At 43.3% G+C, this 115,343-nt stretch carries 96 protein-coding genes and 1 pseudogene (1 of these 97 running past the window's edge); 46 read left to right on the top strand and 51 right to left on the bottom strand.

Annotated elements, in window-relative coordinates:
* Nucleotides 1–383, top strand: partial view of an FKBP-type peptidyl-prolyl cis-trans isomerase gene (locus FHS68_RS13940; RefSeq protein ID WP_167271133.1) — the 3' portion only. The gene continues 49 nt to the left of window position 1, outside the view; 383 of the gene's 432 nt are visible here — the last part of the coding sequence; the start codon falls outside the window, past its left edge; it ends in the stop codon at nt 381–383.
* Nucleotides 384–421: 38 nt separating this feature from the next.
* Here FHS68_RS13940 and FHS68_RS13935 read toward each other — a convergent pair whose 3' ends face one another.
* Both FHS68_RS13935 and dprA read right to left on the bottom strand, forming a co-directional pair.
* Nucleotides 422–1,003: an AlbA family DNA-binding domain-containing protein gene (locus tag FHS68_RS13935; protein ID WP_310588598.1), complete on the bottom strand. Its 582-nt coding sequence runs from the start codon at nt 1,001–1,003 to the stop codon at nt 422–424.
* Nucleotides 1,004–1,056: 53 nt separating this feature from the next.
* Complete coding sequence (dprA, locus tag FHS68_RS13930; protein WP_167271131.1) at nt 1,057–2,181, bottom strand: DNA-processing protein DprA; 1,125 nt, start codon at nt 2,179–2,181, stop codon at nt 1,057–1,059.
* A 117-nt stretch (nt 2,182–2,298) separates the two neighbouring features.
* On the opposite strand from dprA, the gene FHS68_RS13925 reads away from it, so the two are divergent.
* Complete coding sequence (locus tag FHS68_RS13925; protein ID WP_167271129.1) at nt 2,299–4,122, top strand: alpha-amylase family glycosyl hydrolase; 1,824 nt, start codon at nt 2,299–2,301, stop codon at nt 4,120–4,122.
* Between the two features lie 57 nt (nt 4,123–4,179).
* Here the strand turns inward: FHS68_RS13925 and lepB (FHS68_RS13920) are convergent, their stop codons facing one another.
* The 8 genes from lepB (FHS68_RS13920) to FHS68_RS13885 all read right to left on the bottom strand — a co-directional run bounded on the left by lepB (FHS68_RS13920) (nt 4,180) and on the right by FHS68_RS13885 (nt 11,581).
* Nucleotides 4,180–5,358: a signal peptidase I gene (lepB, locus tag FHS68_RS13920; protein ID WP_167271127.1), complete on the bottom strand. Its 1,179-nt coding sequence runs from the start codon at nt 5,356–5,358 to the stop codon at nt 4,180–4,182.
* A 131-nt stretch (nt 5,359–5,489) separates the two neighbouring features.
* Nucleotides 5,490–6,626, bottom strand: a complete 1,137-nt coding sequence (gene lepB / locus FHS68_RS13915) for a signal peptidase I (RefSeq protein ID WP_167271125.1) — start codon at nt 6,624–6,626, stop codon at nt 5,490–5,492.
* Nucleotides 6,627–6,655: 29 nt separating this feature from the next.
* Nucleotides 6,656–7,375 carry a 4-hydroxy-tetrahydrodipicolinate reductase gene (gene dapB, locus FHS68_RS13910; protein WP_167271123.1) on the bottom strand — a complete coding sequence of 240 codons (720 nt, stop codon included), beginning with the start codon at nt 7,373–7,375 and terminating at the stop codon, nt 6,656–6,658.
* Nucleotides 7,376–7,406: 31 nt separating this feature from the next.
* Nucleotides 7,407–8,108 carry a DUF5683 domain-containing protein gene (locus tag FHS68_RS13905; RefSeq protein WP_167271121.1) on the bottom strand — a complete coding sequence of 234 codons (702 nt, stop codon included), beginning with the start codon at nt 8,106–8,108 and terminating at the stop codon, nt 7,407–7,409.
* A 3-nt stretch (nt 8,109–8,111) separates the two neighbouring features.
* Nucleotides 8,112–9,029, bottom strand: coding sequence for a ParB/RepB/Spo0J family partition protein (locus tag FHS68_RS13900; RefSeq protein WP_167271119.1), 918 nt, complete (start codon nt 9,027–9,029; stop codon nt 8,112–8,114).
* Between the two features lie 29 nt (nt 9,030–9,058).
* The gene (locus FHS68_RS13895; RefSeq protein WP_167271117.1) at nt 9,059–9,856 is read right to left on the bottom strand and encodes a ParA family protein; all 798 of its coding nucleotides are present in this window, start codon (nt 9,854–9,856) and stop codon (nt 9,059–9,061) included.
* Between the two features lie 164 nt (nt 9,857–10,020).
* The gene (locus FHS68_RS13890; RefSeq protein ID WP_167271115.1) at nt 10,021–11,043 is read right to left on the bottom strand and encodes an SPASM domain-containing protein; all 1,023 of its coding nucleotides are present in this window, start codon (nt 11,041–11,043) and stop codon (nt 10,021–10,023) included.
* Between the two features lie 76 nt (nt 11,044–11,119).
* Nucleotides 11,120–11,581: an Lrp/AsnC family transcriptional regulator gene (locus FHS68_RS13885; protein WP_167271113.1), complete on the bottom strand. Its 462-nt coding sequence runs from the start codon at nt 11,579–11,581 to the stop codon at nt 11,120–11,122.
* A gap of 175 nt (nt 11,582–11,756) precedes the next feature.
* Between FHS68_RS13885 and ald the strand changes: the two genes are divergently transcribed.
* From ald to FHS68_RS13870, 3 genes are all read left to right on the top strand, one after another.
* Nucleotides 11,757–12,869, top strand: a complete 1,113-nt coding sequence (ald, locus tag FHS68_RS13880; protein WP_167271111.1) for an alanine dehydrogenase — start codon at nt 11,757–11,759, stop codon at nt 12,867–12,869.
* 440 nt (nt 12,870–13,309) lie between these two features.
* Nucleotides 13,310–15,097 (top strand): DEAD/DEAH box helicase, encoded by a 1,788-nt coding sequence (locus tag FHS68_RS13875; RefSeq protein ID WP_167271109.1) that lies wholly within the window; start codon nt 13,310–13,312, stop codon nt 15,095–15,097.
* 64 nt (nt 15,098–15,161) lie between these two features.
* Nucleotides 15,162–15,683, top strand: a complete 522-nt coding sequence (locus FHS68_RS13870) for a DinB family protein (RefSeq protein ID WP_167271107.1) — start codon at nt 15,162–15,164, stop codon at nt 15,681–15,683.
* A gap of 8 nt (nt 15,684–15,691) precedes the next feature.
* On the opposite strand, the gene FHS68_RS13865 is transcribed toward FHS68_RS13870, so the two are convergent.
* The gene (locus FHS68_RS13865) at nt 15,692–16,726 is read right to left on the bottom strand and encodes a zinc dependent phospholipase C family protein (protein WP_167271105.1); all 1,035 of its coding nucleotides are present in this window, start codon (nt 16,724–16,726) and stop codon (nt 15,692–15,694) included.
* A gap of 343 nt (nt 16,727–17,069) precedes the next feature.
* On the opposite strand from FHS68_RS13865, the gene FHS68_RS13860 reads away from it, so the two are divergent.
* Complete coding sequence (locus FHS68_RS13860) at nt 17,070–17,474, top strand: Dabb family protein (protein WP_229211905.1); 405 nt, start codon at nt 17,070–17,072, stop codon at nt 17,472–17,474.
* 63 nt (nt 17,475–17,537) lie between these two features.
* Here FHS68_RS13860 and ung read toward each other — a convergent pair whose 3' ends face one another.
* Entirely contained in the window at nt 17,538–18,203 is a 666-nt protein-coding gene (gene ung / locus FHS68_RS13855) for a uracil-DNA glycosylase (RefSeq protein WP_167271103.1), read from the bottom strand.
* Nucleotides 18,204–18,354: 151 nt separating this feature from the next.
* Between ung and apaG the strand changes: the two genes are divergently transcribed.
* From apaG to FHS68_RS13805, 11 genes and pseudogenes are all read left to right on the top strand, one after another.
* Nucleotides 18,355–18,741 (top strand): Co2+/Mg2+ efflux facilitator ApaG/CorD, encoded by a 387-nt coding sequence (gene apaG, locus FHS68_RS13850; RefSeq protein WP_167271101.1) that lies wholly within the window; start codon nt 18,355–18,357, stop codon nt 18,739–18,741.
* 51 nt (nt 18,742–18,792) lie between these two features.
* Nucleotides 18,793–19,569 carry an O-methyltransferase gene (locus tag FHS68_RS13845; protein ID WP_167271099.1) on the top strand — a complete coding sequence of 259 codons (777 nt, stop codon included), beginning with the start codon at nt 18,793–18,795 and terminating at the stop codon, nt 19,567–19,569.
* 107 nt (nt 19,570–19,676) lie between these two features.
* Nucleotides 19,677–20,645, top strand: coding sequence for a DUF2157 domain-containing protein (locus FHS68_RS13840; protein WP_167271097.1), 969 nt, complete (start codon nt 19,677–19,679; stop codon nt 20,643–20,645).
* Nucleotides 20,642–21,784 carry a hypothetical protein gene (locus tag FHS68_RS13835; RefSeq protein ID WP_167271095.1) on the top strand — a complete coding sequence of 381 codons (1,143 nt, stop codon included), beginning with the start codon at nt 20,642–20,644 and terminating at the stop codon, nt 21,782–21,784. The genes FHS68_RS13840 and FHS68_RS13835 overlap by 4 nt, the downstream gene beginning before the upstream one ends.
* A 118-nt stretch (nt 21,785–21,902) precedes the next feature.
* Nucleotides 21,903–22,099 (top strand): annotated as a pseudogene (locus tag FHS68_RS26430) (hypothetical protein); the annotation flags it as partial.
* A gap of 81 nt (nt 22,100–22,180) precedes the next feature.
* Nucleotides 22,181–24,181 (top strand): sialate O-acetylesterase, encoded by a 2,001-nt coding sequence (locus FHS68_RS13830; protein ID WP_167271093.1) that lies wholly within the window; start codon nt 22,181–22,183, stop codon nt 24,179–24,181.
* Nucleotides 24,182–24,253: 72 nt separating this feature from the next.
* Nucleotides 24,254–25,027 carry an EcsC family protein gene (locus tag FHS68_RS13825; protein WP_167271091.1) on the top strand — a complete coding sequence of 258 codons (774 nt, stop codon included), beginning with the start codon at nt 24,254–24,256 and terminating at the stop codon, nt 25,025–25,027.
* Nucleotides 25,028–25,073: 46 nt separating this feature from the next.
* Nucleotides 25,074–25,862 carry an MlaE family ABC transporter permease gene (locus FHS68_RS13820; protein ID WP_167271089.1) on the top strand — a complete coding sequence of 263 codons (789 nt, stop codon included), beginning with the start codon at nt 25,074–25,076 and terminating at the stop codon, nt 25,860–25,862.
* Between the two features lies 1 nt (nt 25,863).
* Nucleotides 25,864–26,658 (top strand): ABC transporter ATP-binding protein, encoded by a 795-nt coding sequence (locus FHS68_RS13815; protein ID WP_167271087.1) that lies wholly within the window; start codon nt 25,864–25,866, stop codon nt 26,656–26,658.
* Between the two features lie 2 nt (nt 26,659–26,660).
* A complete protein-coding gene (locus FHS68_RS13810; RefSeq protein ID WP_167271085.1) occupies nt 26,661–27,674 on the top strand; it encodes an MlaD family protein in 1,014 nt (337 codons plus the stop codon).
* 104 nt (nt 27,675–27,778) lie between these two features.
* On the top strand, nt 27,779–28,147 hold the full coding sequence (locus tag FHS68_RS13805; protein ID WP_167271083.1) for an Hpt domain-containing protein: 369 nt from the start codon (nt 27,779–27,781) through the stop codon (nt 28,145–28,147).
* Nucleotides 28,148–28,185: 38 nt separating this feature from the next.
* Here the strand turns inward: FHS68_RS13805 and FHS68_RS13800 are convergent, their stop codons facing one another.
* Together FHS68_RS13800 and FHS68_RS13795 are read right to left on the bottom strand one after the other, a co-directional pair.
* A complete protein-coding gene (locus FHS68_RS13800; protein ID WP_167271081.1) occupies nt 28,186–29,358 on the bottom strand; it encodes a glycosyltransferase family 2 protein in 1,173 nt (390 codons plus the stop codon).
* Nucleotides 29,359–29,360: 2 nt separating this feature from the next.
* Entirely contained in the window at nt 29,361–30,278 is a 918-nt protein-coding gene (locus FHS68_RS13795) for a glycosyltransferase family 2 protein (RefSeq protein ID WP_167271079.1), read from the bottom strand.
* Nucleotides 30,279–30,463: 185 nt separating this feature from the next.
* Here FHS68_RS13795 and FHS68_RS13790 point away from each other — a divergent pair, with 185 nt between their 5' ends.
* The 9 genes from FHS68_RS13790 to FHS68_RS13750 are packed head-to-tail and all read left to right on the top strand — an operon-like array spanning nt 30,464 to nt 38,207.
* Nucleotides 30,464–31,012, top strand: coding sequence for a hypothetical protein (locus tag FHS68_RS13790; protein ID WP_167271077.1), 549 nt, complete (start codon nt 30,464–30,466; stop codon nt 31,010–31,012).
* Nucleotides 31,009–32,166 carry a response regulator gene (locus FHS68_RS13785; protein ID WP_167271075.1) on the top strand — a complete coding sequence of 386 codons (1,158 nt, stop codon included), beginning with the start codon at nt 31,009–31,011 and terminating at the stop codon, nt 32,164–32,166. The genes FHS68_RS13790 and FHS68_RS13785 overlap by 4 nt, the downstream gene beginning before the upstream one ends.
* 5 nt (nt 32,167–32,171) lie before the next feature.
* On the top strand, nt 32,172–32,516 hold the full coding sequence (locus tag FHS68_RS13780; RefSeq protein ID WP_167271073.1) for an STAS domain-containing protein: 345 nt from the start codon (nt 32,172–32,174) through the stop codon (nt 32,514–32,516).
* On the top strand, nt 32,513–33,085 hold the full coding sequence (locus FHS68_RS13775) for a sensor histidine kinase (protein ID WP_167271071.1): 573 nt from the start codon (nt 32,513–32,515) through the stop codon (nt 33,083–33,085). Before FHS68_RS13780 ends, FHS68_RS13775 begins: the two co-directional genes overlap by 4 nt.
* Nucleotide 33,086: 1 nt before the next feature.
* Nucleotides 33,087–34,220: an acyltransferase family protein gene (locus FHS68_RS13770; protein ID WP_167271069.1), complete on the top strand. Its 1,134-nt coding sequence runs from the start codon at nt 33,087–33,089 to the stop codon at nt 34,218–34,220.
* 29 nt (nt 34,221–34,249) lie between these two features.
* Entirely contained in the window at nt 34,250–35,140 is an 891-nt protein-coding gene (locus FHS68_RS13765) for a glycosyltransferase family 8 protein (RefSeq protein ID WP_167271067.1), read from the top strand.
* 12 nt (nt 35,141–35,152) lie between these two features.
* Nucleotides 35,153–35,917, top strand: coding sequence for a glycosyltransferase (locus FHS68_RS13760; protein ID WP_167271065.1), 765 nt, complete (start codon nt 35,153–35,155; stop codon nt 35,915–35,917).
* A gap of 54 nt (nt 35,918–35,971) precedes the next feature.
* On the top strand, nt 35,972–37,315 hold the full coding sequence (locus tag FHS68_RS13755; protein WP_167271063.1) for a flippase: 1,344 nt from the start codon (nt 35,972–35,974) through the stop codon (nt 37,313–37,315).
* 40 nt (nt 37,316–37,355) lie between these two features.
* Entirely contained in the window at nt 37,356–38,207 is an 852-nt protein-coding gene (locus FHS68_RS13750; protein ID WP_167271061.1) for a glycosyltransferase family 2 protein, read from the top strand.
* Between the two features lie 14 nt (nt 38,208–38,221).
* Here FHS68_RS13750 and FHS68_RS13745 read toward each other — a convergent pair whose 3' ends face one another.
* Both FHS68_RS13745 and FHS68_RS13740 read right to left on the bottom strand, forming a co-directional pair.
* Nucleotides 38,222–39,430: a glycosyltransferase family protein gene (locus FHS68_RS13745; protein ID WP_167271059.1), complete on the bottom strand. Its 1,209-nt coding sequence runs from the start codon at nt 39,428–39,430 to the stop codon at nt 38,222–38,224.
* Nucleotides 39,427–40,380, bottom strand: coding sequence for a hypothetical protein (locus FHS68_RS13740; RefSeq protein WP_167271057.1), 954 nt, complete (start codon nt 40,378–40,380; stop codon nt 39,427–39,429). Before FHS68_RS13740 ends, FHS68_RS13745 begins: the two co-directional genes overlap by 4 nt.
* Nucleotides 40,381–40,719: 339 nt before the next feature.
* Between FHS68_RS13740 and FHS68_RS13735 the strand changes: the two genes are divergently transcribed.
* Nucleotides 40,720–42,291 carry an ArnT family glycosyltransferase gene (locus FHS68_RS13735; protein WP_167271055.1) on the top strand — a complete coding sequence of 524 codons (1,572 nt, stop codon included), beginning with the start codon at nt 40,720–40,722 and terminating at the stop codon, nt 42,289–42,291.
* Nucleotides 42,292–42,404: 113 nt separating this feature from the next.
* Nucleotides 42,405–42,776 (top strand): Hpt domain-containing protein, encoded by a 372-nt coding sequence (locus FHS68_RS13730; protein ID WP_167271053.1) that lies wholly within the window; start codon nt 42,405–42,407, stop codon nt 42,774–42,776.
* On the opposite strand, the gene FHS68_RS26665 is transcribed toward FHS68_RS13730, so the two are convergent.
* From FHS68_RS26665 to FHS68_RS13685, 9 genes are all read right to left on the bottom strand, one after another.
* Entirely contained in the window at nt 42,773–44,263 is a 1,491-nt protein-coding gene (locus FHS68_RS26665; RefSeq protein WP_167271051.1) for an O-antigen ligase family protein, read from the bottom strand. The two genes, FHS68_RS13730 and FHS68_RS26665, sit on opposite strands and share 4 nt — an antisense overlap.
* Before the next feature lie 12 nt (nt 44,264–44,275).
* Complete coding sequence (locus FHS68_RS13720; protein ID WP_167271049.1) at nt 44,276–44,419, bottom strand: hypothetical protein; 144 nt, start codon at nt 44,417–44,419, stop codon at nt 44,276–44,278.
* Nucleotides 44,420–44,429: 10 nt separating this feature from the next.
* Nucleotides 44,430–45,605, bottom strand: coding sequence for a glycosyltransferase (locus FHS68_RS13715; protein WP_167271047.1), 1,176 nt, complete (start codon nt 45,603–45,605; stop codon nt 44,430–44,432).
* Nucleotides 45,602–47,788 (bottom strand): GumC family protein, encoded by a 2,187-nt coding sequence (locus FHS68_RS13710; protein WP_167271045.1) that lies wholly within the window; start codon nt 47,786–47,788, stop codon nt 45,602–45,604. Before FHS68_RS13710 ends, FHS68_RS13715 begins: the two co-directional genes overlap by 4 nt.
* On the bottom strand, nt 47,785–48,453 hold the full coding sequence (locus FHS68_RS13705) for a TolC family protein (RefSeq protein WP_167271043.1): 669 nt from the start codon (nt 48,451–48,453) through the stop codon (nt 47,785–47,787). Before FHS68_RS13705 ends, FHS68_RS13710 begins: the two co-directional genes overlap by 4 nt.
* A gap of 49 nt (nt 48,454–48,502) precedes the next feature.
* Nucleotides 48,503–49,717: a sugar transferase gene (locus FHS68_RS13700; RefSeq protein WP_167271042.1), complete on the bottom strand. Its 1,215-nt coding sequence runs from the start codon at nt 49,715–49,717 to the stop codon at nt 48,503–48,505.
* Nucleotides 49,718–49,728: 11 nt separating this feature from the next.
* On the bottom strand, nt 49,729–50,118 hold the full coding sequence (locus tag FHS68_RS13695; RefSeq protein WP_167271040.1) for a response regulator transcription factor: 390 nt from the start codon (nt 50,116–50,118) through the stop codon (nt 49,729–49,731).
* A gap of 337 nt (nt 50,119–50,455) precedes the next feature.
* Nucleotides 50,456–51,508: an energy transducer TonB gene (locus tag FHS68_RS13690; RefSeq protein ID WP_167271038.1), complete on the bottom strand. Its 1,053-nt coding sequence runs from the start codon at nt 51,506–51,508 to the stop codon at nt 50,456–50,458.
* The gene (locus FHS68_RS13685; RefSeq protein ID WP_167271036.1) at nt 51,495–52,085 is read right to left on the bottom strand and encodes an RNA polymerase sigma factor; all 591 of its coding nucleotides are present in this window, start codon (nt 52,083–52,085) and stop codon (nt 51,495–51,497) included. Before FHS68_RS13685 ends, FHS68_RS13690 begins: the two co-directional genes overlap by 14 nt.
* 143 nt (nt 52,086–52,228) lie before the next feature.
* Here FHS68_RS13685 and FHS68_RS13680 point away from each other — a divergent pair, with 143 nt between their 5' ends.
* Nucleotides 52,229–54,085, top strand: coding sequence for a YfbK domain-containing protein (locus tag FHS68_RS13680; RefSeq protein ID WP_167271034.1), 1,857 nt, complete (start codon nt 52,229–52,231; stop codon nt 54,083–54,085).
* 60 nt (nt 54,086–54,145) lie between these two features.
* Here FHS68_RS13680 and FHS68_RS13675 read toward each other — a convergent pair whose 3' ends face one another.
* The 3 genes from FHS68_RS13675 to FHS68_RS13665 all read right to left on the bottom strand — a co-directional run bounded on the left by FHS68_RS13675 (nt 54,146) and on the right by FHS68_RS13665 (nt 59,333).
* A complete protein-coding gene (locus FHS68_RS13675; protein ID WP_167271032.1) occupies nt 54,146–54,619 on the bottom strand; it encodes a hypothetical protein in 474 nt (157 codons plus the stop codon).
* A gap of 52 nt (nt 54,620–54,671) precedes the next feature.
* Nucleotides 54,672–58,874, bottom strand: coding sequence for a malto-oligosyltrehalose synthase (treY, locus tag FHS68_RS13670; protein ID WP_167271030.1), 4,203 nt, complete (start codon nt 58,872–58,874; stop codon nt 54,672–54,674).
* Nucleotides 58,875–58,955: 81 nt separating this feature from the next.
* Nucleotides 58,956–59,333 (bottom strand): response regulator, encoded by a 378-nt coding sequence (locus tag FHS68_RS13665; RefSeq protein ID WP_167271028.1) that lies wholly within the window; start codon nt 59,331–59,333, stop codon nt 58,956–58,958.
* Nucleotides 59,334–59,528: 195 nt separating this feature from the next.
* Here FHS68_RS13665 and FHS68_RS13660 point away from each other — a divergent pair, with 195 nt between their 5' ends.
* A complete protein-coding gene (locus tag FHS68_RS13660) occupies nt 59,529–63,740 on the top strand; it encodes a hybrid sensor histidine kinase/response regulator (RefSeq protein ID WP_167271026.1) in 4,212 nt (1,403 codons plus the stop codon).
* Nucleotides 63,741–63,982: 242 nt separating this feature from the next.
* Here the strand turns inward: FHS68_RS13660 and FHS68_RS13655 are convergent, their stop codons facing one another.
* From FHS68_RS13655 to FHS68_RS13645, 3 genes are all read right to left on the bottom strand, one after another.
* Nucleotides 63,983–65,521: a hypothetical protein gene (locus FHS68_RS13655; RefSeq protein WP_167271024.1), complete on the bottom strand. Its 1,539-nt coding sequence runs from the start codon at nt 65,519–65,521 to the stop codon at nt 63,983–63,985.
* An 80-nt stretch (nt 65,522–65,601) separates the two neighbouring features.
* Entirely contained in the window at nt 65,602–66,627 is a 1,026-nt protein-coding gene (locus FHS68_RS13650) for a T9SS type A sorting domain-containing protein (RefSeq protein WP_167271022.1), read from the bottom strand.
* 105 nt (nt 66,628–66,732) lie between these two features.
* Entirely contained in the window at nt 66,733–68,064 is a 1,332-nt protein-coding gene (locus FHS68_RS13645) for a hypothetical protein (protein WP_167271020.1), read from the bottom strand.
* Nucleotides 68,065–68,780: 716 nt separating this feature from the next.
* Here FHS68_RS13645 and FHS68_RS13640 point away from each other — a divergent pair.
* The gene (locus FHS68_RS13640; RefSeq protein WP_229211904.1) at nt 68,781–72,281 is read left to right on the top strand and encodes a sensor histidine kinase; all 3,501 of its coding nucleotides are present in this window, start codon (nt 68,781–68,783) and stop codon (nt 72,279–72,281) included.
* Between the two features lie 8 nt (nt 72,282–72,289).
* Nucleotides 72,290–73,048 carry a LytR/AlgR family response regulator transcription factor gene (locus tag FHS68_RS13635; protein WP_167271016.1) on the top strand — a complete coding sequence of 253 codons (759 nt, stop codon included), beginning with the start codon at nt 72,290–72,292 and terminating at the stop codon, nt 73,046–73,048.
* Nucleotides 73,049–73,054: 6 nt separating this feature from the next.
* On the opposite strand, the gene FHS68_RS13630 is transcribed toward FHS68_RS13635, so the two are convergent.
* From FHS68_RS13630 to FHS68_RS13620, 3 genes are all read right to left on the bottom strand, one after another.
* Nucleotides 73,055–73,438 carry a DUF3037 domain-containing protein gene (locus FHS68_RS13630; protein ID WP_167271014.1) on the bottom strand — a complete coding sequence of 128 codons (384 nt, stop codon included), beginning with the start codon at nt 73,436–73,438 and terminating at the stop codon, nt 73,055–73,057.
* Entirely contained in the window at nt 73,416–74,201 is a 786-nt protein-coding gene (locus FHS68_RS13625; RefSeq protein WP_310588561.1) for a HipA family kinase, read from the bottom strand. The genes FHS68_RS13630 and FHS68_RS13625 overlap by 23 nt, the downstream gene beginning before the upstream one ends.
* Before the next feature lie 138 nt (nt 74,202–74,339).
* Nucleotides 74,340–75,341 (bottom strand): zinc-binding dehydrogenase, encoded by a 1,002-nt coding sequence (locus FHS68_RS13620; RefSeq protein WP_167271012.1) that lies wholly within the window; start codon nt 75,339–75,341, stop codon nt 74,340–74,342.
* A 96-nt stretch (nt 75,342–75,437) separates the two neighbouring features.
* Here FHS68_RS13620 and FHS68_RS13615 point away from each other — a divergent pair, with 96 nt between their 5' ends.
* Together FHS68_RS13615 and FHS68_RS13610 are read left to right on the top strand one after the other, a co-directional pair.
* Nucleotides 75,438–76,304 (top strand): AraC family transcriptional regulator, encoded by an 867-nt coding sequence (locus FHS68_RS13615; protein ID WP_167271010.1) that lies wholly within the window; start codon nt 75,438–75,440, stop codon nt 76,302–76,304.
* Between the two features lie 66 nt (nt 76,305–76,370).
* Entirely contained in the window at nt 76,371–76,730 is a 360-nt protein-coding gene (locus FHS68_RS13610) for a hypothetical protein (RefSeq protein WP_167271008.1), read from the top strand.
* Between the two features lie 50 nt (nt 76,731–76,780).
* On the opposite strand, the gene FHS68_RS13605 is transcribed toward FHS68_RS13610, so the two are convergent.
* The 3 genes from FHS68_RS13605 to FHS68_RS13595 form a co-directional block, all read right to left on the bottom strand.
* Nucleotides 76,781–77,233, bottom strand: coding sequence for an SRPBCC domain-containing protein (locus FHS68_RS13605; protein WP_167271006.1), 453 nt, complete (start codon nt 77,231–77,233; stop codon nt 76,781–76,783).
* Between the two features lie 27 nt (nt 77,234–77,260).
* Nucleotides 77,261–77,554, bottom strand: coding sequence for an RNA polymerase alpha subunit C-terminal domain-containing protein (locus FHS68_RS13600; protein ID WP_167271004.1), 294 nt, complete (start codon nt 77,552–77,554; stop codon nt 77,261–77,263).
* A gap of 211 nt (nt 77,555–77,765) precedes the next feature.
* Entirely contained in the window at nt 77,766–80,417 is a 2,652-nt protein-coding gene (locus FHS68_RS13595) for a DUF7133 domain-containing protein (RefSeq protein WP_167271002.1), read from the bottom strand.
* A gap of 311 nt (nt 80,418–80,728) precedes the next feature.
* On the opposite strand from FHS68_RS13595, the gene FHS68_RS26420 reads away from it, so the two are divergent.
* From FHS68_RS26420 to FHS68_RS13585, 3 genes are read left to right on the top strand one after another with little or no spacing between them, the layout of a single operon-like run.
* On the top strand, nt 80,729–81,181 hold the full coding sequence (locus FHS68_RS26420; protein WP_229211903.1) for an ABC transporter permease: 453 nt from the start codon (nt 80,729–80,731) through the stop codon (nt 81,179–81,181).
* Between the two features lie 11 nt (nt 81,182–81,192).
* Nucleotides 81,193–82,014: an ABC transporter permease gene (locus FHS68_RS26415; RefSeq protein WP_229211902.1), complete on the top strand. Its 822-nt coding sequence runs from the start codon at nt 81,193–81,195 to the stop codon at nt 82,012–82,014.
* 35 nt (nt 82,015–82,049) lie between these two features.
* Entirely contained in the window at nt 82,050–82,970 is a 921-nt protein-coding gene (locus FHS68_RS13585; protein WP_229211901.1) for a Nif3-like dinuclear metal center hexameric protein, read from the top strand.
* Between the two features lie 50 nt (nt 82,971–83,020).
* Here FHS68_RS13585 and fdhA read toward each other — a convergent pair whose 3' ends face one another.
* Together fdhA and FHS68_RS13575 are read right to left on the bottom strand one after the other, a co-directional pair.
* Nucleotides 83,021–84,208, bottom strand: coding sequence for a formaldehyde dehydrogenase, glutathione-independent (gene fdhA / locus FHS68_RS13580; RefSeq protein ID WP_167271000.1), 1,188 nt, complete (start codon nt 84,206–84,208; stop codon nt 83,021–83,023).
* A gap of 136 nt (nt 84,209–84,344) precedes the next feature.
* The gene (locus FHS68_RS13575) at nt 84,345–84,923 is read right to left on the bottom strand and encodes an O-methyltransferase (RefSeq protein WP_167270998.1); all 579 of its coding nucleotides are present in this window, start codon (nt 84,921–84,923) and stop codon (nt 84,345–84,347) included.
* 234 nt (nt 84,924–85,157) lie between these two features.
* Between FHS68_RS13575 and FHS68_RS13570 the strand changes: the two genes are divergently transcribed.
* A complete protein-coding gene (locus tag FHS68_RS13570; RefSeq protein ID WP_167270996.1) occupies nt 85,158–86,159 on the top strand; it encodes a ScyD/ScyE family protein in 1,002 nt (333 codons plus the stop codon).
* A 72-nt stretch (nt 86,160–86,231) separates the two neighbouring features.
* On the opposite strand, the gene FHS68_RS13565 is transcribed toward FHS68_RS13570, so the two are convergent.
* Nucleotides 86,232–87,386: an AI-2E family transporter gene (locus tag FHS68_RS13565; protein WP_167270994.1), complete on the bottom strand. Its 1,155-nt coding sequence runs from the start codon at nt 87,384–87,386 to the stop codon at nt 86,232–86,234.
* A gap of 93 nt (nt 87,387–87,479) precedes the next feature.
* Here FHS68_RS13565 and FHS68_RS13560 point away from each other — a divergent pair, with 93 nt between their 5' ends.
* The 3 genes from FHS68_RS13560 to FHS68_RS13550 all read left to right on the top strand — a co-directional run bounded on the left by FHS68_RS13560 (nt 87,480) and on the right by FHS68_RS13550 (nt 92,019).
* Nucleotides 87,480–87,773 carry a DNA-formamidopyrimidine glycosylase family protein gene (locus tag FHS68_RS13560; RefSeq protein ID WP_229211900.1) on the top strand — a complete coding sequence of 98 codons (294 nt, stop codon included), beginning with the start codon at nt 87,480–87,482 and terminating at the stop codon, nt 87,771–87,773.
* 235 nt (nt 87,774–88,008) lie between these two features.
* Nucleotides 88,009–91,554, top strand: coding sequence for a sensor histidine kinase (locus tag FHS68_RS13555; RefSeq protein ID WP_167270992.1), 3,546 nt, complete (start codon nt 88,009–88,011; stop codon nt 91,552–91,554).
* Between the two features lie 252 nt (nt 91,555–91,806).
* Complete coding sequence (locus FHS68_RS13550; protein ID WP_167270990.1) at nt 91,807–92,019, top strand: hypothetical protein; 213 nt, start codon at nt 91,807–91,809, stop codon at nt 92,017–92,019.
* 1 nt (nt 92,020) lies between these two features.
* Here FHS68_RS13550 and FHS68_RS13545 read toward each other — a convergent pair whose 3' ends face one another.
* From FHS68_RS13545 to FHS68_RS13530, 4 genes are all read right to left on the bottom strand, one after another.
* Nucleotides 92,021–93,808: a glycoside hydrolase family 9 protein gene (locus tag FHS68_RS13545; RefSeq protein ID WP_167273226.1), complete on the bottom strand. Its 1,788-nt coding sequence runs from the start codon at nt 93,806–93,808 to the stop codon at nt 92,021–92,023.
* Between the two features lie 33 nt (nt 93,809–93,841).
* Nucleotides 93,842–95,149, bottom strand: coding sequence for an NADH:flavin oxidoreductase (locus FHS68_RS13540; protein WP_167270988.1), 1,308 nt, complete (start codon nt 95,147–95,149; stop codon nt 93,842–93,844).
* Nucleotides 95,130–96,209, bottom strand: a complete 1,080-nt coding sequence (locus tag FHS68_RS13535) for a saccharopine dehydrogenase NADP-binding domain-containing protein (protein ID WP_167270986.1) — start codon at nt 96,207–96,209, stop codon at nt 95,130–95,132. Before FHS68_RS13535 ends, FHS68_RS13540 begins: the two co-directional genes overlap by 20 nt.
* Nucleotides 96,210–96,549: 340 nt before the next feature.
* Nucleotides 96,550–96,963, bottom strand: coding sequence for a Dabb family protein (locus FHS68_RS13530; protein ID WP_167270984.1), 414 nt, complete (start codon nt 96,961–96,963; stop codon nt 96,550–96,552).
* A gap of 236 nt (nt 96,964–97,199) precedes the next feature.
* Here FHS68_RS13530 and FHS68_RS13525 point away from each other — a divergent pair, with 236 nt between their 5' ends.
* Entirely contained in the window at nt 97,200–97,643 is a 444-nt protein-coding gene (locus FHS68_RS13525; RefSeq protein WP_167270983.1) for a cupin domain-containing protein, read from the top strand.
* Nucleotides 97,644–97,819: 176 nt separating this feature from the next.
* Here the strand turns inward: FHS68_RS13525 and FHS68_RS13520 are convergent, their stop codons facing one another.
* The 7 genes from FHS68_RS13520 to FHS68_RS13490 all read right to left on the bottom strand — a co-directional run bounded on the left by FHS68_RS13520 (nt 97,820) and on the right by FHS68_RS13490 (nt 107,892).
* Entirely contained in the window at nt 97,820–98,023 is a 204-nt protein-coding gene (locus FHS68_RS13520; RefSeq protein ID WP_374757522.1) for a DUF6934 family protein, read from the bottom strand.
* A gap of 57 nt (nt 98,024–98,080) precedes the next feature.
* On the bottom strand, nt 98,081–99,127 hold the full coding sequence (locus tag FHS68_RS13515; RefSeq protein ID WP_374757513.1) for a DUF6807 domain-containing protein: 1,047 nt from the start codon (nt 99,125–99,127) through the stop codon (nt 98,081–98,083).
* A 36-nt stretch (nt 99,128–99,163) separates the two neighbouring features.
* Nucleotides 99,164–100,504, bottom strand: coding sequence for a Gfo/Idh/MocA family protein (locus FHS68_RS13510; RefSeq protein WP_167270981.1), 1,341 nt, complete (start codon nt 100,502–100,504; stop codon nt 99,164–99,166).
* Between the two features lie 87 nt (nt 100,505–100,591).
* Complete coding sequence (locus FHS68_RS13505) at nt 100,592–101,959, bottom strand: 3-keto-disaccharide hydrolase (RefSeq protein WP_167270980.1); 1,368 nt, start codon at nt 101,957–101,959, stop codon at nt 100,592–100,594.
* A gap of 218 nt (nt 101,960–102,177) precedes the next feature.
* A complete protein-coding gene (locus FHS68_RS13500) occupies nt 102,178–103,851 on the bottom strand; it encodes a RagB/SusD family nutrient uptake outer membrane protein (protein ID WP_167270979.1) in 1,674 nt (557 codons plus the stop codon).
* Between the two features lie 37 nt (nt 103,852–103,888).
* Nucleotides 103,889–106,900, bottom strand: coding sequence for a SusC/RagA family TonB-linked outer membrane protein (locus FHS68_RS13495; RefSeq protein ID WP_167273220.1), 3,012 nt, complete (start codon nt 106,898–106,900; stop codon nt 103,889–103,891).
* Between the two features lie 605 nt (nt 106,901–107,505).
* Nucleotides 107,506–107,892, bottom strand: coding sequence for a hypothetical protein (locus FHS68_RS13490; protein ID WP_167270978.1), 387 nt, complete (start codon nt 107,890–107,892; stop codon nt 107,506–107,508).
* A gap of 259 nt (nt 107,893–108,151) precedes the next feature.
* Here FHS68_RS13490 and FHS68_RS13485 point away from each other — a divergent pair, with 259 nt between their 5' ends.
* From FHS68_RS13485 to FHS68_RS13470, 4 genes are all read left to right on the top strand, one after another.
* The gene (locus FHS68_RS13485) at nt 108,152–111,325 is read left to right on the top strand and encodes a glycoside hydrolase family 9 protein (RefSeq protein WP_167270976.1); all 3,174 of its coding nucleotides are present in this window, start codon (nt 108,152–108,154) and stop codon (nt 111,323–111,325) included.
* A 110-nt stretch (nt 111,326–111,435) separates the two neighbouring features.
* Complete coding sequence (locus FHS68_RS13480; protein ID WP_167270974.1) at nt 111,436–111,996, top strand: RNA polymerase sigma-70 factor; 561 nt, start codon at nt 111,436–111,438, stop codon at nt 111,994–111,996.
* Between the two features lie 213 nt (nt 111,997–112,209).
* Complete coding sequence (locus tag FHS68_RS13475) at nt 112,210–113,508, top strand: M4 family metallopeptidase (RefSeq protein ID WP_167270972.1); 1,299 nt, start codon at nt 112,210–112,212, stop codon at nt 113,506–113,508.
* An 18-nt stretch (nt 113,509–113,526) separates the two neighbouring features.
* Nucleotides 113,527–115,343: gluzincin family metallopeptidase (locus tag FHS68_RS13470; protein ID WP_208408315.1), on the top strand; the 1,817-nt coding region annotated here is incomplete at its 3' end.

Below are 115,343 nucleotides of genomic sequence, written 5' to 3'. Positions count from 1 at the left end.
CTTTGCCGGACGGACAACTTTTTGATTCTTCTGAGGGACGCGAACCTCTGAATTTTACATTAGGAAGCGGTCAGGTGATCAAGGGTTTCGATGATGGTGTGACCGGCATGGAAATCGGAGACAAGAAAACAATTCATATCCCAAATGCGGAGGCGTATGGCCCGATTAACGAGGAAATGATCATTAATTTTGAGCGCGCACAAATTCCCGCGGATGTTCCCTTGGAAATTGGCGGAACGCTCAATATGCATCAGGATGGAAACGGACAGGTGATACCTGTGGTGGTTTGTGAGGTTACCGAAGAATATGTTATTCTGGATGCAAATCATCCTCTTGCAGGCCAGGACTTAATTTTTGAACTGGAACTCGTGGCCATTAAGTAGATGCAAAAAGGCACTTGAATCGAATGATCAGGTGCCTTTTACTTTGCCCATTTCAAGCTGAATATTTCATGCTTATTTTGATTTATTTTTAGAAGAATCTGCCTCGTAGCCAAATCCTGCAACATTCGCTCAGCCCTCTTTTCTGAAATATTGATTATTTTGGAAAATATCTTTGCAGTAACAAAATCCGTCTCTTTCAAGTAGTTTATCAGCGTCTTCACGTGCTTACTTCCCAGTAACTTCTCAGTTTCCGCGTCCCCTTCACCGTAAAGCAATAACCTTGGTATCGGCAGGCTTTTGTCTTTTACCCTGATGTAAATGATGCGTTCTCCTCTTTCGTTGATCGCGTAATGCGGTTTATCTGCGCTTTCCAGCACTTCAATGTGCAAAATTCTTTTTCCATCCAGGATCTCCGATTTTAAGCTGATCAGAATAAGGGGTTCAATAAGTTCCCTTGTGGCTTTTTCGAGTTTCTGGAGTTCGTTCAATTCCGACTCTATCCCAATTATTGCTCCGTTATCGGCTATGCCGATGATCAAATTTCCGCCGGATGTATTGGCAAAAGAAACCAGGGTTTTGGCAATCTTAAAAGTACTGTCGACCGTCCTCTTAAACTCAATCGTTAACCCCTCCCCTTCCCGGATATATTATTTGGTGCTTTTACCCATTTAATTTAGATCAATGCATATTTTTTTCCCGGTAGCGACCGGACCATTCCCTGGAATTCCAGATTTAAAAGAAGCGTCGCCAATTTGTTTAAATGCATTCCCGACTGCCAGGCTAATTCGTCTATCTGCATACACCCTTTCTGTTTTATCAGGGACAATACCTGACCCTCGTCTTGGGTGAACCCATCAAAGCTAATTGGTTCAGGAAATACCTTCGTAATATTTTCAGGTTTCTTTTCCTGATTCCATCCCAATGCATTTGCCATATCCTCCACAGAAGTGAAAATCGATGCCTTGTGATCTCTGATTAGGTAATTGCATCCTTCCGATTGCCCGCTCCCAATCATACCAGGAACGGCATACACATCACGATGGTAATTCTGGGCAAATTCAACTGTGATCAGACTTCCTCCTTTTTTACCGGATTCTATTACAATTGTAACGTCACTTAGCCCAGCAATAATTCTGTTGCGGGCCGGAAATCTCATGAAGTCGGGCTTTGTCCCCAAAGTATTTTCGGTAACTATTCCGCCCATTTCCTGCATTTCCTGAGCGGTACGTTTATGTGAAGAAGGGTAAATGATGTCCAGCCCGCTCGCCATAACCCCAACCGTTGGCAGGTTGGTTTTCAGGCAAGCACGATGAGCCGTAATGTCTACGCCATAAGCAAGGCCGCTTACAACAAGTGTTTTGTACGGTTCCAGATCCTTAATCGTATTTTCTGTCACTGCTTTTCCATAGTCGCTGATCTGACGCGTCCCAACAATGCCTACGGTTCGTGCTGCATTGAAGTCAATGTTACCTTTTGAGTAAAGGACGACAGGTGCATCATATAAGGCCTTTAATCTTGAGGGGAAAGTGGCATCATTGTAAAAATGGAGTTGTACGCTGGTATCAGTGCATTTTTGATATTCAATTTCAGCGAGCTGCAAGAAGCTTTTGCTCAATACGGCTTTCACAACCTTATCTCCTATCCCAGGGATTTTTATCAATTTTTTATAATCAGAAAGGAAAACATTGGAGGCGCCGCCGCAATAACTGATTAGCTGACGAATGGTAACAGAGCCTACACCAGGCGTTTGAATTAAAGCAAGAATACAGATCTTCTCTGTTTCGTCGGAGGGTAACATATATAGTGTGTTTTGAGTTGGAATGAAATCCCCTGCGCGTATACTTATCTGGCACACATTTTGCCAGTATACGTTTAGAAGCTTACCTCAAAAATAATAATAATACTCAAAGAGTATATGGAAAATTTACAGACAGAAGAAAGGCCTGCTATACAGCATTTTGAAGGAATGGGGGCAACATGTTATCCGGAAGGAGTGTTTTATAGGGTTTGGGCGCCACACGCTGATGGTGTAATGGTTGTAGGAAGTTTTAACGATTGGAATCAAACCGCTAATCCACTTAAGCAGGAAGAAAATGGGTTTTGGGGCGCTCTCGTTGAAAATTCGAAGGAGGGAGATGAATATAAATTTTTACTGAAAACAACTTCCGGCGATCTATATAGAAATGACCCATATTCATTAAAAATGACCAATTCAGCTGGAAATTGCGTCGTTTACAATCATGCATCATTCAATTGGCACAATGTATCCTTTCAAATCCCAAGCTGGCACGAACTGGTCATTTATGAACTGCACGTTGGGACATTTCACGTAAAGGAAAACGACCATGTTGGAACCCTTTATACGGCTATTGAAAAATTAGACTATTTAAAGGATATGGGTTTCAACGCTGTTGAATTAATGCCCTGTTCTGAGTTTCCGGGAGATCGCTCCTGGGGATATAATCCCGCAAACCCATTTGCAATAGAATCTGATTATGGTGGCCCCGACGGCCTTAAAGCTTTCGTAAAGGCTGCTCATGAAGCTGGGATAGCCGTTATTCTGGACGTAGTGTACAATCATTTCGGACCTTCTGATCTCGACTTATGGCAATTTGACGGATGGCATGAGAACGATGGAGGTGGAATCTATTTTTATAACGATTGGAAATCGGAAACTCCGTGGGGAAGTACCAGACCAGACTTTGGTCGCAGGGAAGTACGTCAATACATTCATGACAATGCCATGATGTGGATTAAAGATTATAGGGTGGACGGTTTGCGGATGGATATGGTGCCCTACATCAGAAATGTCAAGGCCGATGGAAATCCTGGGAATGACCTACCAGAAGGAATCTCGATGATCCAAGGAATCAATAAAGCCATAAGTGAATGCTGCCCTAACTGTATTACTATTGCAGAAGATATGCATTCTCTGGATTTTATTACAAATGATGTTGAAAATGGTGGTATGGGCTATGGTTCCCAATGGGATGCCGATTTTGTACACACGATCAGAGATGCCATCATTAAGGCTGATGATCAGCAGAGGGATATGAATGCAGTGGTAGGGGCGATTATGAACCGCTACAATACCGATTCCTTTCAGCGTATCATTTATACGGAATCCCATGATGAAGTAGCCAACGGCCAGGCAAGAGTAGCCCAGGAGATCGCTGATGGTGATGTCGACAACTGGTTTTCTAAGAAACGTGCTGCATTGGGAGTTGCGTTGGTACTCACTTCGCCAGGAATTCCTATGATATTTCAGGGCCAGCCGATGCTGGAAGATAAATGGTTTTCAGATAGCGATCCGATAGACTGGACGCGACTTGAAAAATTCAGCGGATTTGCGTCGCTGCACAGAGATTTGATCCACATTCGGAGAAACTGGTTTGGCGTTACCAAGGGTTTGCAAGGACAAAACACGCAGATCATCCGCGCCGATAATGATAAAAAAGTGATTGTTATGCATCGCTGGGATGTTGGTGGCCCAAAGGATAGCGTAGTCGTCGTATTCAATTTTTCAATAGAAGCCTATTCCGATTATAAAGTTGGGTTTCCGAGAGCTGGTAAGTGGCATCTTCGGTTCAACAGCGACAACGGAAATTACGACCGGGAATTCTCAAATCTCGGCATTATCGATTCTGAAACGATGCAAGGTGAACTTGACAATTTAACTGATCACGTAACACTTACCATACCACCGTATAGTGCTCTGGTTTTCTCCCAGGAAGACTGATACGTCAATTCAAATAACAAAAAACAGGAAGTGTAAGGCTACACTTCCTGTTTTTTGTTATTTGATAGTCCGAAAAATCCTGTCCCAGCGTATCTTATTGAAGAAATTGGTCGGGTTTGGATCTATGGACATCCAAACAAAAACTGCCTTTCCAACGATATGATCCTTGGGTACAAAGCCCCAATATCTAGAATCAGCCGAGTCGTGGCGATTATCGCCCATCATGAAATAGTAATCCTGTTTGAATGTGTACTGACTAAGCGGCTTACCGTTCTGCGTAATCCTGCCGCTTTCCAGCACAATCCCTTCACTACCTTCATAATTCTTGATGATCTCACCATAAAGATCGATGTTTGAGCCGGTCAATGTTACTTTTGTCCCTTTTTTGGGAATCGTTAACGGACCATAATTATCTTTATTCCAATCCAATAAGTCCGTCGTAGGGAACAGAAATGGCTCTTTTAAACCCTTACTTAGCATTATTGGCTCGATTCTTTTTACGAAATCATATGTTTTAAGCTTGCTGGCCAGGTCAGATGTTGTTTTGACTACATAACCAAACTCGTCATTTGCAGCAATACTATCATTAAATGTCTCTGTAAATTGTGAATAGTCGGATATACCATTCTTGTGAAAAACATTTTCCTCATTTACGGGCGTTGATACTGACACAATATATTCGCTCTGCATCCGGGCAGGGTTAACCTGTATTTCTCCATTAACATAAACCTGACCTCCTTTTACTTCCAGCTGATCGCCCGCAATGGCAACACAGCGTTTAATGTAATTGGATCGCAGGTCGGTGGGGTGGGGATGAAGATCAGGCAGCACATTGCTGTATTTTGTGAATGCGTTTGGATGCTCAACGGGCAGGTTGAACACAATTACATCTCCATTTTTTACATCCACAAATCCAGAAAGCCGAAACTGTGGCAGTTGGATCCAATCTACGTATGAGGGAATTTTTGTCCCCCAAATGGTTTGGTGAGTTAAAGGCACTTGCAATGGTGTGATGGGTGTGGTAGTACCATAATGGAGCCGGCTGACAAACAGATAGTCACCGACCAGAAGGCTATTTTCCATTGAAGGAGTTGGTATCACGAAAGCACTGAAAAATAGCCATCTGATAATCGTCGCAGCAACAACTGCAAACAAAACTGAATCAAGCCATTCTCGGACTGAGGACTTCTTTTTTTTCTGTTTTGTTGACTTTTGAAATAGTTCTGTGACTGGCATGGCGATTATTTTTGATTGCAAGATAACGCAATCGGAGTAGCAAATAAACAGTCATATTAAATTTATTTATATATAAATGAAAAAGAGGAAGTCGTTTTGACCTCCTCTCTAACATAAGCTATTAATATAAATTAATTGATCACCCGGAACAGACGGTTCCAGCGAATTTTATTAAACAAGCTGGTTGGGTTAGGATCAATGGACATCCATACAAATACTGCTTTGCCTACAATATGATCCTTGGGTACAAATCCCCAATAACGCGAGTCCGCAGAATTATGGCGGTTATCTCCCATCATAAAGAAGTAATCCTGCTTGAATGTATATGCGTCGATTACCTTGCCCGCAATTTTAATAGACTTTTCATCCACAACAACATCCTCATTTTCTTCATAATGTTTTATAACCGTCCCATACATGGCCACATTCTCAGGTGTTAGCGGTACTGTAACCCCTTTCTTAGGAACAGTCACCGGACCGTAATTGTCTCTGTTCCACTTAAATAATGTTGAAGTTGGAAAAAGCATTGGCTCACTGATATCCCTGGACGATTTTACCAGTGTAATACTTTTCACAAAATCATAGGCTTTCAGCTTAGCGGCAATTTCCACGGTCGTAAACAACAGGTAACCCTGTTGGTCATTGCTCGGAATGGTGTCATTATAGCTCTCAGTATAAGCATTGTATTCAGAAACGCCGTTTTCTTTAAAAACCTTTGTCTCATTCACCGTCGTACTGGTAGCAACAAAATATTCATTCTCCATTCTCACCGGATTCTCCTCGGCAACACCATTGGCATACACTTGCAAATCCCTTACTTCCAGCCTATCACCAGGCAATCCGACGCAACGCTTAATGTAATTGGTCTTAAGATCAAGCGGATGTTGCAATTCGGGAGGATAATTGAAGACAACCACATCGCCCCGTTTTACATCACTGAAACCAGGCAGACGGTATTGAGGTAACTGGATGGCGTCGGTATAAGACGGAATGTTTGTCCCCCAGATAGTCTGGTGTGTCAATGGTACCTGAAGAGGCGTTTTGGGTGTACGGGTGCCATAATGTAATTTACTTACGAATAGAAAATCACCTACCAAAAGGCTATTCTCCATCGAGGGCGTGGGTATTGTAAAGGCCTCAAAAAATAGCCAGCGTATCAATGTCGCCGCTATGACTGCAAATAATATTGAATCAAACCATTCCCGTATTGGTGATTTCTTCTTTCTAGTTTGAATTGGACTGGAAGTCAATTCTTTATTAATAGCCATCCTATGCGATTATTGGTAGTTTAAAAGTATTAATCTAAATTTTTGAGAAGGTCATCCATTCCGAAAACGCCGTTTCTTCCTGACAACCATTCCGCTGAAATCACTGCGCCAAGTGCGAAACCTGCACGGTTATGTGCGGTGTGTGATATTTCAATGGCGTCCACTGCGGATTCGTAACGAACAATGTGCGTGCCAGGGACTTCGCCAATTCGTTTAGAAACGATCTGCAGATACCCTTCCTGATCTTCTGGTGCGAGTTTCCATCCGCTCAAACTCTCCGTTTCTTCCACGATGCCTTCGGCGAGGGTTATGGCAGTACCGCTTGGCGCATCAAGCTTATGTATATGATGGATCTCTGTCATGGAACGCTGATAATCCTGACTATTCATCATACGCGCCAGTTGGCGATTCAGACGAAAAAAGAGGTTTACGCCAATGCTATAATTAGATGCATAAAAAAATGCGCCTGATTGTTCGTTGCAAAGATTTTCAATTTCACTGCGATGTTCGAGCCAGCCGGTTGTACCACTTACCACCGGCCACCCTTTTTTCAGGCAATAAGTAATGTTGTCAAAGGCGGCTTCCGGAGAACTGAATTCAATGGCAACATCCACGTCATCGGAACCAAGTCTATCCATTTCCGGGCGGTTCTGGATGTCAATTTTACCAGCAATGGTATGTCCTCTTTCAAGAGCAATCTGCTCAATTGTTTTCCCCATTTTACCATACCCAAGTAACAGTATTCTCATTAACTAACGATTTGAATCATAATAATATCTCCTACTTTATATTGAAAACCAGTCTGACCCCAGGAGTTGGTGTTCTCATGGCTGGTTGCTGCAACTTGGGTTCTATTCTTAATGTCAGGTCGTCTGATAAATCAAACGTTTTTAAATGCGCGGCGACATTTGCTTCTATGATGGAAAGCGTATATATAAGTCCTGTCACAATCAACGCAAATCCCCGGTTGCGACGCCAGTAATTCTTTCCCCGGGCGGCCTGGTCTTTTGTTGCAGGCAAATACTCGCTATTGGTATTCAATAAATTCCTCACCCGAACAGATACCGTTGAATCAACCAATTCCGGCTTTAGATTTCCGTAATCAACACTATCCTTATCCAATATAAAAAACTGCTTGTAGGCATTGAGGTAGTCGCGGTATTTAATTGAATTAAGATAATAAGCATAAAGCCCACCTCCGAATGCTACATATACAATGGGAGCTTTCCAATAATCCCGATTATAAATCTGCCCCATTCCAGGTATAAGAGCGAGTTTTGTAGCTGTCCGGGGAACAGGAAAAAACTTTGTCGAATCGCTGCTTTTAACTTTTTTTAACGAATCTGCAGCGGCGATAATCATGCTATCACTCAATACAACCGGGACATTTTGAGTTTTCAAGCTGTCCTTCTGAATCGTTGTTTGCGCTGTAATACCTCTTGAAAATAACAAAATAACCCCAAGCCAAAACCAGTTTTTCAAGTCTTATTTGAATTTCAGTGTTTCCAATATCTTTTTTAACTCATCCTGAGACGTAAACGGGATTTTGATTTCACCTTTGTGCTCCTCATTACTTTTTACAGAAACTTTGGCCCCGAAAAAAGAAGATAATTGGAATTGTAACGACTTAATTTCCTGATTAATTGTCGGCTGTTTTTTCGAAGCGAAGGACACATTACTCATCATTCCCAATTTCCTCACCTCTTCTTCAACCTTTCTTACCGACCATCCATCCTCAATAATCTTATTAAATATTTTGAGCTGACTTTGGTCGCTATTGATCGTTATAATAGCACGGGCATGTCCCATACTAATCTGATTGTCGCGAAGTGCCGCCTGAATGTCCGGAGGTAATTTTAATAAACGAATGTAATTATTTACCGTCGTCCGGTTTTTTCCTACACGAACCCCAAGTTCCTCCTGTTTGAGGTTACACTCCAGGATCAGCCGCTGATAACTCAGCGCAATTTCAATAGAATTAAGGTTTTCACGCTGAATGTTCTCGATCAATGCCATTTCCAGCATTTGCTGATCATTGGCAGTACGTACGTAAGCAGGAATGCTGGTTAGGCCGATCGATCTGGATGCTTGTAAACGGCGCTCTCCGGATATGAGTTGAAATGAATCTTCCGAAAGTTGCCGAACAGTTATGGGCTGAATAATCCCCTGTACACGGATAGAATCTGCGAGTTCTTGTAATGCTTCCTGATCAAACCTGGTTCGGGGTTGATAGGGATTAGCCTCGATCAGATTTACGTCGATGTCGCTCATGGATCCGACCACATCGGCAGCGGACATCCTTGAATTGTTCCTGCTTGAATTTACTTTCTCGGAATCTTGCAGAAGCGCGCCCAAACCCTTGCCAAGACCCGTCATTTTTTTCGTCTTACTGCTATTCTCCATTTGTGTCAGTCGTGCTTTTCAACTATGAATCAGTTCACTCCCATCTGCTTATCTGAAGAAAACAAACCATTTTTATTGAGAATCTCTCTCGCCAGATTTAAATAGCTGATCGCACCCTTGCTATCCGAATCCTGTGCCATAACAGGTATACCAAAACTCGGCGCTTCACTAATGCGTACGTTCCGTGGAATGATCGTGTTGAAAACCAATGACTCAAAATGGTTGGTAACTTCATTAACAACCTGATTGGACAGGCGCAGACGCAGGTCGTACATGGTAAGCAGAATTCCCTCAATCACCAGCGCTGTATTGAGCCTCGATTGGATAATGGTAATCGTATTCAACAATTTACCTAAGCCTTCCAATGCAAAATATTCACATTGAACTGGAATAATAACTGAATCTGCTGCGGTTAAACTGTTGATTGTTATCAAACCAAGTGAAGGGGAACAATCAATGATAATGAAAGCGTAATCATCACGAACTTCGGCAATGGCATCTTTCATTCTGTTTTCCCGATTTTTGAGATTGATCATCTCAATCTCCGCCCCAACCAGATCAATATGAGAAGGCAACAAATTGAGAAAGGGAAAATCGGTTTCTAGTATAATATCAGATGCTTTCGCCTGCTCAACCATGCATTCGTAAATGCTATTCTCCATCTCCTGCGGGTTAAATCCCAGCCCGGAAGTGGAGTTAGCTTGCGGGTCAGCATCAATGATCAGTGTTTTGAATTCAAGCGCTGCCAAACTGGCGGCCAAATTAATAGCAGTGGTGGTTTTCCCTACTCCTCCCTTTTGGTTTGCTATTGCAATTACTTTCCCCATGTATTCATTTGTGTTACCATTGTCAAATTTCTATTATTCGGGGCAATTCACCAAAAAATGTTCCACGCAGATTTAAATTCAACCAATAAGTATATGATTGTCAACAATTTAATCGACATTATTATTTAATTAAAATAAATTTCGCCTTAAAATTAGATGATGTTTCACGCCCACACTTGCGTTCCTTCTGTGCAGTTTTTGCACATTTCAATCTCAGAACGGGATCTGATGAGGGAAGCACGGAAATCCTTATACTTTTCCCCTTTCCACAACTGGCGGAACGTCTGCCGTTTCATATCCCCCAGCTGATATTCGGCATCTTTATCAAAACAGCACGGTACCACGGCCCCATCCCAGGTTATTACGCATGAATGCCACATTTTCCAGCAATGGTCAACAAACTTATTTTTTATAGAATATTTGCCGTCTTCCTGCTTTGCATAACGGGCGTATTTTTCAATCGTTGGTATAAGATCTGAACCTTCCTCGTAATCATATATCTGCGCGGTTTTTAGACCAACTTCATCTACACCCATTTCCTCTGCCAGCCTTTTTACATCTTCAATCTGATGTTCATTCGGTTTTACGACCAGAAACTGGAATATAACATGCGGTGTACTGGATTTCAGATCCTTTTTCCATTTGATAATATTCCTCGTTCCTTCCAATACTTTTTCAAGGTTACCCCCTATCCGATATTGTTGGTACACATCCTGGGTAGTGCCGTCAATCGAGATAATCAATCTGTCAAGACCAGATTCGACCGTTTTCCTTGCTTTTTCGTCCGTAAGATAATGAGCATTGGTTGAAGTGGCGGTGTATATTCCTTTATCATGAGCATACTGTACCAGTTCAAAAAACTTGGGGTGGAGGTAGGGCTCACCCTGGAAATAAAAAATCAGATAAAGTAATGTTTCACCCAATTCATCAATTGTCTTTTTATAAAGCTTCTCTTCCATCATGCCAGTCGGCCTGGTGAATGAACGTAAGCCGCTCGGGCATTCGGGGCAGCGCAGGTTACAGGATGTGGTTGGTTCAAATGAGATGGCAATGGGCATTCCCCAATGAACAGGATTGCCAGTAGCTTTTGAATAAAAATAACTGCTTAATATCTGAACGGCATTCCAAGCCCTCTTCACCGTCACTTTGGACATCAGGTTCAAGCCGTCCTTAAAATTTTTATTCATTGTTTGAAGCTTTAAGCCAATAGCTGTTAGCTATTAGCTTCATGATCCGTGAAAATTACCCTTAACGTTTTTGAAATCAGATAACCGAAATTCCGGTCGTGTGCTTGATTTCGGAAATTACAAAATAGCTGCTGATGTGTAACACACTTTTCAATGCAGAAAGTTTGTGCTGGTAAAATTGGTTATATGCCTCGGCATCTTCGACGACAACTTTCAGCATATAGTCGAAATTACCGGAAACTACTGAGCATTCGAGTACTTCACTCATTTTGACAATCGCCTGGTTGAAGTCCTCAAAGCTTTCTTTACGCTGCTTGTCGAGGGTAACGTTGCAGTAAACCAGCAAAGTCTTACCTAATTTGCGCCTGTTAAGCAAGCATACATACTTATCTATAAAACCCTCTTTTTCAAGCTTTCTGATCCTCTCATGCACCGGTGTGACCGACAAATTGATCCTGCTGGCAATCTCTTTAATGGTCATCTGCGCATTTTGCTGCAAGAGTTCAAGAATTTTGCGATCAGTAAGGTCGGGCTGCATAAAGTTTTTTTTATTGTGTATCCTCAATTAAAGGGGAGGCTAACAGAATTTTTTATTACCAAACTTTCCAAAAATAGGTTTCTTTTCTGTCTTATTGACCGTTAGTAGAATCTTTTTCCATAACAACGTAATTTTGAACTGTTTAAAACTATCGACACTGTTACAATCCATCACAATGATCATTGGAGTTCCCAAAGAAATTAAAAACAACGAAAACCGCGTGGCGCTAACACCTGCTGGCGCAACTGAATTCCGCAAACATGGACATACCGTTTATGTGCAAACTGAGGCGGGAAAAGGAAGCGGTTTTAGCGATGAACTTTACACAGAGGCAGGAGCTGTTATTCTTTCAACAATTGAGGAAGTGTACGGCATTGCCGAGATGATCATTAAGGTAAAAGAACCAATTGCGAGTGAATATGAGCTCATCAACGAAGATCAGCTATTATTCACTTACTTCCATTTCGCCTCATCCGAGCCACTTACACACGCAATGATCAGTCGTAAAGCGGTTTGCCTGGCATACGAAACAGTTGAGAAAACCGACAGAAGCCTTCCTCTGCTCGTTCCGATGAGCGAAGTAGCAGGCAGGATGGCCGTGCAGGAAGGAGCTAAGTATCTGGAAAAACCAATGGGTGGCTTTGGAATTCTGCTTGGCGGTGTTGCCGGTGTTAAACCCGCAAATGTGTTGGTACTGGGCGGCGGAATTGTTGGAACACAGTCAGCCAAAATGGCATCAGGACTTGGGGCCAATGTAACCATTGTAGATATCAGTCTCCCCCGCCTGCGGTATTTGGAAGACATTATGCCTGCCAATGTAGATACCGTAATGTCCAATGAGTACAACATTCGTGAATTGGTAAAAAGCGCAAACCTAATTATTGGTGGCGTCCTTATTCCAGGTGCAAAAGCCCCGTCTCTGATTACCCGCGACATGCTGAAATTAATGAAGCCCGGAACCGTAATGGTGGATGTAGCCATTGACCAGGGCGGGTGTTTTGAAACATCCAAAGCTACGACACACGAAGATCCAATTTATGAAGTCGACGGCGTTGTACATTATTGCGTAGCCAACATGCCCGGCGCGGTACCCTATACTTCCACACTGGCTTTGACCAATGCAACTTTACCATACGCACTCCAATTGGCTAACCAGGGCTGGAGATTGGCTTGCTCTAAAAATGAGGAACTTCTTAAAGGATTAAATGTGGTAAATGGAAAAATCGTTTTTAAGGGTGTTTCTGATGCTTGGAACCTACCTTATACCGATGTAAAAGAGTTATTCTGATTCAACAAACCTGATGCGCGAGCCTGGCGGGATGCAAACCTGCCAGGCTTTTGATTTTCTAGAAATATTACAATTATTTTTATCCCTGCGTTGTTTATTTCAATATTAATCTTACTTTTGCATAAAATTTGAACGAACATCCGTTCGCTTCTCTGCTTCTTATACGGTTTAGCATTTGAATAGCTGCCAACCACCTTTCGTCCGGTTGGATTTACCGTTTCCGCATGCAGAGCCCCACGGATGGTTGTGGTGGGCTTTGCGAAATCCCCTTTTTAACTGATCGTTTGTTCTTCCTTTGGTATCGTGATATAGCCCAATTTTTTTGGACTACTAACGGAATAATGACATATCATTTCCTAACAATGTTTGAAATGAAAGTCACATTGGTGGGAAATTTTAACTGCGTTTTTTCTCAAAGAATTAATACAAAAATAAATATAATGACAACTGAAACTTTCGAAACATTCTCAGAGCTTGGCCTCTCAGAAAACATTCTTAAAGCCTTAACAGAAATGGGGTTTGAAAAGCCCTCTCCTATCCAGGCACAGGGAATTCCTGTGGTGATGCAAGGAGCCGATGTAATCGGACAGGCTCAAACCGGAACAGGCAAAACGGCCGCTTTTGGTATTCCCGTCCTTGAAAAAATTGATATTACCAGCAATTCAGTACAAGCGCTTGTACTTTGCCCTACCCGTGAGTTAGCGGTTCAGGTTTCCGAAGAAATTGGCCGCCTTGCCAAATATATGCGTGGCATCAGGATTGAAGCTATATATGGTGGCGATTCGATTGACCGCCAGATCCGTTCACTCAAAAAAGGAGTACATATCGTGGTTGGTACGCCTGGCCGTGTGATGGACCATATGGAACGTAAGACGCTTAAATTCGACGAAGTTCGCATGATGGTCCTTGACGAAGCAGATGAAATGCTTGACATGGGCTTCCGCGAAGATATTGAGAGCATTTTGGCAGATATGCCGGCAGATCGCCAGACCATTCTTTTTTCTGCAACAATGTCGAAACCGATCATGTCGATCACCAAGCGTTTCCAGAATGATCCGATCCTTATTAAGGTAGTTCGCAATGAATTGACTAACGTAAATATCGAGCAGGTTTATTTCGAAGTGAAGCCACAGGCGAAGGTTGAAGTGATGACCCGTCTGATTGACATGCATCACCTCAAATCCCTCCTTGTTTTTTGTAATACCAAAAGAAAAGTTGATGAGATTGTAGAAGACCTGCAATTGAGAGGTTATGCATCAGAAGGTATCCATGGAGATTTACGTCAGCAACAAAGGAGTAATGTAATGAGCAAATTTAAGGCTGGTGTAACTACCATCCTTGTTGCTACCGACGTTGCTGCCCGTGGCATTGACGTAAGCGGCCTGGACGGAGTGATCAACTATGATATTCCGTTGGATGAAGAATATTACGTTCACCGTATCGGTCGTACTGGCCGTGCCGGTATGTCTGGAAAAGCGTTTTCTTTGGTAGCCCGTGATGAAAAATATCGTTTGAAATCTATCGAAGGATATACCAAAGTAAAAATTGAGAAAGGCGTCATTCCTTCTTATGAAGATATCGTTGGTGTCCGGAAAGCCCGATTTGTAGAAAATATAGCGGCCTCCATCAAGGAGGCGGATGATCAGGAGTTGTATAACGACGTTCTCGAAATGCTGCATCATGCTGGATACTCTACTGAACAAATCGTAGGTGCCATGGCTAAACAAATCATGGGTGTTCAGAAAAACGAATATGCTGACGGTAACATGGCTTGGGAAGAAAGACGCGGCGAGCGTGAAGGCGCACGTCGTGAAGGTGGAAGTGACAGGTTCGAACGTCGCCCTTCGACCGGAAGCAGGTTTGAGAGAGGTGGTGACCGCAGAGAAACCGAGCGCCGCGGTACAGATCGCTACGCCCCTGCTGCACGGGGTGAATCCAGGCGTTCGGAAGGTGTCAGCCGCGATGAAACCCGTCGCCCATCTGCTCCCGAAGTTGGAATGACCCGCTTATTCCTCAGCCTTGGCCGTAAAGACCATATTATGCCAAAAGATATCGTTGGCGCGATTGCCGGAGAAGCTAACATTCCTGGGAAAACCATCGGAGCGATCGACATTTATGACAAATTTACCTTTGTAGACGTTCCAGAGCGTGATGCTCGTGCAGTACTGCGTGCTATGGACGGAAATACGATTAAGGGAAAACCTGTTCAAATCGATATTGCCAAATAAGTCGATTCTTATTGAAAATATAAAAGGGACTTGTAAAAAGGTCCCTTTTTGCACTACTTATCCTATGAAAAATATCGAAAAGCCGGAAGTCTGGTTACGCGGTCCGCTTGCGGGCGTACCTGCTTTGTTGCAGCCAGTCGCGCATTCACTATTGCAGGCACAGGAAGAAATAAGCTTGTTTCAGGACCGGTTTCCTACCAGATTATTGTGGGCAAAACCATCAGGAGTTGCGTCGGTAGGGTTTCACCTCCAACACCTCGCAGGTGTTCTCGACCGTTTATTCACTTACGCCCGAGGTGAATCCCTTAGCGAAACGCAACTAGCTTATTTGAAAACGGAAGAGAAAGAACCATTTCATGGGTGCTCTTACCGCAATCTCCTCAACTTACTGACTCAGGAAATACAAAGGGCCATTATGCAACTTAAGCAAACCGACGAATCCACCTTAACGGAAATAAGATATGTTGGCCGCGCCATGGTCCCATCTACTCATCTCGGGCTACTTTTTCATGCAGCGGAGCATACGCAACGTCATGCAGGCCAACTTTTAGTAACCGCTAAAATATTGCTTTCGGAAATCCAATAAGCTGATAATCAGTCTTCGGCCTCTGGCCTGACATGGAAAAGCCGTCTTAGCCAGCTTTTCTGTTCCGTTGCTTCGCTTTCCTTTTCTTTTCCTTCAAATGTAAAACCCGCCATCTCCCTAAGATCCGGCTGCCCGGCGTTAACCCAACAAGTGTACCAGATATCGCCGACCATTTTTACCGAAGCTTTCATCCTTAGTTCAACCTGGTTGTCTAGTAACTGATGATAGTTTGTCGAAAATTCGCGGGAGTAAGTACGCGTCAATATATTATTTCGAAGCTCATAACTGTATTTCTTGTCCGCTTTGAATTGCTTGGTTAATTCTTTTTCGAAACGAAAAACAGAGTCTGATGCAGCGTTCGACTCGGCGACAGCCTTCCAAATCTCCCTAGCAATGTCATCCTTATAAACAACAGGGCCGCTCCAAAGGTCATAGTCTTCAGCAAATAATTCGGGCAATCTCGACTCCCAGAAACCATGAATACCTTCCTGATTGGTTAATTGTCCGTTATAGTTTCGTGTCGTATGCAAAGGCACGTGTGCATCAGCAATGTAATGCCCCAGATCTGCCGAAAGCCTTAAAATCCTTGCTGCATCTTTTGCTTTGAAAGCTTCTGTAAGTTGGTAACAGGAGAGCTGAACGTGCCAGGGTACAATACCATGCTTCTGCAGGCTGTCCTCCCCTATTTTCTTCACTGCGTCCTGCCAGAATTTAGGTAAAATATGGAGTGCGCTATCTCCATAAGTATCCAAGTCAATGAAATGTCTTTCCGCTTCCCCAACCGCGGCATATCTTCTCTTGTCCGGATTTGTTGCGTTCTCAGACAAGTAGTCAATATTCTTTTTAAAGAAAAACTGCATTTCCGGTGGCAACCTAAAAACCGCCAGCCGGTTAATTCGCTTATGTGCCCAGAATCCCCAATGCCCATTTGCGAAGGATGGCAGGTTTAAAAAGAGTGCTATTACACTGACGACCCATCGAGTTTTGCAAAAAAACTTACTTTTTCCTGACTTTTTTAGATTCTGCTTTATGAGTCGAGCCATACAAAATTTGGAGAGTGAAAAACTGTTCACTACACCTATTATGACGCTCTTTGCAAAAAAAGTAACGGTTTCAACAAAATTTTAATCCAAAATTTTCAAAATGCCTATAAAGGCAAGTCGGAAATGACTTTCATAAACCTGGTAGGGTCGCATTGCCCACATTTTTCACAGAGTTAACTACCCAAATTTTATTCTGCTCTTATCAACTTCGCCTTATAAATGTTTCTTTCATTAACACTTTGACAAAATTAATTATATTTTATATACAAATAATGCAATTAAAAATATTTGTTTTACCTTTGAAGCATTAAATTTTAGAAGTGTATTTTATTGATTTTGGAATATGAAAACGAAAAATAAAACATTAGGATATTTGGTACCCGTCTTTGCACTATGCGTGTTCATGCTGGTGATTTACGGAGCATACGTACCACACAAACCCGCAGAAATTCAGCGTGTTGTTTGTATTAAGTTTAAAGCAGGGACAACTCCTGAAGATGTGGATAAGCATTTACGTGATTTTGCATCAATGAAGAATGCAGCGAAAGACTTGGTTGCCTATTCCGCTGGTCATGTTCAGAATTCTGAAGCGGGCAAAAACGAATTCGACGTAATTCACTATCTCACTTTCCGTACAAAGGAAGCTGCACAGCAATATGCTTCCAATGCAGACCGTAAAGAGTTTGTGGAATCAAACGAAGCAAAATGGGATAAGGTGCTGGAAATGAATTCCAACATTGAGAAGTAATTAACAATAGTAATAGGAGTGAAAATTTGAAAAAGAGTCGGGAATCCCTACTCTTTTTTTCGTTTACCACTCAATCGGTTCCTTGCCCTTACTGTCAAGAAAAGCATTGGCTTTGCTAAAATGATGGGTCCCAAACCAACCTCCGTTGTTTGCGGACATGGGTGAAGGATGTTTGGCTTTCAAAACCTCATGCTTTGTTGCATTGATGATTGCACCTTTTTCTTGCGCATACCTTCCCCAAAGCATAAATACAAGATCCTTTTTTTCGTCAGACAGGCATTTGATTACCGCGTCTGTAAATCTTTCCCAACCCTTATTTTGATGCGACCCGGCAACACCGCTTTGCACGGTCAATGTAGCGTTGAGCAAAAGAACACCTTGCTTCGCCCACCGTTCCAGGTTTCCGCTTTTTGGAACTGGCTTTCCAAGGTCATCCTGAATTTCCTTAAAAATATTGACCAATGAAGGTGGCATCCTAACGCCATCATTTACAGAGAAACAAAGTCCGTTAGCTTGCCCCAATCCATGGTATGGATCCTGTCCTAAAATGACTACCTTACAATCAGGGAAACTGCAAAAATCAAAAGCTTTAAAGATCTGCTTGCTGGGCGGAAAAATTTGTTTTGATTTATATTCTTCTCTCACGAAGGAAACCAGCGAGGCAAAATATTCTTTTTCAAACTCAGGAGCCAGCCTCTCTTTCCAGGACTGGTCAATTCTTACATCCATACTGTAGGTTTTAGTTTTTTAAAACCAAATTATGTGTTTTTGATTTGGTTTTATCATGGATTGATGACTATTTTCGTTCAGAAGGAAGTGTTACCATGTTTCTACAAAGTAGCAATATCAATACGCAAACCGCCAAACACCCTCAATTTCTATGGTTTCCAAAGTAACTGATGGTGTAAAAGTCACCGTTTTGACCGAATTCCAGCCGGATTACTCCAATCCCGGTCAAGACCATTTCGTTTTTACCTATAAAATCTTGATTGAAAACCATTCTGAACATACTGTCAAGCTATTGAGAAGGCACTGGCACATTTACGATGCCAATGGTACGGTGAGGGAAGTGGAAGGTGCGGGAATTGTGGGCCTTCAGCCTATTTTGGAGCCAGGGGATGTGCATGACTATGTTTCTGGTTGTAACCTTCGAACAGATCTTGGAAAAATGTCTGGTACCTACTTAATGGAGCGAGTACTGGACGGCAGGCAATTCAAGGTGATTATTCCCGCATTTTCGCTGGTTGCCCCCTACCGTTTGAATTAATCCAGGATTCAGCTTCCAATCCTAAGTAATCGCGCCAAATATCCAAGCATTTTGATTGCAGCCTATCTCAAGTATCTGTTTCGGGCAGGAAACGAACATTCCATTCACTCGCCTTTTCTTTTTGATCTCTACACCCAGGTTATCAGGGCTAAAAGCGAATCAAATTCAGCATACTCTTCAATAAAATCTTTACGCGAAAAACTTCTTCGCTCTGATGAAAAAATACAAATCCTGGATTTCGGTGCGGGGTCCAGAGTGAATAAGTCCAATACGCGTAAGATCAGGACAATCGCACGAAATGCTGAGAAGCCCGAAAAATTTGGCAAGCTATTTTATCGGCTCGTGCAGCGGTTTCAGCCAGAAACCATGCTTGAATTGGGTACCTCATTAGGATTAACGACGCTATATTTGTCCAAAGCAAAAGGTGACGCCAGGATTTTAAGTTTTGAAGGCTGCCCACAAACAGCAAAAAAAGCAGGACACCATTTTGCGGACCTAAATGCGCGGAATATTGAAATCATAGTCGGTAATATCGACCATACGCTTCCTGAAAGCCTCGAAACATTGAGTTCCCCTGTTGACTTTGCTTATTTCGATGCAAACCATCGTTTTGAGCCTACCGTTCGCTACTTCGAACAATGTTTACCTCTCATAAAAAATGAATCCGTCTTTATTTTTGACGACATATACTGGTCAAAGGAGATGACGGCAGCTTGGGAACATATTAAGGCACATCCGCGAGTCACTCTTACAGTAGACCTGTTCTGGATTGGGCTTGTATTCTTTAGAACTGAGCAGGTTAAGGAAGATTTCGTATTACGATTTTGATATTTACCGCTCGCTAATAATAACAATCCACTGGATAACTCAACTCATCCTTTGGTCCGGTCATTTCCTAAGTTGCATACATTATCATTCTCGCCGTCCCTATCTTCATGAATACCCGAACTATTCTCAAAGCATTGGTAGATAAGGAAATAATTTCTGATCAACAGTCCTCAGTTATTTCCTCCTACGAGACCACCAGGCCATTTTCCATTCATTGGGAACTCCGTTCCATCCTGTACCTCGGCATCCTGTTTTTAACCTCAGGAATTGGAATTATTATTTATGAAAACATTGATACCATTGGCCATCAAGTTATTATTGCGACCATAGCTTGCCTTACCATTGCGTGTTTTGCATATACCTTTAAGCACAGCCTTCCATACAGCCACGATGAAGTAAAAAACCCCAATAAGCTTTCAGACTATGTATTGTTGCTAGGCTGCACGACATTTCTGGCTTTGGAAGGTTACTTACAGTTTCAATATACGCTATTTGGTACCCGTTACGGTGTGGCTATTATCATCCCGACCATCGTTTTTCTCTTCTCGGCCTATCGCTTCGACCACCGTGGAGCGCTATCTATGGGAATTACCGGCCTTGCATCCTGGCTGGGATTGACTATTGCACCATTGTCTATCCTTTCGGAGAATGACTTTACAGAGGAGCGGCTCGTCATTTCAGCGGTTATTCTCGGGATCGCTCTGGTTGCATTGGGCTGGCTGTCGTGCGAAAAACAGATTAAAGCACATTTTTCTTTCACATACCTTTTCATGGGCGGCAATCTTGCTCCAGCTGCCGCGCTGGTGGGTTTATTCACACATCCTTTTAAAATTGTCTATTTCTGTATTGGAATCGGGCTGTCTGTCTTTTTCGTATTGCGTTCTCGGCAGGCGCATTCGCTTCTGTTTCTTCTGATGGGCGTTGTTTATGGATATGTCATCATTACCTATTCCATATTCGAATCGATTGGAAGTGACGCAGCTTTTGCTCTGGGATCATTATATTTTATGCTTTCCAGTGCCGGAGTGATTGTTTTCCTATTAAAATACAAAGTGTTTTTAGGTATTAAAAAATGAAAAAAGCATATAACCTCCACTGGATCGAAAACCTTTATATCTCACAGGTATCATCGAGATGGCGAGCAAAGAATTTGCTTACCCCTGAACAGGAAGCGCAGATCAAAGTTGAATTCCCCGAAGAATTTTACCGTCCTGGTATCTTTGTCAAAATTGGGCTTTTCATTTTCGCGACCATTGCCTGTTCATTTTTTGTTGGTTTTATTTCCATTTTCTTCCTGGAAGCTGGGGGCGATGACGCGTTTTCTTTTCTAAGCATGATCGCGTGCGTTTGCTATCTTATTTCTCTGGAATACCTGATCAAAAACAGAAAGCTATTTCATTCAGGTGTCGATAATGCGCTGCTTTATGCAGCCATAACCGCTGCTTTCGTGCCCATGTTTATCCTATTCGAAGATGCTGACGTGTTGGTATACTGCATATTTTCATTGATCTTATTTACGCTGGCCACATTGCGCTATGCCGACCTGCTTACAACTATCGGATGTTTTGGGGCGCTGTTTACCTTACTGGCTAGTTTGATGTTGAAATTCCCATTGAGCAAAGCATTGTTACCATTTGCGATCATGATCCTTGCAGCCGGCATTTATTTTTCTATCAGGAACAACCGCAGCCTTTACTATGCCGATTGTATAAAAGTGCTCAAAGCACTATCACTGGTAACCTTTTACCTTGGCGGCAATTACTTCATCGTCAGGGAAGGCAATGCATTGCTCAATGAACTGAATTTACCGGTTTCTCCACAAATAGCTTTTGCGCCAGTCTTCTATTTCTTTACCACTGCAATTCCAGCATTTTATGTCATCGCTGGATTGAAAAGACATGACCGGGTATTATTCATCATTGGTCTGCTCACTTTTGCGTTTTCCATTTATACTTATCGAAGCTTTTTCAGTCAGCTCACTATTGCTCAGGAACTTCTGGTAGCAGGTATAGTTATGATCGCAGCGGCTGTAAGTGTGATCAAATATCTCCATACACCTAAACACCGCGTGTCCGACGAACAAGAAGGTCAACGCAAACTGGCGAATCTGGAAGCGATATGGGTTGCTCAAAACCTTGGACAAGCGCCTCAAGAAAACGGACTTGAATTCGGGGGCGGTAATTTTGGCGGCGGGGGTGCTGGTGAAGTATATTAATTTTGAGTAAATTTTAAGAACTTTATAATGGTTACTTAATTTTGCTCAAAATCCTCGTAATGAAAAAAATCGGTTGGCTGCTTTTCCTAAGCATTCAAAGTCTTTTATCCTATTCACAATCTTCTCAGAAAAATTCGACGGCTACTCTGGCCGAAAAAAAAGTGACCTCGTTTTTCCTGGCTGGTATGCTCATTCGGAGGGAATCATTTTTGATAAAACATTCTGGATATATCCTACATTTTCAGCACCTTATGATGAACAAGTTCATTTTGATGCCTTTTCATCAAAGGATCTGGTACTTGGGAAAAGCATAGTAATGCCCATCGATTGAGCCAGTGCGCCTAAATTGATAAGCCGCCTAAATTCCTCTTTAGTGTATACTCAACTTTTCAATAGATGATCGCGAGAAATTTTCTGATTACAGCGGCCCTTTATGTAATATCAATTTCAGTTAGTTCAGGGCAGAGGTTCTATTCAGTGGTATTTAGCAAACTCCCTCAGGATTACCAGCTCTATCCACGTGATGCCAAGGACGAAGGGACAGTGGCGATAGCAGGAATTTTGGAAACTGCGGGATGGAAGTACATTTCTGTACAGGTTACCCGGAATAATTTACCCTTCAAATATTTCAGGGCGCCCATCTCGTACAACGGAGCAAAAGGCAATTTCACAGCCGAAGCAAAAATTAAAGCTGAACTTGCGGGATATGATTTCCAACTTCATGTCTGCAAGGATGCAGATTCAGTTCTGGTCGTAAACAGGCAAAACATTGTCAGCGGGGATGTTTATGTCCTGTCAGGGCAGTCCAATTCCACAGGTTTTTTTGGTGAATCAGATACCAACCGGTTTTGCAGGACTTTCGGCAAGATCACGCAGGATCTGAATACGGCTGCTTATAATGCCGCAGATACTTTATGGACATTGTCGAACAGGAACGCCTACGACAACGGCGTAGGAACGATGGGGTTCGAAATTCAGAAACAGCTGATGCAGACCTCGGGAATTCCAAATTGCCTGATCCATGCAGGTTTCCACTGGTCGTCCGCTTTTGGACATGCGATCAGGAACGAAAGTAATCCCACCGACTTTAATACTGGTTATGGAAGAATGCTGTATCGGGTACGAAAAGCCGGATTGGCGAATGCGGTAAAAGCTTACATCTTCCGTCAGGGCGAAACGGAGGCTTACCATGAAGGGGCCGATTGGGAAGGGAATTTTGGAAAGCTGAGGAATAACCTCAAAACCGACTTCCCTGGCATTCAGAAATTTTACGTTTTCCAGATCGACATTATCTATTATCCATCACCTATTGGCGCAATATTGAGGGATTACCAAAGAAGGCTCCCCGACGTTTACCCGGACGTCCGGTCGCTTGCAACCGTGGGTACAAAGGGATTCGATGGCTTACATTACGGTCATGAAGGCAATGTGCAAAGCGGCCAGGAGTTATCTCGTCTGATCAAACGTGATTTTTATGGATCGAAAGACACTCTGAACATCAATTCCCCATCCCTTAGAAAGGCTTTTTACACAAACAATGACAGAAAGCAAATAATTCTTGTATTTGACAAGGGCCAGGAACTGGTATATCCCGAAAAATATCAACCCAACGGCAATGTGACGCTGGACCTGAAAGATTTCATCTATTTGGATGGATCTTCCACAGCTGTTACTTCCGGGAAGGCAGAAGAAAACCGGATCATTCTGGAATTAAATGGCCCGCAGGGAGGCTCAATTCTTAGCTATCTGCCTATGTTTCTGGAACAGGGAGGACCCTATTATCCTTTTAATGGGCCATACATAAAAAACAAACTGGGTATGCGGGCGTTCACTTTTTATGAGGTCAAGGTTTCCACGGGCCTGGCAACGCCAGTGCTCACTGCCATCGAAAACGGTGATAAAAGTGTGAAGCTCAATTGGGAACCTATCCCTGGTGCAACCACCTATCTCCTGGAAAGAAAGTTTTCGGAAGACGGAGAATATCGCGCAGTTGGTACTCTAACCGGGCAAACTACCGAATTCCTTGACAATCCCGGCAATGCATCTTTGAATATTACTTACAGATTAAAGGCATCCAGTCCCAGTTCAGAGTCGGTGGGTTTTGCCTTTGCCGAAATCAAAGCGCCAGTACCTATTATTTTAGGAGTAGAAACGGAAAGTATGTTTTCCGTTTTCCCCAATCCATTGGTTAAGGATCAGCCTGTTAACATTCGGTTTACCAAACCTGTGAATGGGATGATTTCAATTCTGAATACAAAAGGCCAGAAACTATCAGAGCAGAAAATCGGAGCAGCCCGTGATGTTTTGTTAACCTTTCCAAATCTTTCTTCCGGACTTCACCTAATCAGGTTCAAATCAGCAGACAAAGAATGGACAAGCAAAATACTGGTCCGCTGACCTACATATAGGTATCATCGTTGTCACTTGGAACGATTTTTGCTAACTGGCTAACAGAACCAGGAAACCGATATGCATCTATCGACGTACGAAGAAAAAGTAACGCAGGATTTGCTGAAATGGCAGCAAAAAATGCAAAAAAACCCCAATCTTGTCGACAGAACTTCAAAGGCTGTGCAGGACAAGATCAACAGCATTATTCCGGACAAGGTACATCAGGCTATCACAGCCACGATCAAACAAATGATCCGCGGTGTACTTACCGGCGCGGAATTCACGACTTCGCCTGTACTATATGGCAGCAATTTGGAAGCAATCGAAAAGGACGTTTTGAAAAAAATTAACTTTTATAAAAATGCAGGAGCAGCCGAAGGCGGAATAGCCGGTGCCGGAGGGTTCTTGCTTGCATTGGCTGATTTCCCCATTCTGATTGCCATCAAAATTAAGTTGCTTTTTGAAATTGCGGCCCTGTATGGTCGCCCTATTAATGATTACAAAGAGCGGCTTTTTATACTTCATATTTTCCAGCTCGCATTTTCAAGCCAAAAAAAGCGGCAAAAGATTTTCGAACAAATGACGCATTGGACGGCTAAAAGCAGCGGTTTACCCGACGACATTCACCAATTCGATTGGAAATCTTTCCAGCAGGAATACCGGGATTATATTGACCTTGCTAAAATGGCGCAGCTTATTCCCGGAATCGGGGCTGCGGTGGGGCTGATTGTTAACTACCGCTTGCTGTCCAGTCTGGGGAAAACCGCCATGAACGCTTACAGAATGCGCTGGCTCGAAGATCGAACATTGCCTGATAGTGAAACGCAGTCCTTTTTGCCCCAAGCATCCTAATAACAAAATACAGACAACATCGACGATCACTTTGCACAATATTTGAATGAGCGCTAAGAAAAAGGAACAGGTTTACAACAAAGGTTTAGATTCCGCCTTTCTGGCAGTTTACAACGGATACAGTTTTTTTATCCGTTTTTTCAGAGAAGCCTTTAAAGGAAGGATGGAATTTCAAGAAATTATAAAGCAATGCTATGCGATTGGAAATAAGTCCCTCCTGTTGATCGGGATGACGGGATTTATTACCGGAATGGTATTTACTAAACAGTCCAGACCTTCTCTTGCAGAATTTGGCGCCGTCTCCTGGCTTCCTTCATTGGTAGCTATCGCGATTGTGAGAGCTTTGGCCGCATTAGTAACTGCATTAATCAGTGCGGGGAAGATAGGATCAAGCATTGGTGCGGAATTGGGTTCTATGCGGGTTACTGAGCAAATAGATGCGATGGAGGTTTCGGCGGTGAACCCGTTTAAATTCCTGGTGGTAACCAGGGTACTGGCATCCACGATTTCCATTCCGATCTTAATGTTTTATTGTACGGCTGTAAGTCTGTTGGGTGCCTATATGAATGTCGCTCTAAATGAAGGTACCAGTTTCAGGGCCTTTTTCGAGAACGCATTTGAACAGATTACATTCCTGGACATTTTCACCTCGCTAGCCAAGGCGGTCGCTTATGGATTTACCATTGGGATTGTCGGTTGTTATCAGGGATATAATGCTAATAAAGGCACAGAAGGCGTGGGTAAGGCTGCGAATTCCGCAGTTGTTATCTCTATGTTCCTCATTTTCATTGAGGAAGTGATCATTGTTCAGGTATCTAACTATTTCAGAATTTAAAATGGAGACATTGAACAGAGCCGAAGAAACGCTTTCTGGTGAAACACTTTCCGCGGAACCAGTAATAGAAATTCAGGACCTCCATAAATCCTTCGGAGATCTGCATGTACTTCGGGGCGTTGATTTGAAAGTTGATAAAGGAGAGAATGTGGTTGTGTTGGGGCGGTCAGGAACCGGAAAGTCAGTTTTGATCAAGATTATCGCCGGGCTACTCAGGCAGGATCGTGGAAAATGTCATGTACTTGGACAAGAAGCATCCAGCCTTAATGACAAACAACTGCGCGATCTCCGTATGAAAATTGGATTTTCATTTCAAAACAGTGCATTGTACGACAGTATGACTGTGCGCGAAAACCTGGAATTTCCGTTGGTCAGAAACATTGCAAATTTATCTCGTTCCGAGGTTAATGAACAGATCGAATATGTGCTTGATGCCGTGGGACTATTGCAAACTATTAATCAGGTGCCTTCTGAACTTTCGGGTGGACAGCGTAAACGCATTGGTATCGCCCGGACATTGATCCTGAAACCAGAAATTATGCTTTACGATGAACCAACTGCCGGACTTGATCCAATTACCTGCCTGGAAATCAATGAGCTGATCAATGAGGTGAAAGAAAAGTACCACACCAGCTCCATCATTATTACTCATGATCTTACCTGTGCCCGGGCAACAGGCGATCGCATTGCCATGCTTCTGGACGGACAATTTCTGAGGCAAGGTACCTTTGAAGAAGTTTTTGAAACACAAGAGCCCCAAGTTAAAAGTTTTTACGATTATAATTTTATTCAGTAATAATGGAAACATCAACAAGAAAACGCTCCATAACCGTAGGTCTCTTCGTCGTAATCGGCATAATCATTTTTGTCGTCGGGATACTTACCATTGGAAGTATGAAGAAAGTATTTTCCTCCACCATTACCGTCAAAACAATCTTTGATGATGTAAATGGATTGAAACAAGGCAACAATATCTGGTACTCCGGCGTCAAGATCGGGACTGTAAAGTCCATCCGTTTCCTGACAAACTCCCGGGTAGAAGTGTTGTTAAATATTGAGGAAAAATCCCAGGAGTTCATCAGGAAGAATGCCAAAGCCAAGGTGAGCACCGATGGATTAATTGGGAACAAAATCATTGTTCTTTACGGCGGAACGCAAAAAGTGCCGTCTATTGAGGATGGGGATGTATTGTTGGTTGAAAAAATGGAAAGTACGGAGGAAATGCTTGCTGTCCTTTCTGAAAATAACAAAAACCTGCTTGGTATTACCAGCGCATTCAAAACCATCAGCAAAAATATCCTTGAAGGCAAAGGTACCGTGGGTATGTTGCTAAATGACAAGACACTATATAACGATGTGGATCAAACGATGGCGGCGATGAAGAAAGCGGCTGTAAATGCTCAAACATTAACCGCTTCTGTATCCGGCTTCACTGAAAAATTAAATCAAAAAGGTGGCTTGGCCAATGACTTTGCGACGGATACCATTATCATGCGCGACTTAAGAGGTACCATTGGAAAGTTGAGCGAAACCGTTTCTTCTGCTAATGTGATGGTCAATAACCTCAAAACAGCTAGTGCAGACCTCAATTCTAATACGACAAGCCCGCTTGGTGTTTTAATGCATGATGAGGCCACAGCGGCAAACCTGAAAGGGACTTTGAAAAACCTGGAAACGAGCACAGAGAAATTGGACGAAAATATGCAGGCGCTTAGATCAAATTTCTTGTTCCGTCGCTATTTCAAAAGAAAAGCAAAAGATGAAGCCAAACAACCCGCAAATGTGGAGGTGAAAGAACCAGTAAATCAATAATTGCATAGTTTTGCAGAGTTGGAAAGGTGCTGGAAATAGGACCGGACCTCATGTACTTTATTACTTCAGACTCTTGCGGCTGAGAAACTTTTAACTAGAAACCAATGGCTTTAGAACTCAATCCTGCCCTGGATGCCGAATATATCGATCAGGCTTATGGCGAAGATCCGGTAATCCTGTACATGATTTTTGATGCCTTTTTAAGCGACTCTCTTCCCCGTTGGACTTTATTGCACAATGCGCTGCTGGCGAACAACAAAAAAGAAGCAGCTAGTATTGTCCATGGCATGAAACCTTCCTTTACAATGACCGGGCTCACAAAAATCCGTCCAAAGGTGGATGCACTGGAGCGGGCGATTAAGAATGATGCAAGTGCTGAGGATTTAATGGAAATGTACCTGGAAATCTCAAATGAGCTGAATACAATGACCCCGATTCTCGAAACAGAGTCCGAAAGGTTGAAATTGATCTGACGTGATAAAATTGATTTTGACGAGCGCTTAGCCCAAAACTATGCGCTTTTTCTTTTTGCCTTATCCCAGGCTGCACTTTGCGATCCTTTGATATATCTGCGGATCCCCGCGATTACAGCATAATTCATGACGCAGAAATAATAAGGGACAAATAGTGCTTTCACTTTTATTTTCCGCGTTTCCAGAATCCAGCCAGCCAATGCCAGGGTATAAAAAGAAAACTGAGCAGCCAATATGAGTCCATAGAACCACCCTCCTCCCCTCGCAACAATCAAAATGTTCAGAATCAGTGCGAGAATCATCAAAAAGGGGGTAATAGTCCAGCGCAACACCCTATGACTGATGTATTGGAATGAAAGCATTGGATGATTAAACGGGTTCAGTAATGCTGGAAGACGCAAAATGGATTGGATCCCTCCTGCCGCAATCCTGACTTTTCGTTTCAATTCTTCCTGAATGTTTTCAGAAGATAACTCCGACGCGTAGGCATCAGGCTCATAGATAATGCGGTAACCCTGCTGAGCAATACGCATGGAGATCATAAAATCGTCAAGGATTGTGTCAGGTTCCACTTCTTTATATAACGAACGACGTACGCTGAACAACTCTCCCGCAGCCCCAACCACCGAATAGAGCTCAGAATCCCACTTTTTTAGTGTGGACTCATATTTCCAGTAGAAACCCTCACCCGCAGTCGCATCGGAAACAACATCCTGCATTACCCTTTTTTCTCCCGAAACCGCCCCTACCGTTGGATCCGCGTAATGTCGTGCAATGAGCAATAACGCTTCCCGGTTCAAAAATGTGTTTGCGTCGGTGTAAACCACCACCTCACTGTCCACCTCGTGCATGGCCCGATGCACCGCAAGAATTTTTCCGCTGCGAGCAGGCGTATGCATGAGTTTGATCTGCTTGTAGGCACTTACAATCTGCGGTGTACGGTCTGATGAGCCGTCGGTAATAAAGATAAGTTTCAGTTTTCCAGCAGGATAAGATAATTCCAATGTGTTTTTAATCTTCTCTTCAATGATACCTTCCTCATTATACGCAGCAATGATTAGCGTCAATGTTGGAAATTCCTGATCCACACCTGGGGCCAATCTCCTGCCTTTTAGAGCTCGCCTTATTCGCACCAGCACATAGAGTACGATCCCATATCCAAGGAATGTATAAAATACGACAAACAAACTGAGCCAGAAGAGTATTTCCATGATTAACGGGTCATCCGGTAGCCCAGGTTGTCGCTATCCGGTTTATTGGTAAAATGCCAGGAGATTGATTTGAGAAAAACGGGAATGAAGCTAAACTCCCTATTCTTCATGTATTGTAATAGATTTCTCGGGACCACCGTCGCAAAAAAATAGCAGCAGAAAATAAAAAAAGTGAAGCCGGGCGCATTTTTCCGGATAAAAAGGATCCGGTTGCGGTTCATAAAATATTCCTTTAATGCGGACCTTTTGCCCACTGACACAGATTCTTTATGATAAATCAATGCATTTAGGTCTACATGGATTTCGTAGCCCGCTTTTCTGATCCGTTCACACCAGTCCAGCTCTTCGTAATACAGAAAATAGTTTTCCGACATCATGCCGGCTTTTTCCAGCGCTTCCCGCCGGATCATCATCGCTGCCCCATGCGCATAGCCGGTTACTCCACTCAATGAATCGTATTGTCCTTTGTCCTGCTCAAACTGTCCGATAGACGCATTTCGAGCCGTGTAATAATTCATAGGTGTGTAGCCAGTGTATTGCAGCATACCTGGATGATCGAAATAATGGATTTTAGGAGATATTATTCCGATCTTACAATTACTTTCCATGTCTAAAACCAGCCTTCCAACTAGTTCGGCTGTAACCTCGGTGTCGTTATTGATCAGAAATAAATATTCACCGGTTGCATAACCGATCCCAATATTATTCCCCCCTGCAAAACCAGTATTTTTTTCCGACCTAACAAAAATAATTTCTGGATATTTCCTTTGCCAATCTCGTACATGGTTGACCGTACTACCATTGTCCACGACGATTATTTCGACATTAGGGTAGTTATTGACCTCTTGTAGCGACCTTAACAAGTCCTCTGTAACCTGGGGTTGATTGAAATTGACCGTCACAATGGAAACTTTTTTCATTCTGGAAAAATGACTTCTGGAAACGGTCTGAATGAAGGAATATTATAGTAGAATTGTAGAACTATTTCAAAAATAAGAATAAAAATATAGCTTTAAGAAAAATGTAGGTTTAAGCACCCGATTTTGTCCGTAGTATCCAAAAATTGCCTCAACAGTCCGTTAAAATCTAATTAAATGTTGGCAAAGTGAAAATATCATCTCTGAACATTAATAAGGTTTTGGACAATCGAGTCAGTCAATTTTCAAAAAACAGCCCTGAAAAAAACATACTATCCGACAAAGTACGGGAATTGATTGAGCTCATCAGTATCTCGGTGGTGGATAGCAATTCATCCCGTCTTTACCAACAGCAAATCGCGGAAGCTTTCCGTAAGTCTGCCTTAACCCAGAAAAAAATAGCACCCTTTCAAATGCTGGATGGGGATAACAATCTATCCAGGGAAGAATTGCTGGAAGGCCTTGAAAAGCTGCTCGCTGAAAACCGGATTGATAGCAATATAGGAAATGAACAAGCCAAAACCGGTGCTTTACAGAAAGGCATTATGCTTATCCTGGCCGTGTTGCTGGTCGTCGCAGGACTGGCCATGATCATCATGCCTGCTCCACCTAGCTTTGAAATTTTCACAGTTTATTATTTCAATAGCAACGACGGCGTCACGGTTATGGACCTTTTTTCATTGATGATCATTTTTGGCGGTGTGCTTTTGCTTGTGCTAAACTTCAAAAAGAAATGATCGCATTTTCCGAAGCCCCTGCGGCTGTCAAAAAAATACTTTTGGTTGAAGACAGCCGGTTATTCAGCAAAGTTGTGGAAGCTGCCCTGATCCGGGCGGGCTACCAGTGCGTTCTTTGCGAATCTGCGTCGGATGCATTGGAAATGTTAGTCACTGAAACACCCGACTTGATCCTCTCCGATTACGATATGCCTGAAATGAACGGTTTTGATTTTCGGCAGGCCGTTTTAATGAACCCAATTATCAGTGACATTCCCTTTGTTTTCCTAACATCTTTTACAGATAATTCCCTGGTACTGGAAGGTTTAAGCATGTCCGCGCTGGATTTTATAAATAAGGAAACACCTATTCCTGTTATCATTTCCAAGCTAAATAACATTATCAGATCCTTACAAAATGAGCATACAAGATCCGTCCGGGAGCTGAAAATTGCGGCGGATACATTGAATGTAAAGTCCATTCCCGTCAAAGCTCCCGAAGTGCCCGGCTTTCGGATCCATTTCTGGCATAAAGGTTACCGGGGATATCCTGGGGGCGATTTTCTGGATTTTGTTCAGGTCGACGGCCGGTTTTGTTTTGCATTCCTGGGCGATATCATGGGAAAGAAGTGGAAAGCCTGGTTTTTTACGTTTGGTTTTCTAAGCTACATCCGCGCGGCGATCCGGTTTTGCGTCCTTGATAATGATTTTGGTCTTGATACCATTACCCAAAAGATCAATAAACTGATTTGTCTCGATGAAAGTCTTCAAAATATCCTTTCAAGTCTTTCACTTCTCCTGCTCGACAGCCAGACCGGCGCTGTACATTATACCGGTGCAGGCGATTTACCGCTGATCAATTTCAGGTTCAGCGATAAGAGAATTACAACAGTCCAATCTTCGGGCTTGCTGCTCGGATTGCTGGAAGATGGTTTTTATGATAAACAGACCATTCAAATGCTAACAGGCGATAGTCTCGTCATTTTTACAGATGGAATGATCGACATTCCTTCCAATGGGTCCAAAAAGAGTGATTATCCATTTTTTGTTGAGAAAATCAGTCCGTATTTAAGTCAACCTGAAAGCTTTGACCTGATTCAAACACAAGTGTTGGACCGCATTGATGATAGCAATCAAATGGACGATGCAAGTATCATATTTATTGAAAAAATTTAACCCTCATGATCTTAAAAACGCGCGAAACAAACCGGGTTGTAATGGCAACCATCTTACCCGTTGAGGCCAGCCTAGCCAATTCAGACCCATTTAAAGAGGAAATGATCAGCCTGATGGTACAGGGTGCGAGGCTCATTATCGTGAGCTTTGAAAACGTAAATTACATCGACAGCTCTTTCCTGGGAAGCTTGGTGGTGGCACTCAAATATGCGCTGCCCAGGAATATCGATATCTATCTTGTTTCTCTAAAACCTGATGTGCATAACCTTCTGACACTGATCAGAATGGACAAGGTCTTTAAAATTTTTAAAGACTATGACGAGGCGACAGCAACATTAAACAACGCATGAACGGGTACAGCGATAGATTTGAAACGATTTTTAAATGCGACCTGGAAGCAGTTTCAGATAAAGTCAATCTTTGCATTGCCCATATCGAGCAAAGTGCGGCAGGCAATAACATTGGATTAGGCGTCATCACTCGCACCAAATGGGTGATTACGGAAATGCTTACCAATGCCATAAAACATTCGGATGTGGAAGAGTGTCTATTGACGATCAGAATGAATGCAACGCAACTGCTTTTTGAGAAAAAAGACAACGGCAATCCGCTATCACTCCATAGGTGTGATGAGGATAAAAAAATTGTCTGGCCGCTTGAAAGTGCATCTTTTCCAAAAAAAATTCAGGTATCGCATAACGGAAGCGAATCTCTTTGGGCGGTGGCAGATGATGCCAACCACGTTATTTTTTATATTCAGGAAATTGGCGATCCGGCAATGCCAGCACTATTGAAGGATACCAACGAACATTTTGGGTTATTGATTTTGACGAAAGCATCGGACACATTCGAATATCATTATGAGCCTGAATCTGCTACAAACCGGTTTTTGAGTACGTTTAACCTGCAAGCAATCTGATATGAAACATCGGTTTGAAGTACTGGATATTTTTCGGGGACTGTTTGCATCGCTTGTATTCTTGTATCACCTGAGCCCTTTTGCAAAAACGCCTGTCATCAACAACAGCTTTGTCGCCAATGCGGATATGTTCGTCGACTTTTTCTTCGTGCTCAGCGGTTTTGTCATCGCATACAGTTACCAGGCGATCTCGACGATCGACGAGGTAAAGTTGTTTCTTAAAAAACGGTTTCTCAGGATCTATCCATTGCATTTATTCATGCTGATCCTGTTCGTTGCGGTAGAGTTTGCCAAAAACATGTTGACAACCTTTGTAAAAGTCAACAACCCAAATGATCCGGATAATAATATCTTCACCTTCATTACATCCCTTTTCTTACTCAACTCCACACCCATATTTGATCCTAAAGATGTAAGCTGGAATATTCCAAGCTGGTCTATCAGTGCAGAAATGATTGCTTACATTATTTTCGCCGCACTTACCCTTACCATTTTCGTACTGCGAGCGGATAGGGCGAAAAACTGGATTTACTTCCTAATGGTACTGGTTGCTGCGGGAGCATTAATATCCATTCAAAATGGTTTCAAGATCGATTTCACATTCGATTACGGTTTCCTCAGAGGGATCGTCGGTTTTTTTCTGGGTGCAATCTGCGTCAATATTTTCAGGCTGAGTTACAGCACATTTTCATTAACCCATTCGTCCTGGTTCACCGCTGCTGAAATTCTCGCCGTGATAGCGATCATTGTCCTGATCTGCAATGGGCAAAGCTTGAAAGATATCGGGTTTGTATATGAAGCCTTATTTTTTGCCAGTATCTATATTTTTGCCTTCGAAAGGGGAATTATATCCCGTTCCATCAAGAATATCAAATTGCTGCAAAACCTTGGTAAGTACTCCTATTCCATTTACATGAGTCACGCGCTGATGATCAGCATTTTCAATGTGGTTTTCATCCGGATATTGAAATTTCCTGAGACGGCCTATTCCTATCTTTTTATAGTCAACTTTTTAATCATCTATATTTTCTCGGCAGGGACTTACAAATACATTGAAATGCGATTTGCATACAAATCGAAACCCAGAACACGTGTCGAAGTAATCGACCAAAAACCTGAATTAAAAACTCCGTAACAGTCAAAATAAGTCATAACTACCTTTATATGAGCATTAAAGACAAAATTACCATTATTGTTGCCACTGACAATCACTATGTGATTTTGCTGGGGGCATTAATCAAATCCATCGAGGTTAATCACAAAACCCCTGAAAAAATTGACCTCTATATCATCGACGACGGGGTTTCAGAGTCAAACAAGAAAAAGGTACAGGCTTCAAGCAATCCGGAAATGACGACCATGTACTGGTGCAAATCCCAGGAAGTTATCCCTCCGAATGTCAAAATACCAGTCGACAAATCTGCATTCCCGATCACCAGCTATCTCCGCTTGTTTGGTCCATATATCATTCCACAGGACACTGAAAGATTTTTATACCTGGACGTGGATATGATCGTAGTGGAAGAGATTTCAAAATTATGGCATACTGACCTTGAAGATAAGCTTTTTGGGGCAGTTGCCGATCTCGCAAAAGTTGTCAGCAGCGAATGGGGAGGCGTCCCCAACTATAAGGAACTGGGCTTTGACCCGCAAACTCCATACTTTAATGCAGGCTTGCTCCTGGTTGATCCCATTAAATGGAGAGAGGGTGACTTTTCCACCAAGATACTTAAATGCATTTTCGACAATCTCTCCTGGGCAAGCTTCCCGGATCAATACGGACTAAACGTGGTACTGGTAAACCAATGGGTGATTTTAGACGAGCGCTGGAACAGCTATGCCATTCTGGACGTCAAGGATCCATATATCATTCACTATCTGGACATTAAGCCCATTTTCAAATCCTACAACTGCAACCTCGCATATAAGGAAGAATTTTACAAATACCTGCGGATGACGCCTTGGAAAGACCACCAACCTGTTCCAGACTGGGTTAGGCTGAGCCGGAAAGCTTACAACAAATTGAGAAAAATTGTTTCAGGATACCTTAAATAGATCCTCGCGGATATGCACAGTTTTGATGAGATAACATTACTCGTAACCCATTATAACAGAAGTACTTCACTGGAGAGATTGCTGAAAAATTTTAGCGATCTCGGATGTAGTTTCGGCGACATTGTGGTGTCCGATGATGGAAGTAAGCAAGAGCACGTTGACTACATCAATGGGCTGAAAGGCACCTATAAATTTAATCTGGTTACCACTCCTAAAAATAAAGGATTGGGTAATAACATTAATAAGGGCCAGGACGCGGTAAAAACCCCTTACACATTATATGTTCAGGAAGATTTTGTGCCGCAGCTCATTTTTCCGCAAAACCTGGTCCATGCCCTCGGCTTCATGAAGGACAGAAAAGAGCTGGATTTTGTCCGTTTTTACGCGTACTTCAAATATCCGTATTTGAAACCCTACAAACGCGGATTTTCGGATATGGAATTCAAATTGCTTAATCCGGGATATAAGAAGTTCTATTATTATAGCGATCATCCCCATTTGAGGCGGAGTACCTTTTTTGAGCGTTTCGGACGATATCCTGAAGGCCTGAAAGTGGAAGTTACTGAATATCAAATGATGATGTCGGTGCTCAAAAACAAAGGAAAAGGATTGTTTTTCGAAGCGTATACTACATTGTTCGATCAGATCAACTCCTCGTTAGAGCCTAGCACGGTACGCAGAAACTTCTGGAGGGAAACAGAAAATCCACTTGTTTCTTTATCCAGGCACTTATATCGCCATTTGAAATTCAATTACGATTTTCTGAAGGGTAAATGATCTGACCCGTTTCTATGACCTATCAAGTTCGCATTCAATTCCAGGCCCTGCTCTATGGCAAGTGAAAAATCAAGTAATGATCAGTATTGGTTGAAATCAGGGATTATCAATGTAATGCAAAATTTCACCAGCGTCCTATTCGGCTTTGGTGGGTTTTACCTGATGGTCCGCATGCTGGATAAACATTCATTTGGTGTGTGGACGCTTTTCGTAGCCACCACCACCATTTTCGAAATGGTACGTAGCGGCCTGATACAGAACGCATTGATCAAATATCTATCATTCTCAGAATCAAGCGAACATAACAAAATCCTGTCTGCCTCTTTCGCGCTGTGCGGCGGCCTCACCTTATTATGTATTCTGATTAACCTTGTGATTGCCCATTATCTGGGACAGATCTGGAAGTCCGAGGAAATTGTGCCATTGTTCATGCTGTACAGCGTCGTTTACCTGTTTTCGGGCATTCTTTCCCAATTTCATTGGATGGAGCAGGCTAATTTCCGATTTAATGGAATCTTCGTTACGAACTTTGTCAAGCAGGGTGTATTCTTCATTTACCTGGTGATTTGTTTCTTTTTCAAGATAAAAATCAATTTGATTGAACTGGTTTATATTCAAGCCCTTGCCTTATTATTAAGCATAATGGTTGAATACTTTTTTGTAAAAGACCTGCTCAACTTTGCATTTCAAGTCACCACAGAATGGGTCAAAAAGCTTTTGAACTATGGTAAGTATGCATTTGGAACATCCATCGGATCCATCCTTTCCAGTACCATTGATCAGATGATGCTGGGTTCGCTGCTTTCCCCGGCCGCTTCCGGCGCATTCAACATTGCTGTCAGAATTATGAACCTGGTTGACATCCCGACCAATGCCATTGCGGTGATCGTTTTTCCTCAAAGCGCCAGAAGGCTCGCCACGGATGGGGAGGCAGCCATTAAGTATCTTTATGAAAAATCGGTCGGTACCATCCTCGCCGTCCTGATACCCGCATTGCTTTTCCTCTTCCTGTTTCCCGATTTTGTGGTCAGTTTTATAGCTGGGGATAAATACGAAGAAACCGTTCCGATCCTGAAAGTCACCGTGTTATACTGCCTGTTGATTCCATTTGGCAGGCAATGCGGTACCATTCTGGATTCCATTGGCAGGCCAAAGATCAATTTCATGCTGGTTATGCTCAATGCCGTAATTAACCTTGGTCTTAACTACATACTAATCAGCAGGATTGGCGTCATGGGCGCCGCTTATGCAACATTGATTTCCAACATTGTCAGCTTTACCATTGCCCAAACAATTTTGAACCGCATCCTGAAAGTCAACACACTCAACACCTTTATCTATGCCTATCGGTTCTATCCCGAATTCTTTATGAAGTATATCAAACCGCGTCTTACCTAGACGTTTACCTCAATTGCTCACTGTTTAAGACAAATTTCCAATGTCATTCTTTCAAAACCCGGACTGGCTAGGTCAATACAATTACCCTTTTAACTCCTTTGATCAAGTTCCGGAGCGTGTTTTTAGTGAAATTAATGCAAGGCTGGACGCAAAAAAAACGTCCGATCCGCTGGTTACCATTATGATTGCGGCTTGGAATGAAGAAGTGAATCTGCTGCGATGCGTGGCCACTTTGTCGGATATGGCCACTTCAAGGCCTTTTGAAATCTTGGTTGTCAACAATAATTCCACTGACAAAACCCAGCAAACCATTGACGCATTGCATGTGAGGACGGTTTTTCAGTCCATTCAGGGACCGGGGCCTGCGCGTCAGCTTGGTTTGGAAAATGCAAGGGGAAAATACATTTTGCTGGCCGATGCCGATTGCTTTTATCCCAATTGCTGGCTGGAAGAAATGATGAAGGTGCTCACGCAACCCGAGGTCGTTTGCGTTTATGGCAGATATTCGTTCATCAGCGAGGAAGGATATTCACGCTGGCAGCTCGCGCTTTTGGAAAAAGCCAAAGATATTGTCGCTGAATACCGCCACCTGAACCGCCCCTATCTCAATACGTATGGGATCAGTATGGGATTTTTAAAAGATTTGAGTCTGAAAATAGGCTTTGTGATGAAGAATGTCCGAGGTGAGGACGGGCGAATGGCTTATGCTTTAATGAGTTATGGTAAAATAAAACAAGTTAAAAATAACAAAGCCCGCGCCTGGACTGGCGCAAGAACTTTGAAAAGGGACGGAAGTTTTGTCAGCCTTTTCACGAAACGGGTTGTAAAGGAATTCAAAGGCTTACTGTTCAACCTGCATTCCAAAGCGCCAAAAGAGATTGAAAAATTGTAGGTAGAAAGCAAAAACTAACGTTTAGCAGCAACGGCATTGGCGAGCAAATCTGAAATCTGCTCTACACGCTTTTCCCAGGTATTATCGGCTGCAACCTGGATCCGCTGCTGCTTTTTTTCTTCGGTATCATTCAGCAACGCGTCGGCAATGGCATTGGAAAATGATATTGGATCACCACAATAAGCGACGGTTTCTCCAGTAAATTCTTTCAGATCATCATTAAAATTGATGGACACGAGCGGCTTTCCAGCTCCCAGATATTCAAAAAGTTTCAGCGGAAAAATCGTTGCACTTACCTCATCGCGCTTGAATGGCAGCAAAGCAACATCAAAACCTTTAATTACAGCAGGCATCTCGCTGTAAGGCACGCTACCCGTCGAGTATACATTAGAGGTATTGTAAAACCAGTCGGGAATATAGCCTCCGTCCTGAGGCCCAACGAAAACAAAACTTTTGTCGGGGTTTAATTTTACCACTTCATGCAGCATAATGTAATCCATACGCCGCTCAATATTACCGAAATAGCCTATAACGGGTTTTGGAATATCCTTTAAAACAGAAGCTACTGGCAAAGTTTCATCCAGCGCCTTTTGACTATGGCTGAGATCCGCAGCATTGGGAACAAAAAAAGTGGCAGAATTTAAAAGCTTACTTTGATTGTACAACTGGCGGCTTGTGCAAAAAACAATATTACTTTTCCTAAGCAATTTATTTTGGGAAACTACGCCATGCCGGGCATCGAACGGAACAATGATCGGATCCACACAATAGTAGGCTGTGAGTTTCGGCGACAACCCCTCGGCAACATTGGGATAATGGAAGTTGAAGGAATTGATAAAAATAAAATCCTTGATTTTGTGACGGTGAATGATCCTTTTCAGCTTTGTGCGGATCAGAAACTCATTGAATTTCAAGGCTGCCCTGAATATCGCTCCCTCTGGTAAAAAGTTAATGGACAGCAAAACTGGCGGGATAATTACTTTGAAATCAGTCACATCCGTGTCCAAAACATCATCATTCAGTAACGAAAAGTATTCCTTACGCCTTCCATTTTCAGGTGAATCCCTGAGACGAAGGTAGTCCTTGATCGTATACGGATGCTCGACATAATATACCTTGTTTTCCCTGGCCAGCATCTTGGCAATGGTATAATTCGTCGATTCAATTTTGGAATCAAACCGGGGCAGGCCAAAAACGATGATGCGATGTCCTCTTAATTTCATGCTGCAATCTCCTTTGCAAAAATCTCATCTACATAATTTTTAACTTCGTCATCTGTTTTTGCGTGTATGATTTTCGCCCCGGAAAGCTTTGGATACAGTTTATGATAACAATTGAAATGATGTTCGGGACCCTTTTTTGAAAGGATTAAATTGATTCCCCCGAAATAACTGGCGAGTGTGGCGGTACCACCGTGGATGGAGATAAACTTGTCCGCATTGGCATAAACCATTAATTGTAGATGGTTGAAATTATTGGCACTCCCTTTATTTTCCTTGAACAAATTTTCCATCAGAATAACCTCAGGATAAGACTCTTCCAACCATTTATGTTCGTTCAGATCATAAATATCACTGTTGTCCATTGTAATATGGTGTGGGCGGGGCCGATTGTAAATGACCGTGTAACTACCTTTCACCTTTTCCAGAATGTATGATAAAATCTCAATACTAAAAAAACTGATCGGTTGACCGCCCCACTCCATATTATAACGGTTGGCAATAATTAGTATAGGTTTGTCATACTTGTAAATGCTATTTTGATAATACTGCTTAAATGGCACCGGAAGCCATTTTTTCATATCATAATTTTGGCTGTATAAAATCCGGGGCATCTCGTAATTATAATTCCCTTCTTCTGTCCGGATATCATAAGGCTCCGAATGCGCTGGCGAAAAGAAATACATTTCTTTGGTGTAAGTACATCCTTCGGTCTTTTTTAATGTTCCATTCTTGTAATGCCAGTAGGCAAAGGGGAGCACAAACTGTAATTCAGGAGCAAATTCGCCTTGAAAGTCAATGTCCTTATATTTTCTCTTGAAGATGTAATCCCTTAAAATATATTTCAGCTGTACTAGCTGACAATAGTAAGTATCCCTGTAAAAATATCTGATATCAATCGGCAATCGTCCGTATTTGACAAGGACTATAAAACTAAGTAATTTGTTTAGCATGTTTTAGCCATTATTCCTTCACACATTACAATTTTATATCGCGGTTATACAGATAAAAATCACTTACCGGCGGCCATTTTACAACAATATTACCGCAAGGAAACAAAGCTTAAAAATCGCTATATTTCGTCAGATATTTGATCGGAACTTAAACATTTTTAAGGAATATTTAACATTTAATCCCATGCACAACCGATTCATCGTTCCATCAAAAAAAAACTAACCTTGAAAAGCTTTAAATATGACCAATAAGTTGTAATTACTAAATTATTTATAATACTTGCACTACCAATTTATCCCCACAGATTACTTAACCCACCCCGTTCCGTAGTTTTGTCAATGAATTTGTTTGATAAACCGTATTCGACAACAAAAATCTATTCTTTTACAGCGTTACTCATTACAATCTGCTTCGTTTTTACGCTGATTTTAAGAATAATTCTGGCGAAAAGCCATCATTCCGACTTGGGTGGGGTCGAGCAGAATGTCATTTACAGCATCCAGAGATTGCTTTTTGATGGGAAAATATACACCGATCCCGGATATATTCCGTTTACGATTACACAATACACCCCAATGTATCATTATATCTGCGGATTAGTTGCCTGGATTTGTGGGCTGGATCCGGAAACAGATATTTACCAGCTTTACCGCATTGGAAGAGGTGCTAATGTTATAATTAATCTCCTTCTCGCATTCATTGTTTTCCGGATTTCCTTCCGAAAACTCAATTTATCTATTCCGCTTTCAATAGCATTGGGATTAGGTTGTTTTGTGTGCGTTTTCCGGCAGGGTTTTACAGTCCGCCCGGATTCGCTTATGGATTTCATGATCATTCTTTCCGTGTACTTTTTTCTGGGCTACCTCAAAGACAGGGCGTCCGGCCGTGTTAATCTGATCCTTGCCTCCGTGGTTGCAGCCACGGTAATCTTTGTTAAGCAAAGCGGCGTCCAGATTCCCGTCATATTATTGAGTTTCCTTGTTTTTGTCGGAGATTGGAAAGGTTTGAAAATCAGCTTATTAAGTTTTATCTTATCTTTTGCGCTATGTGCTGGGATCCTATTTTTACTTTACAAACAAGTCTTCTTCTTGAATGTGATCGGAGGCGTTGCCAATGGGATTGACACCTCTTGGTTTATCTTTTATGTGTTTGGAAATGGTTTTAAAATCAAAATACTGATCCCCGCATTTTTCGTATTGCTCATCACATTCTATCGATGGAATATTTTCAAGGCTGATATCATTACCCGTTTTCTGTGCTTTTGCGCTTGTGCAATGCTTGCGTTTGCAGGGATTACCGTTTTAAAAAGCGGCTCGAATGTGGCCTATTTTGCGCCTTTTTTTACAGTTTCACTTTTGCTTTTCGCCTGGCAATTAAAAGCATTGCAATCCCAATCGCCAACCAGTTACTATCCGTCTATTGCGTTCACATTATATTTTTCCGGAATATGCGTTCTTAATGTAGTTCATCAATATAAGGAGGTAAAAAAGCTGGAATTTGACAACAATAATCAGACGCTAACTCGGGAACAATTGGCAGCAAGTGTTGCTGAATATGTCAGGACTAATTTAAAGCCAGGAGAGTATGTGTTTGCAAATTTAAATGACGAGTCAATTATTGAGGAATCTTACGGGAGAAGGGGAATAAATAATATTCTTTTTAAGTATTGTTTGATCCCAGAACTGGACATATTTAAATCATCCAATGTAAAATCCGGTGTTTTAGGTTATGCCAATTTTCGGAATGCAATTCTATCTAAAACGACAAAATACATCATCGAATCTACCACGCCTTTTCATTTCAAAATTATTCCGGATTTAGACAAAATAAAAAACAGCCAATACCGCCTTGCAAAGGAAATCGGGGCTTACAAAATTTATGAACATACTGTGTTCGAGCCCATCAGATAATCAAAATCATTTCGCTCTCATTTGTCAAATTTAGGCCGTAAGTATTTTGTTCAAGTAGCTACAATCACTAGCTTTGCGATTTAACCCCTACACAAAACCTATTATAGCAGAACATGGAAATTAACGAGACCAGTGATAATCCGGAAAACAACCTATCCATGATTGATCTGGCTTATCTTGACGAGATAACGGGAGGAGATGCGGAATTGAAAGGCGAATTGATCAATATGTTTGAAACTGAGACAGTGATTCAATTAGGTAACATTTCCGATGCAAATAAGGCTGCGAACTATGATGTTTTGAAACAGGCTATACACAAATACCGGTCTTCACTGTTTTCAGTTGGATTACTGAAAACTTCTACTAAATATAAGGAAATTGAATCCACGCTAAAACGCAACGAACCAATTGCGAACCTGACAGGCGTCCTCTACGATCTTGAAAATGAATCCAAACTAGGGTTACAAATTTTAAAGGGACTTTAAACTTCTATTTTGTTCGAGGGAAGTGATTCTTTACTTTCTTTCTTATCCACCAGGTAAGCAGTTTGCAAGATAGCTGCTGCTACATAAAAAAGGATATTGTTAGGAAACTGCACAATGGCCTCCTGCGGAAAATTACCAACATGTAACGCAAATACTACCAAAGTCATGGCAAGGCAATAGGTTCTCAGCTCCTGATTTCTGATTCGATAAAAGTTATTGATTCCCATTTTCAGAATGTTGAATATTAGAATGCAAAAGATCAGCAACCCAATCCAGCCTGTTTCTACGGCAACCCTCATATAACCACTGTCTGGCGGGAAGCTTGCCAAAAAATGCTGCGGCGCAAAACGAGCGCCCCAAGCCCCGGTAGATCCCAGTCCCCCACCAATCGGATGCGTCAAAATGTACGGCTGAATACGTTTTTGATTGAATTTTCTGACATTAAATGACGGATCGTCGGAGGGCCGGAAGGCCGTCTGGAACCGGGCCAATGTTGGATTTCCTGTGGGCATTACGATTAAAAAAGCAATAAATACCGCACCGACGCAGGATACAAGCATTATTTTTTTGCTGAAATTTAGCAATGCAAAGAGGATCAGAGCTACCGGTACCAGCACATATGCACCACGTGTACCAGAATAAAGCATTGCCATCAGAAACGAAACAGTCAGTATTCCCAGGATGAACTTCATTTTCAGACTGGTCTTTCCGGATAGAAGGGCAATACACAAAAGACTTCCGCCCACCATGGTGTAGGAAAAGGAAACCGGGTCAGAGAACAAAGAGTACTTTCGCCAGCTCCCGTTGATGAATAATAGGCTTACTGTCAATGGATTGCTCAACAAATCCTGTAATTCCTGAGGAGCAAATCCAAAGTATTCCTGTTTGAAACCATAGATAGCACCGCATGTACACAAAATAATCCACGTAATGATCACCGTGCGAATGGCTTTGACCGATCTCAGATGATAGATAAAAACAAAGTACATAAGCGTGACGATCGCAACGGTACGCACGGTGTAAATCCAGGCAAGCCGCGACTCGGCCCAGGGATTGATTACCTGAAAAAGGTTGTACCCGATCCATACGAATATCATCACAGATACCGGATTTCTGTAAATACTTGAATCCCAGCTGCTTTTCTGCTTGATCAAAAAACCCAAAATCAGCATTGCCTGCAATCCGTCCATCATCGTTCCAAGCGGAAAATTCACGCCCATGCGCGAAATGAAAAACAGAAAAAAAGCCATCGTGAGCAACACGACAATCCCAAACATTGGGTACACGATCACCGCATAAACTGCCGGAATAGCGACCATGCCGATCAAGATCAGCAAACCGGAAACCAAACCGCCGTAAACGGACGCAATTCCCAGGGCGATCGCAACTATTGACAATAGAATGATCCCAACAGGGCCATTCACCCGGTCCAACAACGGAGTGGGCATTTTGTCGTGAAGTGCTTCGCCTGATATTGAGTATTTCACCCGCTTGGAAATCTAGAAAAACAATATTTTAAAAAAGAAAACAAAAACGCTGATGAATGCCAGGATCAGAGCAATGGTTCTCGTGATTGTCTGCAAGCGGGAAAGCTCGGGCTCCCGCAGCTTTTTCCTGCTTGTCTTAGAAGGGAAAACTTTCATAAACTGCGTTTTATGGGGCCTTTCGGTAATTGTGTTTGGTCGCGACTGATATTTTGTTCGCCTTTTTCGCTTTAAGCAAAGAAATTACCTGGTAATACATGAATACAGGTATCGAAGTTAGCGAATTGATGATCCGGCGGTCGGTAGAAGCATTGAAAAGCGGAATTATAAATCCGGCTACAAAAAGGCTGAGCCCTATCAGCCAAAACAAACTCACTATTGGCGCAATCCAAAGATTTAAAACCATCAATAAAACAGAGACGATCAGAAAAATAAAAAGTGGCGGCCTCAATAGCACAAATCCAAACAAAAACTGGTTCCAGTTTAAATTCCGCACGCCATTAAAAATCAGTGAAAACCCGAATTTGAAGTATTTAAACCAGGTATTGATCCATCGCGAACGTTGTTTTACAAGCTGCTCAGATTCAGAGGTTTTCTCGTCATAAACAACTGCGTGCCCGGTAAATGCTATTCGTTTTTTCCTGCTCACTATAGCATTTTGCAGAATTTTGTCAAATCCTGCTCCTGTGATATCCGAACCACCCAATGCCTCATTGTAAAGCGAAACGGTAAAAGCCATCCCCGAACCGGATAATGTGGCGGACGACCCGGCTTCAAACAACATATGACCATCGTAATAATGATAGTAAATGTCCCTCGCGGCATCCAGACACGCATAAACAGAATCCAGGTTTTTTGCTTTTCTAACACCCTGAACCGCCTCATATCCTTGATCGAAAAGTACATTCAGCTCATTCAGGAACCTGCTATCTACCAGATTGTCACTATCAATAATCGCCAGTCGCTCGTGTTGTCTTTTAAAATTTTTGATGGCAAAAAAATGCGACCGGGTATTGCTGGCAAGGATCTTCTCCGGCTTTAAGAGAATGACCCGCTCGTCGGAAAAATGAAGGCCAGACGTGTCGCAGTTATCAGCAACGATGTAGATGAGATAATTAGAATAATCAAGTTTCAAAATAGACGCAATCACATCCGGGAGCTGTTGCACCTGCTCATAAGTAGCTACGATCAGCGCATAATCGGCCTCAGGCGACTTTCCAGGCAAAACGATCCGCTTGCCTTTTTTAGGCACAAATAGGTTGATCAACAAAAGCAGGATGGGGAAAATCAGATAAAATCCGATTGCCCATTGGACCAGCCACCATAAAAACCAAATGATTTTCATTCAGTTACATGTTTAGAAACTTTGCCTGTCTGATTCAAAACATCCTGTGCGCCGGTAAGTACCCATCCAGCCATTTTCCCATTGAGGTTTTTCAGATATTCTATTTTTGACCTGTCAGCGTAAGAAATGGTCCTGCCGCTTTCAAAAACAGAGACGACGGTATCAGAGAATGTGATCCATTCCTTTGCTTTATTCATAGATACCAGCGAATCAGCCTCGATCAGGATTACATCAAATTTGGTTTTCAATGAATTAAATGCTTCCCGAATCTGGGTTTCGCCTGTCAGTTCGTACAGGGAAACGTCGCCACCCTTATTGCCCAGCAGGCAGATTGAACCTCTTTGATTTTCCAACGGAACGGTAGAGCCATTTTCGAAATAATCTTCCACATACTTCGCCCCGGTGTTGAGTTTGGTAATGTCGGAATCGCTGAAATTCCCGTCAATAATCAGGACGCGTTTGTTGATTTTTGAGTAAGCCCACGCAAGACTGATTGTCAGCAGCGTTTTCCCGTTTCCTTCGGCCAGACTGGTAACCGAAATGATTTTGGGATCGGGATACTCGTTGTCCAGCTCAAACCGTATTGATCGGATCAGGTTTCTGAAAAGCTCCACTTTCCGTTCCTGCGAGCTTTCGTTTTGTAACTGGCTGAGGTTGAAACCACCGCTGACCTGATTAACAAAGCCAAGTACTGGACGGTCCGTGGCATTGGCGAGCTGCTGCGGATACCGGATGGAATTGTCGAAAAAGTACAAGATAAATAGTACGAACAGGCAGAATGCAAGGCTGATAATCCCTGAGAGTATAATTAGAACAATCTTTTTGGAAGGCTGTATCGTTCCAGGCAATGCCTTTTCTGCAACTTTAAGTTTAGCGGGAAAACTGGAAAGCAATCTCGCATCATTATATTTTTGCAAGGCCTCCATATATTCTCTCCCCGCAATGTCAATCGCCGTTTCAAATTCCTGCACTTTAGCCTCATTGGGCACGAGTCCGTCAAATTTTACATTTAACCGTCCCAATTCCGTTTCGATGGTGGACAAACTGTTCTCTGCTAGATCTCTTGCGACTTCCATTGTCAGCTTTTCGGTGACCAGGTTTTGTTTAAGGGTCAATGGGCTGTACAGATAGCGGTCAGTCGATTCGTTGATCTGGGCCGAAAGTTTTGCCTGGGCAGAGTCGAGCGTTGTCTTATATTTTGGGTCGAAATTGCTTTTCACATAAGCTTCATTCGCCGACCGCAGGATTGTTTTCGTAGCTACAATGTTCTGATTGATGGTAGATACGGCACTTTCAAAATACTTACGATCATTGCTACTAAACCTGTTATCGATGTTTTTTATGGCAACGCCATATGCGATAACATCCTTTTTAGCGACTTCCCGCCTCAACTCGAATTCAGCCATTTGCCCGTAAAGACTTTTCGCCTGTTCGTCGAGGTTAAGTACGCGATTACGGATTTTAAAATCTCGCAAGCCATTCATCTGCACGCGCAATGCTACCTTCTTTTGTTCCAGGAAATCTGCCAGAAAATTAATGGTCCGGTTGTAGTTCGTCGCCAGCCGTGCTGCATACATATTAATAAATTCATTGGTCAGCGTATTGATCACGAATGCGGTCATCATCGGATTCTTGGCCTCGAATTCAATGTTTACGTAATCACTGTTTGCCATTCTAAAAACAGTGAGTTTTTTTTGAATGCTTTCGGCATCAAACTCCATGTCAGACAATACATTTTGAAGCTTTTTTTCAAAAGGCTTATCGGGAAGCAATTCTTCCTGGGCTTTGTATTTCTTTGTGATCAATGTAAGCGCCTGAGAGCGCTCCTGCTGGCTCATTTCGCCCAATAATTTGGACGGTTTTGCGAAATCATTTTTCTCGGTTTCCCTCAAATCGTGTAGAAGCAGCTGATAGGAAACCTGATCCAATACCTTTTTGAGGGACATCATTTGAATAATGTTGTCAAACTTCCGGGATATTTCGAAATCCTGTTCAGTACCGCTGCTCATTAAGCCCTGCTCGGTTTTATCCACCAGCCCGGTGGCAATGCTGCCGTGTGATTTGTACTGATCAGGAAGCACTTTAACCAAAAAATAAGCGGCCACTACTGTTATGAGGGGCACAAATATCAGGATGAACTTATTTCGGTATAATATTCTGAGGAATTGGGAAAGTTCTGTCATTGGATGTCTTCGAGTTTTTGGCCTAATAATTCTTCTAAGGTGGCTTTCGAAATCAGCACATCTGCCTCTGCGGCTATTTTGCTTTGCAACCTGTCGGAAATAACAACCTGCGCCCTGCTATATTCTTCAAAAGAACTTTCACCTTTCTCAAATTTTACTTTCAGCTCTTCGGCCACTTCGGACACATCCTGCAATGCATTTGCCTTTACAGTGAGAAGCATTTTGAACTGGACATAGGAAAAATACCTCCGCTTAACATCCGCTTCCAATGATAGCTGATAGCTGTCACGATCATATTCAAGCGCTTTAAGTTCGCTTTTAGCCTGTTTGATCAGAGAAGGTTTTTGAAGGAGAGAGCCAATGTTGACGAAGAACCCAAACTGGTATCCGTTCAGAAAATTGGGATTAATGCTGCTTGCAAGCCTGTCGGGACTATATAAATAGGAGAAAGACAAAATCTCGAAGTAGGAAAGCCTTGCTTTTTTCTCTGCATAACTGCCAGCTTCGACTCTGGACTCATACAATTTCAATCTTGGATAATTCTTCTTAGCAACCTCGATTAATTTGTCGAGGTAAGGGTAAGAAATTTCCTGGGCGAGAATGTCCTGGGCTTTGAGGGGAGAAAAAGAGAGTGTGAAGAGAAACAGTGCGTAGATATATCTCATCTAAACGGGTTGTGTGGTTTAAGAAAATTAAGTGCTGGAAAAATTACTTTTATACGTTTTCTGATTGAAGAAGTGCAGGGAATGTTTTAAGTATGATCTGCATATCCATTTTGAAAGAAAACTCTTTGGCATAAGTAATATCAAGCTGGGTCCTCTCCTCCTCGGACATATCCGCTTTCCCTTTCCCTCTTTTAGTAACCTGCCACAAACCTGTGAGTCCTGCCGGGCCGGCAAAACGAAAGATTTTATCATCCGTAGTCATTTTTTCCGCCTCGTAAAGTGGCAACGGACGGTTTCCAACCAATGACATATCTCCTTTCAAAATATTAATGAGCTGCGGCAACTCGTCAAGACTTGAATTTCTCAGAAACTGGCCAAAACGAGTGATCCGGGGATCATTCTGAAATTTCATAAAAGCCGCTTTCTGCTCTTTCTGAAAATGATAAAGCTTCTCGCAAATCTCTTTACCGTCGTGAAATAGCAGACTTTTACATTTACCCCCTGCCTGACATTCCTCGCATAACCCGTTATTCTCAATTTGCTGGACCGGTTCCGTCGACTTGTTGTACATGCTCAGCGCAGCCATTTTTCGGATCAGCTGATCCGCATCCGTACGCATCGTGCGAAATTTATACAAGTCAAAAATTTTATAACCGCTGCCAACCCGCTTGGAACGGTAAAAGACAGGGCCTTTTGAATCGAGGCGGATGAGAAGCGCTATCAGCAGAAATACCGGAAGCAATAGCAGCACGGCAGTTCCTGTGGTAAGTACATCAATTGCCCGTTTCCAAAATGGCGTGCGGTTGCCTTGTGAGCCGATAATTTTTGAAGCCTTATTGGCAACGTACCATTGCCGTTTTTTGAAGTATTTTATTCTGGTTAAAAGGTCACCCTCATCGAAACGGACCGAAAAAACATCGTCAGCATGTTTGGCACGCGCTGTGTCTATCGCTTCCTGGCTAAGCCGGTCGACCATTAATACGAAAGGAATATTACCAAATCCTGAGCTGCTGCGGATAATATCCAGCAATTCCAGCCCACCGCTTCCTGCGTGCGCAACGATCACATCCGCAGGATAATTCTCCTGTAACGCTTCGAGAACACCCTCTTTGGTGCCGAAATACTCTACTTGCAGCGATTCGGCAAATTTTTCAGAAAAATTGATGTAATGTTCGAAGTCGGCGTTCAGGTAAATGATCCTGAATTGTACTATGTAGGGCTTTACCTCAACAACCGGTGTTGGAGGGTTTACTGTCAATTCCATGGTATTACTGATTAGGAGAATCTTTTGCTTCTGCGAAGGATCGCGTTGATCTTCGCATGTACTTCCATCGGGTTAAATGGCTTGACCATAAAATCGTCGGCGCCAAGATTCAAGCATTGAATGCGTTCGCTGCTTTCGTCGGAACCGGACAAGATGATGATCGGTATTTCGGAATAAAGATTGCTTGCCTTTGCGACTTTCAAAAAGTCCTTACCATTCAGGTTTGGCATATGCAAATCGGCAATAATAAGATCTACTTGTTGGCCTTGTTCAAGCCAAAGCATTCCTTCAGAGCCATCATTTTTAATAATCACATTAAAATCTTTCTTAAGAAAATGTTCCAGAATTTTTGTAATGCTCGGTTCATCGTCTATAATCAAGAGCGTTTTTCTATTATCCATGGGTTGAGTAAAAAAATCTGGTCTTAACATCTAATTCTATTACAATTATTTGGTAGAATTAGTAATAATACTTGCCATAACAAAATTTGATCTTGAAATATGCGGTATTTATTTATCGACGACTGGTCGAATGACGCAAAAACTGGCCTAACGCATTGTGTGAGCACATTAAATCTCATTGAAAGAGCTCGAGATTTGCATGAATGTGGAAGTGAGTAGTTGTATGTAATGAGTAAAATTACGGACTAGAAACTATAATACAAAAAATATGCTACCTAAAACCATTAAATTTTTAAAATTAGTTCTACAAATTGTTGGTTGTTACTTTGGGGGAAAATTATTGGGCAGAATGGAAGTGCAGTCGAACCTGGCTGCGGGCGTTAATGGTTTTACCATTGCGAAGTAAAGGCTGCCAGGCAGGGCCTTCCTGTACTATCCTGATAGCCTCACGACGAAGGTCTTTGGGGCCAACCGCCGTCAAATTCGTCAACGAACCATCGGTATTGACAAGGAAAGAAACCGTAAGATCTTCGTTTCTCTGTTCCAGGAAAGTACTTATATGAAGGTAAGTCTGATAAGCGCTCCATCCGATGCGGGGAGCAGGCAGCGAATCGGTAGCGATCGTGTTTCCCCGAGCCGCGAGCTTGGCATTAACCTGGTTTGCACTGATGGCATTAGCGTGCAGTGGGCTGGCAGCCTTTTTTGCGAATTGCTGCGACACGGCAGGAGCAGCGGAGGCGGGTGCAACAGGTGCGCCCGCCGTGGGATCGCCCTCCGCGGGATCGCCCGCCGTGGGATCGCCCACCGTGGGTATCGGCTCGGAGACTGCAAGCTGCTCTTCTGCCTGATCTGCCGCCGCTAATGTTTCCAATTGGTTAGGATCGCTTTCCTCTGCAGCCGGAGCCGGTGAGCTTGAAGGTATAGGTGCGGGCACCGTTTTCTGAGGAAGGGCTTCAATCTTTGTCGGCGCCGTTTTTGGCACATTCACTGATCCAATTTCTTCTTTCGGGCCGATCTTAGCTGATTCTTTCTGGAATTCGACGGCAACCATACGCTTATTAGATTCACCCCTGTTTGAAATAAAAACCAGCCAATACGCGCCAAGGCTAATGATCACGGACGCAGCGGTAGCATAAGCCCACAGCGGGATCATGTTTTTACGTTTGTTCCCCATTGCGTTTTTCAATCCGGCAGTTAAATCCAGCCGGATCTCCCCAGACTTGGATGCGTCCGCCCCCATCAGTAGAAATCCCTCGTAAGCCTCTGCGACCATTGGATCTTCCAGCATCCGCTTTTCGAGCTTATGTTGTTCGGCATGAGACATTTCACCGCTTTTATAGCGGTGAAAATCATTGAAGCCGATGGGTGAATTTGAATCAGATACTACCATTTTTATCCATGCAAATTTTCAGGTTCCGCTTTCCGTTCTGAATATAGCTTTTCACTTTATTTAAATCGAATCCGGTCTGTCCGGAAATTTCTTTGTAACATTTCTCCTGCTTATAAAACAGCTCAACAGTCACTCTTTGCTCTAAGACCAGTATTTCCAAACACTTTTCCAATGAGTCCAATTGGCTATTCAAATTGATGGAGTGCTCCCATTCTTCATTTTGAAATTCAGTGCTTCCGTATGTTTCCGGAATTTCTTCATTCACAATAAACACATGCCGAGACCTGATTTGCATCAGACAATGGCTCCGGGCAACGCTATGCAGCCAGCTTTTAAAGTTTTCAACCTCATGTCTTTTCAGGTCCGAGACAAGTTTCTCGAAAATCTGCATTACGGCATCCTTGCTCTCGTCTTCTTTCTTCAAAAACTTATAGCAAATCGCATACACCATCTCCATATAAGGTTCATAAAGTGTTCCCAGCAGATTAATATCACCTGTTTTGCGGTATAATGCCAGTTGCTGACCTTCGGAAGAAGTGTCTTTGGTTTTAACCGGAAATATTTTTAAAAACTTCACATGCAAATGCTTAAAGACAAGATCCCGTCAGCCAATTACACATTAGATGCGGTTTTATCAAAATTCCATAAATTTTTTTACAAAACTTTATGGAATTCCCGTGTAACCTGCATCAAGTCAATAAAACAAAAACTTGATTGACTATGAAAGGAAAGATTGTGATTCTCCTCGCCCTGTTTTTCAGCGCATTTGCCCTTGTACCCGAACGAGTTATCACTGGTACCGTTCAGGATGTACACCAGTTACCTATCTCAGATGTCATTGTCTCCGTGCGCGGAGGTAAGGCAAAGGCAAAAACCGACTCTGCTGGAAAATTCTCAATTGCTGTGCCCGTTTATTCCAAAATGCTGGTATTCACGCACGCTGGGTTTATTACCAATGAAGTAAAGCTTACCTCCGCATCTACAATGTCCGTAACCCTGATGGCAGGGCAAGCGATTCCAACGGAAGAACCGGTCGCACGGGATCAGCAGAGCGAAAGTCTGGTTTTACATTCTTTTTCAAAAATGGCTGCGGCACCTTCCTCGGTCTTACAAGGAAACGTAAGTCGCGCCCGCCCAAACACTGAAAATTACAATCCGATTAATGAAAACGGCTTTCAATTCACTGGACACGATCCGGTTACCACATTTTCAGTAGATGTTGACCGGGCAGCGTATAGCAATGTACGTCGTTTTCTGAATGCCGGCCAGATGCCACCTGTCGATGCGGTTAGAATTGAAGAAATGATCAATTATTTTGATTATGATTATCCGCAACCAACTGGTACCCATCCGATTTCCATTCACGCAGAATTTACAAATTCACCCTGGAATGATGGATTGAAGCTGCTACATATCGGCTTGCAGGGCAAAACAGTTTCTGCGGAAAACCTTCCCGCCTCCAACCTTGTATTTCTGGTTGATGTATCTGGCTCAATGATGGATGAAAATAAACTTCCCCTGCTCAAACAGGCATTTAAGTTGTTGGTGGACCAGCTTCGGACGGAGGATAAGATTTCCATAGTTGCCTATGCAGGTGCGGCCGGCGTGGTACTCGAACCTACTCCTGGAAATGAGAAAATGAAGATCAAAGAGGCATTGGATAACCTGGAAGCCGGTGGTTCGACGGCGGGTGGAGAGGGAATAGAAATGGCTTACAAACTTGCCAAAGAAAACTTTCTTCCAAAAGGTAACAACCGTATTATTCTGGCAACCGATGGGGATTTCAATGTAGGCATATCCAGTGAAGGTGAACTTCTGAGATTAATTGAGGAAAAAAGAAAAGGCGGGACCTTCCTGAGTGTTGTCGGCTTTGGAATGGGTAATTACAAAGACAGTCACATCGAAACGCTGGCGGACAAAGGCAATGGAAACTATGCTTATATTGACAATATTCAGGAAGCCAGAAAGGTTTTTGTGCAGGAATTTGGCGGGACTTTATTTACCATTGCCAAGGATGTAAAGATCCAGATCGAGTTTAATCCGGCCCACGTACAGGCCTACCGATTAATTGGTTATGAAAATCGGGCTTTAAAAAATGAAGAATTTCATGACGACAAGAAAGATGCCGGTGATATGGGCTCGGGACATTCGGTTACTGCTATTTATGAGATTATTCCCGTCGGCATTAAAAGCAGCTTTCTATCTCAGACAGATGCATTGAAATATCAAAAAACGGATGCTTCGGAAATTGGCAAAACAGACGAAATGTTAACTGTAAAGGTCCGCTACAAAAATCCGGACAATGAGAAAAGTGTATTATTTGATCTGCCCGTTAAGAATGTGTCCAAGGCATTTTCAGCTTGCTCTCAAGATCTGCAATTTGCCAGTGCAGTTGCTGAATTCGGATTACTGCTTCGCAATTCTGAATATAAAGGCACTTCCTCTTACCACCACGTAATTTCCCAGGCGAAAGCGGCTTTTGGCAAAGATGACGAGGGGTATCGGTCTGAATTTGTGCGCCTTGTGAAGACGACGCAGGCATTGGACGGCAGGAAGGAGACTGCAAGGAAAGAATAACTTGATAAAGCTTTCCCTCTACACATTTTCAAAAATTAGAGGGAAAGTTTATTATTAATTTCACCCGCCAGCCTTAAACTTCAACGCAATTGAAGTCATCCGGGGGTAATCGTATGCGGAGCTTTTGACTTTCATGATGAACGATTTGTTGGTGACATCCTTGGGCAGGATGATCCAGCTACTGGTTTGTGGGGCTGCATCAGGCAACCCGACCTTGATTTCCTGATTCGTCGCCGTCCATTTCATAACAAATGGCTTTGCTTCCCCTTTGAAATTACCTGAAAATGTGCCGTCCTTATTGATCATCACCGTTTCCATGTATCGCTCAAAAACAATCCCACCAAATTGCTGGGTCATTTGGCCGTCTTTGAAAGTAACTACATCATTAACCGTGATCTCATCAATCATCCATTTGGGTGACGCCGTGAGATGCTCCGACGCTTCCTTTGGGTTTTTTGCAGACTGGCTGCATGCCTGCAAAAAACCGGTTGCGAGAAGCAGCAAAAGGCAAAAATTTATTGTTTTTTTGAACATACGATTCGATTTTAGTACCCTGCAAATATAAGCTGCGTATGACCCGGCTCTGCTAATCCCGGTTATATAAAACTGCCAGATCGGCCAAAAATTGCTGATTTTCTTTGCTAACCTGTCCTGGCAGGAGACGCCACGCCCAATTGTTATCATTTGAGCCGGGCAGGTTCATTTTCGCGGTTTCGTCCAGGTTAAGGATATCCTGCATAGGAAGTATTGCTGTTTTAGCAATGGAACCGTATACCAGTCTGGCCATTTCAATATGTACATCGTCTTCTTGAACACGCTTTCCAATATAATTTTCAAACTGGCTTTTCACGCCGTCGCTTGCCGTTTCCCGAAACCAGCCTTTCACCGTGTTGTTATCATGCGTGCCGGTATAGGCAATGAAGTTTGCAGAATAATTGTGCGGGATATGATCGGATTGCGGCATGTTTTCGTCGAATGCAAATTGCAGCACTTTCATGCCTGGCAATGCAAACCTGTCGCGCAGCTTATAAACTTCGGGACTAATCTCTCCCAAATCCTCAGCGATAAAGGGTAGATGCCCCAATGCCAACTCTATTTTTTTGAAAAAGTCTTCGCCCGGACCCAATTTCCACGCTCCGTTTACAGCCGTCGTTTCTCCACCCGGCACTTCCCAATAATCTGCAAAAGCCCGGAAATGATCGAGTCTGACCAGATCAAAAAGCTCAATGTTTTTCGCGAGACGGTCTATCCACCATTGGTAACCTTGTGCTTTCAATGCCTCCCAATTAAATACGGGCATTCCCCAAAGCTGGCCATCATCTGAAAAGGAGTCTGGCGGAACTCCTGCAATACCAGTGATTTTGCCCGTTTCATCCACACAAAATAATTCGCGATTAGCCCAGACATCAGCCGAATCATAACTGATGTAAAAGGGAATGTCCCCTAAAAGCTTAATGTCAAGCGCATTGCAATAGCTTTTCAAATTTTTCCATTGTTTGTCAAAAATATATTGCTGCCATTGAACATATTGAATGGATTCAGATTCCGACTCGGTTGTTTCTTTCAAAGCTTGAACGTCACGCAACTTAAACTGATCGGGCCATTCGTACCACGGATTTCCATCATGCCGTTTTTTCAAGACTATATATAATGAGAAGTCACCTAACCATTCTGCATTCTCATCGCAGAAAGCTTTGAATGCATTTTCATCGTCCGGATCTGCCGAGCGATTTTTATAAGCCTCTTCCAGCAACTCAGATTTGATCTTTTCAGCTTTTGTAAAATCAATCTGAGCAGTTGGCTCCTCATGATAGTTGCCTAGCAATTCCGGCGAAAGCAATCCGTCGCTGGCAAGTAAGTCCGGACTGATCAGTGAAGGATTACCCGCCCTGCTCGACAATGCGCTATACGGCGAGTTGGATTGCGCTTCCTCGGTCGGATTGAGCGGTAATATCTGCCAGAATTTTTGACTTCCTCTTTCCAAAAAGTCAGCGAAAACAAAAGCCTCAGGTCCCATATCCCCTATTCCATAAGGAGAAGCGAGGGAGGTAATGTGTAATAAAACGCCAGCTTTGCGCTCGTTATCAGCTTTGGAACCTTTAAAGATAGCGAGCGGCAGATCTGAGAAAATCTCTTTTGGAAGAAGTTTACTCTGAAATTCGTTTACCTGATCCGTAATGACAGATTTAAATTCCGGGGACAGATTATCCGGCAAAACGACTGTGGTATCGGCCCAATCCAATTCAAAAAAGGTTTTTCCCTGTTGCTTGCAAAGCACTGACGTATGGAGCGGAATGACCACGACATAAAAATCCCTTTTCAGTTTCCGGGCGAATGCAATAAGGTGATCCTTATATTCCCCTCTGGTTTTCAACGGAATGTAATCGCCCTTGGAAAAAAGGACCGGATTACTTTTTCTCAATTGAAATAAAACCCTGGTAAGCCAAAGTTTTACATGTCCATTCTTTCGTCCCTTCCAAAGCTTTTCGAGCAACCGCTCAGGTTCGTAATCTTCAAAATCTTTTAAAGCCTGCTGCCTTTTCCCATAGTCAACGGGTCGACGGTTATCAGGGTCGACGAGGCTGAAATCCCAGAATTCGCAACCCTGGTACACATCCGGAATGCCCGGACAGGTGAATTTGAGAGTAAGCTGCGATAGGGAGTTAATAATTCCAAAATCGACAATTTCCGATTGAAAAGACTGAAAGCTTTTGAAAAAAGGGCTTTTCTGATCCAGTAGTTTTCCAGCAAAATCAGTGACTTTCTGCTCATAAGCTTCATCAGGTTCCGACCAGGATGTTTTTGTCTTGGCTTCGCGAAGCGCTTTTTGCAGATATTCGAATAACCGTTTCGAAAAATCATCCTCATCTTCTCCCTGCATAGGGTAAGCGCCAACCAGTGTCTGGTAAATTAAATATTGATCGTTTTCATCCGGCGCGTCATTGTTGATGGAGTTTGCATTCAATTCTTTCCACTCCTTCACTTTTTCAATCCAGGTTTCGCCCAGATCTGTCAGCGCATTTAGTCGGGCGCGCACATCTTCTCCCCGTTTGGTATCATGGGTTGAAGTCGCATTCAGGCAGAGCGGCCAGTCTTTTTGCCTTTTCTGCATGAATTTGTGAAAATCTTTACTGGTGATCCCAAAACGATCCGGGAAGTCTCCCACATCATTGTGCCCGATAAACCGGTTATTGGTATACATAAGAGTATCCTCCCCTCCTTTTGCCATGATCGGCCCGGTAAACTGCATGCAGCGCTGGTAGAATTCCAGCACCCGGCTTTGGTAATCGGTATCTTCGGCTTCTGTACTCAGCAAGCACTTTTCAAGTAAATCTGCCTCCGCGGAGATATCGGGATGGTAATGCCGGATTTTCTCGAAAATGGTTTTCAGCGCCGGAGCTTCCGACTCGGATAATGGCATTGAATTACCATAGTAACGGTATACAGGGCAATGGATCAGAAACTCACCAATTGCTTTTTTTAAATCAAGCTGGCTTGTAAATTCAGGATCTGCCAGTCTTAGTTCTATAAATAACTGATACAAGTTGTCCAGTTCGCCAGCCATATGATCGTAAAGAATCTCCGATTTTTTGCTGATCAACTGGTCGTGTATGGACTTTCTGTCTCCAGTTAACTCCTCATAATATTCGCTGAAAATCGGCTCGGCGGCTTTATTCGTAAACAGATTATTGACTATTGCCAGGAATTCGTATCCCGTTGTTCCCTCAATGGGCCAATCAACCGGCAAATTTTCATTCTTTTCTAAAATTTTCTCTGCGACAATGTAAGTCTCATTCCCTGCGAGATTACGCAGCTTTTGCAGGTATGCCGATGGATCAAAAAGTCCATCAATATGGTCAATGCGCAGTCCCTGGAAAACGCCATCCTCTATTAAACTCTTAATTAAAAAGTGGTATTCCTCGAATACCTGATCGTCCTGCATATTGAGGCAGATCAGCCCATTTACCGTGAAAAACCTTCTAAAATTGATCTTTCCCTCGGTGCGCTGCCAGTGACAAAGTACGTAGGTCTGCTCGTCAACCACTTTTCTGAGCATTGATTCATCGGCGTTAAATCGATCCAATGTCTCTTCAAGGAATTGTCCAATTTGTTCATTTTTGCTCAGTGAAGTCAATTGCAGCAAAAACTCATTCCATCTTTCCGAAAAAACCCTCGAATCTTCAACCTCGTGAATATCCCTTAATTGTGATATCAGCTGATGAATCGATTGGGATTGATTTTCAGGGTTATCGGACAATAAGGTAAGGTATGACCGCAAATTCAAAGGATAAACCGACCCTTCATATTCCATCACGAAGCGGTTCTCCTTGTATGCCAATTTCAATGCACCATTTTCGATTACTTCATCGAGGCTGTGCGCAAGAAACGGTACCATTATTTTGCCGTGAAATAATCGGCTGTTCCAGGCGATGTCGAAATAAGCGGCGTAAACAGACTGTGTTCCCTTTTCGAGCACATCCATAAGCCATGGATTTTCAGAATGAAATGCCATGTGATTGGGCACGATATCCTGTAACCAGCCAATCTCGGACTGTTTCAATTTCCCGTGAATGCGTTTGAGATCTTCCAGCGTCCCTAGCTCCGGATCTATCAACCCTGGATTAACACCGTCATAGCCATGCGTGCTGCCGGGCACAGACGCCAAAATGGGTGAAGCATATATTGTTCCAATACCTAGCTTTTGATAGTAGGGTATTAATTTCTCGAAATCTTTGAAAGAAAAGGCTTGACTGAATTGCAGGCGATAGGTAGAAACTGGATTACTCATATAGAAATTGAATGATACAATTTCCTGCGCTCTAAATATTATGCCAGCATCGAAAAGGAGATCGCGGCGACTATGAGCGCTTTATTGATTCAAATAGTTCGTTAACTCCTGAATATCAAGCGGTTTGGCAAGCAATTTGATAATGTACTGGTTCGATTCTGCCTCAGCAATGTCTGAGGGATCCACGGTGGAGGAAATCATGAAGAGATAAATGTTGCTTCTCATGTTTTCGGATAGCAAGGCGAATTGTTCCGTAAACTCGAAGCCATTTAATCCTGGCATTTGCAGGTCCAGCAAGATGATTGTTTTACGGATCGTACCATCCAGCAGATTCAAATAGTCCAATGCTTGTTCCGCCGACCCAAAGGTGAGGACACGGGTAGCCAAACCGCTTTTAAGAAGCAGTTTTTCCTGTGTAAACAAGTCGAACACACTATCATCAATAATTATGAATTCCATGAAGGAGGGAACGATGAGTTATTTAGTAAAGCTATTTGAGAAACGACTTCGCCATTAAATGTATAAAAACAATTTTTTGCTATACATTTAAAATATCTTTGTAGAAATAGTTTAAAACAACACTTTCTACAAGTCTGTAAATCAAACCATAAAATAGCAAAATCTTAGGTAATACTTTATTTCGCCAGCATAAAAATGAAAGTATATCTATTATTTGGTTTAATCCTATCCCTCTCATTTTCAAGTTCTCAGGCACAGGAGGGAAATAATTATTTTCGACATCTTACCACTAATTCGGGCCTTTCACAAAACAATGTGACCAGCATGCTCATGGACCGACGGGGTTTCATGTGGTTTGGGACGCAGGATGGGCTTAATATGTATGACGGATATGAGTTTACAGTTTACAGAAACGATCCTCAAAACCCCGAAAGTATTGGGTACAGCTCCGTAAATGCGTTGTTTGAAGACAGACAAGGGCGACTTTGGATTGGCACGGACGATGGTGGTCTGAGTCAGTACAGTTATGAACTGGACCGCTTTCTCAATTTTAGGAATGATCCTAAAAACAACAATAGCATTAGTCACAACAAAGTACTATCGATTACCCAGGATGCACGCGGCAACCTTTGGGTAGGTACGGGTGGTGGCCTCAACTATTTTGATGTTAAAAAAAATACTTTCAAACGTTATCTACATCAGCCCGACAATCCTGAAAGCCTCAGTAATAGCTTTGTAAAAAAAGTATTCGTTGATAGCAAAGACATTGTCTGGATCGGTACCAAAGATGGTGGTCTCAACAAACTAAATGCATCTAACGGAACTTTCACCCATTATCGTCATCATCTATCCGATCCATCCTCACTTGGGAAGGATGAAGTAAACAGCATATTTGAAGACTCAAAAAACAATCTCTGGATTGCGACGGAAGGGGGCGGATTGAACCTGATGAACAGGGCCGCTGGTACTTTCCAATCATTCCGTCAATCGGCCTCCAATCCGAAAGGGATTTCCCACAATGATGTGATTTCTTTGGAGGAAGACAGGAGCGGAAGGCTTTGGATCGGGACCAGAAATGGCGGCATTAACATTCTGGAAAAAAACGGCAGTTTCACGAAATATGATTTCGATAAAGCAAATGTTGACGGTCTGAACAATGGGTCCATTTACTCGCTTTTTTGTGATAAAATCGGCACAATGTGGGTTGGCACTTTCAGCGGCGGAATTAATGTGATGGACTTTGATCCTCCTAAATTCAAACGGTACCGAAGCAACCCGAATATGCTTAATGGGTTGAACAATGACAACATTCTATCCATTGTGGAGGCGCAGGATGGAAATCTTTGGGTTGGGACAGACGGTGGCGGCGTGAACGTATGGGATAAAAAGACTGGTCGCTTTGAGCATTATAGCCATACTAATGATGACCATTCCAGCATTGCAAGTAATTACATCACTGTAATTCATCAAGATAAGAAAGGGAAAATCTGGGCGGGTAATTTTAAAGGTGGGCTGAGCGTGTACAACTGGCAGGGCAAAAATTTTGACAATCTGAATAACATTCCGAACAGCAAGTTTCCCATCAAAGCTAACATTTATGGCATTGCCGATGATAATAAGGGTTTCCTTTGGATCGGAAGTTCGGAAGGCTTGTTAAAATATAACAAAGCACAAAACACTTATCAAACTTACCGGCACGATGCCAATAAGCCTGGCAGTATCAGCGGCAATGTTATCCTACCTGTTTACCAGGACCAAAGTGGTTCAATTTGGATCGGAACCGAAGGTGCGGGACTGAACCTGCTTGACGAAAAGCGACAAACATTCACCCGCTTCACACACGATTTGCGCAACGCGAATACCATCAGTAATAATGTAATCAATTGCATTTTTGAAGATAGTAAGCGAAACCTATGGATTGGCACCAACGGTGGGTTGAATTTTTATAATAAAAAAAAGGAAACTTTCACCGCCTATCGCCAGAAAGATGGCTTACCCAATGATGTCGTGTGGGCCATCCAGGAAGATTCGCACGGTACTTTGTGGATCAGTACCAACAATGGTTTAAGCAACTTTAACCCTGCCACCAAGGTTTTTCACAACTTCGATAACAGCGACGGTTTACAAGGCACATCTTTTAATAAGATGTCATCATTCAAGAATAAATCAGGAACACTGTATTTTGGTGGCCAAAATGGGTTGAATGTATTTCATCCTGACAGCATAAGATACAACCGCTTCATCCCGCCGGTCTATATTAATGATTTTCAAATCTTTAATCAGTCGGTGAGTCCGCACGATCGCAATTCCCCTTTGAAAAAACACATTTCCGCGTCAAAGGACATTACTGTTTCGTATAAGGACTTAATGCTTTCCTTCGAATTTACCGCGCTGAATTATACCGTATCCCGAAAAAATCAGTATGCATACAAACTGGTCGGGTTCGATAAGGACTGGATTTACTCAGGCACCACCCGAAAGGCTACTTATACTAATCTCGACCCGGGTGATTACACTTTCAGAGTGAAAGCATCGAATAATGATGGCATATGGAACGAGACGGGCACATTCGTCCGCCTGCACATAATACCTCCTTTCTGGCAAACCTGGTGGTTTCGCATTTTAATGGTTTTGGCAGCGATAGTGGTTATTTATCTATTATACCAAGCCAGGGTGAGGGTTATCAAAAAACAAAAAGAAGCATTGCAGCAGCAAGTTCATGAAAGGACGAGGGAAGTAACCGAGCAAAAGCACGCATTAGAACAACAGGCTTCCCATCTGCATAAGTTGAATGATGACCTTCAACAAAAGCATATTGAAGAACAACAGGCGCGGGAAGAAGCAGAAAAGGCCAATCAGGCGAAAAGCGTTTTTCTCGCGACCATGAGCCATGAAATCCGAACCCCCATGAACGGTATTCTTGGCATGGCGCTGCTGCTTTCGCAAACTTCAATGACCGAGGAGCAGACGGAATATACCGAAACAATCATGGGGTGCGGCGATGGTTTGCTAACGGTTATCAATGATATTCTCGACTTTTCAAAGATCGAATCGGGTAACATGGAGCTTGAACGCAAGCCCTTCGACTTGCACGAATGCATTGAAGAGGTATTAGGTATTTTTTCCCGAAAAACGGCGGATCTTGGTTTGGATCTCGTGTACCAGATCGACCCGGAAGTTCCTTCCCAAATTATTGGTGATAATTTGCGGCTGCGTCAGGTACTGATCAATCTGGTCAGCAATGCGGTCAAATTTACCCATGACGGCGAGATCCTTGTAAGTGTCCGGTGCGAGCATAAACATGAAAACGGTGAGATAGAGCTGAATTTTCAGATTCAGGATACTGGAATTGGCATTGCTGCGGATAAGCTGGAATTGCTTTTCAAAGCTTTTTCGCAAGTTGACTCTTCTCACACCCGAAAGTATGGAGGCACCGGATTAGGGTTAGTTATCAGCCAGAGATTGGTAGAATTGATGGGCGGACATATCCACGCGGAAAGCGAAGAAGGTGCAGGTACCACCTTTTATTTTTCGATTATCACAAAGGCGAGCGAGGATCTTTCCAACCGGTCGGCTGGCTTGAACGGCTCAGAAAATGAAGGCAAGATTGTGCTGGTGGTTGACGATAATAAAACCAATTTACGGATTATCGAAACCCAGCTTAAATATTGGAAACTGGTACCAATACTGGCTTCGTCGGGTTCACAGGCTCTTGGAATATTAGATAGGGAAAACAAAATCGACCTTGTCATTACCGATCAGAACATGCCGGAGATGAACGGCATTCAGCTGGCGCAGATGATCAGGAAGACATTTGCTGAGCTACCTATTGTGTTACTCAGCTCTGTGGGCGACGAGGCAAGGAATAACTATCCTGGAATTTTCTGTTCTATTTTAACAAAACCTGTAAAGCACCAAAAACTTGGGGATGTTGTAAAAAAAGAACTTTCCCGACAAATGGTTGTTGTTGAACCCAAACCTTTGGAAGGGAAAAATTTACTTTCCACCTATTTTGCAGAGGAATTTCCGTTTAAAATGCTGATCGCCGAAGACAATGCGATCAATGAAAAATTGTTTGTGATCGTACTAACCAAGCTCGGCTATGCACCCAAGGTTACCAGAAATGGGAAAGAGGCGCTTACGGAAGCCGCTCAGGAATTTTTCGATGTTATTTTTATGGATGTCCAAATGCCAGAAATGGACGGTTTGGAAGCCACTCGGATGATACGCAAGCTGCCGGGACACCAACCCTATATCATTGCGGTTACCGCTAATGCAATGCCCGAAGACCGAGAGATTTGTATACAAGCCGGAATGGATGACTACGTTGCCAAACCGATTCGCTATGATGAGATCAAATCTTCGCTGCAACGCGCGTTTATCGCCAGGCAGGCAGTCTCGGAATAAGATATAAGGCGTGCGATCGGCGAAAGTGCAATTTTCGGCCATATTTTTGGAGATAGCCACGACGCGGTTAATGCCAGCGTGATCTGCTTGGGTTTTGGGTTTTGAAGTATTTGATAGAGTCTGATTGGTTGTAGATGAATCGAAACTTCTTCGCAAATGGGTAAGGATTAGATCAGAAACCTCAGAGAAATTGTCGGCAGACATTTTCCCTGAGGGTTTCTAAATTAAACACTGCCAGCTATTTAATTTGTTATGACACTTGTAATGACAGCATTATTACTCGATTTAATGTCTCCGCCCGTTCCACCTACGATTGTCGCTTTAATATTCTGACTGGTCCCAGCTGGAATTCCTCCTTTTCGTTTGATTTTAAACCCAATTATTGACTTTCCGTTTCCGAGAATAGCAGAGGATTTGGAGGCAGTGATATAGTTAGCGTTCTCAGTAAATGTCCAGTTGCTATTATTGTTTGTCACACCGCCAAATACATTTGACACCCCGGATTCACTTGGGTAGGATATTGTAAATCCACCAAGTTTATTTATCCGGAAAGAAATATTACCGACGGTATTTAAATTATTGATCTCGTAAATATTGACGACAAAATCCCGACTTACGTTAGCATTAAAAATTAAACTATTTATATCAATTGTGGGCGTTAGGTCCGGGTCGCATGGCTTAATTGTAACTTCTACCTTTGAACTTGAAAAATCTTGATTGTAGCAGTTCCCGTTAGCATAATGATAGTAAGCGTAATAGGTGCCGGATGAAACCGCGGTTGGTATTTCAACTTTATTGCCTGAATGGATTCCATTCGTAAACCAGGCAACTGTAGCGTTAGCGGGTATCGGGCCCGTAAGCATGCTGTTAAGATTTACGGCGGATTCTTTACAAACATTTGTCAACGAATTGCCATTTATACTTACTTGCGGTGCTGTGGTGACGGTAATTTTCGATGATGAAAGTGAGGTATTGTAACATCCGGTATTGTCGTCGTAAAAAAATGCGTAGTAAGTGCCAGTTCCTGCCTGTGTTGGGAAAGCAAACTCTTGTTGACTATGGGTGGGATTAGTAAACCAGACAAGGGTTGAACCGGCAGGCGCCACATCATCGACCAAACTCATCAGGTTGGCGTCAATGGAGCTTGGGCACTTTGTTGTTAACAAATTGCCACTCAAATTAACCTGATCTGTTCCGGCACTACACTCAGTAAGCGCATTGAAGCCGATATCCAAATTTACGTACCCATTAACATCACTACTCCCAGAAAATGTGAGTCTTGCTGTATGAGAGGTTGGTGTAAAAATGAGGGTCTTTTTAATCCAGACATCCGTGTCAACATTTGGTGTAAAGACGGTCAAATCTGTGGCCGTAGCCCCTTGACTTAGCGCTAGTTTGCCCTGGCTCCCATATCCAGTTCCAGAAGTTTTGGAAGACATAATGTGGTATTTCAGGTAATAGGTTTTGAATGGCGTAAGTCCGGTGATTATGGTATGAGACGTTTCGGTGCCGTTTAAGGTATTATAGGAACTTAAAAAGTTTCCTAGACCCGATGGCGGTGCGTTTAACAAGGGAACCCAAGCCCTTCCCTGATCGCCACCATAAAAGTGATCATTCGAGATACTTGGTGCAAAGTTATTTGGAATTGCATCGAAAACCCAGCCTGCGGGAAAGCAGCCGACACATGGGTTTGCAGCGGATGTAACTTTAACATTTTGGGCTCCGACCCACCCACAGTTCATTAGTAAAGTGAAAGCTGATAACAGTAAGAATTTTTTCATTTTGTTCAGTGTGTAAGATTTAAAAGAAAAAATGCCCCATTATAATTTCTTACAACAGGGCATGTATGTAGAAATTCGACTTATCTGGCAACAGCTATTTTGTATTTATTCACCGCCCCGTTCGTCGCCTTTACATGAACTGTATAAATTCCGGCTGCAAAAGCAGTCACATTCAACTTGGCAACCGGCTTATTTCCCGAATGGTAGACTTCCCTTCCATTCGCATCCATAATCTCAACCTCCTTTACTTTCGCCCAGTCGACTGCTTTTATCGTCACATAATCCGATGCCGGATTTGGGAATAGGACGGTAGGTTCGAATTCAAACTTAACATTACGGATACTGCTATACGCACTCGTTCCATCCTTGTCGATCATGTGGAGACGATACAGATTTTCGCCGTTGAACGGATCATTATCCACCGCTTCATAGGTTTTTAAAACTGTACTTTCCCCCTGAGCGGCAACTGTCTGGAAGGTTGTCCAATGCTTACCATCCTGGCTCCGCTGTACGTCAAAATGATCACTGTTTGTTTCCTCGGTGGTGGCCCAGTTTAGCTGGGTTACTTTGCCTTCGGCCTCAGCATTGAACTCTTTAAGAGTTACTGGGAGATTGACAAGTACCAGTGTGGTGGTCCCACTGTTGTCGTTTGAAGGATCATTGCCTGGAAGTTGTCCGTTTTCAAAGCCTAGCGTTGAGGTAATAAATCCATTTCCAACGGTGTTCCCCTGAAACCGGATGCGAAAGGTTACACACTCTGGGTTTGCGAGATCGGCGGTATATAGAAGGCGGAGATTGTGGTTTTCCGGGTCGTTCGTTAATTCCTGAATTGTGAAATTTGTGAGCGGGGAGCCATCTGGGTTAACAACTTCAGTAATGGTGAGATTGTCGGAGAAGCTGATCAAGGGGCGCAAGTTGTTCGCAGGAGCAGTTATTGGATCGGGATCTTCGTTACATATTACCACTTCTACTTCTCCAATCGTCTTATTTAGTATTTCGGTCTGCAAAGGTGTAATATTGATACTTACATCTTGTGCATTGCTTGGACGTATAGCGCATGTGCACGCTACAATCAGAAAACCTTGTAAAAGTTTTTTAGTCTTCATTGTTTTTGTGTTTGAGTTTAAATTTATTGTCAGGCAGAAATACAATCCTCCACAGTCCACTCTGACCATAGAGGATTGTATCTCATGAAATGTTTTACGAAAGCATTAGTTTGTCGCAATATTTGTGACAATTGAATTATTACTTGAATAATCGTCGCCCCCCGCGCCGCCAACGATTGTTGCCTTGACGTTTTGTGTTGTACCCGAGGAAATCCCTGGTTTTCTCTTTATTGTGAAACCAACAATAGCAGTTCCGTTCGCAGGAATCGGGGTAGTAGACGTTACCTCTATGTAATTAGCGGCTTCGGAAAACGACCAGTTGCCATTTTGATTTGGTGTTCCACCAAAGACATTAGAATTTCCACTTACGGTTGGATAAGTTATCGTAAATCCCCCAGGCTTATTAAGCCGAAATTTAAAATTTCCAGCGGTTGTAACTCCTTTTGTTTCCTTTAACTTAACTACAAAGTCCTTAGCTATTACGCCGAAGTTTAAACCGCTTATGTCAAGGGATGGAGAGATGTCGGGGCAATTGTTAATGTCTATGCTCAGCTGTGCGGCAGATACGTCTGTGTTATAGCAACTGTTAAAAGTATCGAACCAGAAAGCATAATACGCACCTGTTCCGGCAGCTTGAGCCGTCTCAGGCGTTAGCTCCTCGGATGGATTCCCGCCACTAATTTCATGATATGGGTTAACAAACCAAACAAGCTCACAATTTGCTGGAATGCGAGAGGTCACAAGGTCATTTAGATTTACAGTCTTCAAGGGGCAAACATTGTGAACAAGACCTGATATATCTACGAGATTCACCTGTTCTGAACCGGTATCACAACGAAAAATTGAATTATAGTTCATTGCAAGACCTACCGATCCACCGTTACTGCCACCTGTTCCAGAAAAAGTTAGTGTAACGGTGCTTGCCGTTGGAGTAAACGAAAATTGCACTGGCGTCCACATATCGACATTGATAAGGCCAGTTCCTCCGCCTGGAAGAAAATCGGTTGTGAGTGAGCTTGCAGCGCCGTTGCTTAGGGTGATAGTCCCAGATGTTCCATAACCTCCATTGGCGACGCTTAATGATATTAGATAATACTTGAATTTATATTTTTTACCGATAGTCAAGCCGGTAATAGTCGTAGACGCTGTGCTAGACTCCGAAGCGCTATTGTAAATGGTAAGAAATCCTCCATTACCCCCGATAGGCGCGGGTTGAATAGAGCTTGGCGGCGCAGGTTGGTTCCAGGCAAATTGCGGAAATACTAATCCACCGTAATGTGTTGTAGTAGAGATAGCTGATCCCCCTCCAGTTTTTGTCCACCCGTTTGGAGCGCAATCGTTACAGGGATTTCCAGTTGAGTTAGATGTCAATTGTGCTTGCGCAAAACTAGCGCAAAAAAGAAGAGCAATTAATGTAAGTGAAAATAACGTTTTCATAGTGATAGTGTTTTACAATGAGATTTTTCATACGTGCGAGAGGGGAATAAATCCATAAATGAAACTGATGCTGTCTAATTTCTGGGGCGATCGTGCTTTTTGTCTTTCATAGGAATGAGCTGATTAATGTGTGAGACTTAATTGGTTGGTAGGTAGATAGGATCTGCATTACCTTGTGTCAAAAGTGATTTATAAAGCACTCTTTAGTGTAATGCGATGAGTTAACGGCAGGATTCATTTAACTAATGGCGTAATCACCCTGTACAAGCCTGGAAGCCTTTATATGACAAATTAGACACTAACGATGCGATTTGTAACGTACATTAATATACGTAAAGCAAAGTATTTTTACAGAATGAGATTCTGTGATAAAAATAGTTTATGCTTCGGTGAAGTTTAGTTAGAAGATAAGTTGTCAATACTTAGTAAATATTACTCATCCTGATATTGCGTATAGTTCTATCGTTTCCATTTCCATCCCAGGGTTTGAGCGCGTTTTACATTAGTTTCTCCCTGTAAACCACTTCTTACCAGTAGCCGATAATCCGCACTGCTTGACCGTTAAAAAACTGATGTGAACCGTTGGAAAATTGATTTAAGCAATAGTTACAAACACTGCCTAGTTTTTGATCAATATGAAATTTGTGCGGTTGATGCATCTAACGTTCCTAATTCTACTCACGACTATGCTTTCTGCGACCAACTGTTGTGCTCAGTTGATTTTTCAAAATCTACGGGAAGTAGATGGCTTGAGTGCAAAACAAGTCCGCTGTCTGTATAAGGATCCAGAAGGTTTTTTATGGATTGGAACTACCAATGGTTTGAACAGGTATGACGGGCACACCATTAAGCGCTATCCAAAAAACGTCTATGTCAATGCTATCTTCCCGATAGACGGTGAGGAGAACTTACTAGTCGGTACTTCAAAGGGCCTGCTGGTTTTCAATAAAAAGAAAAGAAACTTTTTATTTGATCAGAGATTTAAGTCGCTTTCAGGAAAAACTATATGTTCCGTAAAGCCTGACGGCTTTAAGAGATTATGGATTGTTACGAACTCCGAAATTTATATTCTCTCTCATAGTAAACTGCTCCCGATTGAACAGGCACTTCCATTTGCCAAAATTCTCAAAGGACAGGATTACACATCTACTGGTTTTACTGCTTTTTGCTGGGATTCCTTAAGACAAGGTTTTTGGATAGGCGGCCCCAAAAGCTTCTTCGTGGACTGCAAAAACAGATTGGTCTATTCGAAGGAACACAATCCTCTCAACATCCCCATCCTGGCTACGGCTCTGGTAACTTCCATTGCCCTGGACAAGGATTTCAATCTATGGTATGGTACTACCAGTGACTTCTCGCTGAGATTCTGGAACCACCAGAAAAAATCAGTCACCACTTATGGCGCCTTCGAAGGTAGAAAAGACGGCTGTAATTATTTATTTGTAGACAAAAAAAACAGACTTTGGATTTCTACCTGGCTGTTTTCTGCCTTTTACAAGGAGCCTGGAAAGCCAATCCAAAAAATTCCCTACAGTCAGGATCAGCCTTTTTCTATTGGATATGGTCATTTCCGGGAGGCATTTGAGGACTTAGACGGTAGCATTTGGTTTGCAACGATTAATGGTGTTAGTAAAAATCAATCCAATGAACCTATACAGTCAATTCATAAATTTCCGAGTATGGAGTTTTACCTGGACTCAGGTTTTGCCCATATTAATTCAATCAAGGCCTACCCTGATAGAATCATGGCTGCGAAGGAGGATGGGATTTATGATTACAACATTAATGACCACACCTATCGTAGATTCATTGCTGTTTCAAGGGGAGATATGATGCAGAACAGATTCGACTATGCTGTCAGGGCAACCGATACCTGGTGGTTTTCCGGATCTGGCGGCATTTATTTTTTGGATCAAAAAAATCAGAAGCTTCGGAGATTTCCGAAAGTAAAGCAGGGAATGCCCAGAACCGATGCGACGTTTGTGATCGAAGATAAAACCGGAAAAATCTGGTTCCAGATTTACAGGGATGCACTCTATCGTTATGATCCGAAGTCGGATATCTGCGAACGCATCGATGGAAAAGAACCCAAAACTGGTTTATTCGACTATAAGTATTGTCACAGCGTCTTAAAATTGCGAAATGGCAACTTACTTTTTGCAATGGATGGAGTCGGATACTTACTATTCAATATCGGATCGCAAAGGTTTTCAACCATTCCGGTTCACGATGCCGGAAATTTTCAGGTTTCAGAATCTCTGGAAGATAGGGAAGGAAACATTTGGTCGGCGGTCGCAACAAAAGGGATTTTGAAATACAATCTTAAAGGTCAGTACCTCGACGGTATCAATACGAACAATGGTCTACCTCTGGATAACATAAATAGTATTGCACAGGATGATCGGGGCGCGATATGGGCGGCAAGCCGAGAGGGGTTAATGTATTTTTACCCTGATACCAAGGAAATCACGCGGGTACAAATTGATCTGGGCAAGACTTTGCAGGATTATTGGAACCACGTTTCCATTTACAATAAGCTGGTTTACGCAGTAATGCTTGACCATGTTATTGTTATTGACCCCTTCAAATTTGCCACAATTATTCCAAAAAAAGCGCCGCATATCACTTCTGTGAAGATTTTCGAAAAGGAAATATCTGATTCCCCAACGGATACAACGTTCGACTTGTCGGCTGAAGAAAATTTTATTTCGTTTCAATACGCATCTCTATACCACAGGGACATCCCTTCTCTGCAATACAGTTATCAGTTCGAGGGCATCGACAATAATTGGATCAATGCTGGCAAAACGGACATTGTATCATACAACAACCTTGCTCCCGGGCAATATACTTTCAAGGTGCGCAGTACCAATGAGGAAGGTAAGTGGATGAATGACATTGCAATTGTGAAAATCAATGTGAGGCCCCAGTGGTGGCAGACCTGGTGGTTTTTCATTTTCATGGGCCTGGTAGCGTTTATTGCCTTCCGTTTGATTTATATGGCTCTTATCAAACGAAGACAGAAAATCATCTTCGAGCAGACGATCGACTATTTCGCCAATTCAGTTTATGGTGAAAATTCGGTTGATGAAATTTGTTGGGATATTGCAAGGAACTGCATATCCCATTTAAACTTTGAAGATTGTGTCGTGTACCTATGGGATGCGGAAAAAGGCAAACTGGTTCAAAAGGCGGCATATGGTCTTAAGAATGTAAGAGAACATGAAATTATTAATCCCATTGAATTGGAAATCGGCGAAGGAATTGTTGGGGCAGCCGCAGAAGCAAAGAAGACATTAATTATCCCCAATACCAACAAAGACAAGCGTTACATTATTGATGATAAAAAAAGGTTATCGGAGATATCCGTACCTATTATCCACGAGGGCAAGGTCATCGGGGTAATCGATTCCGAAAACAGTAACAAAAATTTCTTCAAACGCGAACACGCCCGTGCGCTGTCGACGATTGCTTCTATAAGCGCTAATAAAATTGCAGAGGCACAAGCAGAGGATGAGGCGCAAACGAAAGAAATGATGCTTCTGGAAATCAGTAAAATGCTCGCAGAAAGTCAGTTAATGGCCCTTAGGGCGCAAATGAACCCACACTTTGTTTTTAATTGCCTTAATAGCATTCAAGCATGTATTGTCACTGCCAAATATGGGGAGGCTAGCAAATACCTGAACAAATTCTCCAAACTATTCCGAATGGTTTTAAATAATTCGGATCAGAATATGGTATCCATCGAAGATGAAACCGAAGTACTCGAGCTGTATTTAGAACTTGAACAGATGCGGTTCGAACAAAGCTTTACATACAAAATTACGGTAGACGAGGATTTGCAGGACGAGGAGATTGTGCTACCCTCCATGCTCTTGCAACCCTATGTAGAAAATGCCTTATGGCATGGGTTGATGCATAAAAAGGGTTCACGGGAGCTCCTGATTAATTTTGAGAAAGTCAATGATGATATTTTTAAATGTATTATAGAAGACAATGGCATCGGAAGAAAGAAATCTTTTGAGATCAAGGAACTTACCAGCAAACTGAAAAGACATAAATCAAAAGGGCTCCAGATATCGAAAGACAGGCTGGACCTTCTACAACGGCAGGGACAGCATGCCTCCGTAACCATTAATGATAAATATGATTCCAATGGCGCACCAAGCGGCACACTTGTTATGATCGAGCTTTCCACTTACTTAAATAATACTTGACAAACCCTATGACAAACGCCCTGATTATCGATGATGAACAAAAGGCCCGCCACGTACTCAATCACTATCTAACCAACCTCATGTCTGATGATATCATCGTCAGACATGCCGATTCCGTCAGCGAGGCCTTAATTGTGCTGGACAGTTTCAAGCCGGATATTGTCTTTTTGGATGTTGAAATGCCTTACCAGAATGGTTTTGACTTTTTAATTGCCAGGGATAACCCGACTTACGACATTGTTTTTACCACAGCCTACAACCAGTACGCCATTCAGGCTATTAGGTTTAGTGCATTGGATTATCTGTTAAAACCTGTGGATCCGGACGAATTAAAAGCGGCCATGGATCGACATAGGGAGAAATCTCTTCAGAAATCTTCTGAAGGCAATCAAAAACAGCTTTATGATAATCTTATCAAGAATATTGGTAAAAAGGATATCAAAGATTTCCGGCTGGCGGTACCTTCAAGTGCAGGCGTTTATTTTTTTAGCCTGGATGAAATCCTCCGGCTCGAAGCCGATAAAAATTACACCTCCATCCATCTGGTAGGTAAAAGGCCTTTCCTTTCCAGCAGAACTTTGAAGCATTTTGATGAGATGCTGGGTGAATTTAATTTTATCCGCACCCATAAGTCCCATCTGGTCAACCCAAAGCATATCAAACAGGTAGCACACAATAATCAGTATGTTTTGCTTTCCGATGGCTCCCGGATCGAAATATCCAGACGTAAGAAGGATGTTGTCCAGCAATATCTGAAACTGAGGTAAGCGAGCTCAGCAAACTTGCTGGACAAATAAGTGTTGCAAAGTTTGCTCGGGGTCAATGCAGAATCCGGAATGTACCTTAGACGCTTGTATTACCGTACTTCTTGTGGCCGTGAGCCATCGGAAGCGGGAAGCGATCGGTAATGACTCAATGGCGCCTCCGTCTTTTTTACCCTTGCATATCTGTTCCAATGCATTCAGATATGAATTAATGTCATCATAATCGGTGCTTTTGCAGAACGCTTTTAAACGCGACTCGTCCAGCTCATATACAACCCGAAGAAAGCCCTGCGACGGGCAGTACAGGATCACACCTACATTCATAAACTCTCCGCGCTCTACCCTGGGTACAACGCGAATTACCGCATATTCAAATAAGTGCTTTCCTGGCATCCTGAACTCCTTTTATGAATATTTCCGATACCGAAAGCCGGGTCTCTAAAAACTGTGCGTATGCTTCACGATGTTCGTCCGCCGTTTCAAAAGGAGAGTCTTTGAGCAGCCATTCGTCAGGAATCGACCCGACGATCGACCTGATCACATCTCCATTCAGCTTACTCTTGAAATCAGCATTCACTTCTTCCAATTCGTTCGCAGACGATAATAACACATGATCCTTAATTTGCATAAATGGCCTTTTTGCTTGTTCAAGCCAATTGTCCCAGGAATGGTGAAAGTAGAGCGAAGCGCCATGATCTATCAACCAAAGTTCTTTGTGCCACATTAACATGTTGGTGTTTCTGGCTGTCCTGTCCACGTTGGTGAGCAGACTGTCGAGCCACAAAATCCGTGATGCGAGGTTACTATCTACCCTGGTTACCAAAGGATCAAATGTAATAGAGCCAGAGAGGTAATGCATTGCCAAGTTAAGGCCGACGCTGGCTTTTAACAGGTCCTGGATCTCTTCATCAGGCTCCGTTCTGCCGAATGCCTCATCCAGATGAGCAAACACGATTTCGGGTATCCGAAAACCCAGAAACCGTGCCAGCTCCCCTCCTATCAGCTCAGCAATAAGTGCTTTCGGACCTTGACCCGCCCCACCAAATTTTAATACATATAAAAAATCATCATCCGCCTCAGCGATGGCAGGCAAAGATCCTCCCTCTCGCAAAGGCGTCAGATAGCGGGTTACATTCACACTCCGAAGACTGGTCACTTCAAAATCTATTTGATAACTAAATATACGGCGTGTCAAGTTAGTGAAAACATGTTGATGCGTAATCAAGAAAGTACTGTCCGTTTTATATGTATTAAAAGATGAAATAGTTTCTTCCGAACGGACGTAGAAAGCAGGTCAGGAATTAGTCAGTACGATTTTTCCAAACTGTTTACCTTGATGCATATAATCAAACGCCTCCTGTGCATTTGCCAAAATAGCGTAGACCTTGTCAACCACCGGTTTGATTTTGTATTTTTCGGTAAATGCTAGCATATCCGCAAAATCCTGTAAAGTACCCATGGTTGTTCCCAGGATAGACAGGTTTCTCCAATAAACTTTATTTGGAATGATATTACCGATAGGCCCATCCGTCCCTCCGAAGAAAATGACGCGGCCGCCCGGTTTTGCCACTTCCAATAAATTTCCGAAACCGCTACCCGAAGCGCTGTCTATAATCACCTCAAAACCTCCGGTAACCTCCTTCGCGGTCTTAAACCAGGACTCTTCTTTATAATTAAACCCATCAATAGCGCCCATCAATTTGGCCTTCTCAATCTTTTCATTCGATCCCGATGTGACGTAAACTTCTGCGCCTGCGGCAATTGCGTACTGCAATGCAAGCAATGCTGTGCCTGCACCAATTCCTGTGATCAAAACCTTCTCTCCCGCCTTCAATCCGGCCCTTACAAATAGCGCCCGGTAAGTCGTCACACCTGCAAGTGGCAGGGCTGCGGCTTCAATACCAGATAAGTGGAAAGGCTTTGCATGGATATACTTTGCATTTACGCTAATGTATTCTGAAAATGTGCCCGGTTCAGGATTTCCCAAGATCTTAAAATTATCCCCAAATGCGGCCGGATTATCCCCCCAATCATGACTTGGATTGATGACCACTTCTTTCCCAACCCAATTCGGATCCACATTCGTACCTGATTCAACCACAGTCCCAAATCCATCCGATCCCAGGATCAAACCTGACTTCGGTCCTGCATACTGACCTTTCTGGATCCAGATATCTCTGTGATTAAGTGCCGAGAAAGCGAGTTTGATCAAGAGCTGACCTTCATTGGGCGTTGGTGTCGCAATTTCCTTCATGACCAATGGTTCATTGCTGCTTACTAAAAATACTGCCTTCATGATTTTCTGATTAATATTTTGATAATGCAAATTTGTACCATTCATTTAGTACATTTACGGTACAAATTTTCTATAATACAGTAAAGTTTTCACAAAATGAAGGAAATACTTCACGAGCCGTTCGAAATTATTTACATAGAACTGGATGAATGTCCAAAATCTGATCATCAGCATAATTTCTTTGAATTGGTTTACATTATTTCCGGGACGGGTACACAGGTGATCAATGATAATACATTCCAATACCATCCCGGCCACATGTTTCTAATCACTCCTGAGGACACCCACTCTTTTGATATTGAGACTACTACCCGATTTTTCTTTATCCGTTTCAATGGTGTTTACATTAGAAGAAATGCATCGCTTGTCGCCGCATCTCAACACAATGACCAATTGCAGAGATTAGAATTTATATTACAGAATGCAAACCACCAACCCGGATGTATTCTCAAAAACCAAACGGATAAGAGCATTATTAAACCACTGGTCGACGCCATTATTAGGGAATATGTGAACAGGGATTTATATAACAAAGATCTGATCCAGCATTATGTCAATACCATGATCATATTGGTAGCCAGGAATATAGCGAAATATTTACCCGAAAAGATCAATGCGTGCACAGATGAAAAGGCATTGGATATTCTGCAATACATTCAACAAAACATTTACCATCCGGATAAAATCAAAGCAGGTTACATCAGTAAGCATTTCGGTATTTCGGAATCTTACCTCGGCCGCTATTTCAAAAAACAAACCAATGAAACCATGCAGGAATACATTATTAGTTCAAGATTGAAGCTTGTTGAAACGAGACTTCTGCATAGTAATCTGCGTATGAATGAGATCGCGGACGAGCTATCGTTCACAGACGAAAGTCACATGAACCGTTTTTTTAAAAAAAGTAAAGGCATGAGCCTGGGGGAGTTTCGCAGAAAAAATCAATCGGCTTCGGCTGTGTAATGTCTGGAATAATATTTGATAGATTTTAGGGAAACGTAATCAGCTTTAAATAAAAACATCCTGTCCATGAAAGCGCTCCAATTACTGATAGCAATCGCATTGTTCCTTGCCCCGGCCCCTTCCTATTCGCAAAGTAAAGGAAAATCTTCGGAGCGGGTTTATGAAAAGAAAACATCCATTCGCAAAGCACGTACGGATACTTCCGACGTTTCTGCCATTTTGAAAGATTCAACCAATGCAGAACGCGGACCGGTTTTGAACGATAACGGAAATGTGAATTCGAGCGGGGCAGTTGACGGCGAGAGAAGCAACACCGGTCGTCCTGATGCTGATAGCGCCGCTTCTTATACTGTCAAGAGAACCAAGAAAACCATCAAGACAGGCGGTGCAATCATGCCGGATTCTACGAAAAAGAGTAAGCCTTAATGCACCCAGTATTGATCCGTCAGGGCTACTTCACGCGGATGCGGCCTCAATTATTGAAATCGGAACTCAAAAGCCCCTTTTCTTAGATTGATACCATATTCGAGATAGGCTTTCATGCAAGCCAAAAAATTGGCCCAACCCTCTGTATTTCCCTTCATCCATTTGATACCATCTTCATTCAGGTCCATTTCTTTCTCGCTTACTTTTACTACCGTTGCATCTTTGAAGGGTTCAAGGTTAATTTCTACCAGCATCTCTTTGCCAGCATCGCCCCAATAAAAAGTGACCAACCTATCGGGAATGGCCTTGGCAACTTTTATCGTTACATCGGCTTCCATTTCAGGGAAATGCCATATCAGTTCTGCGCCAGCCTCCATTCTTCCGGTGCTATCAGCAATAAAATAGTTAGTCATCCCAGCAGGATTTACAATCGCTTCAAATAGCTCGGTTGGTGTTTTGGCAATTTGAATCGCTGCATTGCATTCCAATTTTTGATTTTCCATTTGATCAGTATTTAGAGTCGCCCTAACTCAGGGTTTTAAATGTAATCCATTTTCTTCCAATGCCTTCTGAAGTTTTGGGATAGCGGTTGGTCCGATTCCGTGAAATTGGCGAACATCCTTTTCAGTCCATTCCGACAATTGTTTCAATGTCGAAATGCCATGATTTTCCAGCGCCCGCCGGGCAGGAGCACTTAGCAATGACAAAAACCCGGTTTCTGGCTTTTGTTCTTCTGCGCATAACGGACATACAGGACAATCGCTGCTTTTGTAATAGCGGTGCCCGTTCGGACAAGTCCTTAATGTTCCTTTTTTCTTCTCCATTGCGTTTTTCAAAAAAAATCCCACCCGGAAACCGGACGGGATTAGATCAATTTAAACGTTGAGTAAATGTATAGGTCGACAGGGCGAGTTTACGATTCACATCAAACACTACTTCCACAGATCTCAATGTGACTATCAGAAATCTATTTTTTTTTAAATATTTTTCAAAACTAGTATAACCCATCCTTTAACGCAGTCTCATAACGTTTTTCTATTTCTTTTGCTCCGACAGAAAAGTGATCAGTGAAGCAAATTCCTCGTATGATAATTCATTGGCAAGTCCAGGTGGCATCATCGAATTCTCCATCTCTTTACGAGAAATAATATCCGACGTCTTGAAGGTATAAACCGCGCCAGTTATGTCGCGCAATATCATCTTCTCCGCAGATTCCTCGGAGATGAAACCCATATAACTCTTATCACCTTTGGTAGTGATCAGCACCGAGGCGAAGCCTTGTGATATGGAAGCATTGGGTTTGAGGATGGATTCCGCAATTTGCTCCCGATTCATAATCGATCCGATTTGTCCCATATAAGGTCCTTTCAATGGTCCGCTTTTATTAATGCTATGGCAGGCAACGCAACCCTGTTTGGTGAACAATGTTTTTCCAATTGCAGCGTCACCGGGAAGTTTCGCAATTGCAAGCATCACATCTTCAATCGAATTTTCGCCTATCTGACCTTTTTTATTGCTGATTTTGCTGAGATCTACGCGCAATTCCTGTTTTTCAACGACCACTTCCTCCCCGCCAAATTCCTCAATTCCCATACGATTACGGAAGTTCAGGTCTGCATAAAACTGTTTCCCGGCTTCATCTGCCTTTTTCCAATTCCCTATTAAAAAGTCTTTTATTGCACCCGAAGATTCCCAGGTAATGGCCTTGTAATAAGGGCCATGTGTATCGGGCCGGGTACTCCACCACCAGGAACCATCATAAGGTGCCTCTTTTTTGTACAACCTGCCTAAAGTTACCATGATTTGCTTTTTCAAAGCCTCATCTTTTGCTTGTCCGTAAGCTGCTATTAATCCAGTAACTGCCTTCGGATCATGCATATACCGCAAAGCCCAAAGTGCAATGGTAGAATTTACTGTTCCAATGGCCTTTACACTGGCATCAACCGCATTAATTGCGACCAATGCCCTGACAGCAATATGTCCAGGAATAATCGCCGAATTGGGTGTCGCATGAGGGCCCTCCGTATCTTTTGCAGGGGCCACAAATGATGCCGGCACTTTTACCGCGAGCAGTGACTGCGCAGCTTCCATCCGGCCCAAACGACCGAGGCCGACCGTTGCAGCTTGCTGCACGCGAGGCGATGGGTCCTTCATGCCTTTCAAAAATGGCTCTATCGGTACCTTTTCAATGTTTGGTTTTCTGTCGGCCAGGGCGCGCAATGCAAATTCACGGACATCATTATCGTCCGTCAATTTCACCAGATTGTTTATCCCATCATTGCCAGCTGCCTGCGCATAAGTGAAAATACCGGCAACGCGCACATACAGAGGAAGTGCCTTATCCTCCGCGATTTTCCAGGAAGTCTTGGCTGCTGCTTTGGGAAAACGGGCCAGCAGCTCCTGTTGTCCAGCCAAGCGTTGAACCGCGCTTTCTGACTTTAAAAGAGCCGCCAATTCTTTCTCAGAAGACTTTTTAACGTCTTTGAAGGATTTATACTGCCAATTCTTCGGAACGGCCCGCACCACGAACCCTTTTTTAGGATTACCCGAATATCCCGCGCCATCCCAGGCGGCCAGATAAACACGACCGGAAGCATCAATATCCAGATCGGTGATTTGCGCAAGCTTGATGAATTCCTCCTCCTTTTGAACAAAGCTCGGTCCATCGGCTGTAACCCGATGTACATACACCTGGCTCCTTCCCCAATCCGCCATCATCGGCACGCGATTGTATTTGGCCGGCCAGGTAGGGTCATCCATAAACAATGATCCTGTTCCCGATCCCCCACCTAAATCAATGAGCGCAGGTATGATTTCATCCGTAAAATTTTTGAAAAGAACAGGGTATCCATATTCCCCCGACTGGATCTGGTTGCTGAATCGAATGTTCCAGCCGCCACCATCATTGGTATTGTCGCGGGTAAAAATATTCATATACGGGTCAATCGCCACGTCGTAAATATTCCGCATCCCGTGGGTATAAACCTCCATCTCAGTTCCATCGGGCCTTACCCGAACAATCCCGCCACCAAGCTGCGTCAACTTTTTGCCAGAATGATCCACTGCTTCATGAAACCCAAAGTCTCCGACCGCAATGTAAATCCAGCCATCGATCCCCATGCGTATCCCGTTCGTAGCATGGTCGGTACCACGGCTTTGCAGGAATTTCGGGTTACTGATGCCTTGGATCAAAGGTTTGGACGGACCGTCCGCAACGCCATCATGGTTTTTATCTTCAAATACCACCAGATCCATTCCCGAAGCCTTGCCGGTTTCTTTGGAGAAAGTGGTGTGCAACACAAAAAGCTGATCGCCCATTGAAATAATCCCTCTTGGATCATCGACCATTGCAAAGGTGGTATGCTGGTCAACCTTGCCATCATTGTCAGAATCGACGAGACGAACAATGCTGCCTTTGCCGGGATCTTTCCCCAGCGAACCGATCATATCAACGCCGACATACACTTCGCCCGTTGGCGCTACTGCCAGACATGCCGGGCTGGGAGTCAGATCAGGACCTACGAAAGGAGTGACATCCAGTTCGGCAGGCCAGCTCGCCGCGTTAGGCAAGGTATCAGCAGCTACAAAGGCTTTGTTACCATCAGAAATTTGAGGTTGACCAAGGTTCAAACCGTTCCAAAAAAAGAGGAGGAAAGCGGAAAACAGGCTTAATGTAATTTTTAACATTTAGTTGAGATTCAGACCGATAATTGTCGGCATGGTGGATAAAGGTATCAGCATATTTAAACGGTAAAACAGGTGATAACTACTCTAAAAACTGTCCGCTGACTGCAAAAATTGTCCGTATCCGAACATTGTGTTTTTCGGAAATCCTGCCAAAATCAACAGAAATAAAGGTTCTAAAATCTGGCATTCTATTTTTTATGCATTACTGGTAGGGTGAGGTTAGCTTTTTAGCTGTTAGCTTACATGAAAGGAACATACCTGTTTTTGAGCCATCTATGATACATAATTACTTCAAAATTGCCTTGCGCAATATGTGGAAAAATAAGGCCTTTTCCTTCGTTAACCTTACTGGCCTGGTTGTTGGGATCACGGCTTGCCTTCTAATCCTGCAATATGTAAGCTTTGAGCTAAATTTTGACCGCTTCCACAAAGACGCCGACCGTATCTACCGGATTACCAACGACCGATTCCAACAGGGAAAACTGATCCAGCACGGTACGATTACTTACCCCACAATCGGGACGACCATGGCTAAGGATTTCAATGAGGTTGAATCTTATACCACAGTTTCAAATCCTGGAACATTTAAATTACAAAGGGATAAAAAGATATTTGAAGAGAAAGGCTTGTTTGTGGATCAGCATTTCCTCTCATTTTTTACTTTTCCTTTAAAGCAGCCAGTGCTTCGGCAAACATTTTTGGTAACCGGTTGTCGAGATCATTTAATGTCAAGAGGGTTGGGTCTAATGAGGAAAAGGGGGTAACATTCAGCAGAATGCCTATTGATCTGGATTTTTTTGATACTTATCAAATTAAGATGCTGGCTGGACGCAATTTTATTCAGACGGACTCAGATCCCGATGGCAAGAAAGTCAAAAACGCAATCCTGAATTTGTCAGCAGCAAAATTGCTTGGTTTTAAAGATGCCGAAGACGCTGCTGGACAAAAAATTTCGCTTTGGGGCAAGGAATGGGAGATTGTCGGTGTGATCAGTGATTTCCATCAGCAATCGTTAAAACATGTCATCGAACCCATTGTGTTTGCGCCTTTTTATACCAATGGCGGATTTTATTCGGTAAAAATCGCTTCTGGAGATGTGGAAAAAACGGTAGAATTGGTGAAAGAAAAATACCTTGACTTCTTCCCAGGCGACGATTTCGATTACTTCTTTATGAATGCGCATTTTAATGAGCAATACAAAGACGACCGGATCTTTGGTCAGGTTTCCAGCTTCTTTTCACTACTTGCTGTCATGATCGCTTCGCTAGGAATTTTCGGCTTGTCATCCTACACCATCGCGCAACGGACGAAGGAAATTGGCGTACGAAAAGTCCTTGGCGCAACCGTGGGAAGCATTGTTACATTACTGTCACAGGATTTCTTGAAACTGGTTTTGATTGCAATCGTGATCGGCTCGCCCATAGCCTGGTTCGGCATAAGCCAGTGGCTCGACGATTTTGCATATAAAATCGAGATTGAATGGTGGATGTTTGTTATCGCAGGACTTTTGGCCATCATCATCGCATTTGCCACAGTAAGTTCGCAGGCAATCAAAGCCGCGCTAATGAACCCCGCAAAGTCATTGAAATCCGAGTAAAGTGAAGTATTTTCAATGATTTAAACTTCGCTTTCATGACAAATTCAAAATATTGTTTTTCAAAATCATATCCCAGAAGAAACTTCCTGGTAAATTCCTTCAAAGCCTCTGCCGCGCTAACATTATTGCCGGAACTTATCAGCACGGAACGCTATAAAGCACTGGCCAAAGCAATGACAGTCGGGAAAATTATGGCTTTGGTTATGAAAGAAGGCAATCTATCGCCTATTAATGATACAGTGGATACGCTTAAATCCGGAAATGCCGATCAAACAGTTACCGGTATTGTCACAACCATGTTCGCAACGGTGACTGTTATCGAAGAAGCTGCGAAGCGAAATGCCAATTTCATCATTGCGCATGAACCGACTTTCTACAATCACCGCGATAATCCGGACTGGGTCAAAAACAACCAGGTTGTGAAAAAGAAGCAGGAGCTGCTTGAAAAGCATAAGATCGCCGTTTGGCGTTTCCATGATTACTGCCATTCCCTGAAACCGGATGCGGTCAGTTACGGTGTTGCGAAAAAAGCGAACTGGATATCTTATTATAAAACGGGTTCAAGAATACTCACCATTCCCTCGATCGGCCTGGGCGATCTGGTTAAGCATTTGAAAACTTCATTGGGCATTACGCAATTAAGGGTAATCGGAGATTTGAATCAAAAATGTGAGAAAATAGCACTGCTTCCCGGAGCCTCAGGAGGTGTATCCCATGTTTCTGTTGTAGAAGCTGAAAAGCCGGATGTTTTGATCGTGGGTGAAGTATCCGAATGGGAAACGGCCGAGTACATCCGGGACGGCAGGTTACTAGGCAATAAAACAGCGTTGATTATCTTGGGACATTCCGTCAGCGAGGAGCCGGGCATGGATTATTTTGTAGACTGGCTTCAACCAAAAATCCCCGATGTTAAGGTGACGCACATTGCGTCGGGAGATCCTTTTAAATGGCTTTAATTAAGAAAAACGGATTCAAAGTGCATCGGCACTTCGAATCCGTTTTGCATTTACGCGATCATTGCATGCGGATCGATCACAAATTTTTTCGCTGCGCCTTTGTCAAAATCCTGGTAACCTCTTGGCGCATCGGCCAGGCTGATCACTTCAACATTCACGGCTTTCGCAATTTTTATCTTATCATAAAGGATGGCGTTCATCAGGGAACGGTGGTATTTCATGACAGGACATTGACCTGTATAAAATGCATGTGACTTGGCCCAGCCCAGTCCAATACGAATGCTTAGGCTACCTTCCTGAGCAGCTTTGTCTTTTGCACCCGGATCCCCTGTCACATAAAGACCAGGAATACCAATCGCACCACCCGCCCTGGTTACTGCCATTGCAGTATTCAGCACGGTTGCAGGACGTTCCTCGGAAGCATGTGCGCCGTGTCCCCTCGCTTCAAAACCTACGCAATCCACAAAACAATCCACTTCCGGAATACCAATTATCGCTTCAATGGCTTGTTCCAATGGTGTGTCTTTAGTCAGGTCAATCACTTCACAGCCAAAGCTTTTCGCCTGGTCAAGCCTTTCCTGAATCATATCTCCGACAATGACAACCGCAGCGCCTAATAAATGGCACGAAGCAGCGCAAGCAAGCCCAACCGGACCGGCACCAGCTACATATACAATGGAACCCGGCCCCACGCCCGCAGTAACTGCGCCGTGGAAACCCGTCGGGAAAATATCAGATAGCAATGTAAGGTCTTTGATATAAGCCATTCCCTGGTCTTTGTCAGGAAATTTAAGAAGGTTAAAATCCGCATAAGGTATCATCACATATTCGGCCTGCCCTCCTACCCAACCGCCCATGTCCACGTAACCATAAGCTGCGCCGGGACGTGCGGGGTTCACATTCAGGCAGATACCTGTGCGACCTTCTTTGCAATTACGGCATCTGCCGCAGGCAATGTTGAATGGTACTGACACCAGATCGCCTACTTTAATAAATTCCACATCACTTCCGGCTTCCAGCACAATTCCCGTGATTTCATGCCCGAGCACCAGACCAGCTGGCGCCGTGGTGCGGCCGCGGACCATATGCTGGTCGCTGCCGCAAATGTTGGTTGAGACAATTTTGAGTATTACTCCGTGTTCGCATTTGCGATTACCCAATGCGAGTTTTGGATATTCAATTTCCTGAACTTCGACTTCGCCTGGCTTAATGTAAGCTACTCCATGATTTTGGCACATAAGGTGAAATTTAAGGGGTTAGTGATGATTCGGTCTTCAATAATTAGAAAATATTCTTTTAATTATTAAAGAATGAAGGCACTATACATCCAGTTTTACTCTTACATGACCAGGAAAAGCTTGTTTGGATTGCAGATTAAATCTTCACAGCCAGAATAATGCCGGTCGCCCAGATCTGTTTGGTGAGTACCAGATCGGTCCGGCTATCCAGATAATCAATGAGGTTGCGGGCCTTGATATCGTGCCCATCGGGCCAGTTGGGTTGAGGAAGCATATCGTCGATAATGTAAAAGCCACCGATATTCAGCATATCCAGCACCTCGTCCAGCAGCCGATATTTGCCGTGCCAGGTATCTGCAAAAATGTAATCGAATTTCTGATCAGAATTAGATTGCACCCAATCAGCTCCGTCAATATGAATCAATGTTAATCGGTCGTCATTTCCCAAATAGCAGTCCGCTATTTTCAGCAAGGAGTCATCGTTATCAATTGAGATTAATTGGGAATTTTCATCCATCCCGTCAAGTATCCATGATGTTGAAAGACCAGTACCTGTCCCGAGTTCCAGAAATTTACCGCTTGGCTTTGAAGATGCCAGGGTTTTCAAAAGCGAGCAGGTATAAACGTCCGAAGCCATGGTAAAACCCGATTCCTTGGTAGCCGTGTCAATTGCATTGTAGGCTTTCGGGTACGGCTGGTTAATGTCTTGTGTCATCGAATTGTGGACTGATTGGACTGGAAATACAGGCGGAAAAAAATTTTGTAAACATAGCGCCAATGCAGCGAACCTCAAACGCATCTTCGAAACATTTACCGCTTAATAAATTGAAAATCCTGTATTAACATCTACGTAATACAATGAAGCCTTTAAATAATTAAATTTGGAATGGTATGTTTGATGCATATCAGTGTAATAACTATCCTACCAACGTCCATTTTAACATTCATTATGAAAAAGCGTTTTCTACAAGCTTCGTCTGTTTACCTGCTATTTTTCCTCGGCGTTCTCGGCTGCGTCGACCATTACATTCCGGGGGATCCCATTCCCGAACCTACTTCACTTGTTGCTGCGCCTTTTGCAGGCGGATTGAGAGCTCCGATTGGAATGGATGTGGACGATAAGGGGAATTTATGGATTTCAGAAGCTGGTACCGGCAAAAACGATGGTGCCATTGTGATGATCACGCCAGGTGGCGTCAAAACAACGGTCCTGCAGGGGTTCCAGTCCGCAAAAGGACCGGAGGCTGTTGAGGGTATCAGTCACGTCCTTTACGACAATGGTACGTTGTACATTTTGCATGGTATTGAAGGCAGACTATACATTGCCGATGTAAAGAATTTCAAATCCGGCGACTTGCCAATGGCATTAAACCTGATTCCGTTCGAAGAACACGGAACATTTGTGAAGTCATTCAACTTTACGACGCCACTTAATTCCAACTTGTACGGCCTCACGCTCGGACCTGGCGGGCATTTATATGTGACGGACGCCGGAGCAAATGCTATTTTCAAAAGAGATAAGAATACAAAGGAATTCACATTCTTCGCCAAAATTCCTGATGTAGCCCCTAACACTGACGCGGTAGCAACCGGCATTGTTTTCGACGGCACCAAATTCCTCGTCAGTACGCTTTCAGGCGGGCCATTTTTTGATGGTACTGCGAAAATTTTCGAAGTATCCACGACGGGTGTTGTGGGTATCTACAGAGAAAAATTCACTACGCTAACGCATCTGACACTGACTTCGGGTAACAAACCACTGGTCATCTCACTTGCTAAATTTGATTTGATGAAGGGCGAATTCACACCTTTTTCAGGTAAAGTCCTGAACGAAGATGGTGCGATTTTGTTGGATAACCAGATGATGCCGACCGATATTAAACGCAGCGGTCCAAAAGAATTTTACCTGTTGAGCTATGCATTGGGTACGGTTCAGAAACTGACTTACTAAGCATTTTACATTTATAAAAAATGCGTCTGTCCTGCCGGGATTGACGCATTTTTTATCTTAATCCAAACTAAACTACGATTGGGAGTCGTCATCAGTCTCTTCGGGATTGACCACCATCGGCGGAGCATGCTTCGGCATGGTATCACCTAGTAATTTGCCCCAAGGTTTGAGCTCATCGATCCGGTCGAAAATGATTTTTAGCACAGCCACAAATGGAATTGATAAAAACATACCGCTCACTCCCCATAACGTACCCCCGAGTAATACGACCAGAATAGAAATCAGCGCATTAACCGAAACTTTTGAGGATACCACCCTTGGGACAATGATATTATTATCGGCGAACTGAATCAAAATGTATGCTCCTACGATCAGCAAGGGTGTTGTGTAACCATCTTCCGTAACAAAAGAAATTAGTACTGGCAGCGCAATTGCGATTACGCCTCCAATGTATGGAATCAGGTTCAAAATCGCGCCAATTACACCCAGCAGGATTGCATACCTCACACCCAGGATCAGTAATGCGGTGGAATTTAATGTTGCAATGATGGTCATTTCTATCATGAGGCCTACAATGTAGCTCTGGACAGCACCCTTGGTCTCTTTCAATATTTCTGCCACCTGGCCCGAATGATCCTCATCAAATACTTCAAATATGAAATTGAGGATCAGCGGTTTATAAAAAAGGAGAAGAAAGATGTACAGAGGAATCAGAATGAAAAAGCTTATTACCCCAAAAACGGTGTTAAGCGTTTTTCCAACGTAAGTTTTGCTGCTGTTCATGGCCTCGTCCACCATGCTTTTCTGCTTTTCCGAGGACATCCCGAAACTTTCCGACAGCCAGGACTGCAAGTTAGTCAGCAAACCGGCCACCTTTTTGGTTAACTGAGGTATCATCTCGCCAAACTGAGCGAACTGAGATGAGAGAAAAAACATGATTCCCGCGACGACCAGCGCTGCAAGAAAGATTGTCAGGAAAATCGCAAGGACCTTATTGAATTTCCACTTCTGGAAGCGGTTGTAAATGGGATTTAACAAAATCGCCAGCAGGCCGGCAAATGCAAATGGCACGATGATATCCTGTAAAAGAAATAAGATATAAAAGAAAAGATAAATCCCGATCAGCGACATAGGCGCTTTAATGTAGAAGGGAAACTCTCTAACTGAATTAAGGCCGTCGGAGCCTGATTCCCTCATTTCTTTGGACTTGTCGGATAATAATCCCATATATAAAAGTGTCAGGTTGAAATAGTACGCGTGGATAGCTGTGGCTCGTGTTTTTTATCAAAAGCGCTGTCGACACAACATAATAAGCATGCCATGCCGGAAGGACCATCCATTGTCATTTTAAGAGAAGCGGTTAAAGCACTAAATCTAACCGGTAAGGAAATCAGGCACGCAGAAGGCAATACAACAATTGATATTGACGGGCTCATCAACAAAAAAGTGCTCGATTTCAGATCCTGGGGAAAACATTTCCTGGTCTGTTTTGATGACTTTACGCTTCGAATCCATTTCATGCTTTTTGGAAGCTATCTCATCAACGGACAGAAGAAAGCCAAACCGAGGTTAACCCTCATTTTTGATGAAGCTGAAATCAATTTTTACGCGTGAAAACACTGGCTTGCCCACACCAAAAAAATCTGCCCCAGGTGCCTCATTCCATTCCACAAAGAATACCTTGGAAAAACGAAACGGAGAAGTTATTTCTGTACCAATTGTCAGGAGTTATTTGATTAAATGAACACATTCAATACATTTTCTACACACAATTTTAAAAAATAGTAGATTCGTATCAACGGCAGATTTGTATTTGTAAATTACCTCATTGTTACATGCGGCCCGATTTATGATTAGATATTACCTTCTGCTTTTTGCGATTTTTCTCAAACTTTCTGTCTCAGCGCAACATACGCAGCCTCAATACGAGCACATTACTGTCGAAAATGGCCTTCCCAGCGCTCGCGTTACGAAATGTTTGCAGGATAAATTCGGCTATATCTGGATTGGTACCGAGAATGGACTCGTGCGGTACGATGGGTATGATAAAAAAGTGTACAAACTCGAAACCGGAAGACAGCAAAACCTTACTTCTCTGAATATTCAGGAGCTATTTGAAGACTCCAGGGGAAATATTTGGATCGGTACATTTTATGACGGGGTTTTCAGATACAACCGTACTACCGATAATTTCACGCAAATCAAACATCAGGTAGACCAGAAAGCTGACCTGGCGACCAATGATGTGCATAGCATCCGGGAAGACGGGGCTGGTAATATGTATTTTTATACGTACGACCACGCGAAAAATATTGGCTATATCAATCATTACAATCTCGCCAAAAATACATTCAGGAAATTCGGGCCAAATATGGCCGGCCAAAACCAAATTCCGAAATTTGAGTCTTTTCCGCGCTGGTTTAAAGACAAAAAGGGACAAATCTGGATTGCCAGCCGAAATGGCCTTCACCTCTTTGACCATAAGACCAGTCGGTTTAAGGGTTATCTGACTCAAACAGATAGTACCAAACAAAAGGTGATCAGCCATCTGTATCAATCTCCTTCCGACCCTAACACATTATACTTCTCTGACTTGACCTATCGAAATGGTTTCCGGGGCATTGTAAGCTTCAACACTGAAACGGGCTTCCATAAAACTTATTCATACGAAGGTCTGAAACAGGGTGGGCTTGGCTATATTTTTGATTTTTTCGAGGACAAGCAAAAACGGCTCTGGATCGGCACAAACCAGGGTTTGTCCCAATTAGATGAAACAAGTGGAAAGCTTACCCATTACTCTTTTGAAAGCTTGTTTAATGGTATCAAAACGTCGGAAGTTTTTGCCATTGCGGAGGATAATACGGGCTTGCTGTGGCTGTCGATGGCGAATGGGATCCTTAATTTTGACCCGGTAACCCATCAGTTTTCTAACATTAATAATCTGTTTAAAGATGAAATTGACCCGGAAAGGCTATACTATTTTCAATTTGCATTTCAAGACCGATCGGGAAGTTTGTGGTTTAAGGACCGGGATGGCGTCCACAAATTGAAAAAAGAATTTTCCCTATTTAATTTTTACAAGAAAGATAACAGCGACCCAACGAGTTACTCGGGTGGTTATCTCTACAATGCAATCCGGATGCAGGATGGCAATTACATGCTTGCCAGTATAAAAGGCATACATACCTGGGATAGTCAGACGAATAAGTTCCATAAAATAGAATTTCCGGGTGAGGTCGAAAAAGCCGATATCGTTTTGAAAATGGGGCTGGACAAGTCCGGCGCAATTTGGGGTGGTCTGGTCAAAGGAAACTATAATTTCAAAGGACTTTTTCAATATAATCTTCAAAACAAGGTATTCAAATTTCATAAGAGCGACCCCGACGATCCGACGAGCCCAAGTAGTGACATGATTAGTTTCCTCTATGCAGATTCGAAAAATGATATCTGGGTCGGCTCCTTCAATAAAGGCGTTTGCAGGTATAACCGTAAAACAGAAACTTTCACCCGCTTCCCTTTTACATTCAGAGAAACAAAAAAGCCGGACGGAGAACTGGACGACTTCACTGTCACCTGCATTTATGAAGACCGGGCCGGCACTATATGGATAGGAACTGGAAACGGAGGCCTTAACCGTTTCGACCCTTCGACCGGTAAATTCAAAGCTTATTTTGATACTAAAAAAGGTTTAAGGCAGATTAGTTCTATTTATGAGGATAAAAAAGGTCGGTTCTGGGTAGCATCTGATATTTATGGCCTGCACTTATTCGACCGAAAAACAGGCACGTCGCGTTTATTTGACGAAAAGGATGGGCTTTTGGCCAATGGCATCACGGGAATTGCCGAAGATAATGCAGGCCGGTTGTGGTTGTCAACCAATAGGGGATTAAGCCGTTTCGACCCGGAAAATAAAAAGTTTTTATCTTTTACCAAGGAACAGGGTTTGCCCGAAACCCGCCTGAATACCGCTACAACCAGGCTCGATGACGGAAAAATACTGTTGGGCACATTCACCGGGTTCATCACTTTCGATCCTGCCAAGATCACGACCAACAACTCCCCTCCGCAGGTAATGATCGAATCCGTGGCCTATCTGGAAGGGCAGCCAGGCCGCAATAAAAGTAAAGAAACCATCCGGCAGCTATTTGGTCGGAACAATCTGAAATTCAGCCACAACCAAAACAGGCTTAGATTTAATTATGTGGGATTGCATTACAAAAACGCATCCCGGAACCAGTATATGTATCAATTGGAAGGTTACGAAAGTGATTGGGTGCAGGCGGCGGACCATCGTTCGGCCGTGTATACCAATCTGTCGGCCGGCAAATACACATTCAAAGTAAAAGCAAGTAATTCGGATGGAGTCTGGACCCAGCAGGAAGCCCGTATTTCTTTTGAGATCCTGCCACCATGGTGGTTAACCTGGTGGGCTTTTGCCATTTATGCTTTGCTTTTCGCGGCGCTGCTCAGAAGTTACATATACTTCCGTTCACGCTCTTTGCGCCGTGAAAACCAAGAGTTGGAAGAAAAGATCGGACTGCGTACGCTGGAATTGAGCGCGGCCAACAAAGAATTAAACCAGCAGCGAGACCAACTCACAGAAACGGTAATTGAGCTGAAAAGCACCCAGCAGCAATTGATCCAGTCAGAAAAGTTGGCTTCATTGGGCGAGCTCACAGCAGGCATTGCCCATGAGATTCAGAATCCGCTGAATTTTGTAAATAACTTCTCGGAAGTAAGTGTTGAACTGGCTGATGAAATGGAATATGAGCTGAAAAACGGGGATAAAGACGAGGCCATTGCACTTGCGGCTGACATCAGGCAAAATCTGCAAAAAATCATGCATCATGGGCAGCGCGCCGGCGGCATTGTAAAAAGCATGCTGCAGCATTCAAGGAAGAATTCAGGAGAAAAGGAGCCAGTCAATATCAATGAGTTGACCGACGAATACCTGAAGCTCAGTTATCACGGATTGAGAGCCAAGGATAACACATTTAACACGAAGATTTCGACTTCCTTCGATGACACCTTGCCGCTGCTTGTGATCATACCTCAGGACATCGGGCGGGTACTTATCAATTTGTTCAACAACGCATTTTATGCAATCCAGCAAAAACAAAAATCGGAAAGTACTGACTATCATCCTGAATTGCAGGTAAGTACTGCGCAAAACGAAAAATTTGTAGAGATAAGGGTACGAGATAATGGCTCTGGCGTTCCCGATGCCATCAAAGACAAGATTTTACAGCCTTTTTTTACTACCAAGCCTACTGGTGAAGGTACAGGGCTAGGATTGTCTCTCAGTTATGATATTCTAAAAGGGCATGGTGGTAAGATGGACATTGATAGTAAAGAAGGGGAATATGCTTTATTTACTATTTCGTTACCCGTTTGATTTTTGCTGATTAGTCAAGGATTTTACACAATAGCACTTTCTTCCGTAATTGCCCAGCCCCCCATTTCCTCCAAAAAGTTGGCGTGCCTGGTCTACGATTGAATGCACCCGTAAGCCTAATTAAAAATGGATCAAGGTGAGGAATTAAAGGCCCATTCAAATATTATTTATTTTCAAAATAGCTCCAAGTGAATTACTTTAAGCTGGGAACGGGAATTGCCATTTATCGAAAATATCATAACCCAATAGAACATGTCACAACAAAACGAAGACGAAGAAATTGAGGGAAGTACTCCTTCTCCTGCCGGCCCACGCGACGGTTCCAAGCAAAAAGACGATGCTCAAAAACCATCGAAAATTTTGAAAAAAGATGCGATTAATGAATCAGAAGATGAAAATATGACCGGGCAGAAGGGTTATAATGAAACGCCGCCCACAGTTCCGGTTAAGTCGACGAAGCAATAGGCTATTTCGTTGCCATCAATGCTTCAATAGCTGCTGCAAGATAAACCATTGGTGCATTCCAGTTGATAGCGATTTCATTGGATGCGTAGGAACAATCATCATCCGTGAACGACTCGTCGGCGAATTTGCTGGTATAAGTTGTGCATTTGTCCTGTTGCCCGGGATTTGGCCCACCCGATAGCAAGCCCGGAACAGGATCCGCGATGCCATCTGCTATGGACGGCCTGTGATGAGGGTGCATAACCCTTTTGCTTCCAAAACCCGTCAGTAAACAATAGCCTGTTGCATTTCTGCCTAGCAGATAGTCCAGATTACCCAATGCTGCCTTGGTATATTTTGGATTTTTAGTCAATTTAAAAGCATATAGCAACGCAATGCCCTGATTCGCTGCGACCGAACTGCTGCCCCAGGAATAGTCCCGGGCCGTTTTACCCATAACGGTATGATAGGGCTGTTTTTCGAGATCAACTAACAATTGATCGGAAAACTTGATCACACTTTCCTTCAGTTGACCTGACAGTTTGCTGTCCATTTTCAATTCATCGCTAAATCGGATGAGCGTGTAGTAGCCCAATGCCTGTACATCGCTCCATGTTGGCAGCGGCAACGGTTTTTCTGTGACGAAACTTATTCCATTGAGATAATCGGCCTTTTTAGTTGAAGCGTACATTTCCGCCGCTGCCCAAACCCATTCGTCTTTCGCATTTCTGTCGCCATAAGCGCCCGTTACAATGTCTGGGTCAAATTTTTTGTTCAGTTCATCCTGATTGTAATAAATGTCGGGATTCTTTTTAGCCCATTCCCAGCCTTTGACGGCAGCGGTGATACAGGAATCGGATAGTCCCGGAAACTTATTCTCAAAACCCTTCAGGATCCGTCCGGCCTGCGCGGTTACTGCTACAAAATCCAATGTGGCAGGCGTATTTTTTTGTACTACATATCTTGGATTTTTGGCAGCATCCGGCATTATCATGCCATCGAATCGAGGATTAGTGAGTTTGTGATAAACGCCTCCGTCACCTGGATCCAGCATGGTAAGCATCCAGCGAAGGTTCCAAATGGCCTCGTCCAATAAGTCGGGAACACCATTATTACTTTCAGGAATGTTGGTATTAAAATCTTCAAAAAACGAAGGATAATCCTCATATAATGAAAGCAGCGTTCCCATGGTAATCCCGGAATTCACAATGTACTTATTGTAATCACCTGCATCATACCAGCCTTTGGAAGAACTTATAACGGCATTTTCAGGCCTACCTTCTGAAACGGCCGAAGCGTGAACGAGAATTTTGTTATCCTGATGACCTTCTGCCCGGGCCCATTTTCCGGCGAATTTATCGGGTAAGGGCAAGGAGACGCGTTGATAGTAGAATCCTTTAAGCGCAGCCTCAGCTACTTCCCGATGTACTTTAGCCTTAATTTCGAAAGGCGCCGACTTTGCCAAACCGGTAACTTCAAGCACATATTTTCCGGACTTTTGAACCGTACTGAAATCCGCAATCCGGCTAATTTTTCCGGAGTGTTGGTTTGTCCTTGGCTCGCTTAATTTTCCGTTAAAAACAGTTTTGCCGGATGCCGCATCTTTGACAAGAAATGCGCTCTGCTTCTCTCCCGCAACAACTGCTATCTTCTGCCCGGCCGGATAAAATCCGACCTGATTCAGAAAGATATCCGGTGAGAAATGCTGAGCCAGCGATTTAGTGGCCAAAATCGCCAGGAACAGAATATTTGTTAAAAGAAAATTCAGTCTTAGGCAGTACCTCCTATTAATAAGCTGATGATGTTGCATGAAATGAAAAGACATCATGCTGCCGTCTTTACCTCACTCCACCTTAAAAATGCTCATTAATTCATCCATCATGGCTTCGTAATTTGCAAAACGACTTTCATCATAACAGCCCAAGGGGTCAACCAGCACATGGGCAAGACATTTATTGCAATAGCTGCATGGCTTAGTCGCCTGCTCCAAACCTCTGGCAAACATCAAGGGTAAATCGGGATTTGCCATCAATGCGCGAGCGATAGTGACGCCGTCACAAAATCCATCTTCCAGCGATTCTCTAATCACGGACGCCGTTTGAAATCCTCCCGTGCAAAGGACCGGTATACTTACTGCTTTTTTGATCGCATTGCATTCCAGCAAATTGATACCTTCCATACTTTCAGGCTGTTTCCTTACCCAAAGCCATTTGATCAGTGGCCAGAAAATCCTGTAGCGAAAGGTGAGATAATTAAAAAAAGAAAATTTTCCGCTCGGGATCATCGAAACATAGGTGTCCACCGCGCTTTCAACAGGCAAAGGTCCGACCGGATTGCGGGGATGCGGAAACTGGCTGCCTGTAGACACATGCAATGCATCCACCCCCGATTGTTCAAGCCATTTGGCTACCTGCACACCTTCTTCGAGCGTATTTCCCGAACCAAAATTCAGGATATAATCGCTATGATGATCGGCAGCATTCAATTTTACCTGAAAATGATAGTCCTGCCCCACTTCCATACGGATTGCCTTCACAACCTCCATCAGAAACCGCGCACGATTGGCTAGTCCACCCCCATACTCATCCTTCCGCTTGTTGATGGCCGAACTTAAAAATTGTGTAAAAAGGTAACCATTGGAAGCATGCAGCTCAATCCCGTCCATGCCGGATTGCCTCGCACGCCCCGCAGCTTGTGCAAATTTCAAAACCGCCTGGCCAATCTCGCTTTGCGACATCTGAATGCCGGTAATCCCGTGAAAATGTTCAAAGCCATTTATGGAGCTCAGTGGTTTTCGGTATTTGTTTTCAATGCCTTTAATGTCCTGCTGATGCCCGGACATGGATAATTGTCCAATAAATTTGCAATCAAACTCATGAACTGCGTTCACTACCTCTTTCCAAAACGGGATCTTATCGTCACGATCAATCATGGCGTAGTTGGGCAATATCCTTTGCGATGGATCAACCGGAATATGCGAACTGATGATGGCCCCTACCCCGCCCTTGGCAAACTTTCGCTCCCAATTGATCCTGGCTGGTGTTCCTGATCCATCGTAATTGTCGATCCTTCCCGAAATGCTGGATCTGAATAACCTGTTCTTGACCGTCAGGTTACGAAAATGCAAAGGCTCAAAAATAATGTCCTGCATTGGATAAAAGTTTAGACGCTACTGAAGCAAGCGGCTTTCCAAAACAATGGTCTGGGGCCAGGCCGAAGCCCAGATGGCTGAATTCGGAAGCCAATTTGCTGATGGTTGCAGCTTGCTCCAAGGTTGGATTGCCAATGGAAAAGTCTTTGTTGCAATCGGCCGTTGCCAGGATCATCGTTTCAGCGAGGCAAGCAAAGGAAATTCTCTCAGGTAACCCTAGGCGGCCAATCTGATTGGTTTTCAAATAATTGACCGAAACTAATCCCCCGTCGATGACTGTAATATCCTGCCTATCTTGTAAAGCCGACTGACTTACATTGCGGGGTTGTGTGGCATCCAGGATGGTAGCGCCATATTTCATATGAGACATTTGAAGGACGTGGTCAGAAGAACTAGTCATCATCACGACAATGTCTGCCTTGCTTATATCATTAATGTTTTGGGAAACAAGCGGCCTTATTTCATGATTCAACTGGGAAATGTCTGATGCCAGCCGAGCCAACCGCCTTTCATTTCTGGCGATCAATATCAGCTCTGCGTGATGTTTATGTTTGGCAAGAAGCAATGCGACCAATGAACCCACACTTCCGCTCGCACCAACCAAAGCTACGGAAGGCCTGGAACTGTCCGACGACCGAAGTAGCGCCGCGATTTTTTGATAAATAATAACTGATGTGTAGGCATTTCCATTGGTAATAGCCAGACCTGGTTGATTGGCTACCAGCTTTCCTCCTAATGTCAGTGGTGAAGTAAGCGCACCAAGCCCTAGCACCTTCGCTCCTTTCAAAACCGCCAGATTGATTGCCTTACGAACCAGTGGCTGCATTTTCTTTTGTTGTTCAAGAAGTTGCCGCCCCGAATAGGGGAGCATGATGATGTATCCTTCAGGTTCTGTTGCCCCGGGAGTCAGGGTCACCTCACTCCATATAAATGGATCCAATGGCCTGTTGTTTAATAAAAGCCGGTATGCCTGCTCCGGCATCCAGCCCAACGGGCGCGCCATTTCACCCAAATCTTCGCGATAGCTTCGCAAATGCACCAGAAAAGCAAATTTATGCATAATACGGAAGTTGATAGATACTGGCCGGGCTCTCGGCTTGAAGTAGTCCGATGCCTAGTCTTTTTAATTTGCATGATGGTAAATACGCGCGTTCGATCATGAGAGCTACTACATTTAGTTTGATTCCTGAGAGGGTCAAATTAGAGCATTAGCCCTTACGCTGTAAGGAAAATGAAGGAATGGTGGGTTTTAATTAACCAAAGGTTAGTTGTGCAATGTACTTATTATCAGCAAATTAAATGATTTTGACTAGCGGGAAATTAATACGAGGACATTAACACCGAAGTAACTGGGTAATAGTTGAGGAGAATTTTTAAAGTACTTACCGATAGCAGACTGCCTAACTAACCTTTTTCGGTCCGACGGAGTCGTAAACAATCACTTTTTCCCACAAATCGGAGTATTCTTTTATAAAATCGAGATGGATCGGGTGAGTTTGATAGATTTCTTCTTCAATAATATTCTTAAAAAAACACATCCAGGAAAACGTGTAATCTCTCACGATTACGGATCTGCTTGTTTCGGCAGGCTTACCAATATGTACATACTGAATGGTCGGAACATTGGCCAGCTTATGCAGGCCTTCCAGCAATTTTGCTTCATGCTGGGCATTGTTAGGCTCTTTCAAATAAATATATACATGGTGGATAAAAAGCTCTTTGGTTCTCTCCGGCTCGGTGGACAAGGGGGAAATGGAGGCTAATGTTGCCAAACCAGCATTTTGCAAGAACTTACGTCTGGATTTTTCTTTCATAGGTGGTTAGGTTCGGGAAGATTGAGTAGTTTTTATTAAGATTGCTTGCTGCTCTGAATATACGTCTTAACACATCCAAATCTGGCATCCTTAAACATTTTTTGGAAGTTAGGGCTTTTTCTCCCTTGTAGGCTACCGGGTTGCCTACACTCAAAATACAACCATAAGTTTCCTCAGCAACCACGATAGGAATGATTGATTAAGAACTTTATAAATAAACCAAAAGCGTTGACCGGATGAAAATTACAAAAAGAGATTTCATAGTTGCCTCATTGACAGTCTGCTTGATGATGACAGGCATTTTCGCCAGTTCTAAAACGGCCGTTATGGAATCATCCATTTTCGACTGGAACGATATCGAAGTCAAAACGACAAAAACTGGGGCAGTAAGAACCGTCTTTCGATCACAAACGGCTACATTGGATGAATTTGAATGTCACATCACGACATTAAACCCGGAAGAAACTTCGCACCCTCCGCATAAGCATCCGGAGGAAGAGATATTGGTTGTAAAGGAGGGAACTGTGGAAGCTTTGGTCAATGGACAAATGAAGAAAGTAGGGCCTGGTTCAGTAATCTTTCAGGCGTCCAACCAAATGCATTCAATTCGGAATGTGGGAAGCGTTGCCGCTACTTATCATGTGTTCAGCTGGCATTCGCCGGGGAGTTTGAAGAAGTGATTTTAGCTAACTCTTAGCCGGTTCAAAATATCATCAGGAATTGGACAGAGGGCCAATGTTTTGCGCATTTGCTCCATTTTCTTTTTGACAAAAGGTGAGTTTTGTGTTTTGATGGCTTCTATTTTCTTCTCTTCAGATGTCATTTCCCATTGTTTATTATCCCGCTTAAATTCTGACTATGTACCATCCCACCTTGGATATCCACCTGTAATATTACCTTCCAGATCTATATCTGCGATGAATCCTTCTATGCAATACAGGCCCCTGATTTCTTCAATATTTTGACTGATACCTATTTGATACTTGCGTGTCCTGGACGGAGAGCTTCCGGTTGCAATCGCGATAGCATCTTCATGATGGCTCAAAAATTCGAATGTTATGTAGCAAAATAGCCCCGGAATTCCGGGGCTATTTTGCTTGATAAATGATATTAAATGCTATTCCGTTTTCCCATATGCTGCAGCAAAGTCATTCAGTGCAGCATCTTTCAAATGCTCGGATGCAATGACGAGACGGTAGCGAAAAGTAGTGGATTCTCCTTTTTTCAATTTGAAATTCAGCGCTTCCTTCCCATCACTTAATGCTTTCATCCCCAATGGGTTGACTGCAAATAAGCCATAACCTCTGGCGTGCCAGTAGGCAGGATAACCGACATTTTTGGGATGATCAATCATCGCGACGCTGATATTCTCATCTTTTATTTTGCCGGTAAGGTTGCACCATATTGCCCGTTTTCCCCATACTGCCTCGCCTTCGACACCATTGCTATTGCGGTAATTTCCGGTGATCCCGTCATTTTTCATAACGGGCACTTTGGTTGCTATACCGCTGGCATCGGTAAAAATGTCCGGCTTGGTCGATGGCAGTTCCAGCTCCCTGGCTACCCTGATCGCAAACATCCCATCCTTCACGTCGGGCATGGCTACTTCATCCATCACAGCGGTCAAAGTGGTCGAGCGGTCGATGATCCGGGTATCCCCTTTTCCGCTAAAAATGTAGGTTGTTGTTTCCTTCAATGTCAGTTTACCGTCTTTATCCACCCAATCAGCCGTCACTTTCAGTTCCCCCTTATCCTTGCCGCTTGTCACCGAAGCAATGCCTGTATGGATAATAGTACCGTAAGCACGTTTTGCGTGATCAACAGCATCGGAGTTGTTCCAATAATCATTGCCATTTACATCCTCATAATTCAGCCAGATCCCTACGTGGTGCGGATGGTCCACGCGCTCGCCCGGACGCGGGTCTAAGGGCCACCCACGGGTGATGATTGTTCCCTTTGCTGTGTGCACCGGGTACAATACCGCCTTTTTAAGGATTTTTTCCCCAGGATAGAAATAAGAGGTAAATGGTTTTCCATCAATTTTTACCTCAACCTTACTTTCCTTATCATTTTTGACCAAATCAACCTTTTGTGCATTCACCAGGGCGGCTAGTGCCGTCAAAGAAAGTGTGGCGAGTAGGATGCCTGTGTTTTTAAAATTCACCTTAATCAATATTTAAATGATTATTCACTGCACCGATTAGCTCAGTACGATATCCTTTTTCTTATGATCCCAACTGACCCTTTTTCCGGTATGCAACGCTTCGGTAGCCATAATGTTTGCTACTGAATGGTTGAAACCAACCCGCGCAGGTGCATTCGATTCTTTACGGCTGCGGATACATTCCATCCAGTTACGCATATGCAGGGAAGTCATCGGATCAGCCCCGGTATTTGCATCGGTCGTGACTTTATCTCCGGTTTTCAATGCCATTTCGGGAAGCAAATTCGCCTCTAAGCCCATCGATTTGGCATCTTTCGCCTGTAACCCACCGTCAGAAGTGATCTTATTGGTATCCAGGTTGATCATCCCGCCATTGGAGTAATAATATTCTTTCACGCCACCTGCCTCGTTGTTGAAACGCGACGAATATATCACCTGGAATCCTTTGCTTTTGTCATCAACCGGACCATATTCAAATGCCGCACTGAACGTGTCTACATTAGTACGACCGTCTTTCCAGGTATAAATACCACCATTAGCGACTACATTTCTCGGAGCGTCCAATCCTGAAAACCAGTGAACGGTATCAATCTGATGCGCCATCCATTGTCCGGGGATACCTGATGAATATGGATAAAATAAGCGGAATTCAAGATAGTAACGTGGGTTCCACTCCACTTTTGGGCGGTTCATCAGGAAGCGGTCCCAGTCGGTATCTTCTTTCCTGATTTGGGAAACAAGTTCCTTGCGTCTCCATCGGCCAGGTTGGTTCACATTCCAGGTCATTTCAACGGTGGTAATGTCTCCAAACTTACCTGATTTAATATATTCATAAGCAGCCCAATAATTTGGGGCGCTTCTTCTCTGCGAGCCTACCTGTACAATTTGCTTGGAACTTTCGACTGCTTTCAGGGCAATTTTCGCGTCTTCTAATGTTTCTGCAAAAGGCTTTTCAACATATACATCCCTACCAGACTTCACAGCCTCGGCACAATGCAATGCATGCTGAAAATCGGCAGTACTGATAATCACAGCATCCACATCTTTACGCGCAAGCAATTCCTCATTATTACGTGCTTTCGCGAATTCATTGGAAGCATACGGCTTTCCTTTCATAAATGCTTCGGCTTCATCGCGACGACGGTTCCAAAGATCAGAGATTCCCATGAATTCAAAATTGAGCTCTTTAGCGTGATCAGAAAAACTGGGTGCAAGAGAACTGCGGAATCGATCCGAAAAACCGATAATCCCTACACGAACACGGTCGTTTGCGCCAAGGATTCGGCGATAACTGGCTGCGCTGAAAGCACTTGTTCCAACAGCGATCCCGGCGGATGCCAGTGCTGTATTTTTTATAAATTCTCTCCTATTGCTCATAATATTGGGTTGTATTAAGTTGATTATCCAATGACTTAATAAAATTATTTACTGTTTTTTTCCAAACGATTTTTGCTTCTCCCGAAATCATTTGATTTCACGCACTTTCAGACTTCGGAAAGACACATTATCGCCGTGGTCCTGCAATAAAAGATTGCCTTGCTGCGACAAACCAAACCCTTCAAAACCTTTGAATTTGGATTCGGCCACAAATTCCTTAAACTGAGGTGAACCCCGCACATACTCCACTACTTTGAACCCGTTCAGAAAATGCTGGATCGTCCCGTCTTTCTGAACCAAGATCCTTCCCTGGTTCCATTCACCGATTTTTTTTCCCGAATTCCTCGGCCTGTCTGCTGGAATCACATCATAGAAGGAAGCAATGGTACGGTTTCCGTTTTTTCCCATTTTGGCGTCAGGATGCTTCTCGTCATCGAGCACCTGGTATTCACAGCCAATGCCCGATTTGCCTTTGGAATTGAATTTCTGATCAACAAAATATTTCACGCCGCTATTAGCTCCTTCGGTTAACTTAAATTCAAATTCAAATTCGAATGCAGGACCGAAAAGCTTTTTGGTAACAATGTCGTTTCCAGTTTCCGAACCGTCTGATTTTGAAATTGTAATAGTACCGTCGCTGTGTGCCCAGCGTTTCGATGGGAAATCCGTTCCGCCGTAAGATCTCCACTGATCCACCGATTTTCCATCATATAAAAGCGACCAGCCCTGCGCTTTTTCGGCATTATCGAGCGCATTGGGAATCAGGTTTACAATGGCAATATTAGCTGCCGGGCTTGATTTAAGATTGGAGGTTTGGATGCGGACATTTTTCCAGCTTACCTGTGTTCCTTCTAATTCCTTAGTATTAACCGCATGCACCTGCAGGCAGATAAACCCGCTCGCCGTCATATCATCGATCACGTGCCCAACCGGGATACCATTCAAAAAGGTACGTATTGATGTTCCGATTGCTTCAATGCGATACTTATTCCACTCGTCTTTCTTAAAAGCTTTCTTTGCTGACGGGTTCAAATCCAGCGGATAAAGCCAGCCTCTTCGCGCTTCATCATATATTCCTGCAGAATAGGCACGATCGCTGGGATCAATCTCGATTTGAATTCCGTGCACACGGCCGTTCTGATAATCTGGCGTGGAGAGGCTCCTGATCTGGATACCGGAATTAAGTTTGTTATCCACTTTGACATCGCATTCCAGGATAAAATCACTATAATTTTGTTCAGTAGTCAAAAAGGAATTAGGCGTTCCCATTACAGAGGTCCCCAAAATCGCGCCATCTTTCACTTCATATTTAGCCTGGCCGTTAAGCTGCTTCCAGCCCGATAAGTCCTTTCCATTGAATAAGTCCTGCCAGCCATCATTGGACTTTTGAGCCTGAGCATGACCTATAACTGAAAACAAAAGGAAACAGCAAAGCGATAAACGGTGATTTTTCATTTTATGAATTGAGATAGTCCGCATTAAAATCTATTCAACACTATAACGAGCAATGAAGGAGATTACCCTTACAAATGCTGCTGAAATGACTTGTCAAACATTTTGACTGAGTTGCCGGATTATAAAACAAGAAAGTCCCTGAACCAGAGACTTTCCTGCTTTTCATTCAAATATTTCTTGTCTGAATAGAAGAAATCATCTTTTCTATCCGTCTTTGATCAATAACCCGGGTTTTGTGGGAATACAGATTTACCCTCCGTTGTTTTTGCACTTCTGTCAATTTGGGTCTGCGGAATCGGGCGTAATGCGTGGAATGGCTGAATGTTAGCAGCTTGCGGGTTGTATTTTTTCACGCGCTCAACCAATAGTCCCCAGCGTTTCAGGTCCAGCCAGCGGGTTTGCTCACCAGCCAGTTCACGTGCGCGTTCTTCGACAACTGCTTCGAAGGTCACACTTGCCGCAGGAAGTATCATTGCGTCTTTTTTGCCAGGCCAGCCTGCTCTCACTCGCACTAGATTCAATGCAGTTGCAGCATCCGCTGTCTTGCCCGTTTGTACCAGTGCTTCTGCAAGCATCAGATAAACATCGGCCAGGCGGAAAGCGAAGTAATCGCGGCTACCAAATTCATAAGTCAAATCGGGCCGTTTTGTATCAAAGAATTTTTGCAAAGTCGGGAACAATGCTTCTGAGTAGCGGCTTGGTACCAAAACCTGATAAGGTTTTTTAGCACGTTCAGCAGCAGTCATTTCAAAACCCGGAATAAAAATCGCCGTGTCACCCGCAGCAAACGTCACTTTCGTCTTCGAATCATCGAAAGAAGCGGCATTGTACGTACCGGGATTGTTGGACTTCCAGGTATCCCGGAATGACTTTTTGTAGCGGGAATCGTTCACGCGATCTTTAAAAATCGTGTTAAGAAGATATTCCGTTGGTCTTAGCCTCTTGAATGGACGGCCGTAAAAAACATCCCTTTTCAGGCCAGGCTGTACATCGTACTGCATCCCAAAATAAAGGTGAAGGCTGTTTCCAAGCGCATTTGTCAACGGATCGGTGGTATACTGGATCGCAAAGACAACTTCACTGTTTGTTTGGTTGTTCTCGTCGAAAACGCTGGCAAAATCGTCTAACAGCTTGTATCCGTACGATGTTGTCACATTCGTACACAATGCAGCTGCTTTTGTAAAATCATCTGCAGCTTTCGCGCTTGAATAAGCTTTTGCCAGGTACACTTTTGCAAGAAGTGTTTCAGCAGCCGGTTTCGTGGCACGTCCGTAGTCAGCAGCCTGTGCTTTTGGTTCAAGGTCAGCAATCGCTTCGTCCAGGTCCTTAATGATCGCAGTATACATTTCAGCATCCGTGGCCCTTTTTGTTTCTTTCGTCGGAATAATGGTCTCAGTCATTCTCAAATCCACGCCGCCATATTGCTGATGCAGAATGTAATACAAATGCGCCCGTACAAATTTGACTTCTGCTATGCGCAGTTTTTTAGTCGCATCCGCTACGCCAACTACATTGGGGGCGCGTTCAATCACCGCATTTGCCGTATTTATACCTTTATAAAGCTCATCCCAGGTGGTAGCAAGGTAATCGACGGTAGGGTTTAGCTGGCCATCATAAAAATGGAAACCTTTGTAACCACCATCGGCGCCTGTCGCGTAAATGTCTGTGCCGTACTCACTCATTGTGAGGCCCTGCTGGGTCCCGTAATAAAACCGTAGAGACGAATACGTAGCTTTTACTGCATCCTCAAAACCCTTGGGCGTATTAATGTAGTCATTACCGATCCCTGAAATAATTTCCTCGTCCAGGGTGTCTTTACAGGATTGCCCCGCCAGCATTAAGGCAAGAAAACCGCATGCTAGTATCTTTTTATTTATTTTTCCAATCTTCATTTTCATCAATGTTTAAAAGCTTTTTGAACAGGCTCCTTTAAAATTTAACATTCAAACCAACTGTGATAACCATTGTAGCGGGAGTAACACCCGTACCACCGGCAGCTAGCCCGGTTGACTCCGGATCCACACCATTATATTTGGTACGGTATTCAGACCAAATGAATGGCTGTTGGATGCTTGAATACAATCTTAAAGATTCCATACCCATTTTCTTGGCCATTGTTGGCGTGAAAGTGTATCCAAAGTTTATGTTGCGAAGCTTTACGAATGTTCCGTCGAAATAGGTGAGCGTGCTGCCGAAAACCGGGAATTCCTGGTTACTTTTTGGTCTTGGGAATTCGTTGGTCGGATTGTTCGGTGTCCAGTAATCCACTTTGATCTGCTGATAGCGACCCGCCAGCGCATTGTTATCATTGTGGAAGGTACTACGGATTAGGTTTCCAACACGCGTGAAGAAGAAGAAGGAAAGGTCAAATCCTTTGAAGGTCAAACGGTTGGTGATACCTCCGCTGAAATCAGGAACGTCCGAACCAATGATCTCCCGGTCATCTGCATTGATCTTGCCATCACCATTGATATCCTTGATCTTGATCTGACCCACTTCTGTTGCAAAGGACTTTGCAGCATCTGCTTCATTAGTTTGCCAAATACCAATTTTACGATAGTTATAAACGGTGCTCAAAGGACGTCCGATAAACCAACCATTTCCGACATCGTCCACTTTACCATTATAAAGAGAAAGGATTGCCTCTGTATTCTTTGTGAATTGGAAGTCGGTGGTCCATTTGAAGCTGGATGCCGAACTGATGTTGATGGTAGTGAAACCAAGTTCGATACCGCGGTTACGCGTTTCGCCGACGTTACGGGTCACTGCGCTGAAACCCGTTGAACCAGGAAGCTGATCGGAAAGTAACAGGTCGTTGGTGTGGGTTTCGTAGAATTCAAGAGAACCCTGGATCTTGCCGCTCAGGAAGCTGAAATCAAGACCAATGTTGGATGTTGACGAAGATTCCCATCTTAAATCAGGGTTTCCAATCGTATTAGGTCTGTAACCATAAGCGGGCGTTGCTCCCCAGGCGTATGCTGTTCTTCCCAATAATCCCTGGGTCTGATATGGAGATACCCCCTGATTACCCACTTTACCCCATCCAACCCGCACTTTCAAAAGATCGAGCCAGGTTACTGTTTTCATAAATGGCTCATTGCTCAGGTTCCATCCAACTGCTATCCCTGGGAAGTTACCATACTTGCTGTTCTCTCCGAATCGGCTTGAACCGTCACGACGGATCGTTAATGTCAGAAGGTATTTGTCATTGAAATCGTAGTTGATACGTCCCATGTAAGAGTTGATCGTCCATTGCGTCAATGCACTTCCTACACCCAGGATAGAGGTTGCAGCGCCCAAATTGTGAAATGACTGTGTTTCAGCCGGAACACCCTGTACGTTTGTAGAATAACCCTCAAAATGGTCTCTTTGTATCGAGTGAAGCAATGTCACATTCAGGTTATGCTTTCCGCCGAATGTCTTATTGTAGTTAAGAATGTTTTCAAGCGTATAATTGAAACCAAAACCATTTACGGAGGCAGCTTGCGCATCACCGCCTTTTCTGGCGTTTGTTTTAGCCCCGATAAACCGGCCACCTCTTGCAATCGTAAGGTCAGGTCCGAAATTGACGCGGTATTTCAAGCCTTCAAGGATTTTGAACTCCGTGAAAAGGCTATTGAAAATGCGGTAACGCTTGATCTGATCAATCTGGGCACCTGGTACAATTTCCGCCAATGGGTTGGTCAGCAATGCATCATTGGTTGGAGAAAATATTAGGACCCCGTTATCATCATACGGTCTGCCAAGCGGGTTCTGGTTGATTGTCATCCCATAAGTATTTAAGCTTTCACCATTCTTAATGCTATGCATTGAATAAGACGAAAGGCCTACTTTCAACCAGTTATTAACATTGTGGTCAATGTTAGCACGAAGGGACATACGTGTAAAATCAAGCCCTTCAACGATCCCTTCATCCCTAAAATAGCCTCCGGAAACGTAGAATTGCGTCTTTTCATTTCCGCCCTGCACACCAACTGAGTGGTTTGTCATGATACCATTTTTCAGGATCAGGTCCTGCCAGTCGGTGTTTGTGCCAGCCGCCAATCCTTTTGCAACATTCGGATCACCTCCCAATACAGCCACTTTCGCATCCGCGGCTGCATCCACAGTTCCGGTTGGAACCGCATTGCCATTTGCATCTTTATAACCGCCGGTTGCACGGTACGATTCGCGAACGAATTCCGCAAACTCGGAACCGTTGAACAATTCTATTTTATCCAAAGCTTTGGACACACCAACATAAGCGTCATAGCTCACAGTGGTTTTCCCTTTAACTGCGCCTCTTTTTGTACTTACTATAATTACACCATTCGCACCTCTCGCACCATAAATCGCTGTTGCAGTTGCATCTTTCAAAACTTCCATTGACTGAATGTCATTGGGGTTCATATCCTCATATCCGGCCGACAACGGAATTCCATCGACTACATATAAAGGATCATTTCCAGCATTGAAAGACCGACGACCACGAATAAGGATTCTCGGCACGCTACCAGGTTTTGAACCCGCCTGGGTAACATCAACCCCTGCGGCACGGCCTTGCAAAGCCTGGCCCAGGTTGGTAATTGGCATTTCATTAATTTCCTTGGATCCTACGGAAGAGATAGCCCCTGTGGTCTGGCTCTTCTTCTGAGTACCATACCCAACTACCACAACCTCGCCCAAAGTTTTGAGATCGCCTGTGAGAACGATATCTATAACGCTTTTTGATCCGACAGCGACTTCCTGAGTAATAAATCCTACGGCCGAAAAAACCAGGATTCCATTTTCCTCAGGGACATCTATTTTAAATTTCCCATCTACATCTGTGTTGGTACCGCTTCTACTTCCCTTCAGAACCACAGAAACACCCGGCACAGGCGTGTTGTCCTCTAACGCTGTAATCTTTCCGGTAACACTTCTGTCAATGTAAACCGATGAAGACAGCCCGGGTCTGACCATCGAGTAAGCTGGTGCTGCCAGGCTTGCGCAAATCGCACCGACCATGGTCCAGCGCATAAAGCGGTGACCAATAGTTGTAAAGTTTTTTTTCATACGCGTGAATTGATTACCATTAAAGAGTTACGGATTATTATTGCTTGACGCCTATTCAACTGCTTACCCCTACAAATATTAATATATCTTCTACATATATTAAAATAGTTCTGCTGATTACTTATCGTAGCGTGGAGAGATTTGTACGGTTGAGATTAAAGAGATATGTAAAAAACAGCTTATGGTATAATTCCAATAAGCATATTATTTGTACATATAGTGCAATTTGAAATTCAGCATGAGAATAGAGATTTGCGCAGACTCTGGAAAACAAACAGGTAAGTTTATTTATGCAATCGATGTCGGGAACGTTGCCACCATATGCAAGAATGAATATTTAATTACAAAATATTCATAGAAATAGATACAAATTTGCCTTTTTTGGAAATGTTGATTGGACACTTATTGTACTATACTAAGATTAGAATGTAAAATAAACCGCCGACCAAACGAGGTCGAAGATAAATTTGGAAATAAGAAATCCGGGTAGAAAGGAAATATTGAAAGCAATATCAGAGATTGCCGAAGATGAAGTAAAACATAAAAAATAGAAAGGTAACAGACATCACAATGAGGATTATACCTCTGATCACAATGTTGTTTCCCCAGAATCCGGCGGGCGAATTCTTGGATTCCCTGTCTCCCATAATGTCCAAGGAACTGCGGATCCTTCCCCACAAAGAATTTACATCCTGATTCGAAAGCGTTTCAAGTTTCCAGTCCGAGGCCGAAAGCACGAGTTCCCGTGCCCGGTCTACCGTTTCTTTTCTGGAAGGATATTTAAGGATCCAGTTTTCCCAAAAGGAGCGTATTGGAGGGTCATCTGGGAAGCGCACCCATCTAATGAAGAGGTTTTCCATCGCCAACTCCTCTGCCGATAACTCTGAAAACGGTTTCATTTTATAGCACGTTAATATTTATTGCTTTACATCAATTACACCGGAATTTTTCAATCCGTTTGTTAACTCTTTGTTAAGCATTTCACTCAAAAAAGTAGGCGTCCAGTTGATTATACTCACGCAACACACCTTCTGATTTAAGCCTGCCGCAACTTCCTAAGAACCATCCTGTGACAATTTGATAAATCTTTCACACCCGAGCATATGTAGCAGCGAGTGAAATTGTCTTCTCCAAAAAACGCACTAATTTTTTATCCCTATGAAGCATTTATTTATTCTCAATCTCATCACACTGTACCTTTCATTGGCTGTTACAGCCCAAAATAAGGTCCTTTGGAACGGAGAGCTTCCTAATCCAACATCTTGTAACACGGCTTATGGCTCGGTTATTTTCGGCGCCGACGCGCACAGCGGAAATTTTTATTTTCGGGCTGAGCCGGATAATGCACATTCTCCCAGGATTGGTTTCAATTGTAGCGGCATGTGGCGATCCGACATTTCTGGGTTCGATCAGCTGCGTTTTTTTATTAAAAGCAATACAGCAGGTCAGATGACTTCCGTCAGATTCACTACTTATTATGCTAAAAGTCAATGGATTAATTTGTCAGCTTACATACTTGGAGGAGGGCAAATCGGTACTTCGTACAAAGAGGTCAGGATACCGCTGCAACTGTTTAAATCCGCCGGTTACGACCTTAGCTCTGTCGAGTATCTGGAATTCGGGACGTCGCTGGTCTCTCAAATACAATTTTTTCTCGATGACATTGGAGTGGTGGATCTTAAACCGCCTTTGATAAAAATGCAGCCTGTTTCAAATGGGGTGCTAAAATTGCTGGTTAGCGAAAGGTTTGATACGACGGATTGTCATAATGTCCTGAATTATACCCTCCAAAGTGCCGACGATCCAAATTACCAGGCGGTTCTTCATCCAGTAAAAATCGGAAGGCACCATTATGTAACGGGACTAACTGCTGGCTCCGGAAGCCCAAAAATAAGCTCCGAGCTCTTTTTGATTTTCGATAAACCCCTGAAAAACAACGATACTTATCATCTCACCACCAATGCACTATCTGATCTTTCGCAAAATTTCGCTACCGTGGATACGACATTCCACTTTTCCGACTTGGAGCTTTACGGAAATATTAAGGCCAATCATGTCGGTTATCTTCCAAAAAGCCCGAAACTTGGAAAGCTCGGCAATTTTTTAGGTGATGCCTGGTTTTTGCCGGTCAATAAATCGACACCTCCAACCTTTTCAGTAATCAATAATGCAGAGCAAGTCGTTTTTACTGGAAAAGCAACATTCCTGAAAAGTGATTCTTCATTCAGTGGAGAAAATGTCTTTGAGCTCGATTTTTCCGCATTGGAATCTCCTGGTCAGTACTATATATATGTACCAGGATTTGGCCGATCAGAGAGGTTCACGATTGGCGATGATGTATTTGATGCCGTCTATCTTCAAACCACAAGGGCGCTTTATTATCAAAGAGCAGGAAAACTGGAATCAGCACGTGCTGGAAAGTGGGCCAGAGAAGGTTTGCCTGCGGTGACAGCTGAAATTCATTCTTCCCATACCAATTCGCCACTTTTTAACAATAAGGACCATCCGCCCGGAAAGAAGATCCCAATGTCTCAAGGCTGGCTGGACGCAGGAGATTACGGGCGATATGTCCCCACAGCAGCCAGCGCATTATTCATCCTGTTCACGGCTTATGAATTATATCCTCAGAAATTTCCTGACAATCACCTGAACATTCCGGAAAGTGGCAATAACATTCCTGATATTCTGGATGAGATTAAATATGAAACCGATTGGCTGAAACAAATGCAGGCTCCCGATGGCGGCGTATATTTCAGGGTGACTCCTGCTACTTGGTCCAGCGGACTGCCGGGAGAGGAGAACAATACCTTATTTGTTTCTGAAAAAACCACGCAATCCACCGCGCTTTTTGCCGCTGCGATGGCTATGGCATATCGTAACCTTAAGAAGCATTTTCCGACATACGCTGATGACTGTCTTCTGCGGGCCAAAAATGCGTGGATCTTTTTGAGGGCACACCCATCAGCTTCCGCGCCTGTAATTGTTCCCGGCATATCAGCAGGCCCATATCCCGATCCTGAAGACCGCGATAACCGCGCCTGGGCAGCCGCAGAACTTTATAAGAGCACCGGAGAATCTGCCTATAAAACTGATTTCTCAAACTGGTATGGACAAATTCCGCATGAATTTCATGCGACCATGAGCTGGCAGCAACATACCGTAAAGGCGGCCTGGGCATATGCAACCACTAACTTTCCAACCGATCCTGCCATCGGGAATGAATTTAGATATAAGTTAACTACCGATGTCCTGGTCAATTATAATACCAGGACCATGGTTACCCACGCTTACCACGGTGCTTACCACCAGTTTAAAGGTTTTGTCGGTTACGGAACATTCGCGATGGCCCAGAGCTACGCGTTCGATTACATTATGTTCAGCTACGTGCTCAACCAGCCCAATCTGCTGGATTATGCCAAAATGCAGCTCGACATCCCACTTGGGAATAATCCGCTTTCGAGAAGTTTTATCACAGGCATCGGCAAAAATTCGCCGAAGTTTCCGTTGCACTGGTCGACGGTGCCCGGCAAATTTGACGAACCGGTTCCCGGCGTTCCCGTATTTGGCCCGGCTGCCTCGCTGGTCATGAACCGCCCGTCGTCTTACGCTATTCAGGATTTAGCCAATCGTTATCCTTCCGGTTTCAAAAAAGAAGATCCGTACCCCGTCCTGAGACGAAATACCGACGCGCGGGAAGCTGTGGAAATGTCCGAAATTACCGTTCAGGAAATGGCTGTCACCGCGGCTGCTTTCGCTTTTTTTAGTTCTGTCAATAATCCGGCGTTGCCAGTGAAATTGGTGCGATTTGAGGCGAAAGCAGATCAATGTAAAATCAGATTATCCTGGGTTACAACAGAAGAGATCAATGCAGATTATTTCTCGGTGGAAAAAAGCAATGATGGAAAAACATTTTCAGAAATAGGAACGCTTCCAGCGATTGGCGATACGAAGGTTACACAGGAATATGTTTTCAGCGATCCTCAGCCAGATTTCAAAAATTATTACCGTTTGAAACAGGTCGACCGCGACGGGAAATCTGAATTTTCTCGAATTGTATTTGCTGCTGATCCATGCAATGGATTCAAAGTGGACATTCAAATGCCGGGAAGGAATTTTTACGAGTTGAAGACAGCATTCGAGAAGAATGCGGACGGCTCCTCCTTCACCGCTGTCCTCTACAATATTCAGGGCGTGCGGAAAAAGGAATTTTCAGTAAAAACGGCTGGCGTGACATTATTGGACGGCTCGGGACTGACTCCCGGCATTTATATCCTCAAAATCAGTAACAGCAATAAACAGCAAGTGTATACCGACAAGTTGATATTTTATTAGAAACCGTTCATCCCTTTAACCAAACTTCCTCATGAAAAAGTATAGCGAGACCGCAGGGTGTGTGCAAAATTGGATTACATTTACAGCAACACACTATACTCAAATAAACATTGCAAGACTTCTCCACATTCCCCGAGGAAGAGCTCCTTGTGTTACTGAAAAACGGTAACCGATGCGCATTCAAGCAACTTTACGTTGCCTATTATCACAAAATATTCGTCTACGCACTGAAATTCACCAAATCATCTGATCTGGCAGAGGATATCGCACAGGACGTTTTTATTAAGATTTGGGAAAACAGGCAAAGTCTGACCGAAGTCAAATTTTTCAGAGGATATCTTTTTACGATCTGCAAAAACTTGACCCTAAATATCCTTGCAAGGGCTACAACAGAGGCCAGGATCAAAGATAGCTTGCATCCTGGCTACACCGCATTCCATTCGGATACCGAAAACAAAACACTAAGCGACGAATACGAACGGCTATTGGAGAGAGCAATAGATGGCCTGCCGCCACAACGCAAACTCATATTTCAGCTTTGCAAAATAGAGCACCTTCGATATGAAGAGGTAGCTTGCCGGCTTGGAATATCTACCGGAACAGTTAACGATCACATCGTCAAAGCAACCCGGGCGATTCGCAAATATTTGTTGAAAAAAACTCCCTGCTGATATTTAATGCAGCACCTCAAATTTTCATCGAACTAATTCATTTGCAATGTATTATTATTTTTTTGGCAATCTTTATTCTACTGTTCCAAACCGTTAGTTAATCCAATTTACCGATTATTCATTGGTTGTTAAAATGTCATGCGCTTCCTCTCAGATTTGGATTTAATACAATAAACCAGATGAAGATCTTCGCACATTTTAAACAACTTCATTATGAAAGTATGGTACACACGGTTTACTAAAAGGATTTTACTATTAATATTCTTTTGGATTGGAAATTGGATTCATTATTCTGCTTTCGGACAATCCTTTTATCCGCAGCAACAATATCAGCCTGGGCAGCCAGCATCGGTAACAACTTTTGGGACACTCTACAATCCGGTCCCGATACTCATACATAGCGCTGCAACTTACTATCACGGCCCCCAAGACGTATGGGCAACGGCTTATCTTCCTTTTGAGTCTGAGTACGACGCGAGTAAAACCGCCATTCCTTTTAGTCAGGACTACACGACTGCAATTGCATTGACATCCGCAAAGAACGACGCCCTAGGTTTGTATGCGCCGATCGAAGTCATCGCCTTAGCCAAAAGTCCGAATACTAATTTAATGAACAGATATCCTTTCGCATCTGTCGTACCAAACAATGTAAATCAGGCTACGTACACCGGACCTTTTAACACGTTGAAAGATCTTAATCAAAATGACCCCAGCTTTAACAATCCGTTGGCCAGCGAATATGCGATCAGTGTACTGGAAGCAGCGCAAAAATATACAAAATTTACCCATGATTTTTTCGGCCATAATGGCATTGACAAGCAGGGCGATATAGTGATTTTAGCCAATGTCAACAATTCTCCTGACGCGCTAACTGGTTTTGATACCGAAGAGAAAGCGTTTTATTTTAGTGTTTCGGCATTGCCGGGTTATCCTCATGTTGAGAGATCGACTATTGGCCACGAACTGACACATGCGCTTTTAAATTTCGGTAATCTTGGCAATTTAGACTATCTGGAAGGCACAGAGATTGCCTCATTAAATGAATCCTTTGCAGATATCATCGGTCTGTCGTTCGAAAATTGGGTAGATCCAAATAAGAAGTTTGTCAATCCAAATTGGATCATAGCAAATCTGTCCGGGCCATTTCCTGTTAATAAGGCTTATCGTCCTTTTGATAATCCCAAATTCAGAAATTCTCCGAATACATATAAGGGGACTTACTGGAAACTGTCGAGTGAACCGGGTTATAGACCTCATAACAATGGAATGGTGATGAGTCATTGGTTTTACTTATTGAATGTAGCCAAATCAGGGTATATTGATGACGACCCCGCCAGAGGTTCATATATCACTGCACCATTAATTCCAGGAGACAAAACAGCTACTTACACCTTGGCCTTGAAGATAATTTTCAAGGCCATGACTGAAAAGTTGGCATATCTTGATGGTTTTCCGGAAATGCGAATAAAAACCCTTGAGGCTGCAGTGGAACTGGGCAACCCGGTAGGCTAAGAAGTTTATAACCGGATCATGACAGCCTGGTATGCCGTTGGTGTTGGACCCAAACCCTATTCCAGCAACCCCGATTGCGCTGTCATGAAACTGGCAGAAAGCAAGTTTAATGGTCAGGTATATCTCAAAGCGAGCGAAGTAACGCTTACACCAGATCCGCTGAGTGCAAAAGCTTCCCTGCTTGCGGATTGTTCAGCGCCTAACGGTACACAGACAGCAGATTATAATCCTAAGTATCCGGAATTTCCAACCGTATTTATCAACCTCAGTCCCGCTCAAAGCCAGATATACGGGCCGGATAATGATACTGAAAAGTCTAAAAGTGCGGTGAGTGTACATAAATTTAGCATCCTTGCCAGAGATTGGTACAAGAGCCGGCTGGGGTATGATATTGCTGATGGTCAGGTATCGATGCAGGTGGTAAATGTTTTGGGAAATCCTCAATACAACATCCCGACTTTCAAAGAAGCCTTAGGTTCGGCAACGTTTTATTATCCATATAAGCCTCAATCAGCACGTCGCGACCAGATCAGCCTAAATTATTTCAACGGCGTTGACCATTTCGTAAAAGCTGGCCAAACACAATCCCACACCGTCGAATGGGAAACCATCCTCACAGGCATCTCAGAGATCTTTTCAATGGAGATCAAAAAGGATTATGAACAGGAAAACCAAAACCCGAATGCCGGTAATATCTGGACGTTGAACGAAGATATGTCCGACCCGACCTGGACCATTGACTTTGCCCACCCCAAACTGTATGGAAGGCCAGCTGTTTACCAGGGCGTAAACTGGAAGCTGGGCGGCATCAATTCCGGGATCATTAACTTATGGTATTATTTGCTGGTCCATGGCACCAAAGACATTAATGGTGTAAATACACCAGATGATGGCTATCAGAACGATGAGCCTGGGAGTAAAACGTATCATGTGATCAAAGTGGACAAAGACCTGGTTTTGAAAATGGTCTGGGAAGCTTATAAATCCCTGCCTGTCAACTCCTCCCTGGAAGAATTCCGCCTGGCGACGCACTCTGCACTTAAAATCGCCCTGGGCAGTAACTTTGACCCCAAAGGAAAGGAAAACATCGCCCTGAACGACGCCTGGGCAGCCGTACTGGGGTTGCCCGATTATGCATCCACTCTAAAACACTTCCCTGCCGACGGGGAAACGGTTTACCCGTGGGCTGCCAAAGTGGGCGTGGAAGTTGAATACCCCAAATTTGAGAGTGAAAGGCTTTTTGAGGTTAGCAAAAGCGCTACATTCCAATCCAGTGAAGCGCCCGTTTACAGGTTTCTCAATAATGTTGCACCGGAGCTCGCCACCGGGATGACCTATGGCCTGGTCAACCTGGAACCAGGGCAAACCTACTACGTCCGCTCCCGCCTGAGCCTGAGTGGCAACCTGCATGACGGGTGCAGCGTAACCCCGGACCCGGACTTGTGCATGTCCCTGAACGAGAAATTAAAGTGGACCCTTACCTATGAATTCAAAACCGAGGAAATACCGGCTGTGACTGGCCTTAACCCAAAAACCGGGCAGGAAATACCGGCATGGTCAAGCCCTATGAGCTGGACAAGCCTGAAAGGGGCAGGAGGTTACAACCTCTATGTAATTGATAATGACGGGACGGTGCCCGATCAGGACATCCCGCACGAAGCTGCTTATAATGAAGATGAAGGACCGGCACCGGTAAGTACACAACTCGCCCTTTCCAGGACCAAAAAGTATAGCTGGACCGTGGCAGCACACCATAAACTGGGTTCTGAATGGGCCTGCCATGTCTCACCAACAGGGGCGACAACGCCATTTACCCAGCAGGAAAAAGATGCCAT

This window comes from Dyadobacter arcticus, assembly GCF_011762185.1.
In the GTDB taxonomy this organism is placed as follows: domain Bacteria; phylum Bacteroidota; class Bacteroidia; order Cytophagales; family Spirosomataceae; genus Dyadobacter; species Dyadobacter arcticus.
The sequence above is the reverse complement of the archived record's forward strand: the minus strand, read 5'-3'. Positions and strand labels throughout refer to the sequence as shown.

Bases quoted from the DNA above. Each gene is read 5' to 3' on its own strand.
- FHS68_RS13535 (WP_167270986.1), bottom strand. From the start codon at position 96,209: ATGCATAAATTTGCTTTTCTGGTGCATTTGCGAAGCTATCGCGAAGAT.
- FHS68_RS13805 (WP_167271083.1), top strand. From the start codon at position 27,779: ATGGCTTTAGAACTCAATCCTGCCCTGGATGCCGAATATATCGATCAG.
- FHS68_RS13475 (WP_167270972.1), top strand. From the start codon at position 112,210: ATGAAAGTATGGTACACACGGTTTACTAAAAGGATTTTACTATTAATA.
- FHS68_RS13700 (WP_167271042.1), bottom strand. From the start codon at position 49,717: ATGGAATTGACAGTAAACCCTCCAACACCGGTTGTTGAGGTAAAGCCC.
- FHS68_RS13810 (WP_167271085.1), top strand. From the start codon at position 26,661: ATGGAAACATCAACAAGAAAACGCTCCATAACCGTAGGTCTCTTCGTC.
- apaG (WP_167271101.1), top strand. From the start codon at position 18,355: ATGGTTTCCAAAGTAACTGATGGTGTAAAAGTCACCGTTTTGACCGAA.
- FHS68_RS13775 (WP_167271071.1), top strand. From the start codon at position 32,513: ATGAACGGGTACAGCGATAGATTTGAAACGATTTTTAAATGCGACCTG.
- FHS68_RS13830 (WP_167271093.1), top strand. From the start codon at position 22,181: ATGATCGCGAGAAATTTTCTGATTACAGCGGCCCTTTATGTAATATCA.
- FHS68_RS13645 (WP_167271020.1), bottom strand. From the start codon at position 68,064: ATGAAAACGTTATTTTCACTTACATTAATTGCTCTTCTTTTTTGCGCT.
- FHS68_RS13755 (WP_167271063.1), top strand. From the start codon at position 35,972: ATGGCAAGTGAAAAATCAAGTAATGATCAGTATTGGTTGAAATCAGGG.
- FHS68_RS13655 (WP_167271024.1), bottom strand. From the start codon at position 65,521: ATGAAAAAATTCTTACTGTTATCAGCTTTCACTTTACTAATGAACTGT.
- FHS68_RS13705 (WP_167271043.1), bottom strand. From the start codon at position 48,453: ATGAGATATATCTACGCACTGTTTCTCTTCACACTCTCTTTTTCTCCC.
- FHS68_RS13795 (WP_167271079.1), bottom strand. From the start codon at position 30,278: ATGAAAAAAGTTTCCATTGTGACGGTCAATTTCAATCAACCCCAGGTT.
- FHS68_RS13565 (WP_167270994.1), bottom strand. From the start codon at position 87,386: ATGGGATTATTATCCGACAAGTCCAAAGAAATGAGGGAATCAGGCTCC.
- FHS68_RS13610 (WP_167271008.1), top strand. From the start codon at position 76,371: ATGAAAGCGCTCCAATTACTGATAGCAATCGCATTGTTCCTTGCCCCG.
- FHS68_RS13595 (WP_167271002.1), bottom strand. From the start codon at position 80,417: ATGTTAAAAATTACATTAAGCCTGTTTTCCGCTTTCCTCCTCTTTTTT.
- FHS68_RS13760 (WP_167271065.1), top strand. From the start codon at position 35,153: ATGCACAGTTTTGATGAGATAACATTACTCGTAACCCATTATAACAGA.
- FHS68_RS13550 (WP_167270990.1), top strand. From the start codon at position 91,807: ATGTCACAACAAAACGAAGACGAAGAAATTGAGGGAAGTACTCCTTCT.
- FHS68_RS13650 (WP_167271022.1), bottom strand. From the start codon at position 66,627: ATGAAGACTAAAAAACTTTTACAAGGTTTTCTGATTGTAGCGTGCACA.
- FHS68_RS13675 (WP_167271032.1), bottom strand. From the start codon at position 54,619: ATGTTCAAAAAAACAATAAATTTTTGCCTTTTGCTGCTTCTCGCAACC.
- FHS68_RS13800 (WP_167271081.1), bottom strand. From the start codon at position 29,358: ATGGAAATACTCTTCTGGCTCAGTTTGTTTGTCGTATTTTATACATTC.
- FHS68_RS26415 (WP_229211902.1), top strand. From the start codon at position 81,193: ATGCCTATTGATCTGGATTTTTTTGATACTTATCAAATTAAGATGCTG.
- dapB (WP_167271123.1), bottom strand. From the start codon at position 7,375: ATGAGAATACTGTTACTTGGGTATGGTAAAATGGGGAAAACAATTGAG.
- FHS68_RS13780 (WP_167271073.1), top strand. From the start codon at position 32,172: ATGATCTTAAAAACGCGCGAAACAAACCGGGTTGTAATGGCAACCATC.
- FHS68_RS13750 (WP_167271061.1), top strand. From the start codon at position 37,356: ATGTCATTCTTTCAAAACCCGGACTGGCTAGGTCAATACAATTACCCT.
- FHS68_RS13715 (WP_167271047.1), bottom strand. From the start codon at position 45,605: ATGAAAATCATTTGGTTTTTATGGTGGCTGGTCCAATGGGCAATCGGA.
- FHS68_RS13890 (WP_167271115.1), bottom strand. From the start codon at position 11,043: ATGAATAAAAATTTTAAGGACGGCTTGAACCTGATGTCCAAAGTGACG.
- FHS68_RS13665 (WP_167271028.1), bottom strand. From the start codon at position 59,333: ATGGAATTCATAATTATTGATGATAGTGTGTTCGACTTGTTTACACAG.
- ald (WP_167271111.1), top strand. From the start codon at position 11,757: ATGATCATTGGAGTTCCCAAAGAAATTAAAAACAACGAAAACCGCGTG.
- FHS68_RS13820 (WP_167271089.1), top strand. From the start codon at position 25,074: ATGAGCGCTAAGAAAAAGGAACAGGTTTACAACAAAGGTTTAGATTCC.
- FHS68_RS13485 (WP_167270976.1), top strand. From the start codon at position 108,152: ATGAAGCATTTATTTATTCTCAATCTCATCACACTGTACCTTTCATTG.
- FHS68_RS13505 (WP_167270980.1), bottom strand. From the start codon at position 101,959: ATGAAAAATCACCGTTTATCGCTTTGCTGTTTCCTTTTGTTTTCAGTT.
- FHS68_RS13600 (WP_167271004.1), bottom strand. From the start codon at position 77,554: ATGGAGAAGAAAAAAGGAACATTAAGGACTTGTCCGAACGGGCACCGC.
- lepB (WP_167271125.1), bottom strand. From the start codon at position 6,626: ATGGCTATTAATAAAGAATTGACTTCCAGTCCAATTCAAACTAGAAAG.
- FHS68_RS13575 (WP_167270998.1), bottom strand. From the start codon at position 84,923: ATGACACAAGACATTAACCAGCCGTACCCGAAAGCCTACAATGCAATT.
- FHS68_RS13660 (WP_167271026.1), top strand. From the start codon at position 59,529: ATGAAAGTATATCTATTATTTGGTTTAATCCTATCCCTCTCATTTTCA.
- FHS68_RS13530 (WP_167270984.1), bottom strand. From the start codon at position 96,963: ATGAAAGAAAAATCCAGACGTAAGTTCTTGCAAAATGCTGGTTTGGCA.
- FHS68_RS13870 (WP_167271107.1), top strand. From the start codon at position 15,162: ATGAAAAATATCGAAAAGCCGGAAGTCTGGTTACGCGGTCCGCTTGCG.
- dprA (WP_167271131.1), bottom strand. From the start codon at position 2,181: ATGTTACCCTCCGACGAAACAGAGAAGATCTGTATTCTTGCTTTAATT.
- FHS68_RS13875 (WP_167271109.1), top strand. From the start codon at position 13,310: ATGACAACTGAAACTTTCGAAACATTCTCAGAGCTTGGCCTCTCAGAA.
- FHS68_RS13765 (WP_167271067.1), top strand. From the start codon at position 34,250: ATGAGCATTAAAGACAAAATTACCATTATTGTTGCCACTGACAATCAC.
- FHS68_RS13840 (WP_167271097.1), top strand. From the start codon at position 19,677: ATGAATACCCGAACTATTCTCAAAGCATTGGTAGATAAGGAAATAATT.
- FHS68_RS13925 (WP_167271129.1), top strand. From the start codon at position 2,299: ATGGAAAATTTACAGACAGAAGAAAGGCCTGCTATACAGCATTTTGAA.
- FHS68_RS13630 (WP_167271014.1), bottom strand. From the start codon at position 73,438: ATGCCAGGAAAGCACTTATTTGAATATGCGGTAATTCGCGTTGTACCC.
- FHS68_RS13730 (WP_167271053.1), top strand. From the start codon at position 42,405: ATGGAAATTAACGAGACCAGTGATAATCCGGAAAACAACCTATCCATG.
- FHS68_RS13835 (WP_167271095.1), top strand. From the start codon at position 20,642: ATGAAAAAAGCATATAACCTCCACTGGATCGAAAACCTTTATATCTCA.
- FHS68_RS13710 (WP_167271045.1), bottom strand. From the start codon at position 47,788: ATGACAGAACTTTCCCAATTCCTCAGAATATTATACCGAAATAAGTTC.
- FHS68_RS13885 (WP_167271113.1), bottom strand. From the start codon at position 11,581: ATGCAGCCCGACCTTACTGATCGCAAAATTCTTGAACTCTTGCAGCAA.
- FHS68_RS13720 (WP_167271049.1), bottom strand. From the start codon at position 44,419: ATGAAAGTTTTCCCTTCTAAGACAAGCAGGAAAAAGCTGCGGGAGCCC.
- FHS68_RS13735 (WP_167271055.1), top strand. From the start codon at position 40,720: ATGAATTTGTTTGATAAACCGTATTCGACAACAAAAATCTATTCTTTT.
- FHS68_RS13865 (WP_167271105.1), bottom strand. From the start codon at position 16,726: ATGGCTCGACTCATAAAGCAGAATCTAAAAAAGTCAGGAAAAAGTAAG.
- FHS68_RS13770 (WP_167271069.1), top strand. From the start codon at position 33,087: ATGAAACATCGGTTTGAAGTACTGGATATTTTTCGGGGACTGTTTGCA.
- FHS68_RS13895 (WP_167271117.1), bottom strand. From the start codon at position 9,856: ATGGGGAAAGTAATTGCAATAGCAAACCAAAAGGGAGGAGTAGGGAAA.
- FHS68_RS13540 (WP_167270988.1), bottom strand. From the start codon at position 95,149: ATGCAGGACATTATTTTTGAGCCTTTGCATTTTCGTAACCTGACGGTC.
- FHS68_RS13555 (WP_167270992.1), top strand. From the start codon at position 88,009: ATGATTAGATATTACCTTCTGCTTTTTGCGATTTTTCTCAAACTTTCT.
- FHS68_RS13740 (WP_167271057.1), bottom strand. From the start codon at position 40,380: ATGCTAAACAAATTACTTAGTTTTATAGTCCTTGTCAAATACGGACGA.
- FHS68_RS13560 (WP_229211900.1), top strand. From the start codon at position 87,480: ATGCCGGAAGGACCATCCATTGTCATTTTAAGAGAAGCGGTTAAAGCA.
- treY (WP_167271030.1), bottom strand. From the start codon at position 58,874: ATGAGTAATCCAGTTTCTACCTATCGCCTGCAATTCAGTCAAGCCTTT.
- FHS68_RS13825 (WP_167271091.1), top strand. From the start codon at position 24,254: ATGCATCTATCGACGTACGAAGAAAAAGTAACGCAGGATTTGCTGAAA.
- FHS68_RS13620 (WP_167271012.1), bottom strand. From the start codon at position 75,341: ATGAAGGCAGTATTTTTAGTAAGCAGCAATGAACCATTGGTCATGAAG.
- FHS68_RS13815 (WP_167271087.1), top strand. From the start codon at position 25,864: ATGGAGACATTGAACAGAGCCGAAGAAACGCTTTCTGGTGAAACACTT.
- FHS68_RS13525 (WP_167270983.1), top strand. From the start codon at position 97,200: ATGAAAATTACAAAAAGAGATTTCATAGTTGCCTCATTGACAGTCTGC.
- FHS68_RS13500 (WP_167270979.1), bottom strand. From the start codon at position 103,851: ATGAAGATTGGAAAAATAAATAAAAAGATACTAGCATGCGGTTTTCTT.
- lepB (WP_167271127.1), bottom strand. From the start codon at position 5,358: ATGCCAGTCACAGAACTATTTCAAAAGTCAACAAAACAGAAAAAAAAG.
- FHS68_RS13680 (WP_167271034.1), top strand. From the start codon at position 52,229: ATGAAAGGAAAGATTGTGATTCTCCTCGCCCTGTTTTTCAGCGCATTT.
- FHS68_RS26420 (WP_229211903.1), top strand. From the start codon at position 80,729: ATGTGGAAAAATAAGGCCTTTTCCTTCGTTAACCTTACTGGCCTGGTT.
- FHS68_RS13490 (WP_167270978.1), bottom strand. From the start codon at position 107,892: ATGAAACCGTTTTCAGAGTTATCGGCAGAGGAGTTGGCGATGGAAAAC.
- FHS68_RS13605 (WP_167271006.1), bottom strand. From the start codon at position 77,233: ATGGAAAATCAAAAATTGGAATGCAATGCAGCGATTCAAATTGCCAAA.
- FHS68_RS13495 (WP_167273220.1), bottom strand. From the start codon at position 106,900: ATGGTCAGACCCGGGCTGTCTTCATCGGTTTACATTGACAGAAGTGTT.
- FHS68_RS13510 (WP_167270981.1), bottom strand. From the start codon at position 100,504: ATGAGCAATAGGAGAGAATTTATAAAAAATACAGCACTGGCATCCGCC.
- ung (WP_167271103.1), bottom strand. From the start codon at position 18,203: ATGGATGTAAGAATTGACCAGTCCTGGAAAGAGAGGCTGGCTCCTGAG.
- FHS68_RS13615 (WP_167271010.1), top strand. From the start codon at position 75,438: ATGAAGGAAATACTTCACGAGCCGTTCGAAATTATTTACATAGAACTG.
- FHS68_RS13585 (WP_229211901.1), top strand. From the start codon at position 82,050: ATGACAAATTCAAAATATTGTTTTTCAAAATCATATCCCAGAAGAAAC.
- FHS68_RS13695 (WP_167271040.1), bottom strand. From the start codon at position 50,118: ATGGATAATAGAAAAACGCTCTTGATTATAGACGATGAACCGAGCATT.
- FHS68_RS13690 (WP_167271038.1), bottom strand. From the start codon at position 51,508: ATGGTAGTATCTGATTCAAATTCACCCATCGGCTTCAATGATTTTCAC.
- FHS68_RS13860 (WP_229211905.1), top strand. From the start codon at position 17,070: ATGAAAACGAAAAATAAAACATTAGGATATTTGGTACCCGTCTTTGCA.
- FHS68_RS13745 (WP_167271059.1), bottom strand. From the start codon at position 39,430: ATGAAATTAAGAGGACATCGCATCATCGTTTTTGGCCTGCCCCGGTTT.
- FHS68_RS13900 (WP_167271119.1), bottom strand. From the start codon at position 9,029: ATGGAGAATAGCAGTAAGACGAAAAAAATGACGGGTCTTGGCAAGGGT.
- FHS68_RS13635 (WP_167271016.1), top strand. From the start codon at position 72,290: ATGACAAACGCCCTGATTATCGATGATGAACAAAAGGCCCGCCACGTA.
- FHS68_RS13785 (WP_167271075.1), top strand. From the start codon at position 31,009: ATGATCGCATTTTCCGAAGCCCCTGCGGCTGTCAAAAAAATACTTTTG.
- fdhA (WP_167271000.1), bottom strand. From the start codon at position 84,208: ATGTGCCAAAATCATGGAGTAGCTTACATTAAGCCAGGCGAAGTCGAA.
- FHS68_RS13570 (WP_167270996.1), top strand. From the start codon at position 85,158: ATGAAAAAGCGTTTTCTACAAGCTTCGTCTGTTTACCTGCTATTTTTC.
- FHS68_RS13545 (WP_167273226.1), bottom strand. From the start codon at position 93,808: ATGCAACATCATCAGCTTATTAATAGGAGGTACTGCCTAAGACTGAAT.